Below are 84568 nucleotides of genomic sequence, written 5' to 3'. Positions count from 1 at the left end.
GCCGTAGGGTAGGCTGCGGGCGTTAAATCCGTGAAAATGCCAGAGCATTTTCCGGATTTCGGGGCGCGAGGCAAAATCCGCCCCTGCACGCGGACGAATACGGGAAGAAAAACTTTTCCCCGCAGGTAACCGCATGTAGTAGCACCGATTAAAACTCGGAAAACGCTTACTCTGGGGAAGCTAGGCGGTGGGGTTGGGATTTTTAAGGGCGCTCAGGGGAGAGTCTAAAACCAGTGCTTGCAGGTATAAGACGAATCCGATGCCGAAAAGAGGCATTATGATGAGGGCGCTCCAGAAAAGACTGGGACGCAGGTAAAGCCCAGCTAGCGGTAAGATCGCGAAAAGTAGGGCGCTCAAGGTGCGCGGCAGGCGTCCGATGGCCAGCAACGCCGCATTGCGCAAAGTTTGCTTAAACGAGGCCGAGAATTGGGAACTATAGGCAAAGAACCAGATTCCAATAGCAGCTATTACCGCCATGCCGAACAATACCCCGGCGCGCATTACTAGATGCCAGGTAGGAGAAGCTGGCAGATATTTAACTAGCTGTAGTTGGTAGGCTCCCACTAGTAGCAGAGCTACTAGCAGTATTCCTCCGCCGAAGGCTGAACGAAAATCGCTGCGAAAATGATGCCAAAAAGTAAAACCAGGTCGCGCGCCCTCTTCCCGTACCATCTGTAATAAGACGTAGTAGCCTGCGCTAAGAGCAGGCCCGATCGTGACCACCGGCAGGGATGCTATACAGATGAATAGGCTGATCATTGCGACATCAGCAATCAAGGTTAGCAGCGCGGCCAAGAAGCCGTAGTGAGAGAAAAATCGGTTCATAATATCTCAGTCATTGTTGTTGCCAGATTGTGGGGTAGCTAGGGCGTAGGTGCCGGACCGGTAGAGTCTGCTATCAACAGTCTGCCACGCAATAATCTTTGCGGCCTGGTTATTGACTCCTTCTTCATCTGGGCGAATAGCAGGCGACAGGAAGTTTCTGCCAGTAGCTCAATGGGCTGCTCAACGGTGGTTAGAGCGGGGTTAGTGTAACGCGCAAATTCGATTCCATCGAAACCGGTAATCGATACATCTTCCGGTATCTTCAGCCCCGCATCTATCAATGCTTTTTGGGCACCGAGAGCAATCACATCACTAATCGCCACTACCGCTGTAAACGATTTTCGACGTGCAAGCAGACGGGAAGCCATTTGATATCCGTAACTAAAAGAATAGGGGTCATCGCCGTCACCTCCTCTGACAATAAGATTCTCATCGGTGGTGATTCCCTGCGCGCTTAGGGCAGAGATGAAGGCTTTTTCCCGGATGGCGCCTACGGAACGTTCTCTCCGGTCAGGGCCGAGAAACGCAATCTGACGATGCCCGAGGTCGGTGAGATGAGAAACTATTAGGGAGATTCCGTGTGCCTCGTCAACGCTAACCGCAGCTACGGAATTATCCCAGGCAGGTGCCGGTGGCACAGTGCAAAGGGTGAAGGGGAGGGGAAAGTTATTAAAAATCTCCGTTGATTCGCGCGCCTCTCCTCCCAAGAAAAGCACTCCCGCGGCCTCGGAATCTTGATAGGCGCCGCGTCCAATGTTTACCTCATCTGCTTCGTGGGGAACTCGTAATAGCGACATTTGGTATCCGTGGGCGCGGATTGCTTTTTCCAGGGGGTCAATTAGTGAAAGGAAGAAAGGATTGGATGGTCCTTTCATCACTACCGCAATGTTGTTGATATCTTGGGATCTTAGGTTCTGCGCGTGCCGATTGGGCTGGTAATGAAGATCCTGTGCAACTTGGAGGATTCGAGCACGAGTAGCCGGGGATATTCCACTCTGGTTGTTGAGGGCGCGAGATACCGTAGTGATCCCCACCTGTGCGGCAGCGGCGACATCCCTAATAGTCACGGCGGGTGGCGGTTGTGACATGGGAATAGATCCTTGATTCTATAAGTGTTTGACAGTAGTTAAAGATAACAGGGATTGGGATGGAAGTGTTTTTGCTTCCACCCCAATCCCTGCTTGGTTTAAGGTTCTTAGCCTTTAACCGCGCCGGCGGCTACACCCTCGATAATGTACTTCTGCATGAAAATGTAGAAGATAACAATCGGGATGATCGCCAGCACTAGCATCGCCATGAGGGCGCCCATATCCCGGTTGCCGTTAGAGCCCAGCAGGAACTGAACCACGATCGGGATAGTGCGGTATTCGCTACCTGGCCCCAAGACCAGGTTGGGGAGTAGGAAGTCATTCCAGACCCACATGGTATTGAGGATGGCCACGGTAATCGCGGTGGGTTTGAGCATCGGCAGTACTACCCGGAAGTAAGTTTGTACCGGGTTGCAGCCGTCAATAGTGGCGGCCTCTTCAATATCAATCGGAATCGATTTAACGAATCCGGCAAACATGAAGACGCTGAGACCGGCTCCAAATCCCAGATAGAGAACCATCATTCCCACCGGGTTATCTAGCCTCAGGATACTGGATACCTGCACCGTGGGGAACATAACCATCTGGAAGGGAATCACCATCGAGAATACAAAAATGTAATACAGGGCGCTGGTCCACCAACGTTTTACTCGAGTGATGTAGTAAGCAGTCATCGCACATAACATGACGATAATGGCCACCGATCCAATAGTGATTACGAACGACCACAGAATCGAACTAAAGAAATTTGATAGTTGCAGACCGGTTACGTAGTTCTCAAGCCCAACGAAGGTATCTCCCATAGGAAGGGCGAAAGGATTGTTCGACAGCTCGAACTTAGACTTGAACGAGTTCATCACTACGAACAGGATTGGCCCTAAGAATACACAGGTCAAAGCAATTAAGACGATATAAATAATAACTTTGCCAATCGGGTTAACCCCGGACTTGCTGGTGTCTTTAACGGGTTTTTGCTTAGCAACAGGCTGCCCGGGGGCAGTAACGGTAGTGGTGCTCATGCTTCAATCTCCCTTGAACGAGTTGCCCGTAGCTGGAACATGGCGATAGCCACCACGACTACTACGAAGATAACTGCTTTGGCTTGTCCAACGCCTTCCATGCCTACCTGGTTAAACATGGAGTTAACGATATTGAGGGCGACCATCTCAGTTTTACCCGAAGGTGCGCCGGCGGTTAACGCCAAGTTCTGGTCGAACATTTTGAAGGTGTTCGACAAGGTTAGGAACAGGCAGATAGTGATAGAGGGCATCACCATGGGAATGGTGACGTTGCGCAGCACTTGCCAGCGACCGGCTCCATCAATTTCTGCCGCCTCGGTGAGTTCTGGAGGAACGTTTTGCAGGCCGGCAATGTAGATAATCATCATGTAGCCGATTAACTGCCAGTTAATCAGAATAATTAGTCCTGCGTAGCCATATTTCCAGTCTGTAACTAGGGTCGCGCCGTAGTTCTGTAAAAAAGCGTTGATAATAATCTGCCAGGTATAACCCAAGACGATGCCGCCAATCAGGTTAGGCATGAAGAATACGGTTCGGAAGAAGTTAGTTCCGCGTAGTTTGCGAGTTAGTATCCAGGCGATCGCGAACGCAAAGAGATTTACGGTAACTATCGAGACTATTACCACCAATATGGTGAAGAGGAACGCGGAGGTAAAAGTATCTCGAGAATCAAAAACTTCTATATAGTTCTGAATTCCGACGAAGGTCGCATCGGTGATAGTGGTGAATTCGCAAAACGATAGGAAAAAACCAACGATGAACGGTATCAGAAAAGCGATCAGAAAGGCTGCCAGAGTGGGCAGCACAAAAAGTGGAAAATAATATTTTAAATTCGACCTCATTGTTTATCCATTTCCTTTGGCCGGTGGATAAAAGATTAAACAAAACTGGGTTTACTGCGGTAAATCGAGTTGTAACCGATTTGGTTTATGTCTTTGAAGGCGGGGAATGTATTACTTAAGGTGAGGTGGCAGATAAGAACCGGGCGGTTCCTATCTGCCACCTTGTCCCTGGTAGGGCATTCGCCCTCTTTTATCTAACCGAGGTTATGTCTCAGTTATCTCTTTTCCGCGGCCCAGCCGTCTTGGAAGTTCTTAACTACCTTGTCCCAGTCCAGGTTGCCAATGGCGTACTGTCCTAGATCCTGGCCAAAGTCATCTTTAAACTTCTGTGACGGGTAAGTGGTGAATACCCACGGCACGGTTGTCAGCTTGTCGTTGCTTAGGGAAGCCGCAACTTCCTTGGCCAACGGGTCGTTCGGAATCTCGTCAGCAGAGAAAGCCTTGAAGGGGGCAATAAACCCTAGGTCTTCGACTACTGCCTTCTTGCCTTGGGCGTCGCTGAAGAGCCAGTTGATGAAATCAATGGTGGCCTTTTGATCGGCCTCGGAGGCTTTAGCGTTAACTGCCATGAAAGCTTCGGTACCCACGGCCAGACCTTGCATTTCTTCACCTTCATGACCGGTGTAGATAGGCAGCATCTTAATCTTGTCTTCCTTAACTACGTTGCCTTTCTCTTCGGCGACTTGGCTCCAAGCCCAGTTACCATTTTGCACCATAGCTGCTTTGCCCTGTGCAAACTCAGCCATAGAGTCAGCTACGTTCTTATTAGGAGTAAGCTTGCGGTCAACAGTGGAGTTATCCAAGTAGAGGTCAAAAATATTCTTGAACTCTTTGTTGAATTTGAAGTCCGCCTTTGCCTTATCGGTTACCTTGTCTGCTTGGTACTCGTAGTACATGGGGATATTGGATAGGTGGGTCTGCCAACGCCAATCTTCACCTTTAGCGAGCGAAGTGGAGGCAAATACGCCGTCAATTCCCAGGTCTGCCTTATGGGCTTGCATATCCTCAACAACTTCTTTCAGTTTGGCGAAGTTATTGATTTCATCTACCTTAGTGGCTTTGGCGCCCGGCATTGCGAAGTACTTGTCCAGAATCTCTTGGTTATAGACAATGCCGTAACCTTCTACTGCCAAAGGCACCCCGTAAATCTTGCCGTCCTCGCCCTTCAGTGCCAGGTTGGGATCATTGAGATCCTTGGCAAACTTAGTGTCGGTGAGATCCGCAGTGTATTTTTGCCAGCTCTTTAAGCCGACCGGACCGTTTACGTTGAACAGGGTAGGAGCATCGGATTTAGCGATTTCAGACTTTAGCTGCTGTTCGTAGTTTCCGGAACCTACGGTTTGGACTTTGACTTCTACGCCCTTGTCTTTGGTGTAGGTCTCAGCAATTTTCTTAAAGGCTTTTTCCTGTTCCGGTTTCCAGTTCAACATATAAACTTTGCCTTTACCATCGTCAGCACCAGAGCCTGAAGAGCAGGCTCCCAAGCCGGTCAACGCAAAAGCACTGGCAACAACGGTTGCCAGAATACGAGTCTTTCTTGACATTAACGTCCCCCTTTGGACCGTCGATCAGTAGGCGCGGGTCGTCCCGCCCTTCGTCGGAAACGTTTCCGATGAACATCTCTACAGTATCAGTTAGTGCCTTAGAAAGGAAGAGCCAAATTAAGAATTGTTATCTTCTTGTTAACTTTTGAAGATAAATTATCTTGATTCGCTGATAAACGGCGGCGGCGCGGGAATTATCCTTCCGCGCCGCCGCCTGGCATTTTAATTTTTAGTTAATTACCACTAGGTGTCGATTTAGAGCACTCGCACATATACGGGATTTCCATAAACCCGGGCAATCTTGACCCGATCTCCCGGTTTAGGAGCGTGGATCATATAGCCATTACCGAGGTAGATCCCAACGTGACTGGAGTAGTTCACCATATCGCCCGGTAGGGCTTGCGACTTGGAAACAAATCTTCCGGCTCCGCGTTGGTGTACTGCCCGTCGGGGCAAGTTAATTCCAGCAGCGTTGCGATACACATAGGAAGTTAACCCCGAGCAGTCAAACCCTTTGGGAGTAGAACCGCCCCATACATAGGGAACCCCGATGAACTTCTTCGCATAAGCAATAATTTCGGAGCGAGAGGCGCTACCGCCCGTAGACGATTTCTGATTAGCCCCCTTATTTGCAGTCTTGTTGGTAGCTTTCGGTTGGCTCTTTTTAGCGGGTTTGCTAGTCGAAGTCTGCTTATCAGAAGCGGAGCTATTCTCAGTTTGCTTTTGGGCTGCGGCGCGCCGCTTAGCTGCTTCTTCGCGGGCTTTTTGCTGCTCTGCCTCTTTGCGAGCCTTTTCTTCCGCAGCTTTTAGAGCTGCCTGAGCAGCAGCCTCTTCGCGAGCCTTTCGCTCCGCTTCGATCTGGGCTTGGCGTTCTTTCTCAGCCTGCTCGGTCACTCCGCGCGCAACGGCTAACTGCTTAATTAGTTCCTCACGCTGCGCCCCCAAATCGGCAAGCTGTTTCTCAGAGGCAGCCTTAAGCTGGTCGGCTGCGTCCTTTTGGGTTTTAAGTTCGTTAGCCGCTTGCTCTCGATCTTGTTTCGCCTGATTCGCGCGTTCTTGTAGGACGCTGGCGACTTTGGCTATCGAATCAAAAGTCCGCATCTGGGAATCCGCCTTCGAGCCAAACAGCTCGACGGAGACCTTCCTCATTTCCACAGTCTGCAGACCATCAGCATTCAGGTAGGGAGTGAGCGAAGAAAGTGATCCCTGGGTGGTGTAAACAGTGCGTGCCAGGCCGGCCAAAGCCTTGCGAGCCTGCTCCACCTTTTCTTGTGCCTCTTGAGAGTCCTGGGCAGTTTTATCTGCTGCCTGCTTGGCAACTACCAGGTTAGAGATGGCATCGTTGTAGCCGGCTTCAGCTTCCTCGGTTAGGTCGCGAGCGTCCTGAGTCTGGGCACTTACCTGAGCAAGTTGTGCCTCGATAGCGGCTACCGAGTTAGCGGCATCAGTTTCTGCAGCCTTAGCTGCTTCCACCTTGTCATCTGCAGGTGAAGCAAATGCTACGGGTGCAAAAATTGAAGCGGAAGCTGTTAGGGCGAAACTGGCTGCAATGACCAATGCCCTTTTACCAGCTTTTTGTCCCGCAAAATTGTGGGGCTTCATAGCTTTCCTCCTAGAGCGACTTTGGGAGTTATAAGTCGGACTAACTGCCACAATACCGCGCTTTGGTACCTCTAACAACAAAATTCACATTAATAACATGTGTAACAAGGGCTGAATCGGAGAAGATCTCGATTAAAACTGCTACTTTTCAAGGGGATATATTGAATTTACAAAAAGAAACACGCGGAAAACGCCGTAAAGTGAGATATGTCACTATGTGAGGCTATTGGCGTTTTCCGCGTGTCTGGCAGGCAGGAAATTACTCGGTTATCTGTCCATCAAAGAAGTCAGCGACTAGACCAAAATATTTCTTCCCATTTTCTGCTTCCCACTGCTTCATCCGCTCACGCGAACGCCGGATTTCTTCCTCAGCTTCTTTACGTCCTACCCAATGGGCGCCCTCAACAGATTTACCTGGTTCCAAATCTTTATAAACCTCAAAGAAGTGCTGAATTTCTAAGCGGTGAAACTCGGAAATATCTTCAATCTCAGTACGCCAAGAGGCGCGTTGATCAGCGGCAGGAACACATAAAACCTTATCGTCGCCACCGTTCTCATCGCGCATCCGGAACATTCCCAGCGGCCGGCAACGGATCACGCAGCCGGGGAAAGTGGATTCTTCTAAGACCACCAGGGCATCCAAAGGATCTCCGTCCTCGCCCAAGGTTCCATCAATAAAGCCATAGTCATCGGGGTAGCGAGTAGAAGTAAAAAGCATACGATCCAGACGGATGCGGCCAGTACCGTGATCAACCTCGTATTTATTACGGTTACCTTTCGGAATCTCTATGGTCACATCAAATTCCATGTGTATTTCCCCTTCCCGCCCAATAGGCTAAGTATGCGACAATCGGGGCAAAAGTATTACCGCCGAAGTCGTGGCATCTGCTTTATATTTAAGAATACGTGGAAAATTCATAAACGAGGGGAAGAATGCGAAAATCTGTACTTTTACCGCTAATTCTCCTGGTAGCGATGGTGGCAAGCGGCGTCGGTTATGGCGTTTTGGACGCCTACAACCTAGTGCCAGGGATTCTAACCTTAGAAAATGAATCTTTGGACATGCCCGAAACCGTGGAAGTTAGTCTTACGGATGCCTCCAGTGAGGAAGTTCTAGGAATAAATGAACACGCTGCGGAAATTACCGCGGCGCAAGTTCAGCCCCTAATGCAACAACTGGTAACGCAAGCTCAAAACGGTTTGCCCCCAAATCCTGGTAGCAACGACCCCGCCGCTAATACGCCGGTAGCTACGGGAAGTAGAGTCGGAGCGATAGTAATAGATACCGTTAGCGGAAAAACTCTTGGCCAAGTAAACGCAGACCAGCTAATGACCCCCGCCTCTTCAAGTAAAGTCGTGGCCGCGGCCACCGCCTTGAAAACCTTGGGACCCGACTACCGTTTCACCACCGCCACTCACTTGGCAGGCGAAAAACTATTCTTACGAGGAAACGGAGATCAGCTATTATCGGCCGGTTCTGGAAACCCCACTGCCACTGCCGGACATGCCGGGCTAGCAGATCTGGCAGCCCAAACTGCGCAAAAACTTAAACACAAAAAAACTACTACGGTGCAATTGTTCTTGGATGAGAGTGCTTTCGGGGATCAAAGTCCGCTTGCGAACTGGCAAGCCCAAGGCAATGAAAATTACGAAACCAAGCCCACCCCCATCGCGATCAACAACGGACTAGCCAACCCGCAACTGTCATACGGATACTTGCCCGATCCCGGACTATCGGCAGCGGAACAGTTCGCGGCGCGACTAAAAGAACACGGTATTAATGTGGGACAGATCCAGCGCGGCGCTACCCCCAACGATGCCCAAAAAATTGGGGAAGTAAAAAGCGCAGCCTTGCATGAAGTTATGCATGAAACCCTAAAAGAATCAAACAATATGCTGGCAGAAGTGCTTTGCAGAGCTTCGGCAGCGAAAGCTGGAACCGGTACAAACTTTCCCGGGGAAATAAAGATTGCCCAAAAGGTCTTAAATGATCTAAAACTCGAGGGTGCAGCTTTTGCCAATCAGGATTGTTCCGGACTATCAACTAAAAACCAGATCAAACCGCAACTATTAGCCGCACTAATCCAACAAGCTGCTCACGGCGATGATCCCCAGCTGCGACCCCTGGTCGCCTCCCTTCCCATCGGAGCCCTAGATGGCACCTTGCACGATCGATATTTGCAGGCAAACGGGGCCGGCAATGTGCGAGCAAAAACCGGTTCATTGCAGAACTCGCGGGCGCTCACCGGCTTGGTGACTACCAAATCCGGTAGAACTCTCACTTTCTGTGTGATCGTTGATTCCTTCAAAGAGGGAACCGGCGCTATTGCGCGCGGCGCCATCGATAACTTCGTAAACGGACTGGCAGGTCTGTGACCCGGCAATCGCGAGGCGCGCGAGGACGGATAGAAAGAGCCGTCCTCGCGCAACTAAAACAGCTAGAAAAACACCATGCGCGGGCAACCTTAGTAGTGGCTTGCTCGGGTGGTGCTGATTCCCTATCCCTAGCTGCATCTGTTATTCGTCTGGCACCTTCGAGAGAGTTTAAACCAGTAGCAGTCACCGTTGATCATGGTTGGCGCGCAGAATCGGGTGCGCAAGCACGAAAAGTGCAAGACATACTGACCGGTTTAGGGTACAGCCAAGTGGAGCTACTCACCCTTCCTGATGCGCAAATAGCCGGTAAAGGCAAAGAAGGTGAGGCCCGAAAAAGGCGCTACCAGGCTCTAGAAGAAGCCGCCAGCAGGTACGGTTCTTTGGGAGAAAATGTTTTTATCCTCTTGGGGCATACCCGTGACGATCAAGCGGAAACCGTGCTTTTAGGGTTGATTCGTGGCAGTGGCGCGCGCTCGATTGCGGGAATGCGTAGCTGGGATGAGGGCGCCGGAGAACAAAGCGCTAGACGTGCCGGCTATCTGCGACCGCTCCTGGAGATTCCCCGATGCGACACGGTAGCTGCATGCCGCGAAGGGGGACTGTCGTTTATAGACGACCCTTCTAACTATCCCGAAGGGCCAGTTCGAGCTGCAGATGGTACGGCTCTACGGCGGTCAGCCCTGCGGCATCACGCCTTACCCGCCCTCGAGAAAGCCCTCGGGGTAGATCCGCGCCCCGCCCTCGCCCGCACTGCCGCCCTGTTGCAAGCAGACTTGGATGCCTTAGATAGCCTAGCTGCCGATTGCTTTGCACAGGCTGAGCGGGGCGAGGGAGAAACGGTAACGCTGGAAACTAAAGCGCTACTTGCGCAACCGGAGGCGATCCGAAAGAGAGTGTGGCGCCTGGCGGCGCTAAAAGCGGGGGCGCGAGCCTCCGACCTGCGGAAAGTTCAACTAGATGCCGTGGATTTTCTGGCTACCCACCGCCGAGGTACTGGCCCGATCCAGTTGCCCGGGAAAGTCACCTGCACTCGAGTGGCAGGAACCTATGAACTTAACTTTCACGCGCAATCGAGAGGATAGACTGGGAAGATGGACGCAAATGATATGGGCGATGCGCTGGAGCGGATACTGATCAGCGAGCAGCAAATCGCGGACAAGCTGCAAGAAATGGCCACCCAAATCGATCGCGACTATCGCGGCCGAGAAATCCTATTGGTAGGGGTGCTCAAGGGAGCCACGATGGTGATGGCGGATCTGGCTCGCCTCATTCATACCCCCTTAGAAATTGATTGGATGGCGGTTTCCTCCTATGGGGCTTCCACCAAATCCTCCGGAGTGGTGCGGATTCTCAAAGACCTGGACTCCGACCTGGGGGGACGGGACGTGTTGATAGTCGAGGACGTGATTGATTCCGGCCTGACTTTAGATTGGCTCACCCGCAACCTTTCTTCGCGCGGCGCGTCCTCGGTAGAAATTGCGGCGCTGCTGCGCAAACCCGAGGCGGCGAAAGTGGAAGTTGACGTGAAATACGTGGGATTCGATATTCCCAATGATTTTGTAGTGGGATACGGCCTGGACTATGCGGAAAAGTATCGGAATCTCCCGTTCGTGGGTACCCTCGCGCCGCATGTATACCAGTAGCGGGATCAGGCAGGTTCACTGAGCGTCACACCGGGAAGAAGCGGTACTTCGCGAGTATGAAATTCGGCTGAGGGTGACCAAAATAAGCAATTGGAGCCCAAAGCGTTTAGGCTTGTCTCTATGAAATAACGCCGCCACGCGGCACCGGATAATAGGGTATGAAACCGATAAATGGCGAAGAAGAAAAAAGAAAATAAGAAGTTTTGGCTTAAATGGGGCATCCCGGCGATTGCGATAATCGCCGTATTTTGGGTGATTTCCCTGGTAATGGCGCCTACCGTTGTTGACACCTCCGAGGGGATAGCGCTGCTCAAAGGTAAAACCGTTGAGCGAGCGATAGTCAATGACGGTACCCAGCAGGTAAAGCTAGAGTTATCAAAGAAGTACACCCCCAAAAACTTGGGGAAAGACTCGCAAGTAATTCCGCAAGGCGCCACTAAAGAGGTCAATTTTACTTTTGTGCAATCCCAGGCGGAACAGGTAAATGAATTAATCCAGGACGGGAACCTGAAGAAGGGATATAACTCGATTTTCCCGACCGGTTCTTGGTGGTCAGCGCTTTTACAGATGATGATTCCGCTGTTACTGTTCTTTGCCCTGATCTGGTGGGCAATGTCCAGAATGCAGGGCGGCGGCATGATGGGATTTGGAAAATCCAAATTCAAAAAGTTTGACGCCTCGGCTCCCAAGATTACTTTCGCCGATGTGGCGGGAGCCGATGAAGCGGTAGAGGAACTACGCGAAATTCAAGAGTTCCTAGCCAATCCTGCGAAGTTCCATAACCTGGGGGCGCGGATCCCTAAGGGCGTTTTGCTGTGTGGTCCGCCCGGAACTGGTAAAACTTTGCTGGCCAAGGCGGTAGCCGGGGAAGCGAAAGTTCCCTTCTTCACCCTGTCTGGCTCGGAATTCGTAGAAATGTTCGTGGGCGTGGGCGCTTCGCGAGTGCGCGACCTATTTAGCCAGGCTAAAGAGTCCGCCCCGGCGATCGTGTTCGTTGATGAAATCGATGCGGTAGGTCGTCACCGCGGCACCGGTATGGGCGGTGGCAATGATGAACGCGAACAAACTCTAAACCAGCTGCTAGTAGAGATGGACGGGTTTGACGAAAACACCAACGTCATTTTGATTGCCGCCACCAACCGTCCCGATGTACTAGATCCTGCGCTGCTGCGCCCAGGACGTTTTGACCGGCAGATAAACGTAGATGCCCCCGATATAAAGGGACGGAAAGCAATTCTGCAGGTGCACGCCAAAGGTAAGCCCATGACCACCGATGTGGATCTAGAACAGATCGCGAAACGTACTCCCGGTTTTACCGGTGCTGACCTGGAAAATGTGCTTAACGAAGCGGCTTTGCTAACCGCTCGTTCTAATGCCGATCTGATCGATATGCGAGCAGTTGATGAGGCTATTGACCGGGTAATTGCGGGGCCACAAAGACGCACTCGGGTTATGAATGACCACGACAAATTGGTTACTGCCTATCATGAGGGCGGACATGCGCTTTGTGCGGCCGCCTTGCGTTATACCGATCCGGTTACCAAGGTTACGATTCTGCCGCGTGGGCGCGCCCTGGGGTACACCATGGTGATGCCGGTTGAGGATCGCTATTCGCGCACCCGCAACCAGCTTTTAGATGAACTGGTTTACGCCATGGGAGGGCAGGTAGCTGAGGAACTAGTGTTCCTGGATCCTTCCACCGGTGCCGCTAACGATATTGAAAAGGCCACCGCTACTGCTCGCCGCCTCGTAACCGATTTCGGTATGTCCGACAAGGTAGGGCCAGTAAAGCTCGGAAAAGATGATGCCGAACCTTTCTTGGGGCGCGATGGTATCTCCAGTAGAAACTATTCCGAGACCGTGGCCAGCACCATCGATGAAGAAGTACGTAGTTTCCTAGATACCGCCAATCGTGAAGCATGGGAAATCCTTACTCGCAACCGCGGGATTCTCGATGAGCTAGCTGCCCGACTGATTGAAAAGGAAACCCTGCTAGAAGAAGAACTAGAAGAGATCTTCTCTCCGGTTCAAAAACAGGCTGAACGCACCGTTTGGTCCTATGGTCAAGAAGGGGCAGTACCCGGGGCGATTTTTGGTAAACCGATTGCTGGTTCCCAGACTCCGGCTACGGCACCGATTCCGGAAAACCTAGCGGTAGAGGGCGAGTAACTCGTGGATTATAACCAGGATGGAGTAGAAAAGGCGATTCGCGATTTGCTGATCGCGATCGGTGAGAACCCCGATCGGGAAGGACTGCAGGAAACCCCGGCACGGATGGGCAGAGCCTGGAAAGAAATAATTTCTGGGATGCACTCAGATCCGGCGGCACCCCTCGAAAAACAGTTCCACGTGGACGATGAGGAAATGGTGATGGTGCGGGGGATTCCCTTCTATTCCCTGTGCGAACATCACCTGCTACCGTTCTTCGGGGTGGCTCATGTGGCCTATATTCCCCGCGAAGGCCGGATTACAGGGCTATCGAAACTAGCGCGAGTAGTAGAGGGATTCTCTCATCGCCTGCAGGTACAAGAAAGGCTCACTGCGCAGGTCGCCGATGCATTAATGGAGAAACTGGATCCGCAGGGCGCCGCGGTAGTTATCGAGGGAGAGCATCTTTGCATGTCCATGCGCGGAATCAAGAAGCCGGGGGCGCGTACCACCACCTCAGCGTTGCGCGGCGTTATGCGTTCTGACCCGCGCTCGCGGGCGGAAGTACTTTCCCTAATCCGCTCAAACTAGTTAGCTTAGGCGTTTTATCGGGTTGAAGAATGGAGAAATGCTACTTTTGCCCGCCTCCATACCAAAAGCACGTTTAATGCCAGGTAGGCTAGAATCATGACAATCCGCCAGATTCCTGACTTTTTAACGCCCGGACGCACCAAAGTTATGGGGATCATTAACGTCACTCCAGATTCTTTTTCTGACGGTGGCGACTGGTTCAATCCCGAAAAAGCGATTGCTCACGCCCTCGAGTTAGAAGCCGCAGGTGCCGATATCCTCGATATTGGGGGCGAATCCACCCGGCCGGGAGCCGAGTCCTTAAGCCCCGCGCAAGAACGAGAACGAGTGCTGCCGGTGATTGCCGGTTACCTAAAAACATCTCGCACCCCTCTGCCCATTTCTTTAGATACCGTCAATGCGGAAACTGCTGCCGCCGGCATAGCTGCCGGAGTGCAGGTCATTAATGATATTTCCGGGGGAACCCTAGATCCGGGGATGCTTGAGCTGATAGCCGAAACCGATGCCTACTATATTTGCCAACATATGCGCGGTAACCCCAAAACTATGGATAGCCTGTGTGACTACGGCGGGGACGTAACCGGCGGGGTTTGCCAAGGTCTGAAAGAACGTATCCAGGCCTGCGAAAGTGCTGGGGTTAATCTGAAGCGCCTGATTTTAGATCCCGGTTTAGGGTTCGCGAAAAGCGCTGAGCAGTCTTGGGAGCTATTAGGTAACTTAGAGCAACTGGCGCAGCTGGGATATCCCTTGCTCATTGGGGCTTCTAGAAAACGATTCCTAGAAATGGCGGTTCCCAGTGGCTGGGACAATGCTTTGCCCGCCGGGGTTAAGGCGGGAGCCAGACGGCGGGAGGATGCTACCACCGCGGTGAGTGCGCTTTGCGCCGAGAGTGGCGTTTGGGCAGTTCGGGTACATAATGTTGCGGCTTCAGCTAGTGCGGTCGCAGTGGGGCAACTGTGGAGGGAAGCAGCATGTCGCTAAGTCAGGAAGAAATCAGTGAACGTTTGCAATACCTCGACCACATTAGTTTGGTGGGGATTGAGGAACGCGGACGGCATGGGATGCTCGATCATGAACGCCAAGACGGTCAACTATTTCTAGTTGACGCCGATATTTACTTAGATCTGCACGATGCCGGGGCAAGCGACCGGATCGAAGATACCGTCGACTATTCGCAGATATCGGCTCTGATTAGCCGGATTATTACTGGTCCGCCATGCGACCTGTTAGAAAAAGTTGCAGCCCAGATTGCCGAAGAAACCCTAGAACTGGAAAACGTCCAGGCAGTGCGGATTTGTTTGCATAAACCTGAGGCGCCGCTAGGTTTAGAAAAACAAGACGTGAAACTAACCATTTGGCGGGGTCTGGATAATCTACTTCCCGAAGAAGAACCTTTGGAAGAAACCGCTCCCTTATCGGTGGCAGAGATCGCGGCGGAGGGCGCGGCCGAAGGTGGTGAAACTTCCCTCGAAAATGCAGAAAATCCTTTAGAACAGGCTCCCACCTCCCCCCGGCAAGTGGTGGTGGCCATGGGCGGAAACCTAGGAGAGGTTTCTGCTACTTTCCGCGAAGTAGTTGCGCAATTGTCGCACACTAGTGGGATCGGGGTAGTTGAAGTTTCTCCTCTGGTGAGGACGGCTCCGGTGCTTAGCGAAGACCAGGAAGAGCAACCAGATTACTTAAATGCGGTAGTAATCCTGTCCACTATGCTTTCTCCTTTAGAGCTTTTGCAGGTATTGCAAAATCTTGAGGATGAGCACGGCCGGGTGCGAAGCGAGCGCTGGGGAGCGCGCACTCTGGATTTAGACATCATCGATTATCAGGGCGTTACCAGCAAGGATGAACGCTTGATTCTGCCACATCCGCGGGCTAGTCAGCGCGCTTTTGTGCTCTTGCCCTGGTCGCTGGTATCCCCAGCGGCCGAACTTACCGGGGTAGGTGAAGTGGTAGTTTTGGCAGACTATGCCCCGGATCGGGATGGAATAAAAGAGATCTACCCCGATTGGGTAGCCAATAACCATCCGCTAACCGAGGAGGGCACGGGATCTATTCCCTTACCCCGCTGGTCAGCTATTTCTCGTCCTGCGGTTCCTCCGCGAGTACTAGACGATGCCCGAGAGTTGCATCCTACAGGAGAGGTCTCGCAGGTGGCTAAACCTAGCTCACCGCTTCCTCCAGCTGCCGAGGATACGCGTTCTCCGCAGGTTCCCCCGCTTCCGGTTCCTTCGACCGGATCCGCGCAGCCCACCCCTCCGTCCTCTTCTTTGCCCCTGCCACACCTGGGTAATGACCGTACCCAAGCAGCAGTGATCTTAGATGAGGAACCGATAGAAAAACCTGAGAAACCGGAAACAATAGCGACCAAACCGAAGAAAAAGAGCTGGTGGCAGCGGATTAAAGCTTTCTTTTTAGGGGAGAAAGCAGATCCCGAGCAATTTATGCCGGACTTTGAGCAAGCCGAAAACCTAACGGAAATTGCAGCCGAATCTGAGCATTCCTGGCAAGCACTACCTAATTCTCCCGTACCTGCCCCGCCCCCCTCGCCAGCCCAGCAGCTTGCCAGCGCCAAGACGAGCGCCACTGCGGAAAAAAATCTGACTGCAGAGCAGGATGCCGCCCCAGCAGTCGGAACTGACAGCGAAACTGGGGAAGCTAGCGACAGTGGGCAAGGGGCAGCTGCTGATCCAGTGCAAGTTATGGAGCCATCCGCGGAAGCGAGCAACGGACAGCCAACTGAAACCATGAAGCGGGGCAGTGGCCGTCACGCCGGTAGGCTAGTTACCGGTCCGATTCCAGTTCCTCAGGACTCCCCGCAGCCGCTCCCGCTAGATATTGAGGCAGGTAAAGTTAACGATAGTGAAGATGCTCGCGGAGAAGACGAATCTCGGGTGGAACGAAAGTCGATTCTGCGTCCGACTACTACCGGCGCGATCCCGGTAGTTGAACCGGAGACAGACCGAACTGAACAACCTACTGCAGTTTTCGATCCGCTAGCGGACTCCGAGTAATAATATGCGGCCACTGCGAAAACTTAGCTTGTTAGCCCTGGGGGCGATGGCATTATTGGCGGGATATTTCCTCAGTGATTTGGCGGTGAAGATGGGGGGTACGCCTTTACAATTCAGCCCCATTCTCACGGTGCTGATCTTTTGCGGGACGGTGGTACTCGCAATTTTTGGGCAGGCCGTCAAGCGTTTGCGTGATGGGAAACCCTCCTGGATGCAGCTAGCGAAAGCCCCGATGGTAGCGCTGGTCGCCCAAGCCTCCGCAGTATGGTCAGCTTTGTTCTTGGGATATTTACTGTCCCAGTTGATATTGGCGTTCCAGTTGCGTCATGCGGAAATAGCGGGTTCGTTTGCGGGGAACACTATTGCTTTAGCACTGGTGAATCTGGCGCTATTAGTAGTCGCACTGCTAGTTGAATCCTGGTGCATTATCGATGACGGCGAGGACGGTACCCCGGGAGCAAATGGTGCTCCCGGTGGCGTTAATCCGGCTTCCACCTAGCGGCTTGGGGTAACCTGAGGGCATGAGTCCAGACCAACGCCGACGTTCTTCCGAGCGGGTACGTCCTTCGCAAACAACTTTTTGGGTGCGCCGACTAGTAGCGTTGCTAGTTTTGCTGGTGTTGATCGCCCTAGTGCTATTAATCGTTCGTTTTGCCTGGTCCTGGATGCAGGCTGCCGATGATAGCAAGCAGCGTGCCCAAGCTGAACAAGCTAAAAAAGAGGTCGTAACCCAACCCACTACCTGTAATCTCGCGAATATTAGCTACAAGCTAGAGCCGGAAAAGGCTGAAAACCAGGTGGGAGCGGGCGTTAACTTCAAAGTAGTTTTACATAACACCAAAGGAAATCAGCCTTGCACTATGAATGGGGCTATTGACAAGGTGGGCGTAAAAGTTATTACCGGTGAAGACACGGTGTGGGAATCCTGGAAATGTCAGGGGAAAGTTCAGGAACAGCCGCTGCTGCTCGGAACCGGCATGGAATATGACACCACTCTCAAGTGGGACGGGAAAACTAGAAACGGCTGCGAGAAGGGCGATCTGGCGCAGGCCGGCACCTATCGGGCTATTCCTGTTCTCTATGGGAAAGAAATCACCGACGCGAAATCTGTCTTTACTTTGAAGTAGCCTCCTCCTCGGGCAGGGCGATCATCACTGCTTCTGCCAGGTTTGTTACCGGATGTAGGCTCATCCCTTTGGGGGCAGTAACTTCATCGGCTCCCAGGCGAGGTATCAGGGCGTGACGAAAACCTAGCCGTGCAGCCTCGGATAGACGCTGTCCCACACCCACGGTAGCGCGGATTTCTCCGGTTAAGGAGACCTCCCCGATAGCCACCATTTTTTCTAGGGGAGGGCGTGACTGGGTAGCGCTGGTAATGGCTAGCGCCACCGCCAAATCAACTGCCGGTTCGCTGGTTTTGGCGCCTCCTACGGTGGAAACATAAACGTCACATTGGGAAAGGGCGAGGCGCAGGCGGGCTTGCAGTACCGCTAGGGTCATTGCCACCCGCGAATAATCTAGTCCCGAGGTGGTGCGCCGCGCTGATCCCCCAGAAACCAGCGGAGACACTAAGGCTTGAATTTCGGTAGGCATCGGGCGTCGTCCCTCGAGAGTCACGGTTACGCAAGTGCCGGGTACCCGTGAGGAAGTCTGGGACAGGAATAGTCCCGAAGGGTCTGCTAACCCGATAATTCCTTTCTCTACCAGCTCAAAACAACCAACTTCATCGGTGGCACCATAGCGGTTCTTGACCGCCCGCAGCAGCCGTAAGCGGGTATGGCGATCCCCCTCGAACTGGGTAACTACGTCAACTAGGTGTTCTAAAACGCGCGGACCGGCAATACCACCGGATTTAGTTACGTGCCCTACCAGTAAAATCGGGATTCCGCGGCTTTTGGCGACCTCGATTAAAGCCGAACATACTGCGCGTACCTGGGTCACGTTTCCGGCTTGTCCACTGACTTGAGCTGAGGCAATAGTTTGTACCGAATCTGCAATCACCAGTGAAGGGGAGCATTGATCGATATGCCCCAAGACGCTTTCCAATTCGGTTTCCGCAGCCAGTAAGAGATTATCGGTCAGGGCGCCGATTCGCTCTGCTCGCAAACGCACCTGTGCGGCAGATTCTTCCCCGGTTATATACAGTACCGACTTGTTTGACCAGGTGGAGGCCACTTTTCCGGCAACATCCAATAAGAGGGTAGATTTGCCGACACCCGGTTCACCCGCCAATAAAACCACAGATCCAGCCACTAGGCCGCCGCCGAGCACCCGGTCGAGTTCCCCGATCCCCGTGGGGATGAATCTAGCGTCAGCAATATCAACTTCACTGATGGGTAAAGCCTTATGACGGGGAGTTTTGCCTGCGATCTTGTTGCGGGAGGGGGCAGGCTCGTTAGCCGGGACGCTTTCCTCTAGCGTTCCCCAAGCCTTACAGTTGCGGCATTGCCCCAGCCATTTGCTAGATTGCCAGCCACATTCGGAACATTGATAGCTTGTCTTTACCTTGGCCATGCCCTAACTTTAGCGCGGCAAGCCAAGTAAGTATTTGAGCGGGGTAGGCTGTAAGCAGAATGCTTCACTATTTACAGCTGGGGACAAAAGGAGGACACAGATGGCGAAACGGGATGCTAGCGCATCTGGAGTGCTAGTTATCGGTTTGGGGCGTTTCGGTTCGGCGGTAGCCGCCTCTTTAGAGAGCCTAGAGCGCGAAGTCTTGGCGGTGGAAAAGTCCCCGCGGATTGTTACCCAATGGCAGTCGCGCCTGCCGGTGGTGCAAGCCGATGCTACCAGTGCCGAAGCCTTAGAGCAGCTGGGAGCCACCGATTTTCAAGCCGCCGTAGTGGGGGTAGGAACCGCCCTAGAGGCATCGGTACTGATCACCGCGAACTTGGTGGATCTGGGAATCGGGTCGATCTGGGCAAAAGCCACTTCCCTAGAACATGGGTCGATTCTAAAGCGAATCGGTGCTCATCACGTGGTTTACCCCGAATATGATGCTGGGGTGCGTACCGCGCACCTCGTGGGTGGCAAGATGCTGGACTATATCGAGATGGATCGCAAGGGCTTCTCGGTAGTGAAAATGCGTCCGCCCAAAGCCTGCCACGGCTTTACTTTGGCGGAACTAGATACTCGCTCTAAATATGGGGTCACGGTGATTGGGGTGCTCTCTCCCGGCGAGCCTTTTGAATATGCTGCTCCCCAAACCCGGGTGGATGCTAACGACATCATTATTGTTTCTGGTGACGCTGAATTATTGGAGCAGTTTGCGCAAATGCCATAACCCGCTTTAGGAGTCGAAATCGGGGTTTCGGGGACTTTTGGGGATTGTAGAGGACGCGGGGTAGCTAATCTCGCGCGGGTTTCGAGCGTTTCTGCTACCTGTATCCCGCTACTAAATTTCTATCCTAGAAACTGTAGGTTCTCTCGGCAGAACTATCCGATGATGGGACGTTCTTCGGGCATTCTGATTACGCGCCGGCGCTCGCGCAGCGCGAGCGCCGCCGCGACCGTCATAGTGCCAGTTCTGCCCGCAAACATTAGCAGTACCAGTGAGTATTTCCCGATAATCGGTAAATCAGGGGTGATTCCGGTTGATAATCCTACGGTGGCGAAAGCAGAGATCACTTCAAACCCGATAACATCCATCGAATAGTCAGTTACCGATAGTAAGAAGAAGATAGCGGTCACCACCAGGATGGCGCCCAGACCGGTCACGGCCACTGACAGGCGCACTACCGAAGGGGGAATGCGGCGATGGAAAGCTTCTACGTCGCGATCCCCGCGAGCCTCCGCCATAATCGCCAAGATCATGACTGCCAGGGTGGAGACTTTGATACCTCCCGCGGTGGAGGCGGAGCCCCCGCCAATAAACATCAGTACGTCCAGCAGGAACCAGGATCCTCTGGTCATTTGTCCCACGTCAATGGTGCTAATCCCGGAGGAGCGGGAGTTCACTCCGAACAGAATCGAGGTTTGTAGGGATTCGGAAGTGCTCATGGAGCCGAAAGTTCCCCGGTTATTCCATTCTGAACAGGCGATTACTACCGCGGTAAATAGCCAAACGGCCAGGTAGGTAGTGATAGTTAGTTTTGAATGCAAACTAAGTTTGTGGGGGGAACGCCAGTTTTCTTTGAGGTCTAACATGACTGGGAATCCCAGGGCGCCCAGGAAAGTTCCCAGGATTACCGGGGTAATCATCCACCAGTCTCCCAGGTGGGCATCTATTCCCTCGGGTAGGTTGATTAGTCCCGCATTATTGAAAATGGAGATGGACTGGAACAGAGCGTGCCAGATAGCGGAGCCAACGGACTCGTTCAAGGTTAAGAAGCGAGGTAGTAGCGCGATGAAAATAATTGATTCGCAAGTCAGTGAGGTGACGATCACCGTGCGGATCAGGGCGCCGACTTTGCCGAGGGAAGCGGTTTTTTCGATGGCGGCCAGCATTCTTTGGGTTAGTCCAATATGGCGTGATACCGCTAGTGCCAATATCGATGCCAGGGTCATTACCCCCAGGCCGCCAATGAGGATCCCCAACATGATCACGATTTGTCCGAATAAAGACCAGTAGGAAGCGGTGTTGACTACGGTTAGGCCGGTTACACAAACTGCTGAGGTGGAAGTAAAGACTGCGTCGACCAGGGGAGCGGGTTTGCCGGTGGTGGTGGCAATCGGTAAAGAAAGCAGTAGCGTCATCACCAGGATGATTACTGCGAACACCAGTACTACCAGCCGTGCTGGGGAGGTGCGGGCAAGATGGTCTAGTGATTCTCTGACCTTCGCACGGTTGGAAACGCGCCGCTGTTTTGCCATTGCACCCCCTTTAAAAATAAATAATTCCTGCCTTGATATTAACCCGCTGCTTCTACTTTCGGTTAGGACAGGTAGGCAGGATTATTTTCGCAGCACCAATACCGGAAAATATAGCTTCCGCTAGAGTAAATTGTTAGAAAAATAGCTAAAGTGGCTCTAAAAAATAACGGAAGTTTGCGGTTTTTTAGTGACTTTCGTGTGACAGTTGAGAAAAGTGGGTCTCATGGGGTATTTTTAGACATGGATGCCTGAAACTCTAGAATTTTTCTAGGTCAACGGCTTAAGCTAATAAATATTCCCTAACCGGCATGGATTCGAAATTAGGACGGAACATTATGGCACAGCAGCAAGCTCCGCGCTTCGTAACAGTGGCAGAGGTCGCGGAACTAATGCGCGTGTCCAAGATGACGGTCTATCGGATGATCCACGCCGGTGATATCCCCGCAGTTCGAGTCGGTAAGTCTTTTCGGGTACCGGCTGCGGCAATCGACCAGATGATGGGACAGGGTTTTGGTGACTGGGAACAATCTTCAGGGGTAGCCAATAGTTAATCGCCGCTTAAGTTGTTGTATAGTAGGGCGAGAAAAATACCTTAAGGTAATATCTGCGCCGCGCGCGCACCAAGAAGCAAAAGGAGAACCTAGTGGGCTCGGTAATCAAGAAGCGCCGCAAGCGCATGTCCAAGAAAAAGCACCGTAAACTGTTGCGTAAGACTCGTCACCAGCGTCGCAACAAGAAGTAGCGGACATAATGCAAAATGGATCCAGGAATAACCTGGATCCATTTTTTATTCTCTCTTGTGCTTGTTGGGGGAAATGTCGGGCTAATACCCGAATGGGCATTAGCCCGCATTTGTGAGGTCAGAGACTTGGGAAGTTTAAGAGAAATATTATTTTAGTTTGCTACGTAGCAAATTCCGTATTAGGCTACTTATATGTCGATCAATGAAGATTTACAATTGGATTTTGGGTATCCCCGACCGCAATTGCGTCGTAGTGACTGGGCTAGTTTGAATGGGTATTGGCAGTTTGCGGAAGATCCTGAGGATGAAGGCCTAAAAGAGAGCTGGTTTAGATGCGCCTCGGTGTTTAACCGGGAAGTGCTCATTCCTTTCCCCCCCGGGAGCGAGCTATCTGAAATTACAGATTTTTCGGATTGTGATGTGGTTTGGTATCGACGAAACTTGAAACATCAAGATTTGCCTCCTAAAGCTGATGGAACTGAATGGTGTCTTAACTTTGAGGCGGTTGATTTCTTTGCTGACGTCTGGGTGAATGGGAATCATTTATGCAAGCACGCCGGGGGTGGAACCTCTTTTTCGGTAAAACTTCCAGAGGACGATGAATATGAAGTTGTTGTGCGAGCGGAAGATTGTAGGCTTGATCAGAGTCAACCGCGGGGAAAACAAGATTGGCTCGAACAACCGCATGACATCTGGTACAGACGTTCTACCGGAATTTGGCGAGATGTGTGGGTGGAGTCCGTTCCCTGTCATGCAATAGAGCAAATTTGGTGGAAATTTGATCTTGATCGAGCAATAGTCACTGCCGAATTTGCCTTTTCAAAATGGATTCCTCAGGGAAGCATTGGTATTAATTTGAGATTGCGGGGGCAAGAGCTGGCTGCGGTTGAAACCGATATAAACGGTATGTCTGCAACCGTAATCTTAGAGATTCCGCAGGTGCGGAGTCGAACGGAATGGAATAATCTACTTTGGTTCCCCAGCTCGCCTAACCTGATTGATGCTGAAGTTAAGTTAAAAGTTGGTAGCCAAGAAGACAAGGTTCTTTCTTATCTTGGGCTTCGTGCAGTAGATATCAAGAATGGGTATCTAAGAATTAACAGAAAACCTGTATATGTTCGCGGAATCTTAGATCAAGGGTATTGGCGGGAAAGCTTCTTTACAGCGCCTAGTTGCGATGCTCAAATTCGTGATTTAGAACTAGTTCGGGACATGGGATTCAATACGATTAGAATCCATCAGCGGACTCCAGATAGACGCTATCTTGCTATGGCTGATTACCTGGGAATTATGGTGTGGGCAGAGTTTCCTGCTGCATTTGAGTATTCTCGCCGAGCCATTAATTGGACCTTATCGCAGTGGAATTCAATACTTGACCGAGATGCATCCAGTCCTTCGGTTGTGGTGTGGGTACCTTTCAACGAGAGTTGGGGAGTTGACGCAATCTCCACTAATCCCAGCCAACGCCACTTTGTAAATTCGATAGTTGAATTAACTAGAGCGAAGGATCCCACCCGGTTGGTAGTGGCTAACGATGGTTGGGAACAACTCGATACGGATATTGTGAGCACGCATGATTATGCGACCACTGCAAATGAATTGGAAATTGCTTACCTAGAACCTGGAAATGTATGCCAGACCATTCATGGAATCGGGCCGCAAGGAAGACCCATCCTGTTGAATTCTTCAACAGAGTTAGGGGATCGTCCGATGATGGTCACAGAGTTCGGAGGAATTTCTTTACGTGAGGATAAAGAATCTTCCTGGGGATATGAAGTAGTCTCAAACACTAAAGATTTCGAGGAAAGAGTTTCGTCGCTATTCAGAGCACTTTACAACTCATCCGTACTAACGGGGTGGTGCTATACCCAGCTCACTGACACTCTTCAAGAGACAAATGGCTTATTGAAAGAAGATCGGACGCCTAAAATTTCTATCTCTCAGATTAAACGGTTTGTCCTGGGTGATAGTTTTCAAAATCAAATTCGTCCTCGAAGGTTTAATCAACCAGCAGGAAGCGAGGAATAATGCGTTTACCATCAAAGACTAAGTGTAAGGACTGGCTGGTTAATTTCAGCTTTGTCGTTCCGTTCTTGCTTTTCTATCTGGCCTTTATCATCTATCCCGTCATTCAGGCCATATTGATGAGTTTCTACGATTGGCAATTACTGGGCAATGCGCCAGTTTGGCTAGGTCTAGACAACTACTTGAAGATGTTCGGTGGGCAAAACATTGAATGGTCTTTGAGCGCTCAATGGTTCGTAAGGCTATTACTGTTGTCTTTTGCAATCTATTGGGCTTGGCGAACGAGGAAAACTCGTAATGCCGGAGATATCGCGTTGACGGTCTCTTTACTCCTTATCGTTCTCCTGATGGGATTCCATCCTGGGGAACATGGGTCATGGAACGATCCTCGATTTTGGAATGCTTTTAAAAATACGGTGATTTTCACGGTTGTTTCCACGCCGATTATTGCTGGATTGGGATTGGTGTTCGCGTTGCTTCTTAATAATCCCAGACGGAAAACTAACGGATTGTATCGGGCGGCGCTATTCCTTCCCTATGTTTTACCGGTATCGGTAGCGACTTTGATTTGGGGGTATTTGCTTAATCCTTCACGTGGTATGGTCGGACGATTGAGTGAGATACTAGGTAGAGAGCCGATTGCATGGCTCGCGGATCCGCGATTTGCTATGGGCGCAATCATAGTTACCACAGTTTGGTGGACTGTTGGGTTCAATATGATTCTGTTTGGGGCAGGCCTTCAGGATATTGACCCCGTATTGTATGAGGCGGCGCAATTAGATGGAGCCAGTAAATGGCAACAGTTCCGCCATATAACACTGCCGGGTCTGAGTCATGTGTCCTTGCTAATCATGGTTACTCAGATTATTGCATCTTTCCAGATTTTCGGTCAGGTAAATATTATGACGGGTGGAGGTCCAGGTAATACAACAGACGTTGTAGTCAGGTATATCTATCAAACGGGATTCCGGGATATGCAGTTAGGGTATGCATCCGCAATGTCACTATTCCTCTTTGTAGTTATGGTTTTGGTTTCCCTTATCCAATTCCTCATGTCTCGCGAAAGGAAAACGCAATGACGGTGTTACCTCAGCAGCAGGAAAGGCAGTTTGAAGTGGTCAAGGAAAAAAAGTTATTCAGTTCCGCTTTCAGAAGTACTAAGCGTTCGTTTAGTTTGTACCAGCTGGTGATGATTGTTCTTTGCCTGCTGTGGGTACTTCCACTAGTTTGGATTTTTTCCCTGTCGTTGACGCCTAACGAGGCGTTGAAGGTGAGTTCGCAGCATATTCTTCCTCAGGGTTTGACTTTGAAGAACTACGCTGATGTGCTGAGCACCAGTTTAACCATGAAATGGTTTATGAATTCGGCTATCGTAACTGTGATTACTACTGTGCTTACGGTGTTCGTATGTGCAACTGCAGGATATGCTTTTTCTAAACTGCAGTTTCCGGGGCGCTTACTTATTTATGCCCTTACGCTAGCCGGGATGATGGTTCCCAAAGAAGCCATGTTTATCCCACTGTTCATGATGTTTGCGGATGTGGATATGCATAATACCTACGCTGCGCTAATAATTCCGCGCGTAGCTTTCCCGCTCGGGGTGTTTATTATGACGCAATTCTTTAGCCAAGTGCCACACGAGTTGGAGGAGGCCGCGAGAGTAGATGGAGCGTCACAATGGAAAGTATTTTATTCCGTGATGCTGCCGATGGCCGTTCCGTCTATGATTGCTTTGGCAACCTTCACTTTTGTTCAGAGCTGGAACGATTATCTATGGCCCCTTGTTTCAGCTACTAAGCCAGAGATGTTCACCATCACAACTGGATTGGCATCTATGCAGGGGAATTTTGCCCAAGCTACAGAGTTAGGGTCGCTCATGGCTCGGGGTGTCTTAGGGTCTCTTCCACTCTTGATAGTGTTTCTGCTTTTGCAAAAATATCTGATTCGGGGAATCTCAATGTCTAGTGGTGGAAAGTAAAACAACAATGGAAAGGAATCCACAATGAGGATGATTAACAAGATAACGGTAGGAGTGGTTGCGTCTGCTCTGCTCCTTACTGGCTGTGGTGCGAGCGGAGGAAGCGCGAGCAAAGGAAGTGCGAACTCCAAAGATATTGCATCCAACATAAAAGCGGTAACCGATGATCAACTTAAAGGAACGACCATTAATTTGGCTCGTTTTTTTGGTGACTGTGATGACACAACAAAAAACGTCACAGATATGTCCAAGGCGACTACTGAATGTGAAGCAATTCAGATTCTTACAAATAAGTTTGTGGCAGAAAATAAGTGGGGAATTAAAGTTAAGCGACTAGGTGGGGCTACCTGGCATTCTTTCTATGATGGTTTAAATGCCGCCTTAGCTAGTACAGACCGCCCAGACGTAACGGTAATGCATGGAGCAAATCTTCCCGACTATGCCTCCCGGGGATTGTTATTAGAACTGGACAATAGCTTAGGAATCGATCTGGCCGACGCCACAGATGCTGCTAAAGATGCTATTCGGTACGAGGGTAAGAACTATGCGGTACCTTTCGACACGCACGCAATAATCTCTCACCTTAATATGGATATTCTTGAAAAAGCCGGACTGACTAATCCCGATGGGACATATGACATGCCCACATCCCCCGAGAAATTCCTTGCCGATGCAGAGACCGTTAAATCAAAGACTGGAAAGAACTTTATTGACATTGCGCTTTCTAAGGATCCTATGGGTGAGCGTCTATGGATGTCTTTGATTTGGCAACAGGGCGAAGAGTTTATTGATGCTAAGACCAAGACCGTTAAAGTAAATTCAGAAGCATCGAAAACTGCTTTGAAGTTCATGAATGAACTAGTCAAAAAAGGATATACCACTCCAACTCATGATTATGATGCATCGCAGCAGGCTTTTATGAAGGGTGAATCCGCGATTATGTACAACGGGGTTTGGGCCGTAGATCAATATACCAAAGAAGTTCCCTTCCATTATGAGACTACTAATGCTCCCATGCTGTTCTCTAAGAAATTCACTTGGGCAAACTCCCACACTTGGGCTATCCCGGTTCAAGCTAATAATGATCCGGTTAAGTATCGAGCAGCTTTGGAATTTGTTAAATTCCTTTACGGGCACACTGGAGATTGGGCAGTAGCAACTGGGCATATGGCTTCAACAAAGACGGCGCTAACATCTGATGCTTACAAGAATGCGCCTCACCGTGTACAGTATTTCGATACCGCCACAAAGTATGCTCATATGCAACCGCGCCTCGCAAAATGGCCTGCCATTGGCGATAAAATACAAGAGGGTATAGAAGCAACTTGGCTGAATAACGAGCCAGTAGATTCCGTGCTTAACAACCTGCAAACAGATATTGAAGGTATGCTTAAGTAGCAAGGTTTACTAACTAGCATTGACGATGAGCCAGGCGAGAAAAAGCCTGGCTCATCGCTTTAAATAGGACTCGTTAATCATGCAGCCGGAGAGGTTGGTAATTGGTGACTAAAAGAAAAAATCCAAGACCCAATATGATGGATGTAGCCAAGAAGGCAGGAGTTTCGCAACGCACAGTATCGAATGTTGTGCGAAACTATCAACATGTCGCTCCCCAGACACGTGAGCGAGTTTTAAAGACAATCGCAGAAGTTGGATATCGTCCAAATAATGCAGCGCGGCAGCTGCGTAGTGGCAGAACTAAATTTATTGCCTTAGCGGTTCCGGATATAACCTGGCCTTACTTTTCAATGCTGGCGCAGGCTATCCAGACGGAGGCTAACCGGCTAGGGCTAACTCTGATAGTCCGGGAAACTAAAGGAAGTGCCAATGTAGAGCGGCAAACATTGGAGAATTTCTATACAGGTTCGGTTGATGGGCTTATCATCTCCCCAATTGAACTTTCTGGACAGGAACTGCGTGAACTGGATCTAGGAATACCGGTAGTTTTACTAGGGGAAAGAATCCACGACGCTGGATTACTACATCTTTCTATCGATAACATTGGTGCTGCTAGGCAGATGATGGATCACATTCTTGACAGAGGTGCCAAGTCTTTCTGGATCGTTGGTGATTCTGACACAATGGCGACCCGTTCAGCGGGAAAACTTAGAAAACAAGGGTTTATAGAGGCTGCAAGTTTGCGTGGAGTTAATGAAAATGCATGGATGCAGCTTCCTGCTTCACCATGGACACTGGGAAACGGGTACCAGGCGGTCTCAAGTCAACTTGGAACGAGTACTCCGCCGGATGCCATTATTTGTATGAACGATTTACTCGCTCTGGGAGCGCTACGGGCTTGCCAGGAAGCCGGTTTTGCAGTGCCGAGAGACACCATGATTTCGGGGTGGGATGACATCCCCTTTGCTGCTTTCTGCACCCCTCAGATCACTACAATTTCTGCTGATATTGCGACTATAAGTCGTAAAGCAGTTAGCGGTTTGCGGATGCTGTTTGATGCGCCAGATTCCCAGTTGTCTGACGTTACAGTGGGATACCAGTTATTAGTTAGAGAATCAACGAGCGCATGATTCTAATGGATTAAGTGGCTCTTTCTGCCTACAATTACACTTTTGCAACGTCACGTAGAATTTGAAATAAAGCCCTGCATCCAGTCGCCCTCATCCTCACTACCTTTATCAGGCGGTGAGTCTCTGGGCTTCCTCGCGCCTTTGCCTAATCAGCTCGCGCCTTTCCTCTTGGGTAAGACCGCCCCATACTCCATAGGGTTCTTGCGCTGCCAACGCATATTCGCGGCACTGCGTGATCACCGGGCATTGAGTGCAGATAGCTTTTGCGGCATCATCTCTCCTGCGGCGAGTTCCCCCGCGTTCGCCCTCGGGATGAAAAAACTGTTCAGTGTCTAGGTTCCGGCAAGCCCCCTGATATTGCCACTCCCATAAATCAGCCACCGGTCCCGGAAGGCGCGAGATGTCGCTCATTCGATGCTCCTTTTTATCCCTGTCAGTTATGGCTCAGTATGGAGGAGATAGCTTACGATTCTCTGAAAAATAGCCCATTCTGCGGTGAATAAAATGTAAACAATAGATTAATCTCCAGCTCAATAGGGTAAAGGCTGCGGGTTAGCGCTCAGCGAACAGTAAAGTCGGGTTCAAAGGCAATGATCTAGGTGGAGTTAATAGAATTCGGGGTGTGTGCAGGCTTAAAAACTTGTCACTGTAGGGTAAAACGAGTCACACCTCAAGGTAAAAGTGCTGGAATTAGGGTTAATAACCGAAAGAAAGTAGCGGGAGCCGGGCTGTTCGCGCTAACCTTAAAAAGGTGATTATCGAACACCTGGATGCCCTCGAAGGGCTAACTTATGATGACGTTCTCTTACTTCCCGAAACTACCGATGTTATTCCCTCCGAAGTCGACACCTCCAGCAGGCTGACCAAGCGGATTACCTTACACACCCCGGTAATATCTGCAGCCATGGATACGGTTACCGAAGCTAATATGGCGATCGCGATTGCGCGCCAAGGAGGAATCGGAATCGTTCACCGCAACTTGCCGATTGCCGAGCAGGCAGCACAGGTGCGCCAAGTTAAACGGTCTGAATCTGGGATGATCACTGATCCGGTGACTATCGGCCCGGATGCGACTCTCTTGGAACTGGATAAAGAATGTGGACACTACCGGGTGTCCGGACTGCCGGTAGTGGATGAAGATCGCAAACTCAAAGGAATTATCACCAACCGGGATCTGCGGTTCATTCCCGCCGACAAGTGGGTCACGGTGAAGGTTCGCGATGCTATGACTCCGATGCCGCTTACTACGGGGCGTAAAGGAATGCCCCGCGAGGAAGCTAGGGCGCTACTAGCAGAAAAAAAGATTGAAAAACTGCCGTTAGTCGATGATGAAGGCCGCCTGACCGGCCTAATCACCGTAAAAGATTTTGTAAAAACCGAACAATACCCCAACTCCACTAAAGATGAAGAGGGACGCTTAAGGGTAGGAGCCGCCCTCGGATATTGGGGAGATACCTGGGAACGCGCCGAAGCCCTGGCGGAAGCGGAAGTGGACGTGCTGGTAGTCGATACCGCCAACGGGGGTGCAAAGCTTGCTCTGGAGATGATTAAAAAGCTTAAAGCCTCTCCCACTTTCTCCGATATTGACATTATTGGCGGCAATGTGGCTACTGCCGAGGGTGCGCAGGCACTGATCGATGCCGGGGTAGATGCGGTGAAAGTCGGGGTCGGTCCCGGTTCGATCTGTACAACCCGAGTAGTTGCCGGGGTGGGGGTACCGCAGATTACTGCGATCAACCTGGCTGCCCAGGCATGTTCGAAAGCGGGAGTACCGCTAATCGCCGATGGTGGTTTGCAGTATTCCGGGGATATTGCCAAAGCCATGGTGGCAGGCGCCGATACCGTGATGCTGGGTTCCCTGCTGGCCGGCTGCGAAGAATCCCCAGGTGAACTAGTGTTCGTAAATGGGAAACAGTATAAGCATTACCGCGGCATGGGATCGCTCGGGGCAATGAGTTCGCGCGGACGCAAATCCTATTCCAAGGATCGCTATTTCCAGGCGGAAGTAACTAGTGATGCCCAAATTGTTCCCGAGGGAATCGAAGGGCAGGTGCCGTTCTCCGGTGCGCTCTCAGCGGTGCTCTATCAGCTAATCGGGGGACTGCGGCAATCCATGTTCTATACCGGTTCTCACGATATTCCCACTCTGAAGAAGCGTGGTCGTTTCGTGAAAATTACTGGCGCTGGCCTGAGGGAATCTCATCCGCACGATGTGCAGATGACTGCTGAAGCTCCCAATTATCATTCGGCAGTTAAATAACCACGTATTATTTGAACAACAGGTGCAGTAAGTATCGCGCGAGGCAAGGAGTAATTGGTGGGTTGGAGTGAAGGGCCATTTATGGGTTTCGATACCGAAACCACAGGGGTAAAGCCCGCCAGTGATCGTATAGTTACCGCTGCTTGCGTGGAATGGCGGCACGGGCAAACCCGGGAACAAACCTGGCTTGCCAATCCCGGGGTTCCTATCCCGGAACCAGCTCAACAAGTACACGGGATTTCTACCGAGTATGCCCGCGAACATGGGCAACCTTTAGAACAGGTGGTGAAGGAAGTCGCCCAGGTGCTTCAAGCCTGTGGTCAGGCGCAGATCCCGGTGGTTATCTATAACGCCTCTTTTGACCTGCCGCTGCTAGATAATCACCTGGCACGGTTAGGATTACCCACTATGCGCGAGCGGGTAGAGTTTTTGCCGATAATTGATCCCCTGGTACTAGATCGGGCTTTGGATCGCTACCGGAAGGGGAAACGTACCCTAGAGGCGCTCGCGGAGTTTTACCACGTGCGCGGGGAAGATAACCTGCACGATGCCCTAGTGGATGTGCGGCAAACAATTGCGGTTTTGCGAGCACTTTGCGCTGCCTATCCCCAACTAGACCAAATGGATTTGCGGCAGCTACAAGACTACCAGCGCGATCAGTATCGCGAATGGGCGCAGCATTTCAACCAATATCTGCTGTCCAAAGGACGCAGCGCCGATGTGAATGAGGAGTGGCTAGCGTGAGTGAGCAGCCCGGTTACGGTTATCGCGGCGAGGGCGAGCCGCAGGTGAATCCGCACGCCCCTGACGTGGGGCAAGGCCGCTATTTCCCTCCCCGCTCTGCCAGTCAACAGCCACAACCATCTGCTCAGCCGCCGCTTCCTGCGGGCGGGATTCCCCAGGTTCCCCTGCCCGCAGAGCCGGATCTCCACCGATATCAGCAGGTACCCCCAGCTCTGGCAGGAGACCCTCTCCCATCCGTACCTCCGTATCAAAGCGTCCAGTCTTCCCTAGATCCTTCCCAATCTGCTGAAAAATATCCGCCGGCAAATCCCGTCTCGGTTCCGCGCTCGGTCACACCTGCTCCTGTTTCAGAGCAGATGAGCCCCCGTGCTGACTCGCCGGCAGCAGCAGGGGACTATGATGCCCCCGCTGCGGTTTATGGCACCATGCCCGGTAACCCGCCTACATCGCGAAATAGCTTCACTTCCGCGCAGCCTCAGGCAGTTACCCCTAGCGGATTAGCGCCAGCTAGCTCAGAGGCAACCGCTTCCTCAACTTTGAACCCTGCAAGCTCTGGGGAAGCAGAAGATAATTCTCCGCAAGTAGCATCCTCTCGGCGTTCCCCGCTGTGGCTGCTATATGGACTGGTAATCCTGGTTTTAATTGCTTTAGTTAGTTGGCAGATAGTGCGGCTTAGTACCGGGAAGGTGCCATCGGCGGTTCCCTTGGGTTCTCAGGCAGGGACTACTGAAACCGTGGCAGCTCCCGAGCCTAAACCGGTTGCTACTACCCAAACTGAGCAGGTTAAAAAAGTGTTAGCGGCACAACCAGTGACTCCGGCACAATTGGGAGGGGATAAAAAGCGAGTAACTTTCCGCTCTCAATCTGGGATTGTGGTTTGTACCATTGCGGAAAAACTTGAGGATGGCGTACCGCCATTAGTTCCCTTGGCAGCTGATGGTTCGGGTGCTCTCGCTAGTGGCAGCGGCGTGGTTTGTGCTACCGCCAGTAACTTTGATGCTGCCGGTAACGTCGGAAAATGTAAGCAGGGCGATCTTCGTCTGTCTGTGCTGGGATTGTGGGATAGTTCCTCTGGTATTGGTGGTTGTGTAAACGGCACTACTCCGCTGTATCAAGACGTGAAATCTGGTCAAAGGGACAACAGCGGTAAACGCTTTGATCTGCAGCCACTGGGAACAGGTCAATACACTCAGCTAGGTAAATACGCTTGCACTTTCGGCGGCGCCGACGCTACCTGCGTAAACGTTTCTACCGGGAAAGGATTCACCTTTACCGATCTGGAAGGATATAAGTTCTTTTAACCTCTAAGCGGGATCCAATAAACCGAAACGTTCAAAGGCGACCGCCACTGCGTCCTCTTCAATCGGGGGAGCGACCCAGTCGGCAATGTTGCGAAGTTTTTCTGCCCCGCCCGCCAGGCAGACCCCGATGCCTGCTTCCCGCACCATCTCATAGTCGTTTGCGGAATCTCCAATCGCGAGTGCCTGAGATGTGTCTACGCCAAAGTGGTGGAGGACTTCCTGCATGGCGGTACCTTTATTAACCCCTTTTACCCCTATTTCAACCACTTCGCCCACGCGCACGTCAACTGATCCGGGGATAACCATGTAGCGGTCTCCGAACAGCCGGTGGGCTTCTTCGAAGCTAGAGGGCGCTTCCGGGGAGAGGTAGAACATGCATTTGCCGGCAGAAGTGGGGGTTCCGGTGGCTAGGTAAGGCATGATCTGTTCAAGGTAGGCAGACCAATCCCCAGTGGCGGCACGGTCAGATTTGCCGGAGAGGTGGAAAAAATCCAGGAATGTTTCGGAGGGGTAAAAGTGGTCTTTACCTTGCCAAATCCAGGTGGCACCGGAGCGGTGAAAATAATCTGTCCACTCGGTGATGCCGGATTTATCTATCGAATGATCGGCCAGTACCTGGTCTCCCAACTCTACGTAGGCGCCATTGGCGGTAATCAGGCCGGCAAAGGGCAGGGAAAATAGGAAGGGGTAAAGCTCGGGATAGGAACGGCCGGTGGCGATAAAAACTTTGTGTCCGTTCGCAGTGGCAGTGATGATAGCTTCCTGTACTTTCGAGCTAATTACCTGGTTATGGTCGATTATGGTTCCGTCTAAATCCAAAAAAGCGAACTTGCGCATTGCTGCTCCTTGTAGGGGATAACTGCCTGGGGAGGGTTGGGCAGTTTCCGGGTTGCTTCCACTCTAGGGGAAAACGCCAGCTGACGCGTGCATACTCGGTTCTCTGTAACAAAAGTGCATTAGCTGCTGGATAATCTGGCGGCGATCTGTTGATGTGTGCGGGGAAAGCATTTGGTGCCCCGAACAGGATTCGAACCTGCGGCCTTTCGCTCCGGAGGCGAACGCTCTATCCACTGAGCTATCGGGGCTGGACTTCAATGATTCTACACATTTACCCCGACGCTTACTAAATCAACGCCCTCTAATTAGACGCTGATTACATTTAGGGCACAGATGCCAGTGAGGGTGAGTGCAATAATATGTACATGACTTTTTCTAGCCCCTATGAGCACGGTTTCGCCCGGGTTGCGACCATTACTATTCCCAGCCATCCCGGCGAGCCGGATTGGAACGTACCGGAAATCGCGGCAGCAGCTCGCCAAGCCGCCCGGCAAGGTGCGTGTGTAGCAGTATTTCCGGAGATGTGTATCTCCGGATACACCCTTGATGACCTGGTTTTTTCTGAGCGTCTATTAGCAAGCGTGGAAAAAGGGATAGAAATGCTAGCTAAGGCGACGTCGGATTGCGCTGAGCTAATCGTGGTTGGCGCTCCGCTGCGAATAGCGGGACAAATCTATGATTGCGCGGTGTTCTTGGCGCGGGGGAAAGTTATTGCGCTAACTCCGAAAGTTTTCCCCTCTAGTGCTGCTTATGAAAAACGCTACTTTACTTCCGGCGCGCACCTTCCTGCAGATGCGAGCTGGTATGCACCCCAGGTTCCGGGAGCCAGCGAGGCTCCTATCGGGAATGGGATTGTTCATATCGAGGACGTGTCTGGCCTGTCGGTAGGGGCAGAAGTTGGTAGCGACGGGGTGGCGGCACGTCCAGTGGCGCTATCGCTTGCCTTGCAAGGAGCAAGCGTGATCGCTAATCCCGCGGCCTATCCTGCTACTTTAGAGGGCGGAGAACAACAGTTACTCCTGGCAGGAGCCACTTCGCGGCGCGGGATTTGCGCCTATGTGAGCGCGGGAGCCGGCAATGGAGAGTCCTCTTCCGATTCGGCTTGGGATGGGCGAACCTTTATCTACCAAGATGGCTCTAAAATAGCGGAAACTGCGCCTTTCCCCGTCGAGACCCAGATTGCCCTCGCCGACATTGATCTGACCGCCCTCGCCAATCGCAGGCGGCGCGAAAGCGGTTTCGCAGATACCCAGGCCGGGAAAATCGAAAAAACCTGGGAAGTGAAAATTCGTCTGGGAGTAGGAGCTGTCGGGGCAGCAGTACCTTTCGATCCTTGGGCAAATGTTTCTAATGTCGCGACTTCTAAGGATACGCAGGTTGCGCTGTGTCCCTCTCCGGCGAGGTTCCCATTCTTACCCGCCGACCAAACAGGTATCGACCGCGCATGTAAACAGGCGTTCGAGATCCAGGTTTACGGGTTGAAAAAACGTTTACAGGCAGTCGGTAACCCCAAAATGGTGTTGGGGGTATCTGGCGGTCTGGATTCCACCCAGGCACTTTTGGTGTGCAGCGAAGTTGCCGCCCGACTCGGCCTCGAAAAATCCCAAATTTTGGCCTACACCCTGCCCGGTTTTGCCACCTCGGAAGGAACAAAATCGCACGCATATAGGTTGTGTGAATCCTTAGGTATCAAATGCGAGGAAATCGATATTCGCCCCGCTGCCCGGCAAATGCTCGCCGATATGGGGCATCCCTTCGCGGAAGGCGCCGCCCAATATGACGTGACCTTCGAGAACGTGCAAGCGGGGCTGCGCACCGATTACCTGTTCCGGATTGCTAACCATCAGGGTGGACTGGTGATTGGTACTGGAGATTTATCGGAGGCGGCTCTCGGGTGGTGCACCTATGGGGTGGGCGACCATATGTCGCATTATTCGGTTAATCCCGGGATCCCGAAAACTATGTTGCAAACTATGATCCGCTGGGCTTGCCGGGAAAACCGGTTCGGCCAGGAGTGCACTAGAGTCCTGCAAGATATTTTGGCGCAAGAAATTTCCCCGGAACTGATACCGGGGGGCGGGGAAAAACTGCAATCCACCCAGGACACTATTGGTCCTTATGAGCTACACGAGTTCTTCCTCTATCAGTTGCTTTTAGGGCGAGAACCCCGCGATATTGCCTATCTGGCTTGGCAAGCCTGGCGAGATAAAGATAACGGGGTTTGGCCGGCAGACCTGCCGGAATCAGATCGTCACCAATATGATCTGGAAACAATTTTGCGCTGGCTGCGCGAGTTCTTGCGGCGTTTCTTTAATTCCCAGTTCAAGCGGACTTGCGTGCCTGGCGGACCGGGAATAACCTCCGGATTCGGCTTGAGTCCGCGAGGTGACCTGCGGATGCCCGCGGATATTTCCGGACGGATCTGGATTAAACAGGTAGAGGAACTGCTCGCCGGTCTAGAGAAAAACCAATAGAGGATAAAAAAGAATACCCCGCAACCTAGATAGCCCTCGGAAATACCGGTATGCGTCCTCGTCGCAAAATATTTAAGTCCAACCCGGTGGAGCCGCGGCGACCTTACAGTGTTAAGCGCCCTAAATTAACTAAGTGAGATCGATGGGCTATTTTGGAAGTAGGAATAAAATGATGAAACTGCGGTAGCTTCCCGAAACCGGGGTGGTTATCCGGGATAGTTTTCGTCCGAAAAAATGGCGAGTCTATGCCCAAATCTAGGAGGAACAGTGAGCGAACGCGAAGCAACGCTAACCCCAGAAATGCTAGTAGAAATGCGCAATGAATTTGGTGCGGATCCACGCGGCAAGCTAATGCAAAATGCTGTAACCAGTACCGATATTGATAAGGTGGCTCAAAATCACCAGGTAGTTGCGTTCGCTGACCGTTCCATGTCTCACAAGCTAGATACGTGGCCGGTGGCTAATCAAAAGAAATCGGGACGTTGTTGGCTGTTCGCCGGTCTAAACCTGCTGCGTTCGTCGATGATCAAGCGGTTAAACGTAGAGAATTTCGAGTTCTCCCAGACCTACCTGTTCTATTGGGACAAACTAGAAAAAGCGAACTACTTCCTAGAATCTCAGATTGAGTTGGCCGATCGCGACCTGGATGACCGTACGGTTGCCCATCTGCTGTCTGACCCGATTGGGGATGGCGGCCAGTGGAATATGTTTGTGGCGCTGGTGGATAAATACGGGGTAGTGCCCAAGTGGGCAATGCCGGAAACTGAATCCTCCTCTAATTCGCGGAAAATGGATCGTATCTTGGAGCGTTACCTGCGGGAGGGCGCCCTCGCGGTGCGCAAAGCCGCGTACAATAATCCCGAAACTGTTGGGGAGGTAAAGGCGCGTTTACTCAGTGGGGTGCACCGGATTTTGAATATCCATTTGGGAACCCCACCGGAAAAGTTTGTTTGGCAATATAACGATAAAGACAATAACTTTGAGCGTCTAGGGGAGGTTACCCCCCAAGAGTTCGCCGATAAATATATCGTCAATGACCTGCGTAACTATGTATGCTTGGTGAATGATCCGCGGGAAGCTAACCCGTACGGAAAGACCTATACCGTCGATCGCCTGGGCAATGTGTTCGGTGCTGCCCCGGTGCGTTACCTGAACGTCCCCATCCAGGTAATGAAAGATTGTGCGACTACGGTATTACAGGCCGGAAAACCGGTGTGGTTCGGTTGTGACACCGAGCAGCAGGCAGATAGGGAACTGTCGCTGTGGGATAAGAATCTCTATGACTATGGCGCGGTTTACGGAGTGCATTTCGGGATGGACAAGGAAGAACGTCTGCTCTCCCATGAATCTCTAATGACTCACGCCATGTTGTTTGTAGGGGTAGATATGCTGGATGGCGCTCCGCGCCGCTGGCGAGTGGAAAACTCTTGGGGTTGCGAAGACCGTGCCGACCAGGGATTTTATACTATGAATGATTCCTGGTTCGACGAATACGTGTTTGAAATCGCGGTTCACCGTGACCGTCTGCCTGAAGAATATCGCGCCGTCCTCGATTCTGAGGAAGCACCGATAGTGTTGCCTGCTTGGGATCCGATGGGGTCGCTCGCTTAAAGCCCGGTTGGCATAATAATCCCGCCGTAAGGGGCGAGGATAAACAGGGCTATGGATAGGGAAAACAGGGCAATACAGTCAATCCACCAGGAGCGTACCGCGCACCAGGCTTTGGGAGAGCGGTCTAGCAGCCGGTAAACCCCTAAGCTCAGCAGCATCAGGGCGAAAATTCGGCAAGCAAATACGGGGTGTCCGATATATCCAAGGGTGACGATGCAGATAATCCCGATTATCACTAATGCGGTGCACCCGCGTCTCCAAAGGCGATTATTCGACAACCCCATAACGGTAGTTTAACGGGCTTGGTGGTGTTTTGTGATTACCCAGTGCTGCTTACCCTATCCTCGGATGTGCGCATTTTGGGTATTAAACCCGCATTTTTAGGGGGAGAGGATAGGAGTAGGGCGTGTCGGTAAAAATGAAGGGACGGAAGTAAGCATTTTCACCGCCTCCTCAATTAACTACTAACTGCTAAAACAGTAGGCTAGGAAATATGTTTAAGTCTTATCGGGAGATTTTTTCCCACCCTGGCGCTCTTAGATTTTCACTCGCTGGAGCGGTAGCGCGTTTCCCGATGGCGATGGCGGGGCTGTCCACCCTGTTAATGATTTCCACCCTCTACGGGGAATATTCACTGGCTGGACAGGTCAATGCTTTAGTGGTTATCGCGATGGCGGCGGCATCCCCAATTCAAGCTCGGCTAGTGGATTGTTACGGGCAAGCCAAAGTTTTACGCCCTCTGGTTGCGTGTTCCCTGGTTTTACTATTGGCTTTGATGCTCTCGGCTCTATTCCATGCTCCGCGCTGGACACTCTACCTATTTGCCCTGCTATCGGGGGCTACTACCGGCTCTTTCGGAGCATTTGTGAGGGCGCGCTGGACCCATTTGCTGGCGGGGTCGCGTAAGTTAAACACGGCTTATGCTTTCGAGGCCGCAGTTGATGAACTGATTTTTATTTTCGGTCCGATTATTGCCACGGTGCTAGCTACCGTGGTTCACCCCGCGGCTGGGATTGTGGCTTGTTTGCTTACTTCCGGTATTGGTGGTTTCTGGTTTTTATCGCAGCGCGCTACGGAACCGGTGGTGACCGCTAAAGCTGATTTAAGCGACCAGGACGCTAAACCGTTGATGAAATCGGCAGCCATGGTGATTTTGGGGCTGATTTTTATGCTCTGCGGTTTTACTTTTGGTGGTCTGGATTTAACGGTGGTGGCATTTTGTAGCGAGCAAGGGGTAGCCCAGATTTCGGGGCTACTGTTGGCCATGTTTGGGGTGACTTCTTTTAGTTCTGCGGTGATTTATGGGGCTAAAGAGTGGGGCATTAGCGCCTTGCGCTTGTTCTTGGGGGGAATCACCTTAATGGCGATAGGTTTTTCTACTTTCTTTTTCGCGTCTAATCCCTGGATTTTGGGGTTGTGTTTAGCTTTAACTGGTGCGACCTATGCACCCACCATGACTAACGCCACCAATATTTTGTCGCAGGTTGTTCCGCCTGCTCGTTTCACCGAGGGGATGGCGTGGCTAAATACTTTCTTCACTTTAGGTATTTCTGGTGGTGCGTGGCTTGGCGGTTCCGTCGTGGATGTGGCGGGCGCTCGCGGGGGGCTGTGGCTGGTGATTGCGGCAGCTTGGGCGATTCTTGCCGTGGTGTTGATTGGTTTTATTCCTTTACGTAATTCGCTGCGCCGCGCCTATAAACGTCGTCTAGTGACAGTTGATTTGCATATGACCGAGGAATCTTCCCCTTCCCAAGATAGATAAACAGCTTGCTGACGGTAAGGAAAAAGTTTGTTTAACACCCCGCAGCCTGGTAAGTTGCGAAAGCGTATAGCCGACACGAAATCTCTTATAGGGGATTGTCTAGGAGCTCAAACTAAATAAGGTGCAAGCAAGATCGCTACTCCCTGTTTGCTCATAATCCATTTGAAGTGTGCGGCACCACCGCTGTTGCTGTTCCGATGCTTGTCAACTAACATTTCATCTTGTCAGACAAATTTTATAGTTGGAAGCAAGGTAGCTTCCTCAAGAAAAGAGATAACTATGAGTCAGAAATTCATAGTCGGTGCATATGCGTCCATGCCCGATACAAATCAACAAGATAAGTACTATCGCTTACTTGGACAACTTGATTGGGTAAACGGAATTGAAATTCCTTATCCTGGTGATCTTGCCGATAATGCTACTTGGCTGGCAGAGCGACTGTGCCCGCAATGGGATTCGAACACAATCACCGCGATTCCCGGCACGATGCAAAATGTTGGAAAAAATCCTTTATTTGGTCTCGCCTGTGCGGATGAGGAAGGACGCGGCCTAGCTATTGCCCAGGCTAAGCAAATTTCCGAGGTAGCCAGAGAGCTTTCCGATTATTTAGGGCATGCCGCAGTGAGTAAGGTGCAAGTGCATTCCGCCCCTACTCGTCTAGCCGATGCAAACGCTTTTCGCACCTCCCTCGAAGAACTAAAAGAACTGGACTGGGGCGGAGCAACGATCGTGGTCGAGCACTGTGACCGTTTCATTAAGGAACAGCCTCCCGAAAAAGGGTTTTTATCGCTTAAGGAAGAAATCGATATTTGTCGAACCCTGGGACTTGAAATTCACATTAACTGGGGTCGATCTGCCGTAGAAGGTAGAAGTGCCGCAACTCCTTACGAGCACATTCTAGAAGCCGGACAGGCTGGAGTACTTGCCGGAGTCTTTTTCTCAGGTGCCGGTTCTCAAGAGTGTGCCTACGGGTATGCCTGGATTGATGGTCACCTTCCTGCACAACCGGATGAACCCAGCTCACTCATGAGTGAAGAAGAAATTGCTAGATGTTCAAAGGCTGCAATACAAGGGGGAGCGAAGTACCTAGGGGCAAAGATCTGTGTGCCTAAGGATGCACCTCTTGAACAGCGCATCCGTATGCTTAAAACGATTTACAACGCAACCCGATAAGAAGAGAGGCGATACCGCCCCGGTTGCTAGATTTAGCGTTTGACCGGCAGCGGGGAATTGGGCGTACCACCAGTAAATAATATCGCCTCCATAGGGAGTGTCTTTCTTAATGGACGGTTTTGAAAGAGTTGCCAGCTGGGCAATAATTTAGCGAATGTAACCTCGGTTGCCTACGAATCTGAATCCTTGAAAGGTGTTCCCGATGCTCACTTGTCCTGAACCTGCCGAAAATCCTGTGCTCTGGCCGTGGGGAACCCGGCGGGAAGAGGACGGACAGTTATCGTTTGCCGGGCAAAAAGTAACTGACCTGGCGCAAAGTTTCGCCACCCCCTCCTACCTGTTTGACTTGGATGATTTCGCGGCTCGCGCCGAAACTATTTCCTCGGCGATGGCGGAAGAGTTTTGGGAGGGCTACGGATTTTCCGGTGCCAGTGTCTACTATGCGGGTAAAGCTTTCCTGTGTACCGCTTTAGGGGAAGCCATCACCAAGGCGGGGATGGGGATAGATACCGCCAGCCTGGGGGAACTTTCGGTAGCGCTTAATCCCGCGATGGGAGCTGACCCTAAGAAAATCGGGCTGCACGGCAACAATAAATCCCTCGAATCTTTGCGCCTGGCACTGCGCCGCGGTATTGGGCGGATTATCGTAGATTCCCTGGGCGAAATCGACCTATTGGAGTCTCTTTGCGAAAGCGAAAACACCACCGCTCCGGTGATGGTGAGGGTAACCACCGGGGTGCACGCCGGGGGACACAGCTTCATCGCCACTGCCCACGAGGATCAAAAATTCGGTCTCTCCCTGGCCTCTGGCGCGGCCCTCCAGGCAGTCAAAAAGATTATTGCCGCCCCCCATCTGCGGCTAGTGGGGCTGCATTCCCATATCGGTTCCCAAATCAAAGATTTAGCATCTTTCCAAGTAGCAGCAGACCGGTTGCTGGCTTTCCGCGCGCAGGTGCAACAGCTAGGTGAGGCCGTCCCCGAAGTTGATTTAGGTGGAGGCCTAGCTATTTCCTATCAGGGCGAGGACGTGCCTAGCGCCAGCGAATATGCTCGCTCCCTCGCAGCTTCGGTAAAGAAAGCCTGCCAGCAGGCAGGCACCGACATTCCTCATATTTCCATTGAACCGGGGCGCTGGCTAGCCGGCCCGGTATGCGTCAGCCTGTACCAGGTGGGAACCGTCAAGGACGTGCAGCTAGAGGACGGCTCTATCCGCAAATACGTGAGCGTAGACGGAGGTATGAGCGACAATATTCGCCCCGCCCTCTACGATGCCGAATATGTGGCGACCCTAGCTTCGCGTCTTTCGGATGCCCCCGCCGCTAGCTGCCGCATCGTGGGAATGCATTGCGAATCTGGTGATATTCTAGTGCCCGAAATTGCCCTCCCGGCTGATATTCACGCGGGTGATTTACTAGTAATTCCGGCTACCGGCGCCTATGGGCGGGCAATGGCCTCGAACTATAATATGGTTCCCCGTCCCGGGGTAGTCGGGCTGAGTCGTAAAGCGGCTCCGCGCTATATCGTTGCCCGAGAAACCGTGGAGGATCTACTGCGACTTGATACCGGAATTCCCGGTTTATATCAGTGATAAATCTTCGGAGCGCTCGAACACCAATAACCGTTAGAGTAGAAAACCCCGGCGGGTAAAAAGCCCTGCCGAAAGTGGTGAAAAGAGGGTGAACATGAAGCAAGCGGTGAAAATAGCGGTTCTCGGGTGCGGAACTGTGGGGGCGCAAGTAGTGCGTCTACTGCAAGAACGTGCCGCTGATTATCAAGCTAGGTGTGGATCCAGCCTAGAGATTATCGGTATTTGTGTACATAATCTGGCGGCTCCGCGCCCCGATTTTATTAGCCGCGACCTGCTTACCGACCAGGCAGAGCCCTTGATTGACCAGGCAGACCTGGTAATCGAGCTAATCGGGGGGATTGAGCCAGCGCGCACCTACATTACCCGCGCCCTCGAAGCTGGAAAATCTGTGGTCACCGGGAATAAGGCCCTCCTTGCCCAACACGGTCCGGAACTGTTCGACCTCTCCCGCGAGCGTGAAGCCGACCTTTACTATGAGGCGGCCGTCGCTGGCGCCATTCCGGTGGTTTATGGTCTGCGTGAATCCTTAGCCGGAGACCGCGTCCAAGTGGTGCAAGGCATCGTTAATGGCACCACCAACTACATGCTTGACCAGATGGAAAAGAAAGGTTGGTCATTCGAGCAAGCGCTTACTACTGCCCAAGAACTCGGATATGCCGAAGCGGATCCGACCGCCGATATTGATGGTTTAGATGCCGCCGCCAAATGCGCCCTACTTGCGCAGTTGGCTTTCCACACCCGGGTTTCCCTAGATCAGGTAGCGGTGAAAGGGATTCGCAGTATTACCGCGGACGATATTGCCGACGCCAAAGAGTCGGGGCGCACCATTAAACTGTTGGCGATTGCCCAGCTGGCGCAAGATGAACAAGGACGCGAATGTGTATCTTGCCGGGTAGAGCCGGTATTGGTGAAACCAGAAAATCCGCTCGCGAGCATTGCGGGAGCCTTTAACGCGATTGTGATTGATGCCGAGGCGGCGGGCAGACTAATGTTCTACGGTCAAGGTGCTGGCGGGGTACAGACCGCTTCCGCCGTGCTTTCCGATGTGGTGGCCGCCGCGTTCCACCTGGTATCCGGGGGGAGTGCCCCGCGTGAATCCGCGTATGCAGATTTGCCGCAAATGCCGGCCGGGCAAGTGAGTTCCAAGTACAGTATCCGTCTGCAAGTAGAGGACGTAACCGGGGTATTAGCCGAGGTAGCAGGAATTTTTGCTCGTCGCGGCATCTCTATCGAACAGGTGCGCCAGCGCAGTGACGCTAAATCCGGGAAAGCGATTGTTTCTTTGTCAAGTGACTGGGCTAGTGCGGGAGACATAGACTTGACGGTGAAAGATTTGGAAGCCGCCGAGCCGGTGAGCCGAGTAATTCAAGTAATCAGTATGGAGGGCTAGCAAGATGGCGCATCTGTGGCAGGGAATAATCAACGAATATCGCGATTGGCTCCCCATTAGCGAGGACGAAGCAATCGTCACCTTGCAAGAGGGCGGCACTCCGCTGGTTCATTCCGATGATTTGTCTAACGAGGTGGGGGCGCGGGTCTATATCAAGGTCGAGGGAATGAACCCTACCGGCTCTTTTAAAGATCGCGGTATGACCATGGCCATTACCAAGGTGCTCTCTAGTGGGCAAAAAATGGTGGCTTGTGCCTCTACCGGCAATACTTCGGCTTCGGCCGCTGCCTATTCGGCAAAGGCTGGTCTGGAATGCGCGGTAATCCTGCCTGCGGGGAAGATTGCTGCCGGAAAACTTGCGCAAGCAATTGTGCATGGGGCGCGACTGGTGGCAGTGGATGGAAACTTTGACCAGTGCCTGACCATCACCCGCCAGCTCACCGAATCCTATCCGGTGGCTTTAGTGAACTCGATTAACCCCTACCGTCTGCAGGGACAAAAAACTGCGGCTTTTGAAATTGTTGATTTCTTGGGGGATGCTCCCGATATTCATGTTCTCCCGGTTGGAAATGCCGGAAATATTTCCGCCTACTGGATGGGATATAACGAATACGCTGGTCGGCGCACCGCGGCCTCTTTAGAAAAAGAAACCACGCTAGGTGAGGTGCGCGCCAGCAAGGTACCGCAAATGTGGGGTATCCAGGCTAAAGGGGCTGCGCCTTTCGTGGCTGGACACCCGATTGACAACCCGGAAACCGTGGCGACCGCCATCCGAATCGGCAACCCGGCTTCCTGGGATTATGCATCGGCAGCGCGGGACGATTCCCACGGTTTTATTACTGCGGTCAGTGATGAAGATATTTTAGCTGCCCAGGCACGGTTAGCAGCCGATACCGGCATTTTTGTGGAACCAGCTTCCGCGGCCTCGGTTGCGGGACTGCTGTGGGCTGCTGGCGCAGGTAAAGTGCCCGAGGATGCGACTATTGTGTGTACGGTGACTGGTAACGGTTTGAAAGATACCGCGACTGCTCTGGGTGATCGCGATATTAACCCGCAGTTAATCGCGCCCACCTTGGAGGCCGCCCTCACCGCCCTCGACTTGAAATAACAGGAATCAAGCAAGATGCGGATTGTTAAGGACGAGGCGGAAGTAAAAGTTCCTGCTACCTCAGCTAATCTGGGGCCGGGATATGACTGTATGGGACTAGCGCTTTCCCTGCACGATCGAGTACGTTTTCGCGCTACCGTGGGAAAAACCCAGGTGCATGTACGCGGTCAAGGCAAAGACAAACTGCCGGAGGACGACAAACACCTGGTAGTACGGGCTATCCGCTTGGGGCTAGATGCGGTAGGAGCATCCCAAGTGGGGATCAGTCTTTGGCAAGAAAATCAGATTCCCCAATCGCGGGGTCTGGGATCTTCGGCATCCGCGATCGTTAGCGGGTTGGCCATTGTCCGGGCGATTATTTCCGATCCGGAAGTGCTCGATAACGAAACGATGCTGCGAATCGCTACCTACCTGGAGGGACATCCCGATAACTTGGCGCCGGCAATTTATGGGGGAATCACTCTGGCGGGAATCCATGGCACCTCCAGTGAGGAAGCTGCCACCACCAAGGAACTGACTTCACCTTTCCTTGAAATGGGGCAAAACGTCCAGGATGATCAGGATGAAGAAACGGATCTGCTGGCCTTGAACCCGGAGTTTCCGAGAACTTGGGCAGTGAAAATCAAAAATCAATACCACCTCTGCCCCACGGTGTTTATCCCGGATTTCGAATTGGATACTTCCCAGGCACGCTCGCTACTGCCTGAACAGGTGCCTCACGCTGATGCTGCCCGGAATGTGGCGAACGCGGCACTTTTGGTGACTGCCTTGCAAGATCATCCCGAACTATTGATGGCCGCCACCACGGATTATTTGCATCAAAATTATCGCCGTGCCGCTATGCCGGCCTCTTTGGACTTAATGTATTGGTTACGGGCACAACAATTGCCGGCAATTATCTCCGGGGCGGGGCCGTGTGTATTGGCACTGGCAAACGTGGGTGATCAGGTCAAAGCTAAGGCAGAAAAAGTGGGTTGGAAGGTTCGTACCTTAGAGTTGGATAGTCGCGGGGTACGCGAACTATAACTGTAATCCCTGTAAATAGGGGAATGGTCAGACTCACTGTGTCGCAGTTACCTACTGCTGCAAAATCCTGGTAGGCTAAATGCACGAAGGCAAAAGCACCTAGCGGGTTTACCGCCAGGGACGCTCAGTTCCGGCCTTCAAAATCGAGGCCTATTTTTCTCGATTCTTAATATCCAGGCGCATCAGCGTCAACCTACATTCAAAAGGAAAGTTTGTGAGCACAAACGCGAATGCTAACGATCTGCGCACTATGAAGCTGGATGAGCTAAAGGCTCTAGCTGCAAAAATGCAGCTGCGGGGAATCTCCCGATTGCGGAAGAACGAGTTAATCGAAATGATTAGTCAGGCGCGCTCCGCCCAACCTGCCAGTGATGCCGCACAAGAGAGCGCGAAAGCTACTGCCGATAAAAATGGCTCGTCTCAACGGAAAGCGGATACACGCAGACGCAACAGACAACATCAGGCTGCGGTTAGCGAAGGATCCGATGCTAAAAAAGATGCGAAGGAGCAGCTAAAACAGGATTTAGCCGAGCATGCCGGCAAGAAAGATCTCCGCAATAAGGGGCGGAAGAATAAGGGGGAGACCCCTCATTCAGTCGATGAGATTTCCTTGCCTAGTGCAGAGGATGAAGATCGCGGGGAAGGACGCGGTCGGGGACGGCGTAATCGCCGGCGTGACCGGAATCGCCGCCGCGATGACAACTGGAATGATAATCGCGGTCGGGGTAAAAACGACCATCATGACGAGGAACCCTCCGAAGAAAACGAGGAAGAGCTCTTGCCGATCGCAGGAGTATTGGATGTTCAAAGCAACCATGCTTTCGTCCGCACTTCGGGTTATATCGCTGGACCCAATGATGTTTATGTCACCTTAGGTCAGGTGCGCCGTTGGGGATTGCGTTCGGGCGATGCAGTACAGGGCGCGGTGCGTCCTCCCAAAGAGGGCGAAAACAACCGGCGGCAAAAGTATAACGCCCTGGTACGTTTGGACGCTGTCAACGGGATGAGTATCGAGGACGCGCGGGCGCGTACCCAGTTCAAAGATTTGGTGCCACTGTACCCGAATGAACAGCTGCGCCTAGAGAACAATCCCAAGAATCCCACCCAGCGGATTATTGACCTGATTGCCCCGATTGGTAAGGGGCAGCGCGGGTTGATTGTTTCTCCTCCTAAAGCTGGTAAAACTATTATTTTGCAGCAGATCGCCAATGCGATCACCACTAATAATCCGGAATGTCACCTGATGGTGGTACTGGTAGATGAACGGCCCGAAGAGGTTACCGATATGCAGCGTACGGTAAAGGGAGAGGTTATTGCTTCGACCTTTGACCGTCCCGCCTCTGATCATGCCTCGGTAGCCGAACTGGCGATTGAACGGGCAAAACGCCTGGTAGAGCTAGGTCAAGATGTGGTGGTACTGCTGGATTCAATTACGCGCTTGGGGCGGGCCTACAACTTGTCAGCCCCGGCTTCGGGACGAATCTTGTCAGGTGGTGTGGACGCTTCCGCGCTTTACCCACCCAAGAAATTCTTTGGGGCGGCGCGTAATGTCGAAAACGGTGGTTCGCTGACTATTTTGGCTACCGCCTTGGTGGAAACTAACTCCAAGATGGACGAAGTTATTTTCGAAGAGTTCAAGGGCACCGGCAATATGGAGCTGCGCCTGTCGCGACAGTTGGCGGATAAGCGTCTATTCCCCGCGGTAGATGTGAACGCATCGGGTACTCGCCGCGAAGAACTGCTGCTTAACAAGGAAGAACTGCAGGTCACTTGGAAACTACGACGGATGCTCAGTGCCCTGGAACCCCAGCAGGCTACCGAGTTTGTACTTTCTAAACTGAAGAACACTAACTCCAATGCCGAGTTCTTGATGATGATCGCTAAGATGAGCAGCCAGGTTTAATCGGAAATAGCGATTTTATATCTGATACCAAAGCGTGGTGCCCCGCCAAGCGGCGGGGCACCACGCTTTCTGCGTAATCTGTGGTAAGAACTACGAATGTAACGATTTGGTAGCGAAATGATTGCGTATTGGTTTAGACTGATTTTCGCCTGGTAAATCAGGCAGGTTATTTTGTCGACTGAATGGGAAAATCGTGGGACGTCATAGCGAAGGAAAGGCACCATTCCGCCACCTACTCTGGCAGGCGGGGTTAGCCACTGCAGTAATCGCAGCAGCAGTCGGTACCTCAGGAGCAGTCGCTCTGCATTCTGCTTCCCTTCCCGCCGGGCACCCGCAACCCGAAATGACGGCGCAAACCATTTCTAAAACCAACCCGGTTGCTCAAGCAAGCGGAGAATACGGCCTTGAAAAAGTTAGCGCTAAAGTCATAGACGAATCCCCCACAACCGATCCCGATACTGTGCTAACCAGCGAAAACCCGCAAGCTGGCGAAAATTCGCAACCAGCTTCGCAGGCAAGTACCGGTGGGGCTAGTGCTTCCAGTGCACAATACTCCCTGGCCGCTTTACGTAGAGCAGGCGTAGTGCACTGGAGCGGATACAAGTTCACCTACTACTCCCAAAAAGTCTTACCCGGTGGGGGACTGCGGATTCCAGGTCGCCACGTGAATGCTAACGGGTATGTAGCTGACGCCGACGGCTATATTGTGCTCGCCAATGATGCCCCGAAAGGCACCGTTATTAACACTCCCTTTGGCGGGCCGGGAAAAGTCTATGACCGGGGTACCCGGGGAAACCACTTCGACGTTTACACTTCCTAAGCATCCGCTATTTTTGTTATTACGAGGGAGCGTCCTCGTACCTGATCCTGCCCGGGTAAGCAGGCAAAAGTGAACTGAGTAGCGCTCCCATCTAGGATAGACACGATGAGTTTGCAAGCCGTAGTAGAAAAAGTAGCTAGTGAGCCGGCAGCTAAAAAGTTCTTCTCCCAGCCCCATAGCGTCCAGTCTCTGCACTGTCCTACCGGGGTAAGGCCACCGCTCGCAGCAGCCGCGGCGCAAACCGAGGCAAGTAGCGGAAGCTTTTCTCCACTACCTTTCTCATCAGTAAATACGAAGAAAGCTGCGCCGGCTGAGGCGGCTCAGGGAAAGCGGCGCGGTCTGATCCTCTACGTAACTGCCTCGGGCAGAGCCGCCGAACAGGTAGAGGCGGAATTGGCCGGATACCTGCCCCGAGTTGCCCGCTTCCCGTCCTGGGAAACCCTGCCGCACGAACGGCTGTCTCCCCGTGCCGACACTATGGCGCAGCGAATCGCCGCCCTGCGTCGCCTGGACCATCCGGAAACCAGCGGTCCTGGAGAAGCTATTTCTATTCTGGTAGCTCCCATTAGGGCATTATTGCAGCCGGTAGTTGCCGGTTTAAGCGAGATTGAGCCCCTAAGAATTCTAGAGGGCGAGGATTATCCTCTGGACAAGCTGGCTGCCCGCCTCCTAGACCTGGGATATGAGAAAACCGATTTGGTGTCCACCCGGGGACAATTCGCGGTGCGGGGAGGAATTGTTGACGTATTCGTACCCGGGGAATCTCACCCCCAGCGCTTAGATTTCTTTGGGGACACTCTAGAGGAAGTAAACTACTTTTCCCTCTCAGACCAGCGCAGCCTGGAAAAAAGTCCTGCCGGGGTGTGGGCACCGGCCTGTCGGGAATTGCTGTTGACCGACCAGGTTAAGCAGCGCGCTAACCAGCTGCAATCCTCCCTGCCAGGCGTGGCCGATATGTTAGAACTGATCAGCCAGGGGATCGCGGTACAGGGGATGGAATCTTTAGCTCCGGTGTTGGCTCCCGGGCTGCAAAGCGTGGTTTCCTTGCTGCCCGAAAATACCACTATCGTGATTGACGAACCGGGGAAAGTAGCTCGCCGCGCCGCAGATTTGCTGGCGACTTCCCACGAATTTGAGCAGGCAGCTTGGCAAGCAGCGGCAGGAGGCGGAAAAATTCCGATACAGGCTGCCCGCGCCCTCCAAAGTCTCAATGAATTTAATCAAGAAGCTCTCGATAAGGGTCTTGGGTGGTGGGAACTCACCGGTCTACCCAGTGCAGATATTTTAGCTGCCGAAAACGAGGAAGAACCAGCTGAAAGCGAAAAACTCACGGAAGAGCTCAGCGGGGGCGAAGAAGAAAATGGGCTCAGCGAAACTACCCGACCCACCTATGTTTTTGGCGGTCAAACCAGCATGGGCGCGAGGGCGACAAAAGGCTACCGCGGACAGATTGATCAGGCAGTTAAAGAACTAGGGCAGTATCTTAACGCCGGTTGGCAGGTGATTGTCTCCTGTTCAGGACGCGGCTTGGCCAGCCGATTCGCTGCTAATCTTTCCGAGGCAGGCCTGCCTGCCCGCGCAGTAGCAACCCTAGCTACCTCCTCGGATATAGAAAAAGGAAGTGTGCTGGTTACCGCGGGTAAAATCGCAGCTGGTTTCACGCTGAAAGCTTCGCACCTGCTGGTATTGGCAGAGGCTGATCTGACTGGCCGTTCTCCGCGCTTGGCACAAGCTCCCCGCAAGCTGGCCAGTCGGCGAGGAAAAACCATCGTTGATCCCCTGTCTCTAAAGCCCGGGGATTACGTGGTGCACTCCCAGCATGGGGTGGGACGCTTCGTGCAGATGACCAAACGCACTATCGGTAAAGGTCAAGACGCAGTTACCCGCGAATATCTGGTGTTGGAGTATGCGCCTTCGCGGCGGGGACAAGCTGGTGACCGGCTCTATGTCCCCACTGACTCTTTGGATTTAGTTTCCCGCTATGCCGGCTCGGATACCCCGCAGCTAAACAAAATGGGGGGAGCAGATTGGGCGAAAACTAAGAACCGTGCCCGTAAAGCCACCCGGGAAATCGCGGCGGAACTTATTCGGCTCTACGCTGCCCGTCAGGCCACCAAAGGACACGCTTTCGGTCCCGATACTCCCTGGCAAAAGGAACTCGAGGACGCGTTCGAGTATCAGGAAACTCCTGACCAGCTCGCCACCATCGATGAAGTCAAGGCGGATATGGAAAAACCGGCTCCTATGGATCGCCTGCTCAGCGGAGATGTAGGGTTCGGGAAAACCGAAGTGGCGGTGCGCGCCGCCTTCAAAGCTATCCAAGAAGGGTTCCAAGTTGCCTTGCTAGTGCCGACCACGCTGCTAGTAAAACAACATTATGAAACTTTTAGTGACCGTTTCGCGCCCTTCCCGGTAAAAATCGGGCAGCTGTCGCGTTTTTCTACCCCTGCCCAGGCGCGAGAACTCAAAGACCAGTTACGTGGCGGCGAAATCGATTTGGTGATCGGAACTCATAGTTTGATTACTGGGGAAGTAGGGTTTAAAAATCTGGGACTGGTGATTATTGATGAAGAGCAGCGTTTCGGGGTGGAACATAAAGAAACTTTGAAAGCCCTGCGCACCAATGTGGATGTGCTCTCTATGTCGGCTACCCCAATTCCGCGCACCCTAGAAATGGCGGTGACCGGGATTCGGGAACTATCGACCCTTTCGACTCCCCCCGAAGAACGCCACCCGGTGCTCACTTTTGTTGGTGCTTACCAGGACAAGCAGGTAAAGGCGGCGATCCGACGGGAACTGCTACGTGACGGACAGGTTTTTTATGTTCATAACCGGGTAGAATCGATCGACCGGGTAGCGGCGCATCTGGCGGAACTGGTTCCGGAAGCCAGGATCGCGGTGGCGCACGGCAAAATGCATGAAAAGCAACTGGAACAAGTAATGGTTGATTTCTGGAACCACCAGGCTGATGTGCTAGTTTGCACCACGATTGTTGAAACCGGGCTAGATATTTCCAACGCTAACACCTTGATTGTTTCCGGCGCGCATCGAATGGGGCTTTCCCAACTACACCAATTACGAGGACGGGTAGGGCGCGGGCGGGAACGCGCCTACGCCTATTTCTTCTACCCGGGCGATAAACCGCTAACCGAAACTGCCCATGAGCGCTTACAAACGATCGCCGCAAATACCGATTTAGGGGCAGGTACGGCAGTTGCGCAAAAAGATTTGGAGATTCGCGGAGCCGGAAACCTGCTGGGGGGACAGCAGTCGGGCCATATCGCCGGGGTTGGTTTTGACCTGTATATCCGGATGGTGTCCGAGGCGGTGCGCGGTTTTAAAGAGGGCGAGGAAACGCAAGACGATGAAAGTGAAGTGCGGATTGAACTGCCGATTGATGCCCATATTCCGCCTGAATATATGGATTCGGAGCGGCTGCGCCTAGAGATGTATCAAAAGCTATCGAGCGTGCGGGAAGAAGAACAGCTGGAAGCGGTGCGGGAAGAAATGACTGACCGTTACGGAGTGCCGCCCGCAAATGTTCAGCTACTGTTTACGGTGGCGAAGCTACGGATGGCTGCGCGCGCCCTAGGGATTAAGGAAATTGTGGCACAAGGGCGTTTTGTACGTTTTGCCCCGATTAGCTTGGCGGATTCGCAAATGCTCCGGATTAAACGACTGCATCCGGGAACGGTGATTAAGCCGGCGGTACGCCAAATCTTGGTGCCAGCTCCTAAAGGAGAAAAATTGGGGCAGGGGGCACTGCATGATGAACCTTTAGCCCAGTGGGTGGCACAGTTACTACAGCATGTGCTTACTCCCTTTGGAAAAATAAATTCTAATGCCCAAGAATAGAGCTGCGGGCGCCCTCTTGATAAGCTAACCCTAGCTATTAGCTTCAGAAAGACAGTCTTATGAATAACAAAGTTCTTCGAGTTATTGGTATTTGCGCCGGCACCGCTCTGTTCGGGATGGGGCTTAGCGGATGTTCCAACGCTGAAACCGCGAAAGATGGTTTTCCGGTCGAACAGGTGGCAGCGGAGATTAATGCGGCCACTCCCACTGACGAACAGCGCGTATCCTATATGCAACAGATGCGTTCACAAGTACAAAAACAGTTGGGAACTGAAGTGTATCCGCAAGCTGTTTGGGATTCCCTAGAGCGTGGAGAGATACCGTCCCAATACCTTGCCTCTTGGGCATCCGCGATGAAAGTTGCCCGGGAAGAACTGCGTAACCAGCCTGGATATACCGATGCGGATATTAATAAGTGGCTGGCTGCTGGGGCTGAAGCAGCAGGCATTAAGGATGCAGACTTTTCTACGGATACCCTCGATTTCTGGCGGCTACAAAAGTTGTCTAGTGATCAGCAACAGGGGAAGTTATCTGCGGATTTAGCGAAGCGAATTCAGCCGAAACTGCTGGCGGCGCAAAAACAGGGTGATGCGCAGGCTAAGGGATTGAAAATTAACACCCTATTAACTCAGGTATTGTCGAATAGCACCGGGATACAAGTGCTAGAGCCTGATCTGGGTGCAGGGGTGAAACTGCAAAATTTTGCCAAAGTGGAGCAAGCGCTGCAAAGGCAAATGCCGCAAGGCTCGCAGCCGGTTAAGTAAACAGTTTTCTTTCCGTCTGCGCCTAAAGATAGGGACTTTTGCAACCTGCTGACGTCCTTTACTTCCAGTAGACTGTAGTTAAGTGATCAACAAAATCTATAAGGAGCGTGACCGTGTCACTAATCGTTGCTATTAATGCCCGTGAAATTCTTGATTCTCGAGGAAATCCCACCGTTGAGGTGGAAGTATTGTTGGATTCGGGTGCTTCTGCCCGTGCTTCCGTTCCTTCTGGGGCTTCTACCGGCGCTTTTGAAGCCGTGGAACGCCGGGATGGCGATAAAGGTCGTTACCTCGGTAAAGGTGTTCAGGATGCAGTTAACGCGGTAATGGATGATATTGCCCCGGAGCTAATCGGTGAAGATGCTTTTGATCAGCGCGCGATCGACCAGATGATGATGGATTTGGACGGCACTGCTAACAAAGGCAAATTGGGCGCTAACGCTATTTTGGGTGTTTCTTTGGCTGTCGCTCATGCCGCAGCGGAGGAAGCAGGGGTGTCCCTCTTCAAGTACCTGGGTGGCCCTAATGCCCACGTGCTGCCGGTTCCGATGATGAATATTTTGAACGGTGGTTCTCACGCTGACTCCAATGTGGATATTCAAGAGTTCATGATTGCCCCTATTGGTGCTGCTTCTTTCGCGGAAGCTCTCCGTATGGGCGCCGAGGTCTACCACACTTTGAAGGGCGTTATTAAAGATCGTGGTCTATCTACTGGTTTGGGTGACGAGGGCGGTTTCGCCCCCAACCTGGACTCCAATGCGGAAGCCCTCGACCTGATTTGTGAGGCGATCAAGAAAGCCGGATATGAGCCGGGTAAAGATGTGGCTTTGGCTCTGGACGTGGCTTCTTCCGAGTTCTTCAAAGATGGCAAGTACCTGTTCGAGGGCGAGCCTCGCGACACTGATTACATGGTGAAGTACTACGACGAACTAGTCGCCAAGTACCCGATTGTTTCTATTGAGGATCCGCTATCGGAGGACGAATGGGATGCTTGGAAAGCTTTGACCGAGCACATCGGTGACAAGGTTCAGTTGGTCGGCGATGACCTGTTCGTAACCAACCCGGAGCGTCTGGCTCGTGGCATTAAAGAGGGCGTAGCTAACGCTCTGCTGGTTAAGGTTAACCAGATCGGCAGCCTGACTGAAACCCTACAGGCGGTTGAGGATGCTCACCGCGCCGGTTACAAGTCCATGACTTCTCACCGCAGTGGCGAGACTGAAGACGTAACTATCGCTGACCTGGCGGTAGCCACTAACTCTGGTCAGATTAAGACCGGTGCTCCGGCACGCAGCGAGCGGGTTGCGAAGTACAATCAGCTGCTCCGTATCGAGGACGAACTGGGTGAGGCTGCTGTATATGCTGGGCGGAACGCATTCCCGCGTTTTAAAGCCTAGTTTGCAATGCCTATACAGCTGATAGGCAATTAGCTTAAAACATCCGGGGTGGGTCGAAAGATATATCTTTCGACCCACCCCCTTTTTGTTTTTAAGCATTAGGGCACCGATAAATCTGTTCGTTTTATCCACGCGATGTGCGTTCGCGCGAACGCGTTGTCGGGTTTCTTCGGGACAATCCCGAATTTCCCGCTATTCAAACGGAACCAAATCAGAAGTTAAATACCTTCATTCGTGCGGGTAAAAAGTGTTGATACCATTGTGGGGTAATCATGCGCTTTTGGGGTTTACCTCAAAAGTAAGGTTAGAGTTAGACAAGTAATAAGCAAGGAAGCCGAAGATCAACTAACTCGCTACCGAATCTCGCAGGATAGACGCTTTAGGGCGTAAATTTTTTCGCGATTAATCTAAACGAGCAGCGGGTAATGAAGAATACTGGGGATATATGAAGATGAAGAAGTCTTTAGCGGCAGCTAGCGTAGCTTTTGCGATGCTTTTTTCTGGTATCGGTCCGGGGTCTTCTACCCCAGCCGGGGCTGCTACTGTTTCCGCTGCGAACTGGGCAATGCCCACACAGGTTAAAGCCAATACTCCTGAAAATACCGCTTCCGCAGCTAACCAGTCTTTAGCTGATTGGGAAAAACTACAGGCAAAACTGACGCAAGAAAACCCTATTTCCTGGCTATTTACTGGTGATTCCATAACTCATGGCGCTAATACCAGTGAAGGTTTGCGGCGCTTCAGCGAGTATTTCAACTCTTATCTCCATTCGACCCCTATTAATGGCATAGGGCGCAATAACGATTTAGTAATGAATACCGGGGTGGCTAACTCGACTACCCGGTATTTGCGTCAAGCTTTCCAACAATCTGTCCTTGATAAAGGGGCTGACGTAGTCTTTTTGGCTTTGGGGATGAACGATTCGGTAAATGCCCCTGCCAAGGAACGGGTTGAACAAAAAACTTACCGACAAAATCTCGAATACTTTATCGCCCAGATTCGCGCCTCCGGTGCAATTCCGGTGTTGCAAACCCAAAACTATCCCACTGACGGGCGACACGCCTCTTTCGATGCGTGGATGCAAACTGTCCGGGAGGTGGCAGCAGAAAAGAAAGTGATTCTGCTGGATGTCCAAAAGTTCTGGCAAACCGAGCACGCGTCAGATAACTCTGACGGCTGGATGCAAGGCGATGGGGTACATCCCAGTGCGCAAGGCTATCTGGAGTGGGCAAAATTCCTGGTAAAGCAGTTGAATATCTGGAATGAAGATTCAACGCTAGCCAATACTTCCAAAGCATCTGTCGAGCGTTATGGAAGTCCCCTCACCGAGGTGCCAGTGACGCAAAACGTACCCGAAGTGTTAAAGAAACAGCCCCCACACCCGGCAAACCTGGTGTTCAATCACGCTCGGACCACCAGTGAATCTTGCTCCCCGCAGATAAGGGATGACCAAGCCGCTCAGGTAGCATCCTTTGGAAAACAGAACTTTACGGTGCGTTTCAAAGCCACCTCTACTCAGACCGGAACCCTTATTTCCTTTGCTGACAAGGACTCTAATCTGCAGCTGCGCCTAGATATTGCGGAGGGTGGAAAGTTTAAAGTTCAGCGTCAATTCAAAACCGGTAAGCTTGACGGTTTCACTTTACAAAATCCCCTCGTCGCTGACGGAAAATTCCATACGGTCAGCGTAAACATTACTGACGGTACTGCCGACTACTATCTGGATGGGGTAAAAGTACTGCCGTTGAAAGGTGCGGGAGTTGCCGGCGCTAACGCCCTCACCTTAAATAACTTCTCGGTAGATTATGTAACCTTGTGCGCAGCGCGGGTGGGGGCAAATCCCACTCCCGAGAGCTCATTTTCCGGGGTATTAGATTATGTCGCGGTTTCGGATCAGGTATTGAGCGAACAGCAAATAGCCGAACAAGCCGGTGCCGCTACGGTTAATGCGGTGATTTCTCCCTTTATCCATAATGGTCAGGGCGACCCCAACACCTGGGTATTTTTAGGTTCGGACTCTATCTATGGGGGCGAGGGCGATATTTCCGCTAAATCCGCCACCGAAGTTTTTGACGAAGTGGTGAGCTGGGAATGTAACGGTAATAGTTGTGACAATAACCCTAGCGGGCTGCAGCTTGCCGCTCGCTCGCGTTTCGTAGTGAATTCGTCCTATCCGGGGCAGACCACCGCCAAAATGCTAGCCGCATATGACAGCCAGGTAAAACGACATAAGCCGCAGGTGCTATACCTGATGCCCGATGCGCTAAATCCCGCCGGGCAGCCCTATGAAACGCTTGACAGTTTTAAGAGCAATATCAAACAGCTGGTTGCCCAGGCGAAAGCAGACGGAATCCGCGTGGTGCTAGTTACGCCTGCCGAAGCCAGTGCCGAGGCCAACGAATATGCCGACGCGATGTTACAGATAGCTGCTGACGAGGAAGTACCGGCAATTGACGCTCACCAATACTTCCAAAAGCTGCAAGCAAAGAACCCCAACTATGGTGACATTGTTGATAGCCGGGGTAGCTTGAATCACAAAGGACAGTTACTGCTAGGCAAGTTCTTGCTGAAAGAATCGGGGATTCCCGCTCCCAATGCGCGCAGAATCGCCGCTTTGAACTACTACGATCCCGCAGCCAAACTGGTAACCCCGGCGGCTTCCTCAAATGTTGATGGCGCAGCTCAAGACCCGGTTAGCTGCAGCGTAAAGCCCTCTGGCATGGTTAAACTGCAAGAGGGCGTGCGCTATACAGTGACTGTAAATGGTAAAGAAATAACTCCCGAAGCTGGTGGGGCGTTCACCTATGATTACGGACAAACTCTGCGGATCAAAGCCGAAGCAGAAGCGGGATACGTCATTCCTGCCGGGGTACAAACAATCTGGAGCTGGACTGCGCCTACTCGGGAAAACTTGGATTGCGATAAACCAAAACCTCCGGTAGTAGATCCCAGCCAGCCCGATAAGCCTGGTGAGGGTGAAACTCCAGGCCCCGGTGGTGATACTCCTAAGCCAGGGACTGATACTCCTAAACCGGAAGCTACTGATAAACCAACGGATAAACCTAGCGGTAACCCCGGAAAGGCTAACCCGACTACGCCAGGTTCCTTAGATAAGTCGAAGAATCGCCCTCAGCAGCAATCCTCCGCTAGCGACGTTACCGCAGGTAATCTTGCCCGCACCGGTTCTTCCCCCTGGGGGTATCTGTTGGCGGCCGCGTTATTTGCGGGTGCGGGGGTAGCCCTACGCTTTAAGCGCCTATGAAATCGCGCGCCGGCAAACCTGCGTTAGCCAAAAATCAGTTAAAGGATCAGCGTAAACGGCTCACTAGGTTTCCTGGGGGGAGGTTGGCGTCTGCCGCTTTACTTATCGGGATAGCGCTTTGCCTTCTAGTGGGGAGTGTTATCTGGGCTGTGGGGATGCTGCGCTCAGATACCGAAGCGACCAAAGAAAAACCCCAACTGCCAGGGGTAACTATCGCCGGGCAAAAGGTGGGCGCTGCCGAGTTTAAATACGCCCTCTCAGAGGTTAAATCCCAGGCGGTAGCGGCTTGCGCCGGCGAAGAAAACTCTATTGGCGCTGACTTTTGGCAAAAAAATCAAGCTAAATGTAACCGTCTAACCGCTGCCCCCACGGCTAGCTCCGAGAACGAACGTAAACAGCTGGTAGTGCAAAAAGCGTATTCGCCTGCCAGTAAAAAGTTTTGCGCGAGCGCCCGCAAACCGGCTGCATATGCTGCTTGCCAGGCTGTGCATTTATTAGAAGGGCAGCACGCTGCTTATAAACAGGCGGTGCTAGGGGGACAAATGAACACCCCCACCTGGGAAGAGGCGCTGCAGTCTTGGCGAGAGGGTAGCTTCCCTAGTGACGACGCAACGGCCACGCGGAATCAGAGTCTCGAGGGTGAGCAACCTGGTTTATCGGTTTATCTTTCGAAATATGTCAGCGGTTTGCGCGACCAATATATCAATGCTGAACAAGCCCCCGGGATGAGGGTTAGTGACCGACAGGTTAAAGATCACTATTTGGCTAACGCCTGGGATTTTGGTGAAGAAATTGCTAAGCTTTTCTCGGAAGAAGAAAAGTGGAAGATTATCTCACCCAGCGTCAAAGTTGATCTTCGTACCCAGATTTATTACGACTTGTTGGCTCAGCAGGTTCAGGGTATGGATACGGTGATAAATCAAGAAAGCGTGGTTGCTTTCGTTAAAGACACTTTCAGTAAATAGAGCTGGTTACCCAGCAGGCGATAGGGGAAAGATGAACCTGAAGAAACTTGCTAAAGCTACCGGTATCACCGTGCTTGCCACCAGTTTGGTTGCCCTGTCTCATTTGCCGGCAGTGGCTGCCCCGGTGCAGGCGGAAATTATTCCTGCCACTACCTATTACGTGAGTGCAGCGGGTAATGACGCTAATGATGGAAAATCTGAGGCTAAACCCCTTAAGACCTTGGATGCTGTCAATAAACTGACTCTGCATGCCGGTGACAAGATTCTGTTAAAACGTGGGGATGTCTTTAACAACCAGCATCTGTGTATCAGTGGCGATAAATCTTTCAAGTTTAATGACGGCACTACCTGTGCCTACCAGGCAGATAGTGATGGAGCGCCCCTGGTGATTTCGGCATATGGCGAGGGTACTAAACCGGTAATTGCTGCTAATGGCCAGGGACAGTGGAAACTGGACTATGGTTTGACCTTGGGGCACAGTCAGCATTATCTGGCTAAGGATGCAGTTTCTTCTACCGTAATGCTAAAAGATACTGAAAATATCGAGCTTAGCGACCTAGAAATCACCAATAAACGGCTTGAAGATGGCAGCGGAAAAGAAAATGGGTGCGCCTATAACGATAACTGCGCCCTTGACCGCACCGGGATTGCCGGGATCGCTCAAAACCAGGGAACTTTAGATCATGTGGTGCTAAAGAACCTTTACGTCCATGATGTGAAAGGTAATATCTACAATAAACACAGTGTTAATGGTGCGATTTATTTCAGTTCCCTAATCGCCAGCGACCAGATGAAACCAGCTGCCGAACGTAAGGCTCCGGGATTTAAGCCTGCCTTGGACAAACCGGAGAAAGGATATCCCCGGTTTAATGACTTACAGATTATCAATAACCGGGTAGAAAACTCCGGACGCTGGGGGATAGCCGCTGTTTACAGTGCTTACGCCAGCGTTGCCGTTGATAGTCGTATCCAGATTCCTGATGAGGACATCACCAAGTATGGTTCCACAAATGTGGTAATCAGCCATAACTTTATTAAGAATATCGGTGGTGACGCGATTACCGCCATGTACGGGTATAAGCCGGTAGTTGAAAGCAATGTAGCCACCGAGATTGCTACCCAGATGAACACTACCGATTATCTTTTTGCGAAAGATACTCCCGGAAAATTTGCTAAGACGGGAGGGCGCGTAGCTGCCTCCATTTGGCCGTGGAAATCAAAAGATGCCGTATTCCGCTTCAACGAGGGTTTCAATACCCAAAATGCCGATAAAGGTAACGGTGACGGAATGCCCTGGGATGCGGACTCAGGCGACGGTACCGTCTACGAGTACAACTATTCTGCCAATAACTCTGGCGGAACGGTGATGTTCTGCGGAGATCAGGCAGCAAACTCCACCTTCCGTTTCAATATTGCGCAAAACGATTCCCTCGGGGCGCTTTCACCAACTTTTTGGGTTCCAAGCTATAGCGGAAAGTATCCGAATGCGCATGTTTACAACAATACTTTCTATTTGAAATCAGGATCCTCGATTTTGCACCCTGCGCAAGCTCAGCAAGGAACGATGAAAGTAGAAAATAATATTTTCTACAATATGAGTGACCAACCCCGCACTGAATCTTGGAATCCCCTAGGGCATATCACCTGGAATCCAAAAGATATTGATGGGAATGCCAAGGTAACTTACTCGCATAACCTTTACTACAACTACGCTAACTATCCCGCTAGCGACCAGAATCCCGTAAAAGTAAGTAAAGGCAGCGCAGTCCTGGCAGATCCCGGGAAAGCTCCCAGTGATGCTGCCACTGACATGAAAGCACACCCCCACTATTTCCCCGGGTTAAGTTATGCCGCAGCGGATGCCAAGACCACGGTCTTTGATGGTTACAAGCTAGCCGCTAACTCGCCAGCAATTGGGAAAGGTAAAGGAATAACTGACGATAACGGCTTTGCTTTAGGTACTGATTTCTTTGGTCGCACTGCCAACACCTTTGATATTGGGGCAGTCTCTACCAATCAAAAACCGCTCCCGCCAGCAACCGTTACCGATAGCGCAAAACTGGTTAGCACCACCTATCAGGTAACTGACGGACAAACCGTACCCAGCAAGAATGGTGCCTATAAAGCGGGAAATACTATCCACGTTCCCTCAACTGAAAAGAGTCCCAGCACCATCGCAGAAGTGCTCTCTAACCTAACTGTAGAGGGTAAAGCACAAATAGTTGATACTGCCGGTAACGCTCAGGCAGAGGACGCACTGGTGGCAGCGGGAATGAAACTAAAGATTACCTCTTTAGATGGCAAAGTTACCAGCGAGTTTCCGCTGTCTATAGATAACGTGTATAGCTGGCTGGATGACTACACCCATAACGTGCAAGGCAATGTCTGGTTTGGGCAAAAGCAGACAGGTGCTAATGGTAAATGGGTAAATATCGATAAAGCTGACCCTGCATGGCCGAACTGGCAGGTAGACGGGTATTACGGGCCGGGTATTAACGGGGCTCAACTAGCTCCCGCCGACCGGAGCGCTCTTAACGGTTTACTTTCTGATTCCCCGACATCTGCGGGCGCAACCGCAATGGCGTGGCGGGCTCCCAAGACCGGTTATATTACTTTCAAAGTTAAGGATGCGGCGGCAGGTAAACCTGCAGAACCATTCTTGCGTCAAGGGGATGCTACCGGCGGGACAGTCACCGTGAAACTGCTGGTCAACGGAATCGAAAAACGTTCTTTGACTTTAGCAAAGAAAGATATTCGCCCGGATGGAGAATTTAATTTCACCGCCAATGACGCGAATGCTTTACGGGTTTCTAAAGGGGACTTTGTGCGGGTAGTTGCCGAATCTACCGGCAATCCCGCCCAACCATCGATGTTCGTTAGTCCCACTATCACCTATATTGATCGCACAGTAGATACGGAAGTTATCCCCGTGAAACCGGGAACTGACACCGGCGAACCGGATACTCCAACTCCGGGTCAAAATCCGCAAACCGATAAAGGATACGTAGAAGGTAAAGTTCCCGGATTTGCCCTGAGCCTTACCGGAAACGAAGTTAGCGGTAAAGTGACTTTGCCACAGGTTGAAGGTATCGAATATCTGGTTAATGGAGCCGCGTTAGCTGATAGCTACCCGGCCGGCCCCGTGGTTGTGACCCTAAAAGCGAAAGCCGGTTACAAACTGGGAGAAAGTGCCACCACTGAATGGAAATTTACGGTGCCAGCGACCCCTGAATTTGCCAGTGACACTGGAAAACTTCAGATTCCCACCACGGTCGGCGTGAGCTATGACGCGCAGAATCAGACGGTGGCTCCCGGTAAAACGGTGACAGTAACCGCGACCGCTAGTGATGGTTATTCATTTGCAGCTACCCGCGCGGTGAAGTGGACATTTACCGCTGACCAGAAGGACGATCCCAAGCCAGGAACTGACCCCGAGAAACCGGGAACAGTGCCCTCGGATAATCCGACTCAGCCTGACAGCGGAACAGTCGCTGATGGGAAGAAACAAAACCCCAACAACCCGACTACTGCGGTCAGACAGAATCGGGGTTCCCTGGTTAATACTGGTAGCCTGGCAGGCATGGCAGCTATCGTAGCTTTAACGCTTGGGGCTGCGGGAATGGTGATTGTTCGGCGACGTGCTAAGGAGTAATAGCAATCGCGCTGAATACTCGACCTCTCAGAATGCCGGAGCGCTATTTGTCAATAATGATGAAATAATGAAGGCGTGAAGTCTCCGCAACCGCCTAAAAGTGTGCAAAGAGAGAATACCCGTAAGCAGGGCTCTGCTTTCCGGTCAGTTTCTCCGTTGGTGCGCACCGCTAGGCGCAATCGGGGACGTTCCCCGGTGGTTAAAGCAGCTAACCGGCGGGTCAAAGTAGGTTCCCGTTTTTCGGTAACTGTGGGTACCATCCTGGTGGTTGCTTCCATGTTTTTGCTACTAGTGGGGGCTCCCTTGTTTGATCTGGTAAGCCAGCTGGAACAACGTAACAAGGTGCATGCACAACTGGTGGCGGCGAAACAAGAAAACCGAGAACTGCATAAAGAATTAGAACTTTGGAATAACTCGGATTATCTAACCCAACAGGCGCGCGAGCGCCTCGGTTACGTAAAACCGGGTGAAACCCGCTATGCGGTAGTAGATCCCGGCAAAGACTATCAGGCACGCCAGGAAGCAAAACTAGAGAAACTGCCGGCTCGCCCCTGGTACTTAGAGGTTACTCACTCGGTGAAAATGGCGGGGCAAAGTACAGCCTCTAAAGAATCCTCGACTCAAACACGTCCTCAACCCGCCCCGGGAGCTACCCCTGAACAAGAAAAGGCAAAAAAGAAGTGAGTTTTGAACTTGACGAAGCCACCCCCGCCGACCTGGAAACCCTATCTTCGCAGTTAGGGAGGATTCCTCGGGGGGTAGTGGGAGTAGCTGCGCGTTGCGTGTGCGGCCGACCCGCGGTAGTGGCGACCGCGCCGCGCCTAGAGGACGGTTCCCCCTTCCCTACGACCTTGTATTTGACTCTCCCCAGCTTGGTGCGCGCCCTATCCACCTTGGAAGCCTCCGGGAAAATGGCTGACTATCAGCAGTTGCTGTCCGAGGACGAAGATGTCGCTAAGGCGTATCGCCGCGCTCATGTTTCCTATATCGAGGCTAGAAACGCCCTAGGTGAAGAAACTGGAATTGGACAGGTCGCAGAAATCGCCGGAATCAGCGCAGGCGGAATGCCTGAGCGGGTCAAATGCCTACACGCCCTCGCTGCCCAAACCCTCGCTTGCGGCAAAAAAGTAAATCCCATAGGTGATTTAGCGCTAGCTGACCTGAAAGTCACCGCCCTATGGGACAGCGAGCACTGCTACTGTGAATAGGCGCAGGTTTTCCCCATCGAAAATGGGGTGTGTTTACGCATCGCTGTCTTGGCAAGAAATACCTTCGACCCATAGTTTTTGGTCAGGTCTCCTGTTAGTCAGGAATCTGAATCCGTGAAAAAATAGGGCTATGGCATTAGTTGCAGGTATTGATTGTGGCACCAACTCGATTCGTTTAATCATTGCGCGCCGAGAAGCCCCGGACGCGCCCTTAGAGGTACTAACCCGGCAGATGCGGATAGTGCGCCTGGGGGAGGGAATCGATAAAACCGGGCAGTTCGCACCGGCAGCCCTAGAACGCACCTTTGCAGCCACAGAAGAATATGCACAGATTATCTCCGAATACGGGGTGGACAAGATTCGTTTTGTTGCCACCTCCGCCAGCCGAGACGCGAAAAACCGGGAGGAATTTTTCTCCGGTATTAAGGAACGCCTAGGGGTAATCCCCGAAGTTATTTCCGGAGATGAAGAAGCAACCCTATCTTTTTCCGGTGCTACCTCCTCCTTTAAAGACGAGGACGAGCCGGTACTGCTGGTAGATATTGGCGGCGGGTCTACCGAGTTCGTTTTAGGTCAGCGCGGGAAGGTAATAGACACTATTTCCACCAATATGGGTTCGGTGCGGGTGTTTGAGCGCTACCTGGCGCCGGTGATTGCCGAAGCTAAACGCGGGGACGGCTCCCTGGATCCCCGCGAGACTCCCGGCATGGCGAAAGCCGTAATAAAAGCTACTTCCGCAATTGATGAACTGATAGATGAGGCTGATCAGAAACTGGGGTTGGCCCGCGCCCGCACCCTGATTGGGGTAGCCGGAACGGTCACTACCATTACCGCTCACGCCCTCGGCTTAGAAGAATACCAGCCCGAAAAAATCCATGGCTCGCGAATAACGCCCGCGCAAATGTTGAGTTCCTGTAACTGGATGATGAATCAGCCGGTTACCGTGCGCGCTGCCCTAGGGTATATGCCCACCGGACGCGCCGATGTTATCGGCGCAGGTGCGCTGGTGTGGTCACGAATTATTGAACGTATCAACGGGGAAATCGAGGTAGACGGATCCGGATTAAAAGAAATTCTTACCTCCGAAACCGATATTTTAGACGGTATCGCCCTGTCAATCTTGCCCTAGGGTTCTAGCTAAACCCATCCTATTAAGCAGTCGAGATAAAGGCTGCACAGACGAGGTGAGGGTTCCTAAATCCAGGAGCTAAACCACATACGCCAACCCCAATGTGAATAGGGAATCGGCATCCCACTAACCACCGGGTAGAAGAATAGCGCGACCAACAAAATCACGATAACCAGGGCAATCCCCATCGAAACCGCGATATCGGGAGTGCGTCGCGGAGGGGCAACTAGCTGATCTCGGCACGCTATCAGCGGCTCGGGCATAGGGCGCAGCAGCCCCAGTAAAAGCCCAATCAGATAGGTAACCGCTAAAGCTAGGAAGGGAGTTAGCACCACCATATAGAACATGAAAATGGTGCGATACCAGTACAGGAGCCAGGGTGCCCACAGTCCCAGGTAGCCTACCAGGATTACTCCCGCACGCCAGTCACGGCGAACGAAGGTACAGTAAATAATCACTGCCAGGGCGATTACTCCTACCCACCACAGCATCGGGTTACCCAGCGAGGACATAGCTTCCACCGTGAAATCCCCATTATCGCCATGCGGTTTTTCGAAAAGCATCGAGGTAGGGCGCTGATTAATCAGCCATTGCCACGGATAGGATTGATAGGGGTGTTTACTGGTTACCCCAGTGTGGAACTTCATCACTTCACTCATATAGGTGACGTAATCAGAAATCGGATCTAACCAAGAGGAATCTCCGGCCGCGGAGGCCGTCTTCCCATGCCCCCAGGCGTCAGGGTGGGTAAACCAGTTCCACCAGTTCAGCAAATACACCGCGACGGCTACTAAGACTAGCTGTGCGAACGACGGCAGACCTCCTCGAAGAATCGCCCCCAGCCAAGCACGTTGCTTACCTTTAATACCGGGGTATTGCTTACTGAGCGCGCTAGGGGATATCCGCAGCACCGAAAGCCTCAAAGTTAGATCCCGCAAGAACACGAAAATACCGCACACCGCCAACAGGTAAAGTCCGGACCATTTCACCGCACAGGCACATCCTAGCCAGACCCCCGCTGCTACCAGCCACCAGCGCACTCCCGCCAGGTCGTTGCCGAGCTGCGCTCCCAACAACTCGCGAGCCATCCTTCGGCGCACCTGCAGTTGGTCATAAACCACGCACAGCACCCCAGCCAGGCAAAGCACAGCTAAGATCCCATCTAAGAGACCTACGCGCGAGAGGGAAATCGCTACTCCGTCGGTGGCGATAAAAATCCCGGCAATACCGGTGAGAATCCAAGAGTCAAATAATGCCCAAGCTAGACGGCAAGTTAGATACACCAAGATAATCCCGCAAACAGCGGCCGCAATCCGCCAGCCGAACGGATTAGACCAGCCAAAAAGCTTCATCCCCAGCCCAATAATCCATTTACCCAGGGGAGGATGTACTACGAATGCCGGATCGGAGGTGGCTGCCGCAAAATCCCCGGCTGCGAACTTAACGTCTCCTCCTTTGGGCCAGTTTGTTTCGTACCCAAAATGCCACAGCGAATAGGCATCTTTTACGTAGTAGGTTTCATCGAAAATCAGTTTGCGGGTGGCATCCAGGCGGGGTAAGCGCGCGATAGCGGCTACCACGCAGGCGATAACGGTAACTATCCAGGATCGCCGGTTGTTGATTGCCTCTGTGTCTCGCTGCCCGCGCCATCCGCGCAGGTAGAGGCGAGGCAGTGAGGTAACAGAAGTCCACGAAGGGGCGAGTGGACGCCTGCGGTGGGATTTAGGTTTGACCTTGTCGCTTGTCGTCAAAGTTTTTCGTGCCGCTGCCGGTGGGGGCGGAGCGGGACGTCCAGGCATTGCTTGCATGTACTCGATATTATCCGGATAGGGCATAATTGTGAGAGTGGAACAGTTTTCTTGGGATGCAGGCGTCATCGCTTTAGCTGCCACCCCGATTGGTAATCTCGCTGATGCTACCCCCCGCCTGGTTAGCGCTTTTGAACAGGCGGACCTGATTGCGGCCGAAGATACCCGCCGCACTGGGCTGCTGCGCGAGCGCCTGGGAGTAACTCGGCACGCCCCCTTAATTTCCTGTCATGAACATAATGAACAGGCGAAAGCCGAACAAATAGTTTCTTCCGCCGCTGATGGTCAGCGAGTTCTGTTGGTAACGGATGCGGGAATGCCTACGGTTTCTGACCCCGGTTATGTGATTGTGCAGGTGGCGATAGCGCGCGGGGTGCCGCTGACAGTCCTGCCTGGCCCGTCTGCCCCCCTGCTCGCCCTCGCCCTCTCCGGGTTGCCCACGGATCGCTTTTGCTTTGAAGGTTTTTTGCCCCGCAAGCAAACTGCCTTAAAGCGGCGGTTAGAGGAGCTTTCTAGCGAGGAACGCACCATGATTTTCTTGGAATCCCCCCGACGGTTAGCAGCAACTTTGGAGGCACTTGCCCAGGTTTTTGGCGTTGTTCGTCGGGCTGCGGTCTGCCGGGAACTCACCAAGATGCATGAGGACGTGTGGCGAGGCACCCTCGGAGAACTTAAAGAAAAAGCTAGCGAGGTGCGCGGAGAAATCGTGCTGGTGGTGGCAGGAGCCGCGCCGCAAACTCCCTTGACGCCTACGGAAGCAGTCAGGCTTGTCCTTGACCGGGTAGGGGACGGCGAAAGACTAAAAGATGCCGCTAAAGCGGTAGCAGCCCAAAGCGGGCTCAGTTCCAAGGTGCTTTATAACCAGGCGCTTGCGGAGCGAAAATAACCAGGTCTTTAGGTATATTTTGCTTCCGGCAATGGGGCATTAGGATAGGGGTATGACTCATGTTTTATCCGCTGTTGCTTGGCCTTACGCCAATGGTCCACGTCATATTGGACACGTAGCCGGTTTTGGCGTCCCCTCCGATGTTTTCAGCCGCTATATGCGAATGGCGGGACATGAGGTATTAATGGTGTCGGGAACCGATGAACACGGTACCCCGATTTTGGTGCAGGCAGAGGCAGAGGGAATTTCGCCCCAAGAACTCGCTGACCGCAACAACCGGCTAATCGTAGAGGATTTGGTCAATCTGGGGCTGTCCTATGACCTATTCACCCGCACTACTACCGGTAATCATATTACCGTCACCAAAGCCATGTTTGCGCAGGTACGTGACAATGGCTACCTGATTGAAAAGCGAGCCATGGCCGCGATTAGTCCCTCTAATGGCCGGGCGCTACCTGACCGCTATATCGAAGGTACCTGCCCGCTGTGTGGAGCCAGCGGGGCACGCGGAGATCAATGTGACAACTGTGGTAAACAGCTAGATCCCATCGATTTGATTGACCCAGTTTCAAAAATCAATGGAGAAACCCCCAAGTTTGAGGAAACCTCTCACTATTTCTTGGATTTGCCCGCCCTCGCGGACGCCCTCGGAAAATGGCTCGATGAACGCGAGGCCTCGGGAACTTGGCGACCCAACGTGATCCGCTTTTCCAAAAATATTTTGGCGGAAATTAAACCCCGTGCCATGACCCGCGATATTGACTGGGGGATACCGGTTCCCGGTTGGGAAGATCAGCCCAGCAAGCGCCTATATGTGTGGTTTGACGCAGTGGTGGGATATCTATCTGCCAGTATCGAGTGGGCGCGGCGCATCGGTCAGCCAGAACGTTGGCGGGAATGGTGGAATGACCCGCAGGCGCGCTCCTATTACTTTATGGGAAAAGACAATATCGTTTTCCACTCCCAGGTTTGGCCAGCGGAGCTACTCGGATATAACGGCGAGGGCGAGCGCGGCGGGGAGCCCGGAGAAATGGGGCGGCTCAACCTGCCCACGGAGGTAGTCTCTTCGGAGTTCCTAACTATGGAGGGTAAGAAGTTCTCTACCTCAAAATCCGTGGTGATTTATGTGCGGGATATGCTTTCGCGCTACCAGGCCGATGCCTTGCGCTACTTTATTTCCGCAGCTGGTCCCGAAAACCAGGATGCTGACTTTACCTGGGCGGAGTTCGTGCGCCGCACTAATGACGAACTGGTAGCGGCCTGGGGGAACCTGGTTAACCGCGTGGCTTCGATGATCCATAAACGAGTGGGAGCGATTCCTCAGCCTGGGCAGCTACAACCTGAAGATCAGCAGCTCTTAGACCAGGTAGAAGCTGGGTTTTCTGAGGTAGGGGAACTGATTGCCACTCATCGGCAAAAGGCAGCGCTGCAGCAGATTATGCATCTGGTGTCACTAGCGAATCAATATGTAGCCGCCACTGAGCCCTTCAAATTGAAAACTCCGGAGACACAGGAGCGTCTGCACACGATATTGTGGGTATTAGCGCAGGTAATTGCGGATCTGAATCTTATGTTTTCACCGTTTTTACCGTCCTCGGCTAATGCTATCGACCGGGTGTTCGGCGGGCAAGGGGAGATTGCCCCCATGCCTCGTATTGAAGAAGTTAAAGATTTAGACCAAACTAGAGAAGACGGTTCAGATTTCACCTACCCCATTATTACGGGCGATTACAGCGACGTTCCACATTGGGGCAGGCACGAAATTCAAATCGGAAGGTCAGTTTCTAAACCCAAACCCGTGTTTCAGAAGCTAGAACCTGAGATTATAGAAGAGGAATTAGCCAGGCTCGCTTAAGAGTCGGGGCGTAAAGGAGAACGTACGTGGCTGGGTTTTGGCAACGCTTGAAAAGACTCTTTAGAGGGTCTTCTGCTCGTGACGACGAGCGTGACTCCCGCCTGCCGTTAGCCTTGGAAAGCGCTGCTAAAGAAGCAGATAAATCTGAGAGCGAACGGACAGTTTACGAATCATCCGGGGTTGTGATTTTAGAAGACCAGACGCTATCGGATAATCAGAGCGAGGAAGCTGTTTCTGAATCCGCCGCGCCTAGCTCAGCGGAAGAAAATACCGCAGAATCTGCGGTTAGTTCCCCGGAAAAGACCGCGGAAGCACCAGAGACTGCCCCGGCTACTCCGGCGGCTACCGTCCCGGACTCGGGAACCTCGGATTCTCCGTCTGCAGCAGAGCCGGCAGATACCTCCGTCGCTGCCGAGGAAGGCAACTCTCCGGAGACTCCGGTTGAACCAGTAGAGGAACCATGCCGGAAGCTTCCGGTACATGGAGTTAAAACTGCCGATATTTGCGCAGCTAACGACCAAGAAAGCTACGGAGTACCTGCTATTGATCGCACTCCGGGACGCAAACTGATTTTAGCGTTTGAAAAGCGCCCTGCGAATGGACACACCCAGGTTTGGTATACCCGCAGCCGGGATCACGGAATCAGTTGGGAAGAGCCCCGTGTTCTTTTCGATCAAGAAACCTATACGGATTCTGGCCAGTCTTTCACCGACCCGCAGATAATTATTTCTCAAGTCACCGGGCGGGTATTTATCGCGGTAACTACGCGCAGCGATGACGATGAATCCCAAAACCATATTGCGGTGGCTTTAAGTGATGACGAAGGTGATACCTGGCGTTACCGCGATTTGACCAGCCTAGTTGACGGTGATCAAAGCTGGGTTTCACGGCGCACCGCCCATGGGCACGGAGTGCAGCTGCGCCACGGGATTTGGACCGGCCGGCTCGCTTATGTGGCAGTAGCCACCGAGGCTGACGGTAAACGAGGCGCGGTAGCGGTCTGCTCCGATGACCAAGGAATCTCCTGGTGGGCAGGTAAATTTGCTGGCGAAAAAGTTATACAAGCAACCATTACCGAGCTTTCCGACGGGAAATTGGTGATGGGCTGTATTGAGGAAACCGATCAGGGATTAACCTTTAACGCTTACGCCTCTGCTGATGGCGGCCGCAGTTTTACTGAAAAATTAGATAAAAAGGCTTTGGGGAATACCCTGCCAACAGCGGTGGAGCGAGCATTCTATTCTGCTCCCGAACACACCGAACAGTCCCGGGTAATGCTGGCGGTGGCGCGCAACCAAAATGGGCAGGGAACTGTACGTTCCATGTTTGATTTCGCTTCCGAACTTTTAGGGGTTATGCCCTTTACTTCTCAACCGGTCAATACGCTTGACGTGGTTTCTTTGGAAGATATTCGGATCGTCGCTATTGCCTACGAGACTGATTCCGGAATTTCGGTGGCGGCGTTTTGTATTGATGCTTTGTCTCTGAAATATCTCGCGGTTGGTTGGAACGCCACCGAGAAAGAGCAAAATCAAGTCTTGCGACGTGCCGGTCTGCTTTCTCGCAGGTAATATCCAGATATCCAGGTTTAATGATAGATTTTAACGCCCTTTTTTCTGCTGATACCCCCACGTCCCAAACCTTGCTGCCCGGTGCAGTCGCGGCAGGTTCGCATCCGTCCTCCTCATCGACTTCCTCCAAACCGGAAGAGATTGTTGCGGGTTTGAACGAGCCCCAGCGGCAAGCCGTCGAGCATCACGGTACGCCGTTGCTTGTGATGGCGGGAGCTGGCTCCGGGAAAACCCGGGTTTTGACCCGACGTATCGCCTACCTTTTGGCTACTGGCAAGGCGTATCCCTCGCAAATCTTAGCCATTACCTTCACCAATAAAGCGGCTGCAGAAATGCGAGAAAGGGTTAGTTCCCTGATCGGGCCGCAAGCCGGTCAAATGTGGGTGTCAACTTTTCACTCTGCCTGCGTGAGAATCTTACGCCGCTACGCCGAGGCTGCTAACCTTAAATCTTCTTTTACGATTTATGATCAAGCGGATGCTACCCGTTTGGTTTCCATGATTCTAAAAGAACTACAACTTGATCCTAAACGGTTCCCAGCTAAGAAAATTCAAGGCCGAATTTCGGATTTAAAGAACTCCTTAATCGACCCCGACACCTACCTCGCGAGTGCGGGCCTGGGGCCAGATGCGCAGATAGTGGCGAAGGTATACCCGGTGTATCAACATCGCCTGAATGCTGCTAATGCGCTAGATTTCGATGATCTGATTATGCGCACGGTACAGCTTTTCCAAAGCAATCCCCTGGTACAATCCAGTTTTTGCCACCGTTTCCGTCACGTATTGGTAGACGAATATCAAGATACTAACCATGCCCAGTATGTGCTGGTCAAGTTGCTGTCTGGGGTAGCCGGCGCGGCAATTAACCAACCGGAACAGCTAGAGGGCGAGTCGATCACCCCCGCGGAACTTACGGTAGTTGGAGATTCTGACCAATCTATCTACGCTTTCCGAGGCGCCACCGTGCGCAATATCGAAGAATTTGAAAAGGATTTCCCCGGGGCACGCACTATCTACCTGGAACAAAACTACCGTTCCAGTGGGAATATTTTGGCGGCCGCTAACGCGGTGATTTCGCATAACCAGAGTCGGCACAAGAAAAAGTTATGGACTGATTCGGGTGAGGGCGAAAAAGTAGGAGTACGGATATCTTCAGCTGATCGGGATGAAGCACTTTCGGTAGTGGAAGAAATTAACAACCTGGTAGGCGCGGGATATACCTACGGTGATATTGCGGTTTTTTATCGGATAAATGCTCACTCGCGCCTCCTAGAAGAAACTTTGACTCATGCGGGGATTCCCTACCGGATTATTGGGGGCACCAAGTTCTATGAACGTAAAGAAATCAAGGACGCGATCGCCTATTTGCAGCTGGTGGTTAATCCCGATGACGCGGTGTCTTTTACCCGCGTGATCAACACTCCTAAACGTTCCTTGGGTAACAAAGCACAAGCGGCACTGCAGGCCGCGGCGAATACTTATGATGTATCCCTAGGACGAGTGGCAGCTTTAGTATGGCTGCAGGAGCTGGGGGAACAACGTCCTAGTGCGGCTGCGGATACCAACCTTTCGGGGATGAGCGAAACGGTGCCCGATAACGCCGAGATTAACGGACTTACCCCCCGGGCGCGCACCAGTATCGCTCAGTTTTGGGATTGCTTAGTTTCTGCCCGGCAATCCTATGTCGAGGGCGCACCGTTGAAGGAAAGCTTGCAGACGGTACTGACCGAGTCGGGATATTTGAAGTCTTTGGAGGGATCTAAGGATCCCCAGGACGGGGTACGCCTGGATAACCTTTCGGAGTTCTATAACGTGGCTTCCCAGTTCAGCGAAGATGAACCGGAAGGTACCTTGGTGGATTTTTTGGAGCGGGTGGCTCTGGTGGCCGATGCGGATCAACTCCCGGGTGACCAGCGAGGACAGGTTACTTTAATGACCGTACATATGGCGAAAGGCTTAGAGTTCCCGGTGGTGTTTGTGACCGGATTGGAAGAAGGGACTTTTCCGCATTCTCGCGCCTTGGGAGAAGCTGGGGAAATGGCGGAAGAAAGGCGTCTAGCGTATGTGGCGATTACCCGCGCGCAGCAAAAAGTATATTTGACCGCCGCCCACAACCGACAAATGTGGGGAGAAACCCGCTGGCAGCCGCTTTCTCCATTCTTGCTGGAGGTTCCGACCGAGTTAATGGATCAACCTGACCAGTTAAGTAAGAGTAACGGGCAGTTTGAATTTTCCTTCGATACCTCGTCCTCTTGGAGCTCCGGGAGCAGTTGGGGGAGCAGTTCTCGCGGACGCAAAAACAGTTCTGGGTACCGCAGTCGCGGTGAGAGCAACTACCAGTATCGAACTGGCAAGTATCGGGAGGAGGACGCCACCGGACCGGCATTCGGAGCAGGCGGAACCGGCAAGATTTCGCGGCGCGAAACCGGGAAAGTGAAACGTTTGGGAACTGAGCTAGGGGCACGTACCGATGCCAATGCTTCCATTGGTAAAGCCGTCGAGGTCGGTACTGGAGATCGGGTGCGCCACGACAAATTTGGGGAAGGTACGGTGATCGCCATTGAAGGGCGGGGTCGCTCTAAGAGCGCCAAAGTAGAGTTCGCGGGGGGAGTAACCAAACGGCTTTTGTTACGTCTAGCGCCGATGGAGAAAATCTAACCTACCTGGACTGGGCGGTTATTCGTGGTCTTAATCAGTTGTCCTGAAAAATAAATATTGGGGGGTGGGCATATTGCCCACCCCCCAATATTTTGGCTCTACCCGACCTTAAAGGGTTCGGTGAGCAACAAGGGGTTTAGAGGATTCCCAGTTCCTTAACGGTAGCGATTTCCTCTTCAGCTGCCTTCGCGTTAGCCACGATATGCTGCTTGGTCTTTTCGGGGAGCTCCAGACCTTCCACTACCTGGTACTGTCCGTCTTTACAGATGACGGGCATACCATAGATGAGGCCTTCGGGAACCCCGTATTCTCCGTGAGAAGGACCGGCAATAGTGGTCCAGTCGCCCTCTGGTGTTCCCAAAGCCCACGAATGCATATGGTCGATAGCTGCAGAAGCTGCCGAAGCTGCCGAAGAAGCGCCCCGTGCTTCAATAATGGCAGCGCCCCGCTTAGCTACGGTAGGTACGAAGTAGTCGTCCAACCAAGCCTCATCAACCAGTTCTGGAGCCGGCTTGCCGTCTACAGTAGCGAAGGTGAGGTCAGGGTATTGATCAGCGGAGTGGTTGCCCCATACGATCATCTTCTTGATGTCTTTGACCGCAGCGCCGGTCTTTTCTGCCAACTGGGAGATAGCGCGGTTGTGATCCAGGCGCATCATCGCGGTGAAACGCTCTGCTGGTACATCCGGAGCCGACTTGGAAGCAATGTAAGCGTTGGTGTTCGCCGGGTTTCCGACTACCAGTACGCGAATATCATCGGCAGCATTATCGTTAATAGCTTTGCCTTGCGGGCCGAAAATGCCACCGTTGGCGGCTAGGAGGTCTGCCCGCTCCATGCCTTTACTGCGGGGGCGAGCTCCCACCAAAAGGCCATAGGAGCACCCGGCGAAGGCCTGGTTGGGATCATCGTAAATATCTACCCCTGCCAGTAGCGGGAATGCCGAGTCGTTAAGCTCCATTGCGGTTCCCTCGGCAGCTTTAACTGCTTGCGGGATTTCCAATAGGTTTAACTTAACGGGCTGATCAGGACCCAGCATAGCGCCCGAGGCAATACGGAACAGGAGGGCATATCCGATGTTACCGGCAGCGCCGGTAACGGTAACGGTAACAGGTTTCTTGCAGCAGCATTCTGCCATGTGATTCTCCTTCGATGAGAATTGTTTTCCTACCGACCGCTCCCGGTCGGTCAAGCCAACTAGACTTATGTTTCAACCCTAACGCTTTAAGGTGGCATCTGCCACTAAAAGATTTCTTAAAAATACCTATATAAACGCAGGAAATAGGGTACGTCTTGATATCGAGAAATCTTTCTTGACCCTTAGTCCTAACTGGGTGCTCCTGCCAGATATTCTTTATTGGCTCGTCCTCAAAGAATCTCCGGTAACTAAGGTTTTTTCCTGCCGGTAAAAATCAGATGTTCATAAAGGAAGAACCGTAAAATAGTTCCTAAAATCAATCCGATAATATTGGCAGAAATATTGTCAGCAAGCAGCGAGGTAAGCCCCAGAAGGTAGTGGCTGACCCCCAGACAAATGACTGCAGGTACCATTCCGAGCACGTTAACTACCGTGAAGCCAATAAACTCTTGCAGGCGGTTATCGGTGCGTTGACTGCGGAAAGTCCATTGCCGGTTCACCACCCAAGAAAACACGGTAGCTACCGCGGCGGCCAAAATCTTGGAAGTCAAAGGATGAGAGGAAAGCCAACTTACCATTAACAGGTTGAAAACCGACACATCAACCAGGTAGTTCATCCCACCTACCAGGCAGAACTTAATAATTCTAGCCAGGCGTCCCCGGGCAGCCAGATAGGTGTATAGTTTTCCCACAGTTTAAGACTACAGACGGGAATAGACCGGAGTAATCTGCGCGGTTCGGGCGTTCGAAAGCCGATCGCTGCGCCGCCCGTCTGCCAGCTGTCCCTGTGCCCAATTGCCTACGCAGTACATATTGTTCTTCTTATCTAACATGCAAGTAAAGGTACTGCCCATGAAGATAGTGGAACGATCATTTGCTCCCAGGCGGGCATCTAAACCGCTGACTGCCGGAGCAGCCCCGATAATCTGAGTATTGCTGCGGGCAACCCGTTTAGTTAAAGCAATACCTGGGCCGAGTTGTCCGAAGTCATTGCGTCCCCAACAATAGGTAGTGCCATTGGAAGTAACTGCGCAGCCCCCGTAGTAGCCCAGATAAACCTGGCTGACTTGTGGAAGGGAACTGATCAGCTCGGGCTGCAGCATCTTGCCTCTAGTGAACATATCGCCAGGCTTACCTGCCTGACCGTCGGTATTGATTCCCCAACAATAAAGCCGCTTGTTTTCACTGATTGCGCAACTGCGATCCCCGGCGGCACGCAGAGAAACGAACTTCATATTTGAAACCGGTGCCGGCCGTAATTGGTAGTCGACTGCCAGGCGGTCATTCCAGCCATCCCAGCCAGCTTTTACTCCCCAACAATAAACCGTGCCGTCTTGCTTGAGGGCGCAGGTATGGTCGTTACCGGTAGCAACCTCTTTCACATCGGTCATTACCGCTACCGGCTTTAGTTGATTACCGATGTTAGTGCTGTTTCCAACCTGCGCCATTTCATTGGCTCCCCAGCAAGAAAGCACGCCGGAGTTGGAAAGGGCACAAGCATGGCGCCCTCCCGTAGCAATTTGGGCGGTATCTGCTGCCAGGTTCCCTACCCGCAGCGGATTGAAAGATCCCGACAACTGGGTACGGGATTTAACCTGTCCCAGTTGTCCAAAGGAATTATCGCCCCAACAGTACACAAACTTATCGGTGCCCAGACCGCAGGTGTATTCCCGACCGGTGGAAATTTGAGTAAACTTGACGGGCTGATTCGCGATGGTCTGTGGCAATATGGCTGGCTGACGGGTTATAGGAATCCCCAGCTGGCCAGAATCGTTCACCCCCCAGCAGCGGGCGGTACCATCGGTGCGCAGCCCGCAGGCAAAGGAGCCAGAAGCAGAGGCGCGTCGTAAATCCTGAGCGACGCCCACAGGTTGCACGGTATCGGAGGGCGATTGTGTGGGATTAAAAGTTGGAACCGGAGATGGTCCGGGTTGTACCGGACGCAAAGACAGAATAATGCGCGGACCGTTAAAGGTTGGAGTAGGAGAAGGGCCGGGCATTATCGGATCGTAATCCGAGGTAGGGGTAGTGGAGGTGGGCTGGGGATTTACCGGGGTCAGCGTGATTTCGTAGGTAGGTTTAACGGCTCCAGCGATGGAGGTAGTGGGAGCGATGATGAGGGTTCCCAGAGCAAGGAATACTGCTATTACTGCTAGTGTTACCTGCACGCCAATACGTCGTTTAGACGCGGCATCACGCATCTGGGGTCACCTCCCGTCCAACCTCAGGTTAAGCCAATACTCCTCAGTCCATTCTAACCTATTTTTAACGAACTTTGAAGTTAGATAATGGGTAAAATCAGACTCAATTTACCCAAGAAATCCCGATTAAGGCTACCAGTAGCCATCTGCTGAAGTAATCTGTAACCATGAGTATTTTAGTTACGGGGGGCGCCGGTTATATTGGCGCCCATGTGGTTCGTCTCTTACAGCAACGTGGAGAAAAGGTAGTCGTCGTTGATGACCTCTCCTACGGTAGTCCTACCCGGATTGGGGACGCGAAACTGGTGCAACTTGATGTTGCCAGCTCTGGTGCCCGTAAGACTCTATTCCAAACCCTCATCGACGAGGACGTCACGGCAGTTATCCATTTTGCTGCGCGTAAACAGGTGGGGGAATCGGTAGAAAAACCAATGTGGTATTACCAGCAGAACGTTGGCGGACTGGCCAATATGATGTCTGCTATGCGTGATGCCGGGGTTAGGCAAATGATTTTCTCGTCCTCAGCGGCAGTCTATGGGCAGCCAGATGTACCCGTGGTGCCGGAAGAACTTGCAGGTAAACCCATTAATCCCTATGGGGAAACCAAAATGATTGGGGAATGGATGATGGCAGATTGTGAACGCGCCTGGGGGTTGCGTTGGATCGGTCTGCGCTACTTCAATGTTGCCGGATCCGGATGGGATGATTTGGGTGATCCCGCCCGTCTAAACCTGATCCCGATGGTGCTTGAACGCCTGGCACAGGGCAAACACCCAGCTATCTTTGGTAGTGATTATGACACTCCCGATGGTACTTGCGTGCGCGACTATATCCACGTAAAAGACCTGGCTGAAGCGCATTTACATGCGCTTGATTATGTGGCTTCCGGGCAAGAGATGGAACACCATACTTTCAATGTGGGCACTGGGCAAGGTACTTCCGTAAAAGAAATTATAGAGGGATTGCGGCAAGTTACCGGGATTGATTTCAAAGCCGATGAGCAGCCTCGCCGCGCCGGGGATCCTGCTCAGCTAATCGGGGACACTACCCGGATTCGCGTTGACTTGGATTGGAAAGCAGAATACGGAGTCAAGGAGATTCTTGAATCTGCCTGGAGTGCTTGGCAAGCCGGGCCAGATCGGATTTCAGGCGTTTAAGCCAGTTGGTAATTTCTGCTTGTTCTTCCCTGGCTGCGATAGTCTAGGGAGGTCTAAGGACGCTTTTTGCTACCAATAAACTGGCTTTGCACTCTACTTAGCCAGGTTTTTAACCGGCGCTATTTCCTAGCTAGGCTACTGGAATTGGTGATACTGACTAGGCTGCAGGGTACCTTTTTTGAAAGCAGACCAGAAACCGGGAGTTTTCTGCTGATCTAAGAGCACCATAGCCCCGTGTCCACCGCGGTAATAAGCCATTTTGGCAATGGGAGGAACTCCGGTGAGGTTATTGCTGGAGGCGCTGCGATAGGCGAAGAGCATCTTACCCAGTGCCCAAGTCCCCGAATCAGAATCACAAGTCAGATTGTTTGCCCCCGCGTTTGCCAGGTTCCGTTGCTTTAGGGGGTTCAGGAAGGTCGAAGGGGTAATCAGGGTTCGTGACAGCTTAGAAACCACTTGGCGTTGACGCTCGGCTCTGCCGATATCCCCGCGCGGATCTTGGTGCCGCATCCTGGAAAAAGCCAACGCAGTTGCCCCGTCGGCCTGATGACAGCCGCTCTTCCATTTCAAAGCAGAATCGGCATCGTCGACATCATAGTCGAGACAGAGTTCCACCCCGCCTGCCGCGTCTACTAGTTGGGTAACCGCACCCATAGTTACCTCAACATAGTGATCTACCTTGACTCCGCTTACTTCCTCCACCGTTTTTACCAGTAATTTCGGTCCGCCGAGTGCATAGGAAGCATTGAGTTTATTGAGGCCGTGCCCAGGTATTTCCACTGCGGTGTCCCGGGGTAGGGATACCAGTTCCGCTACCCCATTAACTTTGCGTAGCAACATGATGCTGTCGGCACGGGCACCTTGAACCCAGGGTTGTTGTACGCCCCCATCGCTGCCATCGGAACGTTGATCGGAGCCTGCGATGAGCCAAGTTTCGCCTTCACTAGCTGGTAGCGCTGAAAGGGCGTCAACTCGGTTCAGCTGGGAATCCACTAGGTACCACAGGTACAGGGGCCAGGCGATAACGAAAATAATGAGTACAGTGAGTGTCCATTTAAAAACGCGGCGCGCCGGGAGATGGGCATGAGGAATCCGTGGTGAGCGGGAAGGCGGGGTAGGCTCCAATTTGGGAGCGGCGACTTGTCTTTGACGCGAGCTAGAGTCTGCCGGCAGACGATCTGCGGGCATTACCCGGGTACGGGTGGGAACCGTGCGTCCTGCAAAACGGGACTCAGAGCGCGGCTGTATTGGAATTTCTTGTGCCTTTGAACTGGAGGAAGCAGGGCTGCCTGCTTGATCTTTGAGGCGCCGAGAGATCGCCGGGCGCGAAGGATGATCCGGGTAGGTGTGAGTGCTTTCGGAATTGCTAGCTAATCGATTGGAGTCTGAATAAGTGGGATTGGCGGAAATAGCAGAACGCCGCCGCCTTTGCTGAGGAGCGTAGGAGGGCGGCACTGATTGACTTGGGCGGGGGCGACGCCTATTGGGAGGCGGGAAAGATTCCGGTAGGTTCTGCTGACTCAAGTTATTCGCTTCCTAACTGTTGACCGGAGGGTGCTTTAATTTCGTGCTTCGCATTTACGCTGCAGTTCAGCTAGTTCTTCGGGACTTAATTTGGAGTTAAGTGACCCGCTTTGCCTCATGTCCTGTGCTGGCTTCAAATCTTGGGTAGTAGACTCCGAAGTCTCGGGAGTCTGACTGGGAGCAGCAGAAGGGGCAGAATTGTCCTGCGAGGTCTGGGAAGAAGGGGTCTGTTCGGTAATAGTGCGAACATTGCCGTTCCCGTCTCGCACTTCTACTCCGGCCGGTAGGGGAGTGTCATTTATGAAGGAATCCCAAATCGGCTCGGCTTTCTTGTCAGAAAGCAATAGGCGGTTGCGGTCAAAGGGGGCCTCGTAGACCGGGAGGGTGAGGAAGAGCAGCTTATCGGGCTTAAGTGCTTGCAAAGACCATCCCAACCCGGACAACTGAGAAACCGAAGATAATCCCTCGGATACGGTCAAGGCTCCTAGACCATTACCTACGAAGCCATAAAGTTGATTCAGGGATGTAAACATGTTCTTTTTTAAGGCAGCCCGCATCATGATACCCATAACTGCCTGTTGACGCTGGATACGTTGGATATCGGAGCCATCGGATCCTTTGACTCCGTGGCGCACTCGCGCGTAGGCTAAGGCTTCCTTACCATTGAAATGTTTACAGCCAGGCTCTAGCTCTAGCCCGGAATTCTTCTTGTCTTTTATCTTGGTAGGGACGTAAACGTTGATTCCCCCTAGGGCATCGATCATTGAAGAAAAGCCATTGAAATCCACCACTATGGATTCATCAATACGCATCCCGGAGAGTTTTTCCACTGTTTTCCAGGTACACACTACCGCCGAGGCGCGGTCACCACCTAAGGATCCAATCGAATACGCCCAGTTAAATTGGGCTCTTTGTGGTTCAGAACTGCTGCCATCACTACGCTGGCAGGAAGGAATATCGACGATTAGATCTCGAGGAATAGAAACTACGTTTACCTGGGAACGATCCTTAGAGATATGCATAATCATCGTGGTGTCGGAGCGTTCAGTGGGATCGTCATTATTAGTTAAAGTCTGGTTACCTTTACCGGATCGAGAATCAGAACCAATTATCAAAATATTGAGGGCTCGCCCGTCGTAGGAATCCGGGGGAGTTCGCCCTAATAAAGAAGAGGCACCCAGATTGTTTACCCGCCCGGATAAGTCGGAGTAAATCAAAAGGCCTGCCGCTAAAGAAAACGATAGAAGAAACACTAAGGCACAGGACAAAGCGCGCCGTATCTTAGGAGGATAGGGCGGGTTATTAGCGTGGCGAATACGCCCGATATACTCTTTCGCGCTCTTCTTGTGTGAACTCACGTGTACTACTTTATGCTGTCTGCGCCTAATTGTAACGATTTGGATAAGGAGTTAGGGAAGTTGCCAATTTATTGGAGCTGCACCTAATTGTTGCAACCAGGAATTGGTGCGCGAAAACGGCCGCGAACCGAAGAATCCTCGGGAAGCAGACAGAGGTGAGGGGTGGGCAGATTCTACGCAAGGAGTGTCTTTCAGAGCGGGACGCAAAGATTGTGCCTGCTTGCCCCACAGAATAGCGACTAGGGGACGATCCCGCTTCACCAAGGCAGAAATAGCGCAGTCGGTTACCTCTTCCCAGCCGCGACCCCGGTGAGACCCGGCTTCATTGGGGGAGACAGTGAGTACCCGATTTAGCAGCATTACGCCCTGCCCTGCCCAGGGTCGCAAATCCCCACTGCTGGGCAGGGAGCAACCCAGATCCTCCTGAAGCTCTTTGAAAATATTTTGTAGCGACTTCGGAATGGCAACTCCCGGTTTTACCGAAAACGACAGCCCCATTGCATTGCCCGGGGTGGGATAGGGGTCTTGTCCCACGATCAACACTTTTACCTGATCAAATGGGTAAGTGAAAGCTCGAAAAATGTCTTTGCCCGCAGGGAAATAGTGATTTCCTTCCTCGCGCAGCATTTTACCCATCTCGCTGATTTTGCCAGCTACCGGCTCCATAGCTGGTACCCAGGAGGGGTGCATGATTTTTTCCAGGTTGCTACTCATGCTGTTACTTTACCCTGTGAACGCAGATAAACCAGGAGGGACAAATCTGCTTTATCGGCGTGGCAGGTAGGCTGCCGGTATCCAGATGCGGTTAATGTGGGCTTGTGAGCAAACAAGAGTTTCCGCCAGATGAATTCGACGCGATGGGAGAAGAAGGCCCCTCGGGTGCTCATCGCCGTCCGATTAGGCGCTGGCAGACCCTGTTGCCAATCTTGATTGTGCTGGTATTAGGACCAGCTTTGGCCTGGGGCGGGGTAGCGTTGATGAAAACTACCGGCAAGATCCGCGATGTTAAGCCGGTTGCCACCCCCAGTGCTAGCGCTAGTGTTACGGTTCCCAGTAATAATCCCACCAAAATTGATAAACCTGATAACACCACCTCGCCAGATGAGAGCGAGAGTCCGCAAGCGCGTGCGGGTAGCTCCGATAAAGAAAATGTGCGGGTTTGGGTGCTTAATGCTTCTAAACGTTCGGGATGGGCGAAACAGGTAGCTGAAGAATTACAGTCTGCGGGCTTTAATAATCCGGTAGCGACTAACTCACGGGCTCGCGGTTTAGAAGGTTCAACGGTGCTGTATCGCGGTGAAGAATATCGGGAATCTGCCGAGGAAGCCGCTAAAGTTGCTGGGATTTCCCGGGTATACGACGCCAGTAACGGCAAGTTTCAAATCGGGGATACCGATATCGCCGTTTATCTCCTTGACTAGTTATCTGCCGTTTGTACTCCCGACGCGGGTGTGACTTTTGGGGTGGCTGATTTCTCTATCAGGATATTTTTCCCCTGTTATGGACGATAGTTTGCACTTGGCCTAGGAGAGTGCCAAAATCGTATTTAGCACTCGAACCTAGAGAGTGATAAAAATCGAGTTCTTGATGAGGGGGCAATGTTCCGAGACAGGATCGGCGCAGCGTCCTCGTCCGTCGCGGGCATCAAGGCTGGGTCAAAGATCTAACCGCGTGGCGCAGTAGCGCCGCGATGGAGGGAATAAAAGCATATGAGCAAAATTATTGCTTTTGATGAGGAAGCTCGCCGGGGAATGGAGCGAGGGCTAAACACCCTGGCCGATACGGTGAAAGTAACGCTAGGGCCGCGTGGTCGCAACGTGGTTTTGGAAAAGAAGTGGGGCGCTCCCACCATCACCAAGGATGGCGTGTCGGTAGCTAAAGAAATCGAGCTGGAAGATCCGTACGAAAAGATTGGTGCCGAGCTGGTCAAAGAGGTCGCTAAGAAGACCGATGATGTGGCTGGTGACGGTACTACTACCGCAACCGTATTGGCTCAGGCACTAGTGCGCGAGGGACTGCGCAACGTAGTTGCCGGGGCAAACCCGATTGCTCTTAAGCGCGGCATTGACAAATCTGTTGAGGCGGTTGTCGATCAGCTACACGCCGATGCCAAGGAAGTTGAAACTCGTGACGAGATTGCGGCTACCGCTTCTATCTCCGCCAACGATCCCGAAATTGGGGCTTTGATTGCGGATGCCATGGAAAAGGTAGGCAATGAAGGTGTTATTACCGTTGAGGATTCCAACTCATTCGGTACTCACCTGGAAGTTACCGAGGGTATGCGTTTCGATAAGGGCTACATCTCTGGTTACTTCGTAACTGACCCGGATCGTCAAGAAGCTGTTCTGGAAGATCCCTACATCCTGCTGGTGGAATCGAAAGTTTCCCAGATTAAGGATCTGTTACCGCTGCTGGAAAAGGTAATGGCTACCGGTAAGCCGCTGCTGATTATTGCGGAGGACGTAGACGGGGAAGCCTTGACAACCCTGGTTCTGAACAAGATTCGCGGCACCTTTAAGACCGTTGCGGTTAAGGCTCCGGGATTCGGTGACCGTCGCAAGGCGATGCTGCAGGATATGGCGATTCTAACTGGCGGTCAGGTCATTTCTGAGACTGTGGGTCTAACCTTGGAAAATGCCGAGCTGGATATGCTGGGCAAGGCTCGCAAAGTGGTTGTTACCAAGGATGAAACCACTATCGTAGAGGGCGCAGGCGCTGCCGAAGATATCGAGGCTCGCGTAAAGCAGATTCGTCAGGAAATCGAAAACACTGAATCTGATTACGATCGCGAGAAACTGCAAGAACGCTTGGCTAAACTGGCTGGCGGAGTCGCAGTTATCAAGTCCGGTGCCGCCACCGAAGTGGAGATGAAGGAGCGTAAGCACCGGATCGAGGACGCAGTTCGCAACGCCAAAGCGGCAGTTGAAGAAGGCATCGTGGCTGGCGGTGGGGTTGCCCTGCTGCAGTCTGGCCTGAAAGCTCTGGATGGCTTGAAACTAAGTGGCGACGAAGAAACTGGTGCTTCCATTGTTCGGGTTGCCCTTTCTTCTCCGATGCGTCAAATCGCAGAGAATGCTGGCCTGGAAGGCTCGGTAGTGGCTGAACGGGTTGCTCACCTGCCTGCTGGTCAGGGTCTGAACGCCGCCAATGGCGAGTATGAAGATCTACTCAAGAGCAATATTGCTGACCCGGTTAAGGTCACTCGTTCTGCTTTGCAGAATGCGGCCTCGATCGCGGGAATGTTCTTGACCACCGAAGCGGTAGTAGCTGACAAGCCGGAGCCTCCGGCTGCACCTGGCGCCGATGAGGCGGCAGCAGCTGCCGGTATGGGCGGAATGTACTAAACCGTACTCGATTGGTTTTGCGACTAGGTCGCAAAACCAAGGTGATACCAAAGGCGGGGACGAACCGTGAGGTTC

General features: G+C 52.3%; 65 protein-coding genes and 1 tRNA gene. 46 read left to right on the top strand and 20 right to left on the bottom strand.

Features of this window, described 5'->3' with window-relative positions; all coding sequences use genetic code 11:
• Positions 1–180: 180 nt before the first annotated feature.
• From E6072_RS07655 to E6072_RS07625, 7 genes are all read right to left on the bottom strand, one after another.
• Entirely contained in the window at positions 181–825 is a 645-nt protein-coding gene (locus tag E6072_RS07655; RefSeq protein WP_316694874.1) for a YesL family protein, read from the bottom strand.
• A 38-nt stretch (positions 826–863) separates the two neighbouring features.
• Positions 864–1913 carry a LacI family DNA-binding transcriptional regulator gene (locus E6072_RS07650; RefSeq protein WP_316694873.1) on the bottom strand — a complete coding sequence of 350 codons (1050 nt, stop codon included), beginning with the start codon at positions 1911–1913 and terminating at the stop codon, positions 864–866.
• 107 nt (positions 1914–2020) lie between these two features.
• The gene (locus E6072_RS07645) at positions 2021–2932 is read right to left on the bottom strand and encodes a carbohydrate ABC transporter permease (protein WP_316694871.1); all 912 of its coding nucleotides are present in this window, start codon (positions 2930–2932) and stop codon (positions 2021–2023) included.
• Entirely contained in the window at positions 2929–3774 is an 846-nt protein-coding gene (locus tag E6072_RS07640; protein ID WP_316694869.1) for a sugar ABC transporter permease, read from the bottom strand. The genes E6072_RS07645 and E6072_RS07640 overlap by 4 nt, the downstream gene beginning before the upstream one ends.
• Positions 3775–3989: 215 nt before the next feature.
• Positions 3990–5318 carry an ABC transporter substrate-binding protein gene (locus tag E6072_RS07635; RefSeq protein WP_316694867.1) on the bottom strand — a complete coding sequence of 443 codons (1329 nt, stop codon included), beginning with the start codon at positions 5316–5318 and terminating at the stop codon, positions 3990–3992.
• Positions 5319–5573: 255 nt separating this feature from the next.
• Complete coding sequence (locus tag E6072_RS07630) at positions 5574–6920, bottom strand: NlpC/P60 family protein (RefSeq protein WP_316694864.1); 1347 nt, start codon at positions 6918–6920, stop codon at positions 5574–5576.
• A gap of 259 nt (positions 6921–7179) precedes the next feature.
• A complete protein-coding gene (locus E6072_RS07625; RefSeq protein ID WP_238128376.1) occupies positions 7180–7728 on the bottom strand; it encodes an inorganic diphosphatase in 549 nt (182 codons plus the stop codon).
• A 125-nt stretch (positions 7729–7853) separates the two neighbouring features.
• Here E6072_RS07625 and dacB point away from each other — a divergent pair, with 125 nt between their 5' ends.
• The 9 genes from dacB to E6072_RS07580 all read left to right on the top strand — a co-directional run bounded on the left by dacB (position 7854) and on the right by E6072_RS07580 (position 17813).
• On the top strand, positions 7854–9296 hold the full coding sequence (gene dacB, locus E6072_RS07620) for a D-alanyl-D-alanine carboxypeptidase/D-alanyl-D-alanine-endopeptidase (RefSeq protein ID WP_316694862.1): 1443 nt from the start codon (positions 7854–7856) through the stop codon (positions 9294–9296).
• Positions 9293–10378: a tRNA lysidine(34) synthetase TilS gene (tilS, locus tag E6072_RS07615; RefSeq protein WP_316694859.1), complete on the top strand. Its 1086-nt coding sequence runs from the start codon at positions 9293–9295 to the stop codon at positions 10376–10378. The genes dacB and tilS overlap by 4 nt, the downstream gene beginning before the upstream one ends.
• Before the next feature lie 9 nt (positions 10379–10387).
• Positions 10388–10939 carry a hypoxanthine phosphoribosyltransferase gene (gene hpt / locus E6072_RS07610; protein WP_101929426.1) on the top strand — a complete coding sequence of 184 codons (552 nt, stop codon included), beginning with the start codon at positions 10388–10390 and terminating at the stop codon, positions 10937–10939.
• 171 nt (positions 10940–11110) lie between these two features.
• Positions 11111–13108, top strand: coding sequence for an ATP-dependent zinc metalloprotease FtsH (gene ftsH, locus E6072_RS07605; RefSeq protein ID WP_316694856.1), 1998 nt, complete (start codon positions 11111–11113; stop codon positions 13106–13108).
• Positions 13109–13111: 3 nt separating this feature from the next.
• Positions 13112–13678: a GTP cyclohydrolase I FolE gene (gene folE / locus E6072_RS07600; protein WP_316694855.1), complete on the top strand. Its 567-nt coding sequence runs from the start codon at positions 13112–13114 to the stop codon at positions 13676–13678.
• A 96-nt stretch (positions 13679–13774) separates the two neighbouring features.
• Entirely contained in the window at positions 13775–14659 is an 885-nt protein-coding gene (gene folP / locus E6072_RS07595) for a dihydropteroate synthase (RefSeq protein ID WP_316694853.1), read from the top strand.
• Positions 14650–16686: a 2-amino-4-hydroxy-6-hydroxymethyldihydropteridine diphosphokinase gene (gene folK / locus E6072_RS07590; RefSeq protein ID WP_316694852.1), complete on the top strand. Its 2037-nt coding sequence runs from the start codon at positions 14650–14652 to the stop codon at positions 16684–16686. The genes folP and folK overlap by 10 nt, the downstream gene beginning before the upstream one ends.
• 4 nt (positions 16687–16690) lie before the next feature.
• A complete protein-coding gene (locus tag E6072_RS07585) occupies positions 16691–17185 on the top strand; it encodes a DUF3180 family protein (RefSeq protein WP_316694851.1) in 495 nt (164 codons plus the stop codon).
• A gap of 22 nt (positions 17186–17207) precedes the next feature.
• On the top strand, positions 17208–17813 hold the full coding sequence (locus tag E6072_RS07580) for a hypothetical protein (protein WP_316694849.1): 606 nt from the start codon (positions 17208–17210) through the stop codon (positions 17811–17813).
• On the opposite strand, the gene radA is transcribed toward E6072_RS07580, so the two are convergent.
• The gene (radA, locus tag E6072_RS07575) at positions 17800–19200 is read right to left on the bottom strand and encodes a DNA repair protein RadA (RefSeq protein ID WP_316694848.1); all 1401 of its coding nucleotides are present in this window, start codon (positions 19198–19200) and stop codon (positions 17800–17802) included. The two genes, E6072_RS07580 and radA, sit on opposite strands and share 14 nt — an antisense overlap.
• A gap of 100 nt (positions 19201–19300) precedes the next feature.
• Here radA and E6072_RS07570 point away from each other — a divergent pair, with 100 nt between their 5' ends.
• Positions 19301–19969 carry a TrkA family potassium uptake protein gene (locus E6072_RS07570; RefSeq protein ID WP_316694846.1) on the top strand — a complete coding sequence of 223 codons (669 nt, stop codon included), beginning with the start codon at positions 19301–19303 and terminating at the stop codon, positions 19967–19969.
• A 152-nt stretch (positions 19970–20121) separates the two neighbouring features.
• Here E6072_RS07570 and E6072_RS07565 read toward each other — a convergent pair whose 3' ends face one another.
• A complete protein-coding gene (locus E6072_RS07565) occupies positions 20122–21498 on the bottom strand; it encodes a potassium transporter TrkG (RefSeq protein ID WP_316694844.1) in 1377 nt (458 codons plus the stop codon).
• 335 nt (positions 21499–21833) lie between these two features.
• Here E6072_RS07565 and E6072_RS07560 point away from each other — a divergent pair, with 335 nt between their 5' ends.
• The 7 genes from E6072_RS07560 (at position 21834) to E6072_RS07530 (ending at position 28771) form a co-directional block, all read left to right on the top strand.
• Complete coding sequence (locus E6072_RS07560; RefSeq protein WP_024059667.1) at positions 21834–22049, top strand: helix-turn-helix domain-containing protein; 216 nt, start codon at positions 21834–21836, stop codon at positions 22047–22049.
• 92 nt (positions 22050–22141) lie between these two features.
• Entirely contained in the window at positions 22142–22240 is a 99-nt protein-coding gene (locus tag E6072_RS07555; protein ID WP_005504750.1) for a 30S ribosomal protein bS22, read from the top strand.
• Between the two features lie 192 nt (positions 22241–22432).
• The gene (locus tag E6072_RS07550; RefSeq protein ID WP_316694843.1) at positions 22433–24268 is read left to right on the top strand and encodes a glycoside hydrolase family 2 TIM barrel-domain containing protein; all 1836 of its coding nucleotides are present in this window, start codon (positions 22433–22435) and stop codon (positions 24266–24268) included.
• Positions 24268–25344: a sugar ABC transporter permease gene (locus tag E6072_RS07545; protein WP_316694842.1), complete on the top strand. Its 1077-nt coding sequence runs from the start codon at positions 24268–24270 to the stop codon at positions 25342–25344. The genes E6072_RS07550 and E6072_RS07545 overlap by 1 nt, the downstream gene beginning before the upstream one ends.
• Positions 25341–26243: a carbohydrate ABC transporter permease gene (locus E6072_RS07540; protein ID WP_316086698.1), complete on the top strand. Its 903-nt coding sequence runs from the start codon at positions 25341–25343 to the stop codon at positions 26241–26243. The genes E6072_RS07545 and E6072_RS07540 overlap by 4 nt, the downstream gene beginning before the upstream one ends.
• 24 nt (positions 26244–26267) lie before the next feature.
• On the top strand, positions 26268–27641 hold the full coding sequence (locus E6072_RS07535; protein ID WP_316086697.1) for an extracellular solute-binding protein: 1374 nt from the start codon (positions 26268–26270) through the stop codon (positions 27639–27641).
• Between the two features lie 104 nt (positions 27642–27745).
• A complete protein-coding gene (locus tag E6072_RS07530; RefSeq protein WP_316086696.1) occupies positions 27746–28771 on the top strand; it encodes a LacI family DNA-binding transcriptional regulator in 1026 nt (341 codons plus the stop codon).
• A 108-nt stretch (positions 28772–28879) separates the two neighbouring features.
• Here the strand turns inward: E6072_RS07530 and E6072_RS07525 are convergent, their stop codons facing one another.
• On the bottom strand, positions 28880–29182 hold the full coding sequence (locus E6072_RS07525) for a WhiB family transcriptional regulator (protein ID WP_316694839.1): 303 nt from the start codon (positions 29180–29182) through the stop codon (positions 28880–28882).
• Between the two features lie 340 nt (positions 29183–29522).
• On the opposite strand from E6072_RS07525, the gene guaB reads away from it, so the two are divergent.
• Genes guaB through E6072_RS07510 form a run of 3 tightly spaced genes read left to right on the top strand, consistent with a single transcriptional unit; the run spans position 29523 to position 33076 of the window.
• Positions 29523–31031: an IMP dehydrogenase gene (gene guaB / locus E6072_RS07520; protein WP_399335611.1), complete on the top strand. Its 1509-nt coding sequence runs from the start codon at positions 29523–29525 to the stop codon at positions 31029–31031.
• Between the two features lie 57 nt (positions 31032–31088).
• Positions 31089–31775, top strand: coding sequence for an exonuclease domain-containing protein (locus tag E6072_RS07515; protein WP_316694838.1), 687 nt, complete (start codon positions 31089–31091; stop codon positions 31773–31775).
• Complete coding sequence (locus tag E6072_RS07510) at positions 31772–33076, top strand: hypothetical protein (RefSeq protein ID WP_316694837.1); 1305 nt, start codon at positions 31772–31774, stop codon at positions 33074–33076. Before E6072_RS07515 ends, E6072_RS07510 begins: the two co-directional genes overlap by 4 nt.
• Before the next feature lie 3 nt (positions 33077–33079).
• Here E6072_RS07510 and E6072_RS07505 read toward each other — a convergent pair whose 3' ends face one another.
• Entirely contained in the window at positions 33080–33913 is an 834-nt protein-coding gene (locus tag E6072_RS07505) for an HAD family hydrolase (protein WP_316694836.1), read from the bottom strand.
• Positions 33914–34085: 172 nt separating this feature from the next.
• A tRNA-Arg gene (locus E6072_RS07500) sits at positions 34086–34161 on the bottom strand.
• Positions 34162–34278: 117 nt separating this feature from the next.
• On the opposite strand from E6072_RS07500, the gene E6072_RS07495 reads away from it, so the two are divergent.
• The gene (locus E6072_RS07495; protein ID WP_316694834.1) at positions 34279–36387 is read left to right on the top strand and encodes an NAD(+) synthase; all 2109 of its coding nucleotides are present in this window, start codon (positions 34279–34281) and stop codon (positions 36385–36387) included.
• 267 nt (positions 36388–36654) lie between these two features.
• A complete protein-coding gene (locus E6072_RS07490; protein WP_316694833.1) occupies positions 36655–37998 on the top strand; it encodes a C1 family peptidase in 1344 nt (447 codons plus the stop codon).
• On the opposite strand, the gene E6072_RS07485 is transcribed toward E6072_RS07490, so the two are convergent.
• Entirely contained in the window at positions 37995–38282 is a 288-nt protein-coding gene (locus E6072_RS07485; RefSeq protein ID WP_316694832.1) for a hypothetical protein, read from the bottom strand. The genes E6072_RS07490 and E6072_RS07485 overlap by 4 nt on opposite strands.
• Positions 38283–38491: 209 nt before the next feature.
• Here E6072_RS07485 and E6072_RS07480 point away from each other — a divergent pair, with 209 nt between their 5' ends.
• The 17 genes from E6072_RS07480 (at position 38492) to E6072_RS07400 (ending at position 64997) form a co-directional block, all read left to right on the top strand.
• Positions 38492–39760 carry an MFS transporter gene (locus tag E6072_RS07480; RefSeq protein WP_316694831.1) on the top strand — a complete coding sequence of 423 codons (1269 nt, stop codon included), beginning with the start codon at positions 38492–38494 and terminating at the stop codon, positions 39758–39760.
• A 279-nt stretch (positions 39761–40039) separates the two neighbouring features.
• A complete protein-coding gene (locus E6072_RS07475) occupies positions 40040–40933 on the top strand; it encodes a DUF4862 family protein (RefSeq protein WP_316694830.1) in 894 nt (297 codons plus the stop codon).
• 202 nt (positions 40934–41135) lie between these two features.
• Positions 41136–42521 (top strand): diaminopimelate decarboxylase, encoded by a 1386-nt coding sequence (lysA, locus tag E6072_RS07470; protein WP_316694829.1) that lies wholly within the window; start codon positions 41136–41138, stop codon positions 42519–42521.
• 94 nt (positions 42522–42615) lie between these two features.
• Positions 42616–43911: a homoserine dehydrogenase gene (locus E6072_RS07465; protein WP_316694827.1), complete on the top strand. Its 1296-nt coding sequence runs from the start codon at positions 42616–42618 to the stop codon at positions 43909–43911.
• Positions 43912–43915: 4 nt separating this feature from the next.
• Positions 43916–45019, top strand: coding sequence for a threonine synthase (thrC, locus tag E6072_RS07460; RefSeq protein WP_316694825.1), 1104 nt, complete (start codon positions 43916–43918; stop codon positions 45017–45019).
• A gap of 15 nt (positions 45020–45034) precedes the next feature.
• On the top strand, positions 45035–46045 hold the full coding sequence (gene thrB, locus E6072_RS07455; protein WP_316694824.1) for a homoserine kinase: 1011 nt from the start codon (positions 45035–45037) through the stop codon (positions 46043–46045).
• A 214-nt stretch (positions 46046–46259) separates the two neighbouring features.
• Complete coding sequence (gene rho, locus E6072_RS07450; RefSeq protein WP_316694823.1) at positions 46260–47948, top strand: transcription termination factor Rho; 1689 nt, start codon at positions 46260–46262, stop codon at positions 47946–47948.
• A 193-nt stretch (positions 47949–48141) separates the two neighbouring features.
• Positions 48142–48768, top strand: coding sequence for a hypothetical protein (locus E6072_RS07445; protein ID WP_316694821.1), 627 nt, complete (start codon positions 48142–48144; stop codon positions 48766–48768).
• 105 nt (positions 48769–48873) lie between these two features.
• The gene (gene mfd, locus E6072_RS07440) at positions 48874–52623 is read left to right on the top strand and encodes a transcription-repair coupling factor (RefSeq protein WP_316694819.1); all 3750 of its coding nucleotides are present in this window, start codon (positions 48874–48876) and stop codon (positions 52621–52623) included.
• A gap of 59 nt (positions 52624–52682) precedes the next feature.
• Positions 52683–53387, top strand: a complete 705-nt coding sequence (locus tag E6072_RS07435; protein WP_316694818.1) for a hypothetical protein — start codon at positions 52683–52685, stop codon at positions 53385–53387.
• A gap of 113 nt (positions 53388–53500) precedes the next feature.
• A complete protein-coding gene (gene eno / locus E6072_RS07430) occupies positions 53501–54781 on the top strand; it encodes a phosphopyruvate hydratase (RefSeq protein ID WP_316694816.1) in 1281 nt (426 codons plus the stop codon).
• Positions 54782–55226: 445 nt separating this feature from the next.
• Positions 55227–58043, top strand: coding sequence for a GDSL-type esterase/lipase family protein (locus tag E6072_RS07425; protein WP_316694814.1), 2817 nt, complete (start codon positions 55227–55229; stop codon positions 58041–58043).
• A 155-nt stretch (positions 58044–58198) separates the two neighbouring features.
• A complete protein-coding gene (locus E6072_RS07420; RefSeq protein ID WP_316694812.1) occupies positions 58199–59008 on the top strand; it encodes a hypothetical protein in 810 nt (269 codons plus the stop codon).
• 31 nt (positions 59009–59039) lie between these two features.
• On the top strand, positions 59040–62660 hold the full coding sequence (locus tag E6072_RS07415) for a right-handed parallel beta-helix repeat-containing protein (RefSeq protein WP_316694810.1): 3621 nt from the start codon (positions 59040–59042) through the stop codon (positions 62658–62660).
• A 75-nt stretch (positions 62661–62735) separates the two neighbouring features.
• Positions 62736–63344, top strand: coding sequence for a septum formation initiator family protein (locus E6072_RS07410; protein ID WP_316694808.1), 609 nt, complete (start codon positions 62736–62738; stop codon positions 63342–63344).
• On the top strand, positions 63341–63868 hold the full coding sequence (locus E6072_RS07405) for a DUF501 domain-containing protein (RefSeq protein ID WP_316694806.1): 528 nt from the start codon (positions 63341–63343) through the stop codon (positions 63866–63868). The genes E6072_RS07410 and E6072_RS07405 overlap by 4 nt, the downstream gene beginning before the upstream one ends.
• A gap of 130 nt (positions 63869–63998) precedes the next feature.
• Complete coding sequence (locus E6072_RS07400) at positions 63999–64997, top strand: Ppx/GppA phosphatase family protein (protein WP_316694804.1); 999 nt, start codon at positions 63999–64001, stop codon at positions 64995–64997.
• A gap of 65 nt (positions 64998–65062) precedes the next feature.
• On the opposite strand, the gene E6072_RS07395 is transcribed toward E6072_RS07400, so the two are convergent.
• A complete protein-coding gene (locus E6072_RS07395) occupies positions 65063–66832 on the bottom strand; it encodes a phospholipid carrier-dependent glycosyltransferase (RefSeq protein ID WP_316694803.1) in 1770 nt (589 codons plus the stop codon).
• A gap of 10 nt (positions 66833–66842) precedes the next feature.
• Between E6072_RS07395 and rsmI the strand changes: the two genes are divergently transcribed.
• The 4 genes from rsmI to E6072_RS07375 are packed head-to-tail and all read left to right on the top strand — an operon-like array spanning position 66843 to position 73774.
• On the top strand, positions 66843–67691 hold the full coding sequence (gene rsmI / locus E6072_RS07390; protein WP_316694802.1) for a 16S rRNA (cytidine(1402)-2'-O)-methyltransferase: 849 nt from the start codon (positions 66843–66845) through the stop codon (positions 67689–67691).
• A gap of 52 nt (positions 67692–67743) precedes the next feature.
• On the top strand, positions 67744–69546 hold the full coding sequence (metG, locus tag E6072_RS07385; RefSeq protein ID WP_316694801.1) for a methionine--tRNA ligase: 1803 nt from the start codon (positions 67744–67746) through the stop codon (positions 69544–69546).
• A gap of 26 nt (positions 69547–69572) precedes the next feature.
• Positions 69573–71117 (top strand): exo-alpha-sialidase, encoded by a 1545-nt coding sequence (locus E6072_RS07380; RefSeq protein ID WP_316694800.1) that lies wholly within the window; start codon positions 69573–69575, stop codon positions 71115–71117.
• Positions 71118–71137: 20 nt separating this feature from the next.
• Complete coding sequence (locus tag E6072_RS07375; RefSeq protein WP_316694799.1) at positions 71138–73774, top strand: UvrD-helicase domain-containing protein; 2637 nt, start codon at positions 71138–71140, stop codon at positions 73772–73774.
• 136 nt (positions 73775–73910) lie between these two features.
• Here the strand turns inward: E6072_RS07375 and E6072_RS07370 are convergent, their stop codons facing one another.
• The 3 genes from E6072_RS07370 to E6072_RS07360 form a co-directional block, all read right to left on the bottom strand.
• Positions 73911–74909, bottom strand: coding sequence for a malate dehydrogenase (locus tag E6072_RS07370; protein WP_316694797.1), 999 nt, complete (start codon positions 74907–74909; stop codon positions 73911–73913).
• A gap of 248 nt (positions 74910–75157) precedes the next feature.
• Positions 75158–75601: a GtrA family protein gene (locus tag E6072_RS07365; RefSeq protein WP_316694794.1), complete on the bottom strand. Its 444-nt coding sequence runs from the start codon at positions 75599–75601 to the stop codon at positions 75158–75160.
• Between the two features lie 9 nt (positions 75602–75610).
• Entirely contained in the window at positions 75611–77110 is a 1500-nt protein-coding gene (locus tag E6072_RS07360; protein ID WP_316694793.1) for a hypothetical protein, read from the bottom strand.
• A gap of 167 nt (positions 77111–77277) precedes the next feature.
• Here E6072_RS07360 and galE point away from each other — a divergent pair, with 167 nt between their 5' ends.
• Complete coding sequence (galE, locus tag E6072_RS07355) at positions 77278–78267, top strand: UDP-glucose 4-epimerase GalE (RefSeq protein ID WP_316694791.1); 990 nt, start codon at positions 77278–77280, stop codon at positions 78265–78267.
• 135 nt (positions 78268–78402) lie between these two features.
• On the opposite strand, the gene E6072_RS07350 is transcribed toward galE, so the two are convergent.
• Genes E6072_RS07350 through E6072_RS07340 form a run of 3 tightly spaced genes read right to left on the bottom strand, consistent with a single transcriptional unit; the run spans position 78403 to position 81863 of the window.
• A complete protein-coding gene (locus E6072_RS07350) occupies positions 78403–79791 on the bottom strand; it encodes an LCP family protein (RefSeq protein ID WP_316694790.1) in 1389 nt (462 codons plus the stop codon).
• Between the two features lie 35 nt (positions 79792–79826).
• The gene (locus tag E6072_RS07345; RefSeq protein WP_316694788.1) at positions 79827–81149 is read right to left on the bottom strand and encodes an LCP family protein; all 1323 of its coding nucleotides are present in this window, start codon (positions 81147–81149) and stop codon (positions 79827–79829) included.
• A 51-nt stretch (positions 81150–81200) separates the two neighbouring features.
• Positions 81201–81863 (bottom strand): uracil-DNA glycosylase, encoded by a 663-nt coding sequence (locus E6072_RS07340; protein WP_316694786.1) that lies wholly within the window; start codon positions 81861–81863, stop codon positions 81201–81203.
• Between the two features lie 104 nt (positions 81864–81967).
• Between E6072_RS07340 and E6072_RS07335 the strand changes: the two genes are divergently transcribed.
• Positions 81968–82570: a LytR C-terminal domain-containing protein gene (locus E6072_RS07335; protein WP_316694784.1), complete on the top strand. Its 603-nt coding sequence runs from the start codon at positions 81968–81970 to the stop codon at positions 82568–82570.
• A 288-nt stretch (positions 82571–82858) separates the two neighbouring features.
• Complete coding sequence (gene groL / locus E6072_RS07330; RefSeq protein ID WP_316694782.1) at positions 82859–84493, top strand: chaperonin GroEL; 1635 nt, start codon at positions 82859–82861, stop codon at positions 84491–84493.
• The last annotated feature ends 75 nt before the right edge of the window (positions 84494–84568 follow it).

The sequence above is a fragment of the Varibaculum cambriense genome (genome assembly GCF_032557235.1).
GTDB classification, from domain to species: domain Bacteria; phylum Actinomycetota; class Actinomycetes; order Actinomycetales; family Actinomycetaceae; genus Varibaculum; species Varibaculum cambriense_C.
This window is presented reverse-complemented; position numbering and strand designations above follow the sequence as displayed.

Coding starts and splice junctions, on each gene's coding strand:
- E6072_RS07655 (WP_316694874.1), bottom strand. CDS start 825: ATGAACCGATTTTTCTCTCACTACGGCTTCTTGGCCGCGCTGCTAACC.
- E6072_RS07650 (WP_316694873.1), bottom strand. CDS start 1,913: ATGTCACAACCGCCACCCGCCGTGACTATTAGGGATGTCGCCGCTGCC.
- E6072_RS07645 (WP_316694871.1), bottom strand. CDS start 2,932: ATGAGCACCACTACCGTTACTGCCCCCGGGCAGCCTGTTGCTAAGCAA.
- E6072_RS07640 (WP_316694869.1), bottom strand. CDS start 3,774: ATGAGGTCGAATTTAAAATATTATTTTCCACTTTTTGTGCTGCCCACT.
- E6072_RS07635 (WP_316694867.1), bottom strand. CDS start 5,318: ATGTCAAGAAAGACTCGTATTCTGGCAACCGTTGTTGCCAGTGCTTTT.
- E6072_RS07630 (WP_316694864.1), bottom strand. CDS start 6,920: ATGAAGCCCCACAATTTTGCGGGACAAAAAGCTGGTAAAAGGGCATTG.
- E6072_RS07625 (WP_238128376.1), bottom strand. CDS start 7,728: ATGGAATTTGATGTGACCATAGAGATTCCGAAAGGTAACCGTAATAAA.
- dacB (WP_316694862.1), top strand. CDS start 7,854: ATGCGAAAATCTGTACTTTTACCGCTAATTCTCCTGGTAGCGATGGTG.
- hpt (WP_101929426.1), top strand. CDS start 10,388: ATGGACGCAAATGATATGGGCGATGCGCTGGAGCGGATACTGATCAGC.
- ftsH (WP_316694856.1), top strand. CDS start 11,111: ATGGCGAAGAAGAAAAAAGAAAATAAGAAGTTTTGGCTTAAATGGGGC.
- folP (WP_316694853.1), top strand. CDS start 13,775: ATGACAATCCGCCAGATTCCTGACTTTTTAACGCCCGGACGCACCAAA.
- folK (WP_316694852.1), top strand. CDS start 14,650: ATGTCGCTAAGTCAGGAAGAAATCAGTGAACGTTTGCAATACCTCGAC.
- E6072_RS07585 (WP_316694851.1), top strand. CDS start 16,691: ATGCGGCCACTGCGAAAACTTAGCTTGTTAGCCCTGGGGGCGATGGCA.
- E6072_RS07580 (WP_316694849.1), top strand. CDS start 17,208: ATGAGTCCAGACCAACGCCGACGTTCTTCCGAGCGGGTACGTCCTTCG.
- radA (WP_316694848.1), bottom strand. CDS start 19,200: ATGGCCAAGGTAAAGACAAGCTATCAATGTTCCGAATGTGGCTGGCAA.
- E6072_RS07570 (WP_316694846.1), top strand. CDS start 19,301: ATGGCGAAACGGGATGCTAGCGCATCTGGAGTGCTAGTTATCGGTTTG.
- E6072_RS07565 (WP_316694844.1), bottom strand. CDS start 21,498: ATGGCAAAACAGCGGCGCGTTTCCAACCGTGCGAAGGTCAGAGAATCA.
- E6072_RS07560 (WP_024059667.1), top strand. CDS start 21,834: ATGGCACAGCAGCAAGCTCCGCGCTTCGTAACAGTGGCAGAGGTCGCG.
- E6072_RS07550 (WP_316694843.1), top strand. CDS start 22,433: ATGTCGATCAATGAAGATTTACAATTGGATTTTGGGTATCCCCGACCG.
- E6072_RS07545 (WP_316694842.1), top strand. CDS start 24,268: ATGCGTTTACCATCAAAGACTAAGTGTAAGGACTGGCTGGTTAATTTC.
- E6072_RS07540 (WP_316086698.1), top strand. CDS start 25,341: ATGACGGTGTTACCTCAGCAGCAGGAAAGGCAGTTTGAAGTGGTCAAG.
- E6072_RS07535 (WP_316086697.1), top strand. CDS start 26,268: ATGAGGATGATTAACAAGATAACGGTAGGAGTGGTTGCGTCTGCTCTG.
- E6072_RS07525 (WP_316694839.1), bottom strand. CDS start 29,182: ATGAGCGACATCTCGCGCCTTCCGGGACCGGTGGCTGATTTATGGGAG.
- E6072_RS07505 (WP_316694836.1), bottom strand. CDS start 33,913: ATGCGCAAGTTCGCTTTTTTGGATTTAGACGGAACCATAATCGACCAT.
- E6072_RS07495 (WP_316694834.1), top strand. CDS start 34,279: ATGACTTTTTCTAGCCCCTATGAGCACGGTTTCGCCCGGGTTGCGACC.
- E6072_RS07485 (WP_316694832.1), bottom strand. CDS start 38,282: ATGGGGTTGTCGAATAATCGCCTTTGGAGACGCGGGTGCACCGCATTA.
- E6072_RS07480 (WP_316694831.1), top strand. CDS start 38,492: ATGTTTAAGTCTTATCGGGAGATTTTTTCCCACCCTGGCGCTCTTAGA.
- E6072_RS07475 (WP_316694830.1), top strand. CDS start 40,040: ATGAGTCAGAAATTCATAGTCGGTGCATATGCGTCCATGCCCGATACA.
- lysA (WP_316694829.1), top strand. CDS start 41,136: ATGCTCACTTGTCCTGAACCTGCCGAAAATCCTGTGCTCTGGCCGTGG.
- E6072_RS07465 (WP_316694827.1), top strand. CDS start 42,616: ATGAAGCAAGCGGTGAAAATAGCGGTTCTCGGGTGCGGAACTGTGGGG.
- thrC (WP_316694825.1), top strand. CDS start 43,916: ATGGCGCATCTGTGGCAGGGAATAATCAACGAATATCGCGATTGGCTC.
- thrB (WP_316694824.1), top strand. CDS start 45,035: ATGCGGATTGTTAAGGACGAGGCGGAAGTAAAAGTTCCTGCTACCTCA.
- mfd (WP_316694819.1), top strand. CDS start 48,874: ATGAGTTTGCAAGCCGTAGTAGAAAAAGTAGCTAGTGAGCCGGCAGCT.
- E6072_RS07435 (WP_316694818.1), top strand. CDS start 52,683: ATGAATAACAAAGTTCTTCGAGTTATTGGTATTTGCGCCGGCACCGCT.
- E6072_RS07425 (WP_316694814.1), top strand. CDS start 55,227: ATGAAGATGAAGAAGTCTTTAGCGGCAGCTAGCGTAGCTTTTGCGATG.
- E6072_RS07420 (WP_316694812.1), top strand. CDS start 58,199: ATGCTGCGCTCAGATACCGAAGCGACCAAAGAAAAACCCCAACTGCCA.
- E6072_RS07415 (WP_316694810.1), top strand. CDS start 59,040: ATGAACCTGAAGAAACTTGCTAAAGCTACCGGTATCACCGTGCTTGCC.
- E6072_RS07400 (WP_316694804.1), top strand. CDS start 63,999: ATGGCATTAGTTGCAGGTATTGATTGTGGCACCAACTCGATTCGTTTA.
- E6072_RS07395 (WP_316694803.1), bottom strand. CDS start 66,832: ATGCCCTATCCGGATAATATCGAGTACATGCAAGCAATGCCTGGACGT.
- metG (WP_316694801.1), top strand. CDS start 67,744: ATGACTCATGTTTTATCCGCTGTTGCTTGGCCTTACGCCAATGGTCCA.
- E6072_RS07375 (WP_316694799.1), top strand. CDS start 71,138: ATGATAGATTTTAACGCCCTTTTTTCTGCTGATACCCCCACGTCCCAA.
- E6072_RS07370 (WP_316694797.1), bottom strand. CDS start 74,909: ATGGCAGAATGCTGCTGCAAGAAACCTGTTACCGTTACCGTTACCGGC.
- E6072_RS07360 (WP_316694793.1), bottom strand. CDS start 77,110: ATGCGTGATGCCGCGTCTAAACGACGTATTGGCGTGCAGGTAACACTA.
- galE (WP_316694791.1), top strand. CDS start 77,278: ATGAGTATTTTAGTTACGGGGGGCGCCGGTTATATTGGCGCCCATGTG.
- E6072_RS07340 (WP_316694786.1), bottom strand. CDS start 81,863: ATGAGTAGCAACCTGGAAAAAATCATGCACCCCTCCTGGGTACCAGCT.
- groL (WP_316694782.1), top strand. CDS start 82,859: ATGAGCAAAATTATTGCTTTTGATGAGGAAGCTCGCCGGGGAATGGAG.